Source organism: Psychrobacter immobilis (genome assembly GCF_904846185.1).
GTDB lineage: Bacteria > Pseudomonadota > Gammaproteobacteria > Pseudomonadales > Moraxellaceae > Psychrobacter > Psychrobacter immobilis_B.
The window spans coordinates 1-115,343 of the sequence record NZ_CAJGZQ010000009.1 but is presented as its reverse complement, the minus strand read 5'-3'; the positions used below and the strand labels follow the sequence as shown (position 1 = coordinate 115,343).

Genomic DNA, 115,343 nt, shown 5'->3' with positions numbered 1-115,343 from the left:
AAAGCTGGTGCACCGCCCGTATGCCAAAATAAGACACGATCGGTTTTCTTGATTTTTCCAGACCGAATCATATCTATGAGTCCGCCCATCGCACGACCCGTATAGACAGGATCTAAAAGTATGCCTTCTGTTTGAGCTGTCATTGCAATGGCTTCATTTTCTAATGTACCAACCACGCCATAACCTTCGCCCACATAATCAGAGTTGAGTGTTAAATCGGTTTCTGTAAACCGATAATCGGCACCGATAAGGGAGGCCGTGCTATTGGCAAGCGCGACGGTATACTGATCAAAAGGCACTTTGTCTGTTTCACCTTTATCGATATTGATACCTACGATTTGGGCGGGCGAGTTAAGTATTTTTTTGCCAAGCATCAAACCGGCTTGTGTTGCCCCAGAGCTAGAAGCAAAAACGATATGAGTAAATAATACGTCCATGCTTTCGCGTTGCGATTCTAACTCTTTAAAAGCTTCTACAAACGCTAAAGCACCCAGCTCATTGGAGCCGCCATAGGGTATGACATATGGTTTTTTGCCTTTATTTGTTAATTGCTCAACGATTTTAGGAATGTCTTCTCCTTTACGATTGGCGCCTGCCCAGTGAATATGCGATCCAAAAATTTTGTCTAATAAAAGATTGCCACTTGTTTGTTCGGGTTCTTCTCCACCCAATACTAAATGGCATTCAAGTCCCAAGCTTGCCGCTGCGGCAGCAGTTTGGCGACAATGGTTTGATTGTGCGGCACCTGCCGTAATCACGCAATCAGCACCTTGAGCAAGGGCATCACCCATGATAAATTCAAGCTTACGGGTTTTATTACCACCCAATGCCAGTCCCGTGTTGTCATCTCGTTTCATAAAAATAGTAGGGCCATTAAGCGCTTTACTCAATCTGCTGAGCTCTATCAAGGGAGTGGGGAAGAAGCCCAATGATTGTCTGGGTATGTGGTTATATTCCATATTTTGTCCCTTTTATAATAAAAAAATGCTGAATAAGTTTGAAACATAGCCATTGATAAAGTCAGTTAAAAATGATTGTTTAGCGGCTATAAATAGCCAATAATTATACGTCGTAACAGCCTTATAAAACGTATGAATGCGTATCCAGCTTTAGAATCAGTGGAATCCTAAGGGTTAATTTATCAAATATAAAATGAAAATCCTCATGCAAGCTGTCAATTTTGCCTGAGGACTATTTGTTTTATTAACAAACTATTTATTTTAGTGAAAAAGAGTTGAGAGCTGTTTTAGAACTATTTGTCAGACCAATTAGACGATCAAAAATGAAATTTCACTAGAGCGCTAGGCACGTTTTGAGTCGTGTCACTGCCATACTTATTTTTCCAGTAACTATATTCCATACCGACCTCTAAGCGATTATCAATGCCTAATAGTGGTTGTAAGTTATACTTTATTTGCGGATTGATATGTAGTTGGTTTTTTAAGTCATCGTTGTTAAAAGAGTAGTCTACATAACCATCTACCACAAAATTGTTTTTCTCCCAACCGTAAGTTAAGGTGATTTGCTGGTCATTATCAGTATTATCATTGAAGACATGATATAGGGAAGCAGAGGCGTACTTCATACCTGAAATAGGCACATTCAAATCTGCCCCTAGTCCTATCATATAGTTGTCTTGGCTAAAGCCTTTGCTGTTCGAGCCAAACTCATATTGCCCCGCTAGATTGAGCTGTTTGATAAAGCTATCATCGAAAGTTGTAAGCTTAAGCTTGGGCGCAAACTCACCATACGTTTCTTTAAATCTATTATTTTCAATATCATTTGCGCCTTGATGACGATCGACGAAGAAAAATACGCCGCCCCAACTATGGGTAGATGCGTGCTCCAGAGTGATGGTCGTCAATTCTCCGTCTTCTACCAGCTCATAGTCATTGCCATACAGTACAGAAAGACTGGTATCGGTGAAAAGCACCTTTGCATGGCTGCTGCTCATCGTACCCAAGAAAACGATCGCGGCTAAAGCCGTGGTTAATGAGCTACTAAAAAACAGTTTTTTCTGAATATTGGTTTTACATAATTGGCTAGCCAGTGGCAGGTTTGCAAATAAGTGATAACGCACAGTAATATTCCTTTATATAGAGTGGGTCATCCTAGCAGGCTGGGTATATGACAGAAGCGCCTTTTAACTTCCTGTCAAAACGGGTCAATGCTGCTAAGGATGAAGCGCGGTCAATTTTTGATAGCAGTCTAAAATAATGAAGATAAATGTTATCAATATAAGTATTGTCAAAAGTATAAAAATGCTCTGTTGGCTATATTATCCGCAATAATTCTTAACACTTTGAAACAGTTAAGCATGTTTTATAATGAAGTGACAACCATAAGCTGGCTCAAAATAATGGTCTATCAAGCCTTCTAAGTATTTGATATTAGCTAAGTTTATGATTTTATTAAATTAACTGACTAAATGGTCAGCTTTATTATTTTTGTAAACAAGGAGATGTGTCGAAGTAGATAGTAGGCTAAACCACTAGCAATAATTATTACGATTCAGAGTAGTGAAAAGAGCTGGTAGGGTGGTTGAGGACAAATGATATGAGAGGCAAGTGAATAAAGGTATGGCAGAATCAATAGACACAAAAAAACCTCAAACAATCTAATGTTTGAGGCGAAACTTGCTTAAACTTTACAGTTTAAATTCGTTTTAGCTTTTTACTAAATGTGGCGCAGCGGACGGGACTCGAACCCGCGACCCCCGGCGTGACAGGCCGGTATTCTAACCAACTGAACTACCGCTGCTTAGGTCGTACTTAGTTTATTTAACCACTTAGCCTACTACTTGAGAGTAACGCTATACTAAATAGTGGTGGGTGATGACGGATTCGAACCGCCGACATTCTGCGTGTAAGGCAGACGCTCTACCAACTGAGCTAATCACCCTTCGAACAATTGCTATGCAATTTATTCAACATCAACTGAGCTCTAAGTTTGTCACTAAGCTCTGCTGCTGTGGGTGTGTATTATATAGATTTACACATGGCTGTCAAACAGTTTTTTAACTATTTTAAAAAATAATTGAAAATACTGTTTGAAAGTTATTATTAATAGTAGTCTGAGGCACGTGTTTACTAAGGTTGCTGCTTAAAAACTTATTATGGTTAGTCATTGTTTGATGGTCAAAAACTACTATACTATTGAGGGTGTTTTACGACTCATGCTTTATTTTATGTTGATTGTTGGAGGCGGGCATAGAAAATTCCACTATTGAACAAACTTTTACGACCTGGTCTTGGGGAGACTTTGCAGGCTTGGGTCTGGTATTGCATATTGTTCTCATGATAGTAATGACGCTACGTGTTGTGTCAGTGCAGCGCAATATCGGTGTATCTATCGCTTGGATTGCTGTGCTCTATACCTTGCCTCTTTTTGGTTTCATCGCTTATATACTATTGGGTGAGCCGATGATAGGGCGGCGCTATCGTCAACGGGTAGACCAAGCAAGCTTATTGATGGATGATATGGCACGGCGTGAGAATTTGGTTTTTGATCAAGGACAAGAGCTGCTGCCAGCCAACTACCGCGGTGTCAGTCAAATAGGCACGCGTTGGACGGGGCTGGGCGTGTTTCCTAATCACAATATGCAGCTATTGACGGATCCTCATACTATCTTTCAGCGATTAATCGAAGATATCAATGCCGCTCAGAGTATTATCTTGATGGAGTTTTATATTGTTTATCCTAAAGGACAAGTACTAGAGGTGATAGAGGCGCTGTCAGCGGCAGCGCAGCGTGGTATTGAGTGTCATATCTTGGCCGATAGCGTGGGTAGCTTTAGTTTCTTTAATAGTAGCGCGCATCGTATTTTAGAAAAAGCAGGTGTTTTTGTCCATCAGTCACTACCAGTGGGTTTATTTAAAACGCTATTTAAACGCTCTGACTTGCGCAATCATCGTAAAATTGTGGTGATTGATGAGCACATTGGCTATATCGGTAGCTTTAACTTGGTCGATCCAAGATTTTTTAAACAAAATAAAAACGTTGGACAGTGGATCGATGTGGCGATACGCACGACCAGTCAACACTCTATTAGTATTACGACAGCCATGGCGATCGTGGTGGCCACGGATATTGGTGCGGAAAACAATGACAATTTAGACGCGCTCAATCAGCGAGTAAATGGCTATACTCGTAAACTATATGTGATGAACCCAACCATTAATGATTTAAACAGTCGGGTAAAGGTATTGGCTGGTGAGATCGACTATTATAAGCAACCAAATATTGGCTCAACATCGATTGTGATACCGAAGATGCCGATGGTAGAAGGGGTGCTGGCGCAGCTGATACCCTCCGCACCGCAAGTGACTGCCCATGTGATTTACAATACATTGGTGACCGTTATTCATCGCGCCAATAAACGCATTCGCATTACCACACCGTATTTTGTACCTGACGAGGCGCTCTCGGGAGCATTAACAATCGCTGCCAAACGCGGGGTTGAGGTGACGCTGATTGTCCCTGAAAAGGTGGATTCTTTTCTTGTACAGCATGCGTCACAAGCCTATTATCAAGAGCTGCTCGAGGCAGGCGTGACGATTGCCTTGTTTAAGGGTGGTTTGTTGCATACCAAAACAGTGGTTATCGATGATGATTATTGTTTATTTGGTACTGTAAACATCGATATGCGCAGTTTTTATCTAAATATGGAAGTGAGCTTGGCCATTTATACACCAGAGATGGTCGCTCAAGTGGCTGATTGTCAAGAAGTCTACTTACAAAGTTGCCGTTTTTTGAGTTTAGAGCAGTGGCAACAGCGCCATGGTGCAGAGCGTTTGTTTGATAATGTGGTACGCTTGTTTAGTCCTTTATTGTAGCATTTTCGATTTTAGGGTAAGGTAAACGACTGATGTCAGTTTAGTGCCATGATGACCTTATTTTTATTACTATTAATTTATCCCGATAAAGGATGCGCTTGTCTATGTATGCATCGTCTGCATCACCTCTAACGCCCTTTGATTATATTGCAGCAGGCTATTGGCAAGACTTTCTAGCGGATCGTCCTATCGCTGGTGGCATTGCTTACGAGAGCGAGCTTCGCGATTGTATATTAGATGAGTCATTGGCAAGCTTACAGCGAGTCGATACGCTGCTGTCGCACATACGCCGTGAGATGGTTAAAACTGGTCGATGGCATGAAGAGAGATTATTGCTCGATGAACGCTATCGTAACTTTATGGTATTTTTGGCGTTTTATGCAGGGCGAGTATTAGCACAGCAATGGCAAAGTACGCCGCATTGGTATGGACAGTTTGAGCTACATAAGCGCTATCCTGAACTGGCTCTTACAACCGATGATTTTTATCAACAGCTGGCGGTTGTCTATTGTCAGTCGGCTGATGCTAATAGCGTTACGTCATTGTTTTTTGCACTAGAGCCGATAGGGATGCGTCTATTTGGTCATATTGATCGGCCGTTTAAGGCGGTACAAGGCGGTCAAGTGGCTAGTGGTCTGTATCAAGCGGTTAGCGCAAGGTTGCCACATGCGCACGACAATCACGTTGCTAATTCGATCACACCAGCCATTAATATCAGCACACCACATACAAGCGCTAGTGTAGAGCGCATTAAAACAGTTGATAGTCAGAAACCGTTGGAAAAAGAAGGATTGAGTCATACGCCACATGATGTGCCAGAATCTCAGAACCTGTCTCAGCAAGAGAGCCAAACTAAGCCTGTGCTGTCTAAATCAGAAACAGTACAACCTCATACAACCTCAGAAAATACGGTATTAGAGCAGCCACTACCATCGTCAGTGCCTTCTCCTCAAGAATTGCCAACGCCCGTGATTTTTACGCAACTGCTCGTAGAGCTGGATAACATAGACGTCGTTCAAACGGCTGGCAATAGCGAATATCAGCAAGCCCATAAAGTGCTAGAGCAGTTAGAACAGCATATTGCCAAGCAAAGTCAGCCGCGCACGCAAATGCGCTTTTCAGAGAGTCATTTGACGACGAAAAAGCAAGCGCTATTAACACTACAAGAGGCGGCGCAGGCGGGTAATAGCGCTGCCATGCTACATTTGGCAATGTATGAGTTACTAGGTGAAGGATTAGCGGTTGATAAGGGTGCTGCTACAGCGTCAGGGGTTGAGTGGGTTAAGCAGGCAGCCAGCAAAAATGACAGTCGTGCGCAGCGCCTACTAAGCAAGATGTATTACCAAGGGGTCGGCGTGGCGCAAGATATAGACACTGGCAAATATTGGCTAGAGCAAGCAGCGGAGAATGGACACGCGGAAGCGGCGAGCGTAGTAGGGCAATGGCAACAGGCGCAAGCGCTGATAACGACACAAAAACAAGAGCAACATAGCATGAAGCGCTATCAGTTGTTATTCGCCGCCATACTCGTGGTGGCAATACTGATCCTAATTATTGTCTAAAATATTTTATGGCAACACGCTGTAAAGCGTATTGTTAATCGCTAAATTCAGGTAGAATTGGCGCATTTTTTACCGTCACCTTACTATAGTCGATTTAATTTAAAGAGGTTAATGCCGTCACTCTTTTATAGTGAATTGACTATATTATTTAAGCCATTACTAATCTGGGCAACTTTATGCCATCTTCTCCTATATCCTCTGATTGTGCTTTAGAAGCGACTGACCCAGTATCGTTGCCCAGTCGCACTGTTTATACTGCGCCTTTGTATTATCAGTGCGCCATTGGCTTACTTAAGCCGCTATATCGACTGCAAGTTTGGCAACGCTCACACAACCGCGACAACTATCAACAAGAAGTGGCGCAGCGTTTTGGCAAACAATATCCGCCGCGACCAGTGGCTAAAGTGACTAATGCGCAAACTGATAAAGGCGTGATTTGGTGTCATGCGGTGTCATTGGGTGAGACCAATACTGTCGCGCCCTTATTAGATACGTTATTGGCTGATGGCTATCAAATATGGTTAACCAATACCACGCAGACAGGTTTTGCTCGCGGTGCTAGCCGTTTCGCCGATGACATTGCTCAAGGTCGGATGAGCCATAGCTATGTACCTGTCGACAGCCCAACTGTGATTGAGGCTTTTTTGGCGCATGTCAAGCCCATCGCTGCTCTGTTTGTCGAAACAGAACTGTGGGCAAATATCTTAACCAAATTATCCGAACACCATATTCCCAGTATTTTGGTCAACGGTCGGCTGTCAGCGTCTTCTTTTAAAAGTTATCAAAAAATTGCTGCGGTCAGTGCCAGTATGATGAAAAACCTGACTTTGATTATCGCTCAAGACAGCGACTCAGCGAAACGCTTTCGACAATTGGGTGCGAATAGCGCGCAAATTCGTGTCGCAGGTTCACTAAAATGGGTGATTAATACGCCTCAAATTGAAGATAAAGCGGCTGATATAGAAGCTAATTATACAGAAAATCCTAGCGTACCAAACCAATATTCTGAATCGGTCCAAGAGTCTACATTAGCAAAAGAGATGAATATCGCTGGTCGACCGATTTGGATTGCCGCAAGTACCCATAGTGGCGAAGAAGAGACGGCACTGTCATTGCATCAACAGCTATTGTCTCATCCCGCGCTCGCTGATGCGCTGCTTATCATTGTACCTAGACATCCTGAACGTTTTGATGAAGTAGCAGCGCTCATTCAAGCGTCTGAATTAACAATGGCACGGCGTAGTGCAGAAGATAGCATTCATGTAGACACACAAGTCTATCTGGCTGATAGCATGGGTGAGCTGATGACGTGGTATAAGTTGGCAGATGTGGCACTGGTCGGCGGCTCGTTAGTAGATGTCGGTGGGCACAATCCCGTTGAGCCAGCGAGTGTGGCAACGCCTGTACTCATGGGGCGCTATACGCAGTCTTGTCAAAGCGTGGTAGATAAATTGGCGGAGGTCGGCGCGTTATATCAGCCAAACAATGTTTTCTATCGTCCCGTTACTGTTAGTGCGGCTACTACTAATGATGATACGAATCAACAATCCTCTCGTAAGAAGCCTGCCGCTAAAGAGGATGTAGCGCTCATTTATCAGCAGCTAGTGTCTTGGCTCAGTGATCTTGAGGTAGCGGCACAAGCAGGGCAAGCTGGCGCGCAAATGACGAGACAACAGCAAGCCGTACTGACCCGCCAATTTACCATGATTAAAGAGGTTGTCGAGCAGCATGCTATTCAACAACCAAGCCAAGAGCTGCTATGAATTGTCTATTATTACCCATTGAACACTTCTCTTCGGATGCGGCATATATTGATGAATTATCACAAATAAATCACGTCAATAGAGTGCTAACAGCAAAAGTTGGTGATACGCTGAAAATCGGTCAAATGGGCGGTCATTTGGGCACTGCTGTGATTGAGAGCATCCGCTCTGATGCGATTGAGTTGCGTGATATTCAGTTCACCACTGCGCCGCCACCAAAGCTAGATTTGACCGTTGTATTGGCACTACCGCGTCCTAAAGTGCTACGCCGCTTAATGATGGATATGACCGCGCTTGGGGTGCGCGATATCATCTTAATCAATAGCTATCGCACGCAAAAAAGCTATTGGCAAAGTCCGATGCTTGAGCGCCTTGATGAGTTTGTATTAGAAGGGCTGCAACAAGGGGTTGATACCATAGCGCCTCGTATCACTTTACAAAAACGCTTTAAGCCATTCGTGGAAGATGAGCTGGCAGGTTTGGTAACCAATCGAGCCATCGTGGCGCACCCGTATAGTGAGCTATCCTTTATACAGTATCTACAACAGCCGCCATCGTTAGGATTACCAAGTCTGGTTTGTATCGGTAGCGAGGGCGGCTGGATTGATTATGAAATAGCACTGCTTGCCACTCAAGGTTGCGCGGCAGTCACTATAGGCTCGCGTATCCTGCGTACAGAAGCCGCCGTCAATGTGATTTTGGGTCAATGGTTGCTGTCGTGAATCAGCAGATCATTGAAAGATAATTAAGACATGCCATCACTTAGAAAATCTATATATTGCTCCGTGAAGGTCTATAAATTTGTCCTTAAAAAGAGACAGTTGAGCCAAATTATCGGTGCATTTCTGAGTTAAACAAATGTATTGATAATTAATCTCATTTCTATTAGTATGTTGTTTCAGAGATTATCGTGTGATTGAACCTTATTGTTAGAGGTCTTTAGCGCCGTCTTATCTTATTGTCATCTCGTCTATTTATCTCACCTTTTCGTAGCATCATTATGGGGAAAACCATGTCATTGAATGCCATTAGCGCTAACCTAACTTCTACTAAGCTTATCTTGCCTGCTGCCGTATTTGGCATGATGTTGGGACTGGCTGGTTGTAGCAATTCATCTACAACAGAAGATAGCGTGGAGGCGGAGACATCAGCGGCGGCTACTGAGCAACCAGCTGCTACTGATAGTGCTACGAGTGAAGGTGGTCAAACGATTACTATTTATTCTTCGCGAAATGAGCAGCTGATTAAGCCATTGCTAGACCGTTATACCGAACAGACAGGTGTGAAGATTGAGCTGGTCACAGATAGTACAGGTCCGCTCATGGCGCGTTTGCAAGCTGAAGGTCAGAACACGCCAGCCGACATGCTGCTCACGGTTGATGCCGGTAACTTATGGCAAGCCGCTCAGCAAGGCTTGTTACAACCAGTATCCTCTACTGTGTTAGAAGAAAATGTCCCTGCCAAATATCGTGATCCAAAAGGTCAGTGGACAGGGCTATCATTGCGTGCTCGTACGATCTTTTATGACCCAAGCAAAGTCAGTGCCGACCAATTATCTACTTATGCAGATTTAGCCGATCCGAAGTGGAAAGGCAAGTTATGCTTACGTACCTCTAAAAAGGTCTATAACCAGTCGCTTGTGGCCAGTATGATGGAGCATTTGGGCGAAGAGAAAACCGAAGAAATCGTCCGTGGTTGGGTCGCTAACTTAGCGACTGACGTGTTCAGCGATGATACCAGTATGCTAGAAGCCATCGCTGCTGGTCAGTGTGAAGTGGGCATTGCCAACAGTTACTACTACGGTCGTCTGCTCGATGAAAAACCTAACTTCCCTGTGAAAATATTTTGGGCAAACCAAGGCACGACTGGTACACACGTAAATATTTCAGGTGCTGGTGTGGTCGCAGGTTCAGACAATCCAGAGGGTACGCTTAAACTGATAGAGTGGTTGTCTTCTGATGAGGCGCAAGGTCTTTATGCCAGCTCAGACAAAGAATTCCCAGTAAAATTAGGGGTTGATGAATCAGAAATGCTCAGATCATGGGGTGAGTTCAAAAAAGACGATATCAATGTGCAAAAGTTTGGTGAGCTACAAACCCAAGCCATTCAGTTGATGGACAAAGCAGGCTATAAATAAGGTATTGACAGTCATACCATTCTCAAAAATGACAATGCCTATCAAGCACGAGTATCAAGCTTGATAGGCTAAATGATAGTGTTTATGTTCAAAGCAGACAGTGTTTTTAACCGTATTTTTGAGTTTGGTATAATGTTATAAGGTCTTTATGCGTATGACACGGTAATAATGATATGATCAAAACGCCAGACGCGTCTGTACGTCAAAACGATACAGTCAATGATAGTGCTAATGTCAACAATATGGATAATCATAATATTGATGGAAAGCAGACTGTCAGCCAAGACCACGCCGTCCGTAAACGTATTATCTCAAAATCAGTCTTAGGACTGATTTCGTCGTTTATGCTTTTGCCAATTTTGATTGTGTTGCTATCTTGGACGCAGCCAATTGCCGATATCTGGACGCACATGGCAGATTATGTGCTGCCGCAAGTGCTTAAAAATACCGCGATTTTATTGCTGATGGTAACGGTCGTGTCTGGCACTATTGGCACCGCGCTTGCTTGGGTAACCAGTATGTACCGCTTCCCTGGACAGCGGTTTTTTTCGTGGGCGCTGATGTTACCACTGGCGATACCTGCTTATGTATTAGCATTTGTCACCATTGGTATTGTTGATTTTAGTGGACCATTACAGACAGGTTTGCGCGACCTAGGCTTTGATGCAGCGATTCCTTCGATCCGTAATGTCTGGGGAGCAGGTTTGGTATTGTCCCTAGCATTTTATCCCTATGTCTATTTGCTGGCACGTCAAGCGTTCTTATCGCAAGGCAGGCGAGCGATTGAAGCGGGACAAATGCTGGGCTTAAGCCGTAGCCGCGTGTTTTTTCGGTTGGCATTACCACAAGCCTTGCCGTGGATTATTGGCGGACTACTGCTTGCCAGTATGGAAACCTTGGCAGACTTTGGTGCCGTATCAGTCTTTAATGTTGATACCTTTACCACGGCTATTTATAAAGCATGGTTTGGTTTCTTTAGTTTGACCACTGCGGCACAATTGGCGGCTTTGCTCATCGGTGTAATCTTTATTGTGGTATTGTTTGAGCAGTATTGGCAAACCAAGCGCGGCAATAACGTGACTCAAGGCAGCAGTCAACGTTTTGATGCCACCACGCCTGCAAAATTGGGTATGACATTACTGTGTACCTTGGTGTTTGCTGGCGCTTTTTTAATCCCATTTTTGCAGCTTATCTACTGGACGGCATTGAATTTTCGCCAAGATTTTGATGCGCGCTATATTGATTTTGTGACCAACAGCCTCATGATTGCTAGCATGACCACTATTTTTATTGCCTTTTTGGCGATTATTATTGCGTGGATTAAGCGGCAGTATCCTGATAAATTGACCAAGCTCATGACTACTTTGGCAAATTTGGGTTATGTGGTGCCGGGTACAGTATTGGCAGTGGGCATATTTATTCCAATTGCTTGGCTAGACAACCAAATGATTGCCTTTGGGATTACTACGCAGCAAGTATTATCAGGCAGTGTGATAGTGATGCTATTGGCATTATCGACGCGTTTTATGACGGTGAGTTTTCAGCCAGTTGATCGACAGCTACAGCGACTAACGGTCAATCAAGAAGCGGCCGCCAAATTACTGAGTGACAGTCCTTATCAGCGCTGGCGTCAAGTGATGTTGCCCGTTATTAGTCCAGGAATATTGACTGGACTGTTGATGGGGTTTGTTGAAGTCATGAAAGAGATGCCGATTACGTTAATGACGCGTCGCCAAGGCTGGGATACGCTGGCGGTGCGGGTGTTTGAGATGACCAGCGAAGGCATGTGGGGACGAGCTGCGTTGCCAAGTTTATTGATTGTGCTGGTTGGTCTGCTGCCTGTTTGGATATTATTGCGTCAAAGCGATAAGCAAGGTTAAGGTGTTTTTAGAGTGAATCTGCATTATCCGATAGCGCTCCATTTTATGATTGTTTTCACTGTTTTATCTATGGGTTTTATTTACTAATAGCTAACTGGTACCGTCTATGTACACTGATTCAATGAAAGCCTCAGCAGACTCTAAATCAATCAATGCCAAGTCAATAAAGGCCAAGGCAAGGCTGGAGCATATAAAAAAATTACCAGTTGCTCAAGTTAAGACGCCGCCCGCCCAGCCTAGTAAGTCTTTAGAAAAAATCAGTGCTTTTAGCCAAGATGTTGAGACAAACACGGCTACTAGTCCTTATTTTAGTGTGCAAGATTTAATCGTCGGTTATGACGATACGATTATCGTCAATGGTTTGTCTTTGGAATTGAAGCAAGGCGAGATTGGTTGCTTTTTAGGTTATAGCGGCTGTGGCAAGACCACGGCACTAAGAGCGATTGCAGGGTTGGAACAAAGCCGTGATGGCACGGTTCTCTTAAACAATCAATGTCTTACTGATAAAACTGACCGCAACTCATTTGCCGTCGCACCCGCCAAACGCGGTATGGGTATGGTGTTTCAGGACTATGCGTTGTTTGGGCATTTGAGCGTGGCAAAAAACATCGCTTTTGGTCTGAATAAATGGTCGGCTGCTGACAAAAAAGCCCGTGTCGCTGAGATGCTAGAGCTGGTTGAATTGTCTGAGCATGCTGAAAAACGTCCAAATGAGCTGTCAGGTGGCCAACAGCAGCGGGTGGCATTAGCCCGTGCATTAGCGCCTAAGCCAAAATTATTACTACTCGATGAGCCGTTTTCTAATCTAGATGTGGTGCTACGTGAATCATTGGCAATGAATGTTCGTGATATTCTTAAACGCACCAATACCACGGCAATACTGGTCACTCATGATCAAAACGAAGCCTTTGCACTGGCTGATAAAGTGGGGGTGATGCATAAAGGCAAGCTGGTACAGTGGGCAACCCCAAGCGAGCTATATCATGAGCCAATCAGTCCTTTTGTCGCCGAGTTTGTCGGCGAAGGCGCGATGATAGATGGCATCATCAAAGAAGGCCATGTTGAGACGGCATTAGGCGATATCTATCGGCGTATGGAAGTGTATGATGAATCAGGGTACCCACATTATTGCGAGTATGATTATCCTAACGGCACACCGATTAAGGTGTTGGTGCGCCCTGATGATATCATTCATGACGATGAGAGCACACAAACCGCTTTAGTCGTTGGACGCGTATTTCGCGGTGCCAACTATTTATATCGCTTGCAACTTGACGACGGGCAAACGGTACTGTCTTTAGTCGCCAGTCACCATAATCACGAGATTGGATCGCAGATTGGTATTTTACCTATCCTAGAGCATGTCGTGGTATTTGATGAAAAAGACATCAATGCGACGACTTGGTCAGAGTATGATAGATCAGAGAGAGTTGACGAGACAGAATAGTCGCAGCATTTATAAGTGATTAGAGTATTAACCTCGCGACATGCACACAGCATGCTATTGACGCTTGGCTGCCTTGTATCTACTTTATACCTATTTTACACTGCTGCGATTATATTGATTAAAACTCCCTCCAAAAAACAGGTGCTTGCACTTAAGCTTATCGTGTCGCCAATATGTGCAAATAACGTCCCAACCATTTATACGGCTCTAATTGCGAGTAGCGCAGCTCCATGCGTATCACGGCCTCTGGGTCATTATGACCACCACGCTTAAGCGGGGCATAATCATGAAAGACGCGCAGACCACTGGTGCGTATGGTCTGATAATGATGCGCAGTCAACCAAGATTCGACTTCTTCTTTGGCTACAGGGTAATTAGGCGTTAGGCTTTTTTTGTTATCAGCCTTATATTCTGTATTATCGAGTAAGTTGAAATTCCCCATAATCAGATTGCGATAATCAAAGCTTGCTGGGTTATAAAAGCATAAAGATAGCGCACCATTATCCGTTAATTGCTGATCAAAAAAGTCCATCACTGCAGCGGGCTCTGCCAACCATTCAAGCAGCGCATGACACATGATTAAATCAAACTTTTCATGCTTTTCTTTGTCTAACTTTTCTGGCAGCTCCTGATAGGGGCAAACGTACCATGTGATATTCAGGTCTTCGTCTATCTGCGCGGCACGCGCTTTCGCTTTTTCTAGCATATTAGCTGAGATATCATTGATGACCAATGTATGACCTTGAGCTGCAAGCTCTATTGCAATCTGTGCGAGCCCTGCACCCACATCCAAAATACGTAAAGGTCGCCCAAGGCTTTTACTCATTTGCGCGCTATATTCAAAGATATCACGGCGTAGCACCGCCAATCGAATATCGCCTTTTAAGCCACCGTAGACCTTTTTTTCAAAATGATCCGCAATCGCATCGAAGCTACGATCGGCACGTATATCGCCTGATGCGTCGATTGGTTGTGTCAGATCAACCGATTGGTTGTCATGTTCTTTGGTACTTTCACTATGGGTTTGCATAAAGCGCTATCTGTATTAGGGTGGTATTTTGGAACATCGTACAACAAAGACAAAATCTAAGCTAGGCTTGATGCCAATACTAGCTTTACCATAGCGTTAAAGATGCCATTAAATACCTGTTTTCCAGTAGCTTTTCACAATATTTTACGGTATAAGTAGTAAGGTTTAAGAAACAATTATTGAGTAAGTTTTATTGAAAATATTTGATACTCCAATGTATTCAATAAAAAGAGTCTGCCATACTGAAATTTTTTATTGTCAAGGACTCTCAGCAAACGTCTGATCTACCACCGCTAAGGACAGCAACCATGATCGTATCTAAATCTACTACCGCTATAAATGACAAATCACCTAGCAGTACCCATCAATCAGTATCCATTACAACGAGCAAGCCTGTGATGCTGCGCTGCCTATTATCCGTGGCTATTGCTAGTAGCTTGCTGCTGGTCGGTTGTGGCGATGACAATGACAATGACTTTAATACTGTCATAGGCTCTGACTCTGCGACGTCAGTTAAATCAATCAGCTCATTTAACACTGCGCAAATAAATACCCAGTTCGGTCTTGATGGTACGGCAACACCTGATGCCAAATGCGGTATCAAAATCGAAAAAGTCAGCTATCCGACAGTAGGGGCAGCGGGTGAGCGTACCAACGCGACAGCAGCTTTGATGCTACCAAGTGGCGACAGTGCTGACTGTCAAGGCGATCGACCTATCTTGCTGTATGCCCATGGCACAACTACGGACAAAGGCTACGATTTTAGTCAAGTCGCTAATCCTCAAAATCCAGCCGCTGGTGAGTCGACATTAATCGCTGCCAACTTTGCCGCTCAAGGCTACATCGTCGTTGCACCAAACTATGCTGGTTATGATGAGTCTGATCTTGATTACCATCCATACCTTGTGGCTGAGCAACAAGCCACTGACATGGCTGATGCGTTAGACAGTGCCCGTACCATCATTGCAAGACAACAGCGCGCTAATGATCCTGACTATACCAACCTTGATGACTCTGGTAAGTTATTTATCAGTGGTTACTCTCAGGGTGGGCATGTGGCGATGGCAACTGCAAGAATGTTCGAGAAAAATGATGAGCCTGTCACTGCCATTGCACCTTTATCAGGGCCTTATGCACTGGCAGCGTTTGGTGATGCAATATTTTCGGGTAACGTCAATATCGGCGCATCGCGTTTTGCACCGCTACTAGCATCTGGTCTCCAAAATGCGTATGGCAATGTCTATAACAATACTGCTGATATATTCACTGCCAACTATGCAAACACACAATTACCAAGCTTATTGAGCTTTGGTGAATTGGTCGCTGCTAATAAACTGCCTGATAATGCGCTGTTTGAAAAAGATCCTGAAAACAATCCTACGCTTGATCTTCTACCAGCGCCTACCGTTCCCTTTGCCTCTATTGGCTTCGCGGATGATAACTATCTGATCAAAACAGACTTCCGTACCGCTTATGTCGCAGATGCATTACAGAACCCTGATAGCCTAATCGCGATGACAGGAGCATTACCAGCAGCCAATCCACAAAACAACTTACGAAAAGCCTTAAAAGCCAATGATCTACGTGGGTATGTACCAAAAATGCCAACTCTGCTATGTGGTGGCAATCAAGATCCAACGGTTTTTTATGACCTAAATACCAGTTCAACGGCTGCTATTATTCAAGGGAATGTCGCACAAAATCCAGCCCTTACCGTTAACGTGACAGTATTAGATGTTGATGCGACGACAGCTAATGATCGTCCTAATACTCCTAATGTTCAACTTATTGGACAGGCGTCCATGAACCAATGGAATATTAATTCTGTGGTAACAAGTGTTCAAAGTAACTTTGTTCAAAATCTTCAACGCGTAGTAGCTGCAGGAGCACAGCAAGGCATACCTGCAAGCGTTGCTGTATTGGGCAACTATCACGGCGGTCTGGTCAGTACGGCTTGTACGCAAGCCACACGTGAGTTCTTTAATCAGGAATTTAAACCTGCTTAATAGAGGTCATTTTAACCATAAAAAATAGCCTGACTATCGAAAAAACTGTATCCACTGGATGCAGTTTTTTCATGAATATCATTTAATCCTCAATAAGAGAAAAATATGAAATCGATAATATTATCACTAATTGCCTGTGTCTTTATGGTAGCTCCGATCAGTCAAGCACAGGCTAAGAATACACCTTGTTCGGGCAAAATGGGCGGCGTATCTCACTGCTCAAAAGATGGTAAATTTGTTTGTAAAAACGGCAAAATCAGTCAATCAAAACAAGTATGTCGTTAAAGTTGTTTTTACCCTTGTTATTAGAGTGAAAAAAACCGCTAATCAGCTGTTTTGCTTAATTTTAATAACAGCCAGACGCCCCTAAATCAGCAAATTTGTGCTAAAATAGCTTCTTTAATTGAACATTATTTTTAACAAAAACCGTATCACTATTTTCCTATTGTTTTGCACCTTTGACAGTGCTTTTTTAGGGTCACTATTCTGATAGTAGCTGCGCATTGATGCAGCTATATTTTTGTATAACCCATGAGTATCTTGAACAAACGTGTCAACATTAGAAAAACAATGTGAGTGAAGGAGTGTATATGAGCGAATCGGTCAGTCCTATTGGCATCGTAGAGGAACTAAAGCAATCCTATCTGGATTATGCGATGAGCGTGATTGTCTCGCGTGCGCTGCCTGATGTGCGTGATGGGTTCAAACCTGTACACCGCCGTGTGATGTACGCCATGCACGTGCTATCTAACGACTATAATAAGCCATATAAGAAGTCTGCACGTGTCGTCGGCGATGTCATTGGTAAATATCACCCACATGGCGATAGTGCGGTCTATGATGCCATTGTGCGGATGGCGCAGGATTTTAGTTTGCGTTATCCGATGGTTGACGGTCAAGGTAACTTTGGTTCGATCGATGATGATCCTCCGGCAGCGATGCGTTATACCGAAGTACGTATGACCAAGCTGACGCATCAGATGCTTGCTGATTTAGACAAAGACACCGTTGATTGGGAAGACAACTACGACGGTTCTGAGCGTATGCCTAGCGTCATGCCAGCGCGTGTTCCAAACTTACTAATCAATGGTGCGACTGGTATTGCTGTTGGTATGGCGACTAATATGGCGCCGCACAACCTGACAGAAGTGATTAATGCTTGTTTGGCTTATGCCGAAAACCCACAAGTATCAGCTGAAGAGTTGATGTCACACATCTCAGGTCCTGACTTTCCTACAGGCGGTATCATTTATGGTCGCGCTGGTATTTTAGATGCTTATCGCACGGGTAAAGGTCGTTTGCACATACGTGGTCGCTATCATATTGAAGCCATGAGTGATACGGGTGTCAACCGTGATCGTGAGCGTATTGTCTTTACCGAAGTACCTTATCAATCTAATAAAGCCAAAATGATTGAGCGTATCGCAGAACTCGTACGTGATAAAAAGATTGAAGGTATTAGCGAGATTCGTGACGAGTCTGACAAAGATGGTATGCGTATCGCCATTGATTTGCGTCGTGGTGAGACAGCTGAAGTTATCGTTAATAACTTGTTCTTGCAAACGCCGCTCGAATCAAGCTTTAGCATCAATATGGTGGCGCTCGATAATGGTCAGCCAAAATTATTAACTTTGCGTCAGCTGATTGCCGCCTTTGTACGTCATCGCCAAGAAGTGGTGACACGCCGTACGATTTATGAGTTAAACAAAGCGCGCGTCCGTGGTCATTTGCTCGAAGGTTTGACCGTTGCATTGGCAAACATCGACGAGATTATTGCAACAATTAAAGCCTCTGCAAACCGCGGTTTGGCACGTGAAAGCTTATTAAATAATACGTGGGGTTCAGGTAGCGTGGTGGCGATGCTTACTGCTGCTGGTAGTCAATCTGTGCGTCCTGACTATATCGAAGGCGAAGATCCTAAAGCACCATTTGGCTTGATTGAGGGCGAAGAACGTTATCGCTTATCACTTGAGCAGGTCAACGCGATTTTAGATATGCAGTTGCATCGTCTAACGGGTCTTGAGCAAGACAAATTGACCGAAGAATATCAGGATTTGCTACGTGAAATCGCTCATTTAGAGTCTATTCTTGGTGATTTTGATAAGCTAATGACCATTATCTCCAATGAGATGATTGAGATTCGTGATAACTTTGGTGATGAGCGCCGTACAGATATTATTGACTCACGTACTGACTTTAACCGTGAAGATTTGATTCCTGAACAGACGGTTGTCATGACGGTCTCGCGTACTGGTTATGCAAAAACTCAGCCGATTGACGATTATGTCGCGCAAAAACGTGGCGGTAAAGGTAAGTCTGCAACCGCAATGAAAGAAGATGATGTGATTGATCATTTGGTTGTGACTTCAACGCACGCTACCGTATTGTGCTTCACGGATAGCGGTCGTGTCTTTAGCTTACGTGGTTTTGAAGTGCCGATTGCCAGTCGAGGTGCTCGCGGTCGTCCATTAGTGAATTTAATTGGCTTAAATCCTGATGAAACCGTCACTACGATACTACCGATTCCAAAAATAGTGGAAGAGCTATCGGTAAAAGGTGACGCATTAACAGATGATCTAATAGATGGGGATGATGATTCATTAGACGTTAGCACGCAAGCAGAGCCACCTTTTGTGTTCTTTGCAACCGCCAATGGTACGGTGAAGCGGGTAGAGCTTAAGCAGTTTGCCAATATTCGCTCGAACGGCTTGATTGCGGTTGGACTAGAAGAGGGCGATAAGCTGGTCAGTGCTCGTATCACTAATGGTAGCCAAGAAGTGATGTTGTTTGCATCCAGTGGTAAAGCCATTCGTTTTGATGAAAATGATGCTCGTGTGATGGGTCGTACGGCTAAAGGTGTCCGTGGTATGCGTTTGGCGGCTAATGAGTCGATAAAATCATTGGTTGTGATCGAAGATGATGTACGCGAAATCCTTATTGCTTGTGAAAACGGCTTTGGTAAACGTACCTTTATCGATGAGTTCAATACCCAAAATCGTGGCGGCGGCGGTGTAATTGCTATCAAAACCAGTGAGCGTAATGGTGCGCTAGTAAGAGCCACTAAGGTTGACTCTACAGACGATATTATTTTAATCTCTGACAAAGGTACGTTGGTTCGTACGCCCGTTGAGCATGTCGCTAGCTCTGGTCGTAATACGCAAGGTGTGACGCTGATTCGTCTATCAAAAGACGAGAAGCTGGTCGCTATGGCGCGTGTTGAGCATGAAGAAGGTGACGATGAGCTGGTTGATGCCATGAGAGAAGATGGTACATTTGATGTGGCAGGTCAAGAGCAGATAGATATCGATGCAGCGACTGGCAACACAGCAACGAATGACGTTATGAATATTGCTACTGACAATGAATTAGATGTTGACAGTACAGACGGTGAAAACGCAGACGACGAATAAATGTCTCAGTAGTTAGCTTTTTGATCTAGTCTTATATGATTGTTCTATAAAAAGCCTCTGACGTTATCGTCGGAGGCTTTTATTTTTTTCTGTATGTCATCTATTGTTAGAGTCTGCCTTTAGGGCGTGTCATCAATTAGCACATTAGTACGTTTAGTGGTCTTAAAATGGCTAAATTTTGCTAAACATCGTCAGCAATTTTGTCAATATGTTCATATTAACGGCAATTGCTTCCTTGTTTATCTACAATTTTTCTCATTTTAAGCCTCACAATCTAATTGATGACACGCCCTAAGTTTCTGCTGCTCTAATTTTTTATAAATAATGCCCATAAAGTTCTATTTTTTAAGGCTGTTGTTATGCTCTCGACCAATCAAACTTTTCAAGGAACCCTTGCTTCGATATCATCGAGCTTTTTATTTTCGATGATGTTCGTGTTTGGGCTATTTATGCTGCCTTTGACAGGTACGCAGGTAGCCTCATGGCGCGTGCTCATGATGCTGCTAAGTTTGCTATTGTTGGTCAGTTTTACCAAGCAATGGCAACATGTTTTTGATTATTTGAAAACCTTAGAAACTCCGAAAGAGTGGCTGATATTTATTTTGCCCACACCGATTTTGGGTGGTCAAATTTGGCTATTTATGTGGGCACCAGTCAATGGCTTTGGTCTGGATGTCACCTTGGGCTATTTTTTGTTACCGCTGGTGATGATAGTGCTGGGTCGTTTCTTTTATCACGAGCATATGAGTGCGTTGCAGTGGGTGGCCGCGCTATGTGCAACCTTAGGTATTGGCTATGATATCTTTCAATATGGCTCAGTATCTTGGGTAACGTTGTTTGTGTGCTTGGGCTATCCACCCTATTATCTGCTGCGTCGTAAACTGGCTGTGCCGCCTATTACAGGGCTGTTGTCTGATTTGGCTCTGTTAACGCCAGTGGTGCTCATTATGTTGTATTTTAGCGGCGGCTTTAGTACGGCAGCACAGGACATCAAGTTCTGGTATTTATTACCACTGCTAGGAGCTTTTAGTGCGCTGGCGATGTCCTTAACCATGATTGCCAGTAGCAAATTACCCGTGTCATTATTTGGGGCGTTAAGCTATGTCGAGCCTATGCTGCTGTTTGTTTTATCCATCACTATTCTAAGTCAAAGCCTCGATGAGGGCGGCTCTTTGTTCATGTATGGTATGGTAAGTTTGGCGTTACTGGTGATGATTGCTGATAGTATAAAAGGTTATCTTAAGCGCCGCCGTGACAATCATTTGCATGGCTATCGAGAGCCACAAGTGGGTGGGTTTCCGCCGCGTCGTCGTTTCATAGATCAGCGTATTGATGGGGTTTTAACCGCGCATCGTTTTCGTAAGATTCGGCGCTATCAAAAAAAGATGGATAGAATACAGCAAAAAATCGAGCAGTTGAGTGCAAAGTAAGATGCTGAATGGGTAGGTGAACGTTTTAGTGAAGCAGGTGTATTGCTTATCTATTCTGACTTTGACATAATACTGACCATAAGATAAACACGATATATTCCAAGTATTTATCTCAATCTTATATGATTATGTTGTAGATAACAGAGTTTATAGATCAAAAAGCCTTCGACGTCCGCGTCGGAGGCTTTTGTTTTTTTCTAAAATTGCCAAGGACGTGCGCTCATTTTTCAAGGTTGTCGTTATGCTCACCACGAATCAAACGTCGCAAGGTACCATCGCTGCAGTGGCAGCAAATTTTTTATATTCATTGCTATTCTTATTTGGTCTATTGATGCAGCCGTTGTCAGGGACGCAAGTCGCTTCTTGGCGCGTACTGATGATGCTATTGAGTCTGGTGCTGCTGATTAGTGTGCTTAAGCAGTGGCAGCATATTTTTGATTATCTAAAAACCCTAAAGACGCCCAAAGAATGGTTTTTATTTATCATACCCACACCAATATTGGGCGCGCAAATCTGGATATTTATGTGGGCACCTGTCAATGATTTGGGGCTTGAGGTGACATTGGGTTACTTTCTATATCCAATGATTATGATTATGGTTGGTCGGTTTTTTTATAACGAAGACATGAGCTTGTTACAATGGATTGCCACCATTTGTGCAGGCGCAGGTATTGCTTATGACGTCTTTCAGTACGGCAGTATTTCTTGGGCGACTTTATTTGTTTGCTTGGGTTATCCGCCTTATTATCTACTGCGTCGTAAATTGGCAGTGCCGCCGATTACAGGGCTTATCTCTGACCTTGTTTTATTGACGCCGGTGGTGTTGATTGCTTTATATCTCAATGGCGGATTTGCGCTGGCGATATCTACCGATAAGTTTTGGTATCTGTTGCCACTATTAGGCATTATCAGTACGGCTGCGATGTCATTGACCATGGTTGCCAGTCAAAAGCTGCCCGTCTCATTATTTGGCACCTTATGCTACCTTGAGCCGATATTTTTATTCATATTTTCCATCACGATTTTGCATCAAAGTATCGATGAGGGCGGCTCTTTATTTATGTACGGCATGATTTTTGTCGCGCTGTTGATGATGATTGTGGATAGTGCGCTTGGTTACTTGGCACGTAAGCGTGATGACCGTTTGCATGGTTATAATGAGCCACAAGTGGGTAGCTTCCCGCCACGTCGCCGTCTGAAAAACCGTCGTATTAAAGGTGTGTTAACCGCGCATCGTTTCCGAAAAATTAGAAAGTATCAGCAAAAAATCCATAAGATGACACGCAAAATTGAAGAGCTGCATTCAAAGTAGCGCCTGCCAGCAAGTCGATATAGACTTGACTTAGCGGGCAATGTTTTTCGTCATTACTCTACACAGTTTCTGTGTTAAAGAGGCATTAATTACGCTATTATCGATAGCAGTGCTGCCACGCTTAACAACGTTTATTAATGGAATGCGTGTGCACCAACTATACATATTATGACTTATTCATACGATAACTTATTCACATTATAACTAGGATGGTTTATGTTACACCTTCATCATTTAGCAAATTCGCGCTCATTTCGTATTATTTGGCTGTTAGAGGAGCTTGGCGTCGATTATCAACTGACTTGCTATGAGCGCAATAAAGCATACCGTGCGCCTGACAGTTTAAAAAAAATACATCCGCTCGGTCATGCACCCATGTTAGAAGTAAATGACCGTGTGCTCATCGAATCAGGGTTTATAATCGAATACTTGTTGAAGCATTATGATATTGAGAAACAGTTCAAGCCTGCGGATGATAATGAAGCGGCGTGGGAGGCTTACACGTTTTGGTTGCATTTCGCTGAAGCATCAGTGATGCCGCCATTGGTCATGCGTTTGGTATTTACCAAAGTGGTTGGGCAGTCGCCCATGCTCATCAAGCCTGTGAGTAAAAGCATTCGAAATCAAGTCGAAAAAAATATGATAAGCAAAAGTCTGGATGCTATATTGGCGATGATGGAGCAGCATTTGCAAGACAATCATTGGTTTGCAGGGGCTGAATTTAGTGCCGCTGATATCCAAATGCATCTTGCGGTTGTAGGTGCTAATGCTGGTACAGGATTAGATAGCAGTAAATATGCCAATATCTTAATTTGGCTAAAACGCTGTGAAGAGCGTGATGCCTTTAAGCGTGCAGAAGAAAAGGGTGGTCGTTTGCAGTTCTAAAAGCGGCGCATTTAATCGTTCATAAATGACTGATTTAATATTAAAACGAAGGGTTTTGTTTATTCATAGACAAAACCTTTTTTAGGATAAGAAATGACAGACTTAAATAAATTGCATAACAAGCATACTGATGTCGATACTGACATTGCTGCTAAGCCCGCGCTTGATACTACTGCTGACAACGTGAACCATCAGCAGGTATCTATTAAAGCATGGTCACAAAAATTGCTCGTGGTTATATTGTGTGTGGCCAGCTTTTATGGCGGCTGGAAATCTTATGAGTCCAATATGGTCAGTGAATGTACCGCCCATGGTGGGCAGATGGTTGAAGCGCAAAAAACCATGATGTGCCAATTGTCATAGCAGATAAGTATCATGTGTAAGAGGGGCAATCTATGTTGAAGCTGACTTTTTTGGGTACCTCTGCTGGTGTGCCAACCAAACAGCGCAATGTGACCGCACTGGCGATTGAATGTCTTAATCCTTATTTATCTGGCGCACAGCAAGGCAATCAATCACAGAATGCCAATCAAAATAAAAAATCGCGTCCATGGCTACTGATAGATTGCGGTGAAGGCACGCAGCAGCAACTGTTACATACCAAACTGTCTTTACATCAACTAGCCGCTATCTGTATCACCCATGTGCATGGCGATCATTGCTACGGGTTACCAGGGTTGTTGGCGAGTGCCGCCATGTCAGGACGCCGCGAGGCGTTGACCCTCATTGCCCCAAAAGCCATCGCAACATTGCTTGAAGCCATTACCTTAACCACGGAATTATATTTACCCTTTGCTCTCAATTTTGTAGCGATTGAAGAGGTGTTATCTGAGCAAGGTGATATAAACAAGGTGAATATCCGATTAAGTAACCAGCAGCAGCTTGATATTGATATCACGCTGCTATCACATCGGGTTGCTTCTCATGCATTTGGTATCACGCAGACCATCCATCATCGCACGCTTGATACGGATAAACCACTGGCGCAAGGTATTCCCACTAGCGTATTGTGGGGTAAATTGCAGCAAGGTCACGATGTCATTACTGAAGAGGGTCAGCAGTTATGTGCAGTAGATTATGTCAATGATGAACTATCACGAACGCGAGTAGTGGTGGCTGGTGATAACGATACGCCAGCGTCTCTCACTGCGGCGTTGGTTGATACGGATTTATTGGTGCATGAAGCGACGTATACGCATGAGGTGTTGACTAAGATTCAAGGCAAAAATCCAGAGTTTGATCCAATGCATAGTAGTGCGCAATCGGTGGCGGGTTTTGTAGAAAACAGTGGCGTAAATAATCTAATTTTGACTCACTTCAGCGCTCGTTATCAAAGCTTTGATAATCCTAATAGCAAGACACCAAATATGGCATACATTCGCTTGGATGCTGAGAGCGTTTACAAAGGTAATCTATGGTTAGCCGCAGATTTTGACCAATATATAGTCAATGGTGCAGCTGAATTGGTAGATAAACCTGATAATAACCACGTGCAGTATCTAGGCTCTGCACGCGGTCGTTAAGCACTGAGCGTCATCATAAAAATAACTTTTAATGAAGCTTTACGATGGACTGTCTTCAGCTGCTAATCGTGTCTGTCCTATCCAGTAGCGGCTAAACTGATACGCCACTCGTCCTGAACGTCCACCGCGCTCTGATGCCCAACGTAGCGCTGCTGCTCTGATGTTATCAGGTAACGTCTTATTTTTTTCTTCATTATTACTTTCTTTAACGTCATTAGCATTATCTAGATGGCGGTTTGGCGAAAGTGATAAATAATGGCGCACGATGTGCAAATAAGTATTTTGATCCATTGGATGAAAGGACAACCAAAGCCCAAAGCGATCAGACAGCGATACCGTCTCATCAATGGTTTCATAAGGATTGACCTCATCGGTTTGACCATTATAAATATTGACATTGTCTTTCATTAGCTGAGGCAATAGATGACGGCGATTACTGGTCGCATAAACCAATAACTTGTCTTGCTCTGAGTCTAGCGAGCCGTCCAATACGCTTTTTAATGTCCGATAACTTTCATCTTGACCGTTAAACGCCAAGTCATCACAGTACACCACATAGTGACAACCACACTCGGTCGGCAGTGCATTAATGGCGGCGCGTATCTTATCAAGCACGCGCAGGTCATCACGGGCAATTTCAATAATGCGCAGTCCCTCACTATGATAGGCTTGTAGCAATGCCCGAATCAGCGATGATTTGCCAGCACCACGTGTCCCTGTCATTAAGACATGATTGGCAGGATAGCCCTTTAGAAATTGCCGTGTGTTTTGTACCAGTTTTGCCTTTTGCGTATCGATACCATGCAAATCATCTAAACTTAAAAATAAGTTCACTGCCAATGGCTCCAAATGTCCATTATGACCACCGACCCAGCGATAGGCGAGCTGTGCAGGGTCAATCTCGATAGTGGGCGTGACTTGCTCTTGTAGATACTGTCCGAGTAAATCCAACAAATGGTCGGGTAGGGCGTAATTCGTAACAGGCTTAGTGGATTGGGGCATAATACTCAGTCGCTCATAAAAATTAAAATAACGTTCGGCATACTAGACGTATAAAGGCTTCACTTTACCATGAAAAATAGTGCCAGTAATTCCTCTAATGCAAAAGCGTGTGCAAAACAAGCATTACAAATGCAAGCGCAGCAAATATTGCCAACATTGACTGCGTTATTCTTAAGCTTGAATTATAGCGAGATTTCGCATCAGCGTATCAGCCAGCAAAGTAACAATAATAATAACGAGAATGACTACCAAGGCTTGACGCGTGCCCAGCATCCACAATTTGGTCGAGTGATGATTAAATGGCAGTTAACGGCTGCTACCAATCAAAATTTGGCTGGCTTAACCCATGAAATCGGTGTTCTAAAATCTATCAATAATTTATCAGCCAATCAAAATAGATTTCAAGAAAGTCTTTTTGCTATTGCTCCGCCAATGCTCGCTTATGAAACTCTAAGGGTACAGGTATTAGATCAGTTTTTGCAGCTGACGATACTTACCATGCCATATTATCTCAGTGGTAGCTTAGCAACTCAGCTTAATGTTCGAAATCATTCGTTATTAAATTCTCAACGAAAGCATCATTTTATTGCGCAATCTGCGCACCTTATCGCTACTCTACATAGCGCTGGCTGGTTACATAATGATATTAAGCCCAGTAATATTTTGCTAGATGATTTTTTGCCAAATCATGCGGATAATAGCTGTATCAAGGCTGATTTATTGTTAACCGATTTTGCCTTAGCAGAATTTCTTAACGCCCAAATTTTGGCAAGTCCTGCTGGTACACCTGCGTATCTTGCCCCTGAACGCTGGCAAAGTCAGAGTGCAACAGTGCAAAGTGATATCTATGCGTCTGGCATCATGATGGTTGAAATACTAACAGGCAAGCGACCGTTTCAGATAAGTGCTAACAGTAATGACAAATTAAAAGCATGGGCGGTTCAGCATTGCCAACAGCCTATTCCAACCTTGCCGCTAGAGTATCAGAGCTATCAAGGAATTATTAATAAGGCATTAGCGAAACGAGTAGAGAGGCGGTATAAGAGTATGGAAGAGGTGTTGAAGAGTTTAGAGCAATTACGAATTTACTAAGAGTACAGTTTTATGTGGAAGGAGTTAAATAAAAAACCCACTATTTAGTGAGTTTTTTTATTTTTAATGGTTAGGATATTATGTTTTACTCTACAGCATTATCTGATAAGAAAAGCGACTTCGATAAAGATGAGAAGAAATCTTGATATATTTTAGGATTCTCAATTGGCTTTAGGTTGTACTGAGCGTTAGCTCTAACGATTACAGAATTGCTAGAAGAAGACGGTCTCGCGGTTACAGTCATTCTAACCTTGTTGCCATTATACAATCTCGTCGCTGAAACAGTACCAAGGTCGGTATCAGCCTTATCAATTACAAAGCTCAAATCCTGTAACGTTGATATGACATTTCTAACAACTACAGTTTTATCACTAGTATCAAAAGATCTAGTTTGCATACTACGTAATTCTACTTGATTGTCAGCGCCTAAAATTCTGGCATCATGAGTTGTAGCGCAACCAGTAATCAAAGTTAGACAAGCTGCGAATAAAGCTATTTTTAATGTATTCATATTTTTTGAGCCTCTAAGAATACTGATTTAGATAGTTTGTTAAAGAACTCAGCATATAGCTCTTCTGTTTTCATTGTTTCGGCTTTGGTTACCTGTCCTTGTGTATTCGTCACAATGCGTTGAAAAGTAGCTCTAGCTAAATAACCATTTTTATTGTTTTTAGACGGTAATGTTACGAAACTAACTTTTATCTGTTGCTGGCTATCAATCGACATGTTTCCGCCACCAAGTACCGCTAGTAATACAGCACCCGCTATCTGCGCATTGTTAGTAGCATCTACAGTTTTAGATGCGGTCACAACACCTGATTTTGTCTCTGTTTCATCTATTGAATATCCCATGTCTTGTAACACAGCTACCCCAGCCGAAAGAAGCTCTACCTCGTTGCTTGTTTCAAAAAATCTCGATTGCATTTGTCGATCTTGTAATGAAGTCTCTGCTACTTGAAATAAGTTTTCTGGTGGAGTGGTTGCACAGCCTGTTATTCCTAGGGCACAAGCAACAAATATATATTTCAGTTTTTTCATTTAGCTGGCCTTTAGAATTTTGAGGAATGGTATGCAAAGTCTCTTACCAAGTTTTGCTCATCAAATTTTATTATGATAGTCAGCGTTCTTTGTGATCTAGACGATGCTCCTGAGCTAATCTGGCCACCAGCTAAAACAGCAAATACCCAGCCTGTACTTGATGACTGCACGGTATCTGTTGCTACCTTATCGTAAACCCAAACTTCTCTTCTTTTGTCGTCAGTAGAAACCATATTTGGTGAGCCAAGCGCCTGCAACACATCTGCGCCACTCATTCCAACTTTAATCTGTTTTTGAACAACCCCTACAGAGATGTTTCCATTGTTTTGGACTTGGGCAGCATGCTCAGATGCTGAAACACAACCAATCAATGATAGGGCAGCCAACAAGGCAACTATAGTTTTCATTATCTTTCCTTTTGGACTATCAATAAACTTAACTCTCTTATTTAAGTATGATGTTTATAGAATATCTCATACCTAAGCCTGTCAAGGGTAATGTAAACAAAAAGTTAACTAATGTAAACAATTAGTCGTTAGTATTACTAATTAATTATAAATATTGTTTTATTGTAATTATTAGATGGGTGTGGGTTTTTATTCCAAAATACTAATCTGGTATTAAAGAAAAGCGAAGGAGAACTGAATTAGTTTTGAAGTGAGTGTTTGTTTTCCGACAAAATACAGACACAAAAAAACCTGCTAAAAAGCAGGCTTTGATATTTGGTCTAAGATGTACTATCCGAAAATGGTGGGGCTGGAGAGACTCGAACTCTCACACCTTGCGGCGCCAGAACCTAAATCTGGTGCGTCTACCAATTCCGCCACAGCCCCATTTTTCGTTACTCTATCATTATTAGCGTTTAAACTCAAACATAATATAGACAGTTAACTGATTCGGTAGTGCGTCTCAGTGGTTGGCTATTATATAGAGTTTGAAACGTTTGGCAACCCCTATTTGCAATTATTTTTAAATATTTATCATTTATTTTCACTTATTTTTATAAGTTATTGATATTAATGGTATTCATATTTATAAATTTGCGCCTTTAATAACGATTGTTTTGTCCTTCTGCTGAAGAAATATCTAATTGCTGTAATTTGCGTGTCAGGGTATTGCGCCCCCAACCGAGTAGATTGGCAGCAGCGATCTTTTTGCCACCACTATGGTTGAGCGCAGCTGTCAGTAGAACACGCTCAAACTCAGGGGTTGCCGTCTGCAAGATATCGGTTTCTCCTGTTTGTAGCGATTGCTCAGCCCAAGCAGCCAATGCTTGTTGCCAACTTGAACTGTGGGAATGAGGGCGTATTTGGTCATTGTGAGTCATAGCTTGTGAAGGCTGACTTTGCTCTTGATATTCTTCTAAATTAGACGAGATATTTTCAAGTAGCTCTGGTGGTAAATCATTCACCATCACGGTGTCGCCTGTGGCCATCACGGTCAACCAAAGGCAAACATTCTCAAGTTGGCGAACATTGCCACGCCATTTAAAAGCCTGCATGATATGTAGTGCTGTCGGGTGTAGCTGTTTCTCTGCACTGTTCATCTGTTCAGCAGCGCGCTGCATGAAGTAATTGGCTAATGCTGGAATGTCTTCAGGTCGTGTCCGTAATGGCGGCAATGGCAAGCGAATTACATTGAGGCGATAAAACAGATCTTCACGGAATTTGCCTTGTTTGACCAGTTCTTCTAAGTTTTGATGAGTAGCGGCAATGATGCGTACATTCACTTTGACCGGCTGCTGTCCACCGACGCGAAAAAACTCACCATTGGCCAGTACTCGTAGCAGCCGAGTTTGGGTACTATAAGGCATATCGCCAATTTCATCTAGAAACAATGTCCCACCATCCGCTTGCTCAAAACGCCCTTGTCGCGTCGTCGTCGCACCAGTAAACGCCCCTTTTTCGTGACCAAATAATTCAGATTCAATCAAATCATGTGGTATGGCGGCCATGTTGAGGGCAATAAAAGGTTGATGGTGACAGGGTGAATGCTGGTGCAACGCACTGGCGACCAATTCTTTACCCGTGCCTGATTCACCAGTAATCAAGACAGTAATGGGTGAGTGTGCCAGTCTGCCAATGGCACGAAACACCGTCTGCATCGCTTGAGATTGTCCAATGATACCGCTTGGATTGTCATTAGCGCTGATGGCAGGTTTAACTTTAATTTTAGGGCTAGATGTTTTATTGGTTTTGCTGACCAGAGTAGCCTTGCTAGCAAGCTTGGGTCTGGTATCGGTATCGGGTTTTACCTGTATATTGGATAAAGTGTTTGATGAATTTTTGGTAATTGTCTTCGGAGCAGGTTCAGCTGTAGATTTTGCTGCCGCCGCTGCCAGCATATTGGGCTGATAATTAATGGCTTTATAAATCGTGACGACTGCATCATCTAAATCAAAAGGTTTTGGCAGATATTCAAAAGCACCTGTTTGATAGCTATTAATAGCAGAGGTGAGGTCAGAATGCGCCGTCATAATGACAATAGGCAGCTTAGGGAAATGCTCATGTACCCAATCACTAAAAGACAAACCATCCATCATAGGCATACGAATATCGGTCAATATCACGTCAGGCAACTGAGCGGCTGATTCCTGCTGTTGCAAAATATCGTTGAGGCGTGTCCATGCCGCTTGTGCTTGAGTAAAGCGGATAACCGTCAATCCGGCATCTTCAAAAGTATCTGCCAATACCAAACGCAGGGCTGCATCGTCATCGATCAGCCATAACGTTGCAGGATTAGCATCAGGTGCATTATTGACCGTTACTTTCGTAGCTTGGTTATCAGGTTCTCGTTTATCAGACTCTCGGTTACTAGACTCTTGATTGTCTGATGTTTGGGCAGAGCCTTGATTGTCGCTGTTAGATGTGGCGTTGTCATTATATGCAGTCATTTATCAGGCCTAATAAGCAAGTAATTCAGGGTGATTGTTTCATAAGTTAGGTCATGGTTTCTAAGCCTTGGGTGCTGGCTGTTTTAAGCATGGTGCGCTGGCTGATTGAAAGGCAAGTACAGCGTAAAACTGGTGTGTTGATGGTTATGGTCATTTTTAAGGCTGTCGTTAAGGTTTTTTGATTGTTGGGAGCTCACGTCAATCATACCATGGTGATGACTGATGATATCTTGCACGATAGACAATCCTAGCCCCGTCCCTGCGGCACGGCTGGTCACCATTGGGAAAAATATCTGTCCGATCAATGCCGGATCAATGCCTGAACCGTTATCGGCAATATTGATTTGTAGCACTTGCTTATGCTGTTGCCCAGCAATGGTATGTTGAAAGGCAATGCGGGTTTGAATGTGTAGCGTTGGCTTATAACTGGCGCTGTCGTTATTGCTCGTTTGTGAGGTGACAGGTTGTTGCGCCTTAGGCTCGGACAACTCTCTTTGCTGCAGCGTTTGCTCAAACTCAGTCATCGATTCACAGGCATTATTAATCAGATTTAAAAACACCTGTATTAGCTGATCTTTATCAGCGCATAACTCAGGCAATGACAAATCATAATCGCGCTGTAGCGTCACTTGCGGATATTGATTGACGACCAAAGATAAAACATGCTCCAGTGGCTCATGGATATTTAGCGTTTGCCAATTTGGTAATTGATTGGAGCCAAGAAACTTGCCAATAAGATGGGTTAGACGATCCGTCTCTGAGATGATGATATCAGTATAATTACGCAGTTTTTCAGCCGTTTTTTGCAGATGGCTATTCGGGTTTACCATAGGGTTTGTGCCAAGAATAGCAGGAGGAGCACTATTAATAGGCGAGGCGTCACTGAATTTGATGAATTGCCGCTGTAATAATTGCGCCGCCCCGCGAATACCGGCAAGCGGATTTTTGATTTCATGAGCGACCGAGCGCAGCATATGACGGGCAACATTATATTGTTGCTGCTGGCGTTGTTCCTCTGATATGCGACTTTGGCGATCCTTGCCCCACATCTCAATAATAAAATAAGGTTGCTGCTCATAAATGACAGGGGTCACGCTATAATCAACTGAGAATGATAAATTACCATTTAGCGGTGTGCTGATAAGGTGATCATGATCGATAAAGGGTTGTTGATACTGCTTTGCTTGCTGAAATCGTTCTTTTAAAGAGCAAGTTTGTTCATGGATATCTTCACCACTACTTTTATCGACAGTTATATGGTTATCACTGTCATGATTGCTATCGGCTGATTTCAATGCTTTGGATGCAAGCAGTGTCAATATAGACTGACCCAGTAAGCGTCCACTACTAATAGCAAGTAGTTGTTCGGCTTGGGCATTTAGCCAAGTGATCGATAAATCATCATTGATCCATAAAATAGCGGTGAACAAATGCTGTGACATGAATGCTAAGTCAGGTGTCGGTTTTACGGTTGTCAAATGGGTTGTCATGGCTATTGCCTAGAATAAAAGAAGACGCGATATAATATTTAACCATAAATCAACACTATAGAGCGGCAAAACTGGCGATTTTTGCAAAAAAAACGTACAATGCGCACAGCCAATTTATCTCTAGCAAGGTCAGCCATGCCCAACACTTCTACCGAGTCGGTTAATACGACTGTTACTACCTCACCGTCAACTTCTACGCCAACAGATTCTATGTTAAAAGACACTGTCACCGTTTTTAATCCTGCCAAACCAAATATAGCACAAGACAATCAGGCAGATGTTAGTCAAGCAAATACTAACCAACCTTACCATCATAGAGCCAATCACAATCAAAACCGTAGCATTGAGCAAAGTAGTGATGTAACGACTGCCAATGCGACTGCTACGATGCCAGTTAGTGCAGCGCCAAAGATTGGATTTGTGTCGCTTGGTTGTCCAAAAGCCTTGGTCGATAGTGAGCGCATTATCACTGAGCTTAGCCGTGATGGTTATCAAGTGGCGAGTGATTACGAAGGTGCAGATCTAGTTGTCGTGAATACTTGCGGTTTTATTGAGTCAGCAGTACAAGAGTCGCTTGATGCCATCGGCGAAGCGATTAGCAAAAACGGTAAAGTCATCGTCACAGGTTGCTTGGGTAAAGAAGCAGATAAAATCCGTGAAATGCATCCTGCTGTATTGGCAGTAACTGGCGCTCATGCTTATGATGAGGTCATTAGAGCTGTTTCGCTGCATGTGCCCAAGCCTGACCGCAGTCAGGACGCTGGTTATGATCCAAAGATAGATTTGATTAATGAGGCGGGTATCAAATTGACCCCAAGCCATTATGCTTATCTAAAAATATCAGAAGGTTGCAACCATCGTTGTACTTTCTGCATCATTCCAAGCTTACGTGGAGACTTGGTTTCACGTCCGATTGATAGCGTGATGAATGAAGCGCTGGCGCTGAAAAATGCTGGCGTGAAAGAATTGCTTATTATTTCGCAAGATACCTCTGCTTATGGACTGGATTTGAAATATAAGACCAGTTTTTGGAATGGTATGCCGCTGAAGTCGAAGTTTTATGACTTGTGCCAAGCCTTAAATGACTTGGGCATTTGGGTGCGCTTGCATTATGTCTATCCATATCCGCATGTCGATAAAGTGGTTGAGTTAATGGGCGAGAAAAAGCTACTGCCTTATCTCGATATTCCGTTCCAACATGCCAGCCATCGCATCCTAAAAGCGATGAAACGCCCAGCGCATAGCGAAAACACCTTGGCGCGTATCCATGCATGGCGTGAGATTTGCCCTGATATCGTCATTCGCTCAACCTTCGTTGTTGGCTTCCCTGGCGAGACAGAAGAAGATTTTCAATGCTTGCTTGATTGGTTAGTAGAAGCTCGCCTTGATCGTGTTGGCGCGTTTACCTATTCAGAAGTCGAAGGCGCAGTGGCTAATGACCTGCCAAATCATGTGCCAGAAGAGATTAAGCAAGAACGCTATGAGCGTTTGATGACGCTGCAACAAGACATCTCAGCGCAAAAGCTACAAGAGAAAGTCGGTAAAACCTTGATGGTATTGGTCGACGAAATTGATAGTGAAGAGGGCATTGCTATTTGTCGTAGCTATGCTGACGCACCAGAGATTGACGGTCATGTCTATGTCGATGACATTACTGCTCAAGTTAAAGTCGGACAATTCCTAACGGTTACGATTGACGACGCTAGCGAGTATGATTTGTTTGCCAGTTACAAAGGCTAAGCAGTCACTGTAGCTGATTAGTCACTACAATATACGAGTGAAAATTGCCCAATCGCGGGCAGTTTTTGCTACAATTAGCGCAATTTAGCCTTTTTACACGTTTGTCATCAGTTACGGTGCTTCCTATATAGTACCTCGGTGATGACACTTCGAGTAAATTCGAAGGCAAACTCTATTTGTGTTTTACCGCTCATTTTAATTATAATTTAATGCTAACAAGGTGACCTCATGTCTGACAAAAACCCGCGTTACTCTCGTATCTTGCTGAAACTCTCTGGTGAAGCCTTAGCTGGTGGCAAAGAGATGGGAATTGATAGCGAAGTGCTCGATAAGATGAGCTTGTCTATCGCCCATTTGCGTGGTCTTGGTGTTCAAGTCGGTATCGTGGTCGGCGGCGGTAACTTATATCGCGGCGCGCAGTTGCAACAAGAAGGCTTAGTCGGCCGTGTGACTGGTGATCAAATGGGTATGTTAGCAACCGTTATGAATGGTCTGGCGATGCGTGATGCGCTTGAGCGCCGCAATATTAAAACTCGCCTGATGTCAGCCTTGCCAATTGGTGAAGTGACCGAAAGCTATAGCAGTCGCAATGCCATTCGCTATCTCAAAAATGGCGAAGTATGTATCTTTGTTGCTGGTACGGGCAACCCTTTCTTTACCACTGATACTGCTGCTTGCTTACGTGGTATTGAAATTGAAGCGGGCTTAATTCTAAAAGCCACCAAAGTAGATGGCGTTTATGACAAAGACCCAAGCTTACATGACGATGCAGTTAAATATGATGGTTTAACTTTTGATGAAGTATTAGAGCAAAAACTTGGCGTAATGGATTTAACTGCCATTGCATTATGCCGTGAGCACAACGTGCCGCTACAAGTGTTTGATATGACCAAGCCTAATGCGTTATTAAACGTCATCATGGGCGAAAATGAAGGCACACGCGTTTATCACTGATTTGCCTGAATACTCTAAACGCTCTGAACGCTCTAAATATTAATACGAGAATACCAGTTATTAAACTTAGATTGGTCGTTAATAACTACCAGTCGCTAATAATTAATAGTGAACACCCGTATATTTACTAACAAATGAATGATTTATCGATAGCGATAAATAAGGATATCTAATGATCAAAGAGATTAAGCAAGACGGCGAAGCGCGTATGCAAAAAACACTGGAAGCGCTTGAGAGCACTTTTAGCAAAGTCCGTACAGGGCGCGCACATCCAGGTATGTTGTCAGGCGTGATGGTTAGCTACTACGGGTCGCCTACACCTTTGAATCAAGTAGCGAGTGTCAACGTTGAAGACTCACGTACGCTCATGGTTCAGCCGTTTGACCGTACCATGGTACAAGCAATTGACAAGGCGATTCGCGAAGCAGATTTGGGTCTCAACCCAGTGACCGCCGATGTGATTCGTGTACCGATGCCAGCATTGACAGAAGAAACACGCCGCGACATGCAAAAGCTTGCGCGTGGAGAAGCAGAAAGTAGCCGTGTTTCTATCCGTAATATTCGCCGTGATATGATGAATGACATCAAAGAATTGGCCAAAGAGAAAGAGATCTCAGAAGACGACGAGCGCCGTGCCAGTGACGATATCCAAAAAATCACTGACAAGTATATCGAAACCATCGATAAACGTTTGAGCAAAAAAGAAACTGACTTGATGGACGTGTAAAGCACTGGTTTTTCGATCATGTAAGACAAAAATCCGTTACATCATATCCTTATAATAAGCAGCCAATCTGTCAATACTATTGGCTGCTTATTATTGTGTAGATGGTACCGATAATAGCGTCAATGTTATATCAATCGGATACGGCAATAGGCTTGCTCAGATTTGTAAATCTGTATTTTATAAGCGTTATCTTGCAAACTAAATCACGCCCATAGACGGGTTTATGATAAGTTTGTGAATTATGGTTATGACGCTTTCTAATCGTTATCGCAGCCGTTATTATTATTTTACCTTAACAATAAGCACTTTCGCCTATGTCCACTTCAGCCGTTTTGGCTCCTGATCTTCTTCCACGCCATATCGCTATCATCATGGATGGCAATAATCGTTATGGTAAAGCCAATGATTTGGGCAAAGGCCAAGGGCATGTGGCTGGCAAAGATGCACTCGATCCTATCGTCGAGTATTGCATCAATACGGGTATCGAAGTATTAACGGTATTTGCATTTTCTAGTGAGAATTGGCAACGCCCGCCCAGTGAGGTGGCACTACTCATGCAATTGTTAGCCTCGACCATTCATGAGCAAATACCACGCATGAATGAGTATCGTATTCGTCTGCGTTTTATTGGTGACCGCAGTCAGCTGAGTGATGCTTTGCAAGCATTAATGGCGGACGCTGAAGCAAAAACAGCAGACTTTAAAGCCATGACTCTAGTCATCGCTATCAGTTATGGTGGGCAATGGGATATTGCCCATGCGGTAAAACAGCTGGCGCAGCAAGTAGAGGCTGGTCAGTTACGTGCTGATGATATTAACAAAGAATTGCTCGGTAACTATGTGCAATTAGCAGATGCACCAGCAGTAGATATGCTGATACGCACAGGCGGTGAATACCGAATTTCTAACTTTTTATTGTGGCAGTCAGCCTATGCTGAGCTATTCTTTACCCAGACATTATGGCCGAATTTTGCAGCCGATGAGCTGTCAGCAATGGTAAAAGAGTTCGCTCAGCGGCAGCGCCGTTTTGGCAAAACCAGTGAGCAGATAGTGATAGAGCAAGCAAGTCGTTAATGGTGTTAAGCATTTGCCTGTTATTTTATAAAGGAAAAAGCTCTTACAAAGCCGCTATCGTATATGTAGTTAATATTGCTTGTTTGTGAAATAATAAACCGCGTCAATAAGCGTCAACTGCTATTAGTGGGCTATTGTAGATTAGCTGCTATAATGCACGTTTTGACCATGCGTTTTTCATTATTATAAGGCTCAATAAGTATGTGGCAACGAATTAAGACGGCAGTTGTTCTCGTTATTATCGTTGGTATTGCAATGTTTGCGAGCCAAACCCCTATTTTATTTGCACCGCTGTTAGCGATTGGCGTTATTATTGCCGCTCATGAATGGACTAAGCTGATGCCTAAGTGGCGTCATCCTGCGCTGTTTGTGCTATTGGTTTTGGTGCTGACCCTAGTATCACTCATGTTTAAAGTCACATGGCTGTTTTGGTGGGTGGCTTCACTGGCTATATGGTTAATGGCACTGTCTTGGGTGCGAGTGTTCCCGACTCATACCAATTGGTATGGTAAAAAACTGGCATTGATGGGTGCGGTGATATTGACCGCATCGATTACGGCGATGTTTTATTTGTGGCAACTGTCAGCATGGTGGTTGCTCTATGTGTTCCTTTTGGTCTGGTGCGCAGATAGTGGCGCTTATTTTGTGGGGCGTAAGCTCGGTCGCCGCAAAATGGCACCGAACGTCTCACCCAATAAAAGTATGGAAGGGCTGGCTGGTGGCTTGGTCACTGGTCTGCTCGTGGTCATTGCCATCAGTGTATTTAAGTTGCAATTGACGGGCGCTGCGCTCATTGCCTTTGTGTCATTGTCGGCAATAACAATTTTAGCCTCGGTACTTGGCGATTTATTTGAGTCGATGCTTAAGCGCCGCGCTGATGTCAAAGATTCAGGAACGATTTTACCGGGGCATGGCGGCGTGCTTGACCGTATCGACTCACTGCTATCTGCTACACCGATATTTGCGCTTGGTTTTTGGGCGATACAGCAGTTAGGTTTGATAGTGGTTTAGGACTAAAAAAATAATTCATAGACGATGATACGCCCTAATTATAGTGGTTAAGATGAGTGACTAATCAATACACTGGATATCGTCCATCTCTTATTTATCAGACGTTTTATCGATTTCTTATTTAATTTTTTAGAGTATCATTTACAGGCACCGATGGTTATGACGCAACGCATCGCCGTACTAGGCGCGACAGGTTCGATTGGCGATAGCACGTTAGCAATATTAGCGGCGCAACCACAGCTTTACACGGTCTACGCTCTGTCAGGCTATCACCGTTTAGACAAGCTGTTTGCACTTTGCCAGCAGTTTTTGCCAAAGCGCGTGAGCGTACCGACCGCCGCAGTCGATGATTTTGCCCAGCGACTTCGTGCGGCAGGTCTTGACATCGATGTGGTAGGGGGCGAAGCAGGGCTGGTTGATATTGCCACTGATTCGCAGACGGATACCGTTGTCGCTGCGATCGTAGGCGCAGCTGGTCTGCCTTCTACTTTAGCCGCTGCTCGTGCAGGTAAGCGTATTTTACTAGCCAATAAAGAAGCGCTGGTGATGGCAGGGCAAGTGATGATTACTGCCGTCAAAACGCATAATGCTACTTTGTTACCGCTCGACTCTGAGCATAATGCTATTTTTCAGTGTTTACCACTGGCTATTCAGCAGGACAATACTCAAATTCATCAGCCAAACCACGGCGTGCGCAAGTTATGGTTAACGGCCTCTGGTGGACCGTTTTTGCAAAAATCGTTTGCGCAGATGCAGCAAGCGAGCGTCGCTGAAGCAGTCAAACATCCAAATTGGTCAATGGGTCAAAAGATATCTGTCGATTCAGCAACGATGATGAATAAAGGGCTTGAGCTGATTGAAGCTTGTCATTTGTTTGATTTGCCTGAAAATAAGATAAATGTGGTGATTCATCCACAAAGTATCATTCACTCAATGGTAGAATATAGCGATGGTAGCTTTTTGGCGCAGCTCGGCAGTCCCGATATGAAAACGCCCATTGCCCATGCGCTCAGTTACCCTGATCGTATTGAGAGCGGCTCGCAGCCGTTAGACTTATTTGCGCTCAATGGTTTAGAGTTTATTGAGCCTGACTTGCAAAAATTTGCGTGTTTGCGTTTGGCAAGACAGGCGATGCAAGCGGGCACACAAGCGACGATTGTCTTAAATGCAGCGAATGAAATTGCTGTGGCTGCGTTTTTGGCTGGAAAAATTCGCCTGACCGACATTGCTGATATCAATGAGCAGGCTTTGAATGATATACAGCTGCCACCGTTAAATGAAACGGCTGACATAGAAGATATACTAGCAATTGATAAAATAGCACGTCACCTTACAGAAAAACTTGTGGCAAAGTTGGTGTAACTGTATCAATAACTGCGTCGTTAAAAAACGATGTTAATAAAAGATGCTAAGAAAGAATGCTGAGAAACCATACTGAGAAAAGATCATGACATTTTTATTAACGCTCCTTGCGGCAATATTTGTCTTAGGTCCGCTTATTGCCTTACATGAGTGGGGACACTATATCGTCGCTCGTCTTTGCGGCGTTAAAGTCTTGACCTATTCTATCGGGTTTGGTCCCAAACTCTTTGGCTGGACGAGCAAAAAAAGCGGTATTGATTATCGTATTTCCGCTTTGCCACTTGGTGGTTATGTCAAAATGCTCGATGAGCGCGAAGGTGAGGTAGCAAAAGCTGAGCAACATTTGGCGTTTAATCGTCAGCATCCGCTAAAAAAGATTGCGATTGTTGCAGCTGGTCCTATCATGAACTTTATCATTGCTATTGCGCTGTTTTGGGTGTTATTTATGACACCATCAGAGCAGTTGGCGACGAAGATTGGGCAGGTATTACCTGATACGCCTGCCGCAATGGCACAGTTACCAGTTGGTGACAAAATCGTTGCGATTGATGGGCATGAGGTACAAACGTGGGAAGGCATCAACTATCGGCTTGCTGGGCGGATGGGCGAGACGGACAATGTCAGTATTACTCTGCAATCAGAGACACAAGCTGATAATGCAATCAAAACTTATCAAGCGCCCGTAACTCAGTTTATGCAAGGCAGCGCGCAAGGTAAAGATGCGTTGACCAGCTTTGGCATGCTGCCATGGCAACCAGATATTGCACCGATAGTAGGTGATTTGACCGCTGATGGTGCCGCCAGTCGCCAAGGTCTAAAAGTAGGCGATCGTATTATTGCTATCAATGATCAACCAATTAAAGATTGGCTCAGTGCTACTCGTATCATTCGTGACAGTCCTGAAACTTTGCTGAATTTCACAGTATTGCGTGATGGTAAAACCGTACAGCTTCAGATTATGCCGCAAGGTAAAAAAGACAATTTGGGTAACGATTATGGGCAAATTGGTGCTATGGTGGCACAGTCCGAAATTGTTATTCCTGACGCTTACAAGACCACTGTAGTCTATGGCCCTGGTGAGTCATTGGTGAAATCATTTGAGAAAACTGAACAGCTTGCAGTGATGACCGTCAGCTCAATGGGTAAGATGCTATCAGGCATGATTGGTTTGGACAATTTGTCAGGTCCGATTACCATCGCCAAGGTGGCCAAACAGAGTTTTGATATCAGTTGGCAGATGGTGTTATCGACGGCAGCTTTGATTAGTTTGAGTCTTGCTGTACTAAATCTTTTGCCCATTCCTGTATTGGATGGCGGTCATATTGTGTATTATCTTATTGAATTGATTCGTGGTAAGCCACTCTCAGAAGGGATGCAAATGATTGGACTAAATATCGGCTTACTCTTGCTGGCAGGTTTCATGGTGTTAGCAATTGGTAATGATATTAGTCGGCTGTTTTGACCAGCGAATCGCTAATATAATCGATAAGGCACGAGATACTAATGGTTTTACGCCTATTATGGGATGATTATGACCATGATAGGTAGCATGCTTTGTATCATGGCCTCTGTACTAATCGTAATTTTTAGTTTATTTTGTGATGCATTTTATATAAAGTGTTCTGAGTCTGCTGCGTATGCGCTTAAATTTCATGCGAAATGCGCTAGACAATATGGGCTTTTTAACTTAACTTAAGCAAGTTTTTTATTGACGGATAGTGTTTATGCGTACGCCTTTATTTATGAGCGCGGCAGGGTTGCCGTTAGTTGTAGCGATGATGAGTATGCCAGTACAGGCTGCAGAATTTGTAGTCACTGACATCGGTTTCAATGGTTTGCAACGTTTAACCCCCGATAGCCTCTATCCGGTTCTACCTATTTCGGTAGGGGATACGGTAAACGACAGTAGTTTAGCGGCCAGTATTAAGGCGCTTTATGCGACCGAAAATTTTGCTGATATTCAAAGCCGTATCGAAGGTGGGCAGCTACGGTTTGATGTCGTTGAGCGCCCAACGATTGCTGAAGTCAATTTTGAGGGCAATAAGCTCATTCCAAAAGAAGGGCTAGAGCAAGGGTTGGACAACGCTGGTCTGTCTGCCGGTAATGTGCTGAAACAAGCCACGCTACAAGGCGTCGCCAATGAGCTACAGCAGCAATATATCAGCCAAGGCTATTACAACAGCAATATCGAGGTTGATCAAACGTTACTTGATGGCAATCGCGTCAAGCTCGACGTGCGTTTTGTCGAAGGCAAACCTGCCAAAGTGGTCGATATTAATATCATTGGCAATAAACACTTTAGTGATGAAGAAATCAAAGACGTTTTTGCGGTAAAAGAGTCTTCGTGGACACGTCTGCTGTCAAAGTCTGATCGTTATGCCAAAGAAAAACTGGCTGCCAGTTTAGAGAATCTAAAAGCGCTTTACCAAAACGATGGTTATGTGCGTTTTGCAGTAGATAATGCGGTGCTTAACATCAGTGAAGATAAGAGTAGTGTGTTTATCGAAGTGAGTCTAAGCGAAGGCGAACAATATCAGTTTGGCGAAGTGAATTTCTTAGGTAAGCCGACTTTTGAGAACAATGAACTAACAGAGTTGGTGACTTTTGCACCCAATGAAAAATACTCGCAAGCCAAGCTCGATGAAACCACTGCGGCACTTAAGAGTCGTTACGGTAATGAAGGCTATTATTTGGCGCAGGTGAGACCAGTACCACGTATCAATGACGAGACCAAAGTAGTGGATATCGATTATTTCATCGACCCTGCACGTCCCATTTACGTTCGTCGTATTAATTTTACTGGTAACATCAAAACTCAAGACGAAGTACTGCGCCGAGAAATGCGTCAATTAGAAGGCGCATTGGCGACTAGTGACAAAATCCAGTTGTCACGGACACGTCTGATGCGTACAGGCTTCTTTAAAGCTGTCAACGTTGATGTAAAACCAGTACCGAACCAACCAGACCAAGTAGATATCAATTATACGGTTGAAGAGCAGCCTTCTGGTAGTTCAACGATTGCCGCGGGTTACTCGCAAAGCGGCGGTGTGACTTTCCAGTTAGATCTAACACAAAATAACTTTATGGGTACAGGTAACCGTGTGAAAGCGGCACTATCACGCTCAGAAACCCGTGATTCTTATAGCTTGGGTTATACCGATCCGTACTTTACCGAAAACGGCGTCTCACAAGGTCTTAGTGCCTATTATCGTGAAACGAAATACGATGATAGAAACGTCAGTAACTATGTCACCGATTCTTATGGTGCTACGCTGAACTATAGTTATCCTGTTGATGAAACCAAACGCGTTAGTGCCGGTTTGAATGTTGATAATACGTCAGTACGTGGTGGTCGCTTCTTAGGTATATCAAACGTTCAGCAAATTATTGATGATGGCGGTACGTTTGAGAACTTTGTCAATGATGACAATGAGGCTTCTGGACGCACAGGCTTCAAAAATGATTACAATACTTATAACCTACTGTTTGGCTGGGACTACAGCACCTTAGATCGTCCAGTGTTTCCGACCAAAGGTATGAGCCATACGGTCGATGCCACCATTGGCTTGGGTGATACCAACTATCAAAAACTTATTTATAGCGGCAACATCTATTATCCTTTATACAAAGACTGGGTAGCACGCGGTTATACTAAGCTTGGTTATGGTAATGATTTGCCATTTTATGAAAACTTTTACGCTGGTGGCTATGGCTCTGTACGTGGTTATGAGGCCTCAACACTTGGGCCAAAATCACAAACGTATTATGATGCAGTCAATGATCCAACTAATCAAACCTTTTTAGCAGAAGAGGTCGGTGGCAATGCGCTAGTCAGCTTCGGTAGTGAGCTAATTTTGCCAATGCCGTTTAAGGGTGATTGGGCAGATCAAGTGCGTCCAGTATTGTTTGCCGAAGGTGGTCAGGTATTTGATACCTCGGATAAAGAAGATCGTAACTTTATTAATCCTAATACTGGTAACCGCCCTGTGGATAAAGATGGCAATCCTGTTGATATTCCATTGCTGACACAAGACAATAGTATGCGCTTTAGTGCGGGTGCAGGTATAACCTGGTATACGCCAATTGGTCCAATTTCACTAAGTTATGCTATACCTATTGGTGATAAAGAAGGCGATGAAACTGAAAAAGTTCAGTTCCAGATTGGTAATACGTTCTAACGTAGCATGATTGTTTGCGTTCATGTCATTAACCATAGCAGTTACTTACATGAACGCAGCATCTGTTAGATATTAGTAGATCGCCAAGGTGATTGTTCAGCTTGGCGATTGTCTTATTCATAATAATATTTATATTAATAGTCACTATGATAACGATTGAGCAACTTATCACTCGGATTGAGCAGCGTCAGCCCATCACCAATAAGGCTGAAATCAGCGCTGAACAGTTACGTCAAAAATTCAGCAGTATTGGTAGTTTGACCACGGCTGGTCATAATCAGTTAAGCTTTTTGGCCGATCCTCATTATATTTCTAGTCTGGCTATTAGCGAGGCAGGGGCTGTATTGGTTACTGGAGAATATCGCGACCAAGTGCCCGCCACAGCGATAGCGTTAGTCGTCGCAAGCCCATACTTAGCTTATGCTGGTGCTAGTCAGTTGTTTGCTCGTGAGTCACTGTCTGGTGGTATTCATCCTAGCGCTGTGATTGCTGATAGTGCTGTCATTGGTGAGCAGGTGAATATCGGACCTTTTTGTGTGATAGCCGATTATGTGCAAATTGGTGCGCGTAGCTCACTTGCGGCGCATGTGGTGATCGAAGAAAATACGACTATTGGTACTGATGGTGTTATCAAATCACAAGTGGTGATTGGGCATGATTGTGTCATTGGTGATCATGTGAGGTTACACGCGGGTGTCAGTGTGGGTGCAGAAGGTTTTGGTTTTGCACCAACCAAAGATCCTAGTACCAGTGGCTGGGAGCGTATTGCTCAGTTAGGACGGGTCGTAATTGGCAACCATGTGCGAATTGGTAGTCAAACTTGCATTGATCGAGGTGCCATTGACGATACGGTCATTGGCAATCACGTTATTATTGATAATTTGGTACAAGTTGCTCATAACGTGCGTATCGGTGATGGCACAGCCATCGCGGCTCAAACGGGTATTGCAGGCAGCACTAGTATCGGCAAGCGCTGTATTATTGGCGGTGCGGTCGGTATCACAGGTCATATCGAGATTACAGATGATGTCACTTTATCTGGGATGACCATGGTAACCAAATCTATCAAAACCGCTGGTTCATACTCCTCTGGAACGGCTGCTATGCCGACAGCTAACTGGCGACGGGCAGCTGTACGCTTCCGTCAGCTTGGGCGTGATTAGCGCAAATATCAACGCATATATACAAACACAGTAAAATCATAGCGATTTGAAACATAGCAAGGAAGCACCATTATGAGCAGCACCGATATCGATATTTTGAATGATAAAGAAATGAAAAGCTTAGCTGAGCAAGGTCTTACGCTGCCATTAACCTATCATACGTTAAAGCATTATTTGCCACACCGTTATCCTTTTCTTTTAGTAGATAAGATTATTGATTGCACACCTGGTGAGTGCATTACAGGTATTAAGAATGTGACTATCAATGAAGAGTTTTTCAATGGTCATTTTCCTGATGAGCCGATTATGCCAGGGGTGCTTATGGTTGAGTGCATGGCTCAGGTCTCAGGCGTGCTCGGATTTATCAGTGCTGGTCTAACCGCAGAAGATGGTTATTTATATCTGTTTGCAGGTGTTGATAAAGTCCGTTTTAAACGTCGAGTGATTCCTGGTGATCAGTTGACTATTCGTGCTAAAACAGTGATGCAGAAGCGCGGTATTTATAAATTTGACTGTACTGTACATGTTGACGATGAGTTAGCTGCCAGTGCGCAAATAATGATTGCTCGCCAAGAACAATAACGTTTACTAATAGCCATTGTGGCTCGTAGCCGACCTAATTCTTTAAACAAAGCGTCTAAAGAATTAGGTCAAAGCGGGTCATAAGCATTATAATTGACACTCGCATTTAACAGCAGAGCCATGCTTAGGTTTTCTCATAAAACTAAATTGGCTGTATTTGTTTTACTATTTACTCGCATCAGATCATACAAAGGCCCACATTATGAGTCAGATCCATCCAACAGCACTCATCTCACCGTCCGCCCAAATTGATGAGACTGCTATCATTGGTCCGTATTGTATCGTCGGTGATGAGGTCACTATTGGCGCTCACACGGTTCTGCATCGCCATGTAGTTGTTACCAAATTGACTCGTATTGGTCAACACAATGAGTTTTATCAATTTGCGAGCATTGGCGAAGATCCTCAGGATTTGAAGTATGCTGGTGAGCGTACTTGGCTTGAGATTGGCGATCATAATACTATTCGAGAAGCCTGTAGTTTACACCGCGGCACCGCACAAGATAGTGAGCTAACTAAGATAGGCAGCCATAATCTACTGATGGTGAACACTCATGTGGCTCATGATTGTGTGATTGGCGATCATAATGTATTGGCCAACAATGTTGGCGTTGCAGGGCATGTGACTATTGGTAATCACACGATTATTGGCGGTAATTCAGGTATTCATCAGTTTTGTACGGTTGATGACTATAGCTTGATTGGGGGCGCAAGTCTGATTCTAAAAGATGTAGCCGCCTTTACCATGGTATCTGGTAATCCAGCAACGACTCATGGTCTCAATGTGGAAGGCATGCGTCGTAAAGGATGGTCAAAAGAGACAATTGAGGTATTGCGTCAAGCTTATCGTATGATTTTTAGATCTGGTCTGACGACCGTGCAAGCGCTTGAGGTTTTGAATAATGAGCTGCTACCAAAAGAGCCGAAAATCCAGTTGCTCATTGATTCACTACAAAAAAGCCGTCGTGGTGTGGTGCGTTAGAACGGCGATTGGCTTTTGCTGAAAATCATATATAGTATGCCTTTTTTAATTAGCCAAACTCTTGTCAGTTATAGATAAAATTACCAGAAGCCATAACCAATTGTTATGGCTTTTTATGTTTATGAGCGCTTGACTTTTTTGGTGGCTTAGCAGAAACTGAGCCTTTACGATATTGTAAACAATTCTTTCTTAATGTTGCTGGACGCCTCACATTGAGGTGTTTATTGAATAGCCTGATATTTCTCATGGCTATTTATGATAATCAAGGAAGATTATCAGTGATGTTAATTGAAGCACGAGGACGGAAAAAATGGCTATTAATAAACAAGAACATGCACAGTGGAGCTCAAGTTTTGGCTTCGTATTGGCAGCGGTTGGTTCAGCAGTTGGTTTGGGAAACATATGGAAGTTTCCCTATATGGTCGGTGAAAGCGGTGGTTCAGCTTTCGTTATCGCTTATTTATTCTGTATCGCGCTGGTAGGTTTTCCGATTCTAGTCGCTGAATGGCTGATTGGTCGCCGTGGGCAAAAGAACCCAGTCAACACTTTTGCGGATGTTGCAGCAAGTGAAGGTAAGTCGCGCAGTTGGGGCATCATTGGCGCGTCAGGTATTTTAGGTGGTTTCTTAATTCTATCGTTTTATAGTGTGATTGGCGGTTGGGCACTCAACTACATTACTAAAGCAGGTACAGGCAGTTTTATTGGTCAAGACAGTGATTCTATTGCTGCGACCTTTGATGCTATGTTGGCTTCAGCAGGTACATTGACGATTTGGCATACCGTGTTTATGGCTATTACTGCTTTGATTGTCGGTATTGGTGTGACCAAAGGTATCGAAACCACGGCTAAAGTCTTAATGCCACTACTCGGCGTGATTTTGTTCGTCATCGTTGGTTATAACGTGATTAACGGTGGTTTTGGTGAAGCAGTGGCTTATCTATTTACACCGGATCTTAGCAAGTTGACTGGGGATGTGATGCTTGCAGCATTGGGTCATGCCTTCTTCACTCTATCTATTGGTATGGGTATTATGATTGCTTATGGCTCATATTTGGGTCGTGAAGTGAACTTACTAAAAACCGCCCGTACTGTTGTGATTTTAGATACGGTTATTGCTTTGGCTGCTGGTCTAGCAATCTTCCCAATCATCTTTAGCAATGGTCTAGACCCTGCTTCGGGTCCTGGTCTTATCTTTGTCAGCTTACCGATCGCTTTTGGTAGCATGGGTGCAGGGACGATCATTGGTACGTTGTTCTTCTTACTTATTACTTTTGCTGCTATTACCTCATCAATCTCATTGCTTGAGCCAACCGTTGAGTTTTTAGAAGAACGTACACCGATGAGTCGTACGGTATCAACCATTGTTGCCAGTACAGTGATTTGGCTATTAGGCGTTGCGGCACTACTATCATTTAACCTATGGTCTGACTTTACTATCATGGGTAATGGTATCTTTGATGCATTGGATAAAATTACAAGTAAATTCCTTCTCCCGCTAACGGGTCTTGCTGCAATTATTTTCGTTGGTTGGCAAATGGATCAACGCAGTATTCAGCAAGAGCTTGGTCTGTCTAATGGTGCATGGCAATTATGGCAAATCGTTGCTAAGTTTGTAGCACCAATTGCCGTGCTCGTGGTATTTGTAACCTCGTTAATGGGCTAGTACTGATTAACTAGAAATAATAAAAGCAACACACTAAAAAGGGCTTAAGATAATTCTTAAGCCCTTTTTATAGCTATGACAATGGCAAAAATATGATTAGCGTAGATTTAACTCAGGTACTGTTTGTCCACGTTTGTTATAAAATTCGCTGACAAACTCATCAAATTTGTCTTGTTCAATGGCATCACGAATACCTTGCATCAAACGCTGATAATAGCGCAAGTTATGGATAGTCGCTAATTGAGCGCCTAGCATCTCTTTACACTTATTAAGATGGTAGAGATAAGCACGGCTAAAGTTTTGGCAAGTATAGCAGTCGCACTCAGGATCTAGTGGACCTTCGTCATTGCGATACTGGCTGTTACGGATACGTACCACACCAGCATTGTCTGCATCGCCTGTGACGAAGTAGTGACCATTACGCGCGTTACGCGTCGGCATCACACAGTCGAACATATCGACACCGCGACGTACACCTTCAACTAAATCCTCAGGCTTACCAACGCCCATCAGATAGCGTGGCTTATCTGCTGGCATATCATCAGGGAGGTAGTCTAGGACATCTATCATTTCATCTTTTGGTTCACCAACCGACAGACCACCGATGGCATAACCATCAAAGCCGATATCGAGCAGGCCTTCAAGTGATTGCTGACGCAAATCAGGATACATACTGCCTTGAATAATGCCAAATAATGCGTTGGTGCTGCCCAGTCTTTTGTGCTCATCAACACAGCGCTGTCCCCAACGTAAGGACAACTCTAACGATTTTTTTGCTTCGTCATGAGTTGCAGGATAGGGCGTACACTCATCAAATTGCATGACGATGTCTGAGTTCAAGCTGTACTGAATCTGCATCGATTTTTCTGGAGACAGAAAAACTTTCGCACCATCGATAGGAGATTTAAAGTCGACCCCTTCTTCGGTGATTTTACGCATGGCACCCAGACTGAATACCTGAAAGCCACCTGAATCGGTCAAGATAGGCTTATCCCAATGCATGAACTTATGCAAACCGCCGAATTTATCGATGACCTCAGTACCTGGACGTAACCATAGATGAAAGGTATTGCCTAAAATGATATCCGCACCAATGGCTTCAATATCACGTGGCAGCATGCCCTTGACTGTACCATAAGTGCCAACAGGCATAAACGCTGGCGTTTGTACGTCGCCATGATTGAGATGAACCGTACCACGGCGCGCACGCGTGTCACCGCTGGCCGTTTTATGTAAGACAAATTGCATATGATTATCGCTATTTACGCTATGAAAATGGTGATAATTATAGCATTGTTAGCAGTTTTTTTGGACATGGATGTTTATGAGGTATTGATATATCTGATAAATGTGTCTTTTGGTTAATAGTATTTTGTCATAACCAAAAGACACAGACAGTACTTATGAGTAGTTGGTAAAGTAGAAATCATAATGGCGAGACAGTAACCATTGCTAAGCGATGTTTTAACTGCTGGAGATATCCTATGAAAAAGGCAACCTACTTATTATTAAGTGGTTCATTATTAACCTCAGGAGCAGCTATGGCTACCGAAGAGCCGAATTATACAGTGTTGTCGCAAATGGATGACTTTGAGCTGCGTCGTTACGATAAGCAGCTAGTAGCGCAAACGTTGGTAAGTGGTGACCAAGACTCAGCGAGTCGCGAAGGGTTTAAAGTGTTAGCCGACTATATATTTGGCAATAATACAGCGGCAACTGGCGGCAGTAGTAAAATTAGCATGACTGCGCCCGTTACAATGCAGCCTAATAACAAAAAGAGTGATAGCGAATCACAAAAAATTGCGATGACAGCACCAGTAAGCATGCAGCAAGATGATGGTAAGTGGCGTGTACAATTTACTATGCCTAGTAAATACACGATGCAAACACTGCCAAAGCCCAATAATCCAAACATCACGATTACCGAGGTGCCAGCACAGACGTACGGTGTGATTAAGTTTTCAGGGTTGGCAGGCAGTAAAAAAGTAGCGACTAAAACGGAAGAGCTACAATCTTGGATGCAAACCCAAAATTTGACTATAACGGGCGAGCCTGAACTGGCACGTTATAATCCGCCTTGGACGCTGCCTTTTTTGCGCCGTAATGAAGTGATGATTGCTTACAAGTCAAAGTAATACTAGGCTCAAAGTATAAGATGAGCGTTGTCACATTTGTTAAGCTTATTATAAGTAGGACTTGCATTTGTTTGCCGTGCTATTCAAATTTTTGGAAATGATATGCCCATAAAAAAAGACAGCAAATGCTGTCTTTTTTGTACTGAGTTTTTAAGAAAATAAACTTAGTCTTTTTGCTCACGGATGATATTCAGCATACGACGTAGCGGCTCGGCTGCGCCCCATAATAGTTGATCACCAACGGTAAATGCGCCTAGATACTCAGGGCCCATATTGAGCTTACGCAAGCGACCTAGTGCAACTGTTAATGTACCAGTCACGGCTACTGGCGTTAAGCGGTTCATGGTGGCTTCTTTGTCGTCTTCTACCAAGTCCAACCACTCGTTGCCGCTATTTTTTAGCGCCGCTTCGATTTCTTCTAGTGGAATGTCTTTTTTGAGCTTGATGGTTAAGCCTTGTGCATGGCAGCGCATCGCGCCAACGCGGACACACATACCATCGATAGCAATCTTATCAGCTTCTGCGTTACCAAGGATTTTATTGGTTTCAACACCACCTTTCCATTCTTCTTTTGACTGCTTGTTCTCTAGTTGAACATCAATATATGGAATCAAGCTACCAGCTAGTGGTACACCAAAGTACTGGGTAGGGAAGTCGTTCGAGCGTTGGGTTTGCGCGATTTTTTTATCAATTTCAAGAATAGCGCTAGCAGGATCAGCCAATTCATCTTTGACCGCATCATGCAATACACCCATACCACTGATTAGCTCGCGCATGTTGTTTGCACCAGAGCCACTAGCGGCTTGATAAGTCATGGCGCTGACCCATTCTACCCAGCCTTTATTAAACAGCTCACCGATAGCCATGAGCATCAGTGACACGGTACAGTTACCACCGATAAAGTCTTTTTTGCCATTGGCTAGGGCGCTGTCAATAACGGCGCGATTGACTGGATCGAGAATGATGATGCTGTCATCTTCCATTCGCAAGGTGCTTGCCGCATCAATCCAGTAGCCATTCCAGCCACTATCACGTAGCGGTTGATGGACTTGCGAGGTATAGTCGCCGCCTTGGCAGGTAATGATGACATCACAAGCTGCTAGCGCGTCAATATCATGAGCATCTTTTAATTGGCCGGTATGAATACCATCAAGGCTTGGGGCATCACCACCTGCATTGCTGGTTGAGAAAAACACGGGTGTAATACCGTCAAAATCTTTTTCCTCAGTCATACGTTGTATTAATACTGAACCGACCATGCCGCGCCAGCCTACCAAGCCTACTGTTAAATTACTCATGAAACTCAATCCTTTTTACCGTAAATTGTTGCATTGCCAGCCGATAACAATGCCGTGAATAGCCATAAAAAGCAAGGCGTTTTGGCCGTTTTTAGTGATTTTTCATACACTATTAATGATGTTCAGTATAACTTTAAGTTATTAACCTAACGGCGATAGTGGCGATGCCTCACTCGACACAAGTAGATAGCCCTAAAAATAAAATTTGCCCGTAGTATTCGTTATGGTGGGCGAATTAAAAGTGTAATGTTTTATAGCGGTTAACGAATAATCCATGCTCATCAGTAGGCGATAACCTTCTGAAATGCTAAAGTAAACAGCTAACGTCAGTTCAGTTAAAACCATGGCGATATTCATCATTTAATAGACGGCTAATACATACTATGGATCTCTCACTATTATATTACAGCATACAGTGGCTAGCAGGGTTCATCGCATTTGTGACGATTTGGGGCTGGATACCACTGGATAATTGGTGGGTGCGCGGTGTTGAATTTCCGCGTATTCAGATCATGGTGTTGGGTGTCATCGCTTGGATTGGTATGCTGATTTTTTGGTCAGAGTGGCAGCTGGGACAGTGGCTGTTATTTACCGTCTTAAGCATTACATTAGCCTTTCAGCTCAGGATGGTATTGCCTTATACCAAGCTATGGAAAAAAGAAGTTCAAAAGGCAAAAGACAAGCCAGAAGGGCAGGCGCATCAACTAAAAATAATGGTATCAAATGTATTGACGCCCAATGATGACACCCAAAAATTGGTGGATTTGGTGAAGCAAAGACAGCCTGATATTTTAATTACGCTAGAGAGTGATGAAAAATGGGAAAAAGCGCTGCATCAAATCGAGGCTGATTATCCTTACACCGTGAAAGTGCCACTAGATAATCTATATGGGATGCATCTTTATTCTAAGCTTGAGTTGATTGATCCTGAAGTTAAGTACTTGATGATTGATGACATACCTTCTATTCATGCCCAACTGCGCCTGCAAAGTGGTCGCGTGATTTGGTTATATTGCTTGCATCCCATGCCGCCAAGCCCGACGGAAGCGGATAAGTCTACTACCCGCGATGCTGAGCTATTGATGGTTGGCAAACACATAAAAGAAAACAAGCAAACGGCGATATTGGCAGGCGACCTCAATGATGTAGCATGGTCAAAGACGACTCGACGCTTTCAACGTATCTCAGGATTGTTGGATCCGCGTATTGGTCGACATTTTATCAATACATTTCATGTCAGCTATCCATTTTTACGTTGGGCGCTGGATCATATTTTCCATAGTGCTTGCTTTACAGTAGTGGATATTCGGCGTATGCCGTCGATAGGCTCGGATCACTTCCCTGTTATGACGACTTTACAATACGAACCAGAAGAGGAGAGCAATCAAGCGCAAAATGCCCCTACTGCAGAAGCGGAAGATATCAAAGAGACCGATCATAAAATAGTAGAAGGTAAAAAAGAAGGTGAAAAAGTCTCAAAGGAACATGCAGAAGAGCAGAGAAGTTAGGGTTAATAGCCTGCCAATACTATAGCCATCGTATGATGCAATGTTAAAAAAGGCTGTAAGCATATGCTTACGTTAAATAAGGTCTTTAGCCTCTAGTCGCATTAAACTGATTACCCTACAATACCTGCATCAACACAAGGATACGCATGGATGCAGTGTTGAGACAGTATCAATAAAAGCACAGGTCAGCCCGCTGTCTTATAGGATACTGTTTATGACTTAGGATGAGTCAGCATGGAAGAAATAATAACAACAATATGAAGCGCCATAGCCCCGAACCAATCGCCCTAGGTTCGGGGCTTTTCTTTGTGTGCGTAATGCTTACATTTATTTTATTCGATATTCTTGTGTTTGGATATGCTGCAATATATTTGAGATTACCTTCTGATTATTTTTAGCGCATAAATAAACGTCAATAAAAAAAGGGTACATGCATTAGCATATACCCTTTTTGACAAAGCATTATTAGATTTGACTTATCGATGCCTGTATCAGTTAGCCAAGTACTTGGATGTAAGCACCTGCGCGTAGCTCTTGTAGCCAGTCTTCTTTGGCTTGCGGTGCTAAGCGCTGATAAAGCGCTTGACGTGCCATGTTACGACGATATTGATCGCTAATATCTTGTTGGCGTTTGCCTTCTATTTTCAATATATGCCAGCCAAACTGGGTTTTGAAAGGAGCAGAGTAGTCACCAACCGCTGTGTTTTTCATCATGGCTTCGAATGGACCAATCATATCTTCTTCACTCACCCAATCAAGATCGCCACCGCGCCCAGCTGAACCGGGATCATCTGAATAGGTCGATGCTAAACCAGCAAAATCAGCGCCGCTGCGTAGCTGTTCATACAAATCATTAATCTTTTGCTCAGCAAGCGCGTCTGTCTGTAGCTCATCAACTTTCACCAATATGTGACGAGTACGCCACTGCGGTATCAGCATAGTGTCGCTGGCTTTTTTGTCAGCCAGTTTGATGATATCGATGCCTTCAGGCGTTATTAATGGTGCGCTGACCGCACCAACCTCAAGTTTGGTAATTTCACTTGATAGCTCTGTAGGTAGAGACGCGGCTTTATGAAAGCCCATATCGCCACCTTGTAGCGGAATAGGATAGTTGCCTTGGCTAGCAGCGACTGCTTCAGCGACATCAACGTTTGGTGCAAGCAGGCGAGTCCGCAGAGCTTCTGCTACCTTTAACGCCTCATTGCGTTGGGCTTCTGAGAGTCGGCTGTAGTCATCCATGTAAGGCACTCGTACATGAATCGTTTGATACTCACTCTGGTTTAAGCGCTTGGCTTCAGGCGAGGCCAAAAATGCATCAATATCCTGTTCGCTAATGCGCACGCGGTTACCGATTTGGCGCTGTTGCAAGGCTTGAATGGCTGCGTCTTCGATTAATTGCGCACGTAGCGCCGCATAGCTACCAGGTTTTGCTGCGTCCAAACGCTGTTGCAAAGCTGAGATGCTCGTCAGCCCTTCTGCTTGAGCGATTTGACTAAGGCGCTGATTAATAGCCGCTTCATCAGGGTTTAAACCGACGCGCTTGACCATTGATAGTTGTAACTCACGCAATATGAGCGCATTTAACACCTCAGACTGTAGCTGTGCTGAGTTTGCTATTGGTTCACCTGCTGCTTGTGCACGTGCTTGTGCTTGAGTGATAGCATCGATCAAATCACTCTTTAAGATAGCATTTTCATTGACTAAAGCAATAATACCGTCGGTGCTATTGGCTGGCGTCAAACGATTGACGTTATTCTGCGCGGTCACGGCATTTGCTTGAGGCGCTTGTGATTTTGCAGGTTTAACGGTGGCAGCTTGGGCGCTCAATGTAAGCGCAAGGCTGGCACTCATAGATAGCAATACAGCACGGCTGGTTTGACGTAAAGAAAAAAATCTCATGATGCTCCTCATCAATGTCATCGCATCGGATGGTAGTTGGTCAACGCTGTTTAATACTTTTAACAGTCAAATATTAGACAGGGTTGACCATAATAGGGTTACAAACAGGGTTATGAAATACATAGCAAAAATATTTATACAAGCACGGTCTTAATCTTTCCAAGCAGTCTGGACAGGTTCAAAGCCCAAGATTTTATCAGAGAGTAAGCGAGTCAGGCGGCTGCTACCACTACCCAAACCATTCAATCTAATCTCTGCCATAATGGCTTGCGTTGGTTTGTCTTTGACATTTAAGTCATTATAGTAACGACGACCATAAACTGCAAAACCAAAGCAGCAATCTTCGTAATCAACGCCGACCAACGAATCAAGGACTTTATCACGATTGTAATCGTATTGACCTTGAGCCAAGATTCGCCAGCTGTTATTGATTGGAAAGACAGCCGATGCGGTAAAAGCAGAGAGTGGCAGCTGATCGGTGTTTTCATCACGTTGACGTTTGACAAATCCAACATTAAACAAGCTGTTGTCAGACGGCTGATAACGCAGCTCAGTCGTAATATAATTTAAATCATAATCATTGGTCAGTGCGCCACTAACATCAACCCAAAAGTTGTTGTAAGGCTGCGTGCTGGTATCCCAAACCATCCCTGAAGATGAAGAGGTGAAGACAGGTTGCTGATCATCAAGCGTAACACGTCCATTATCGATATAAAACTGCTCTGCAATGCTACCATCAAAACGTGTCACACCCGTTGCGTCGATGTAACGATAATTGATACCAGGAGTAATCGAATGCAAATCTTGCAAGCGATCATGTCCTAAAAACCAACTGTCAGAGAACAGCTGTTCATAGTTAATAGAGGCAATACGCGTATTAAAGTTCGGAATATCGTTTTGGTCTTCATATGGCGAGTAGGTGTATTTCAATCGCGGGCTCAGCAAGCGATAGCCACCCATGGTGTCGTCGAATGCACCAAAAGGCGAGCCTGCTTGATAGAAATTCAGACCTGCATCGATACTGGCTTGCGGTACAAATACCGACTGGCTACCGTCTTTATCACTCAACTGATTGTCGGCTAAGCTATCCTCATCATAAGAGGTATAGAGATGTTGTAAGCTCAGTTTGGGCTTGATATAACCCCAAGATTTTTCCATTGGATAAACGGCGCTGAGTTTATTATAAATTCGCCCGCCACTTTTTTCATTCTCAGAGCCATCGTCGATGGATTTCTTGAAATAAGCGGAATCGTGTACACCAGTGATATCGAAGCTCTTCGCCCAAGGCAGTCGATAATCGAGCTTGAGCTGCGGCAATCTTGAATAAGGCTTATCTTTATCTTCTAAGGGTTTACCATTACTGGTAAAAGCGTCTAGAGTTTGAAAGGTTTCTACCTTCAATTCACCATCAACATAGTCATTATAATAATTGACACGCGCACGGCGTGGTAAGTTTATGGTGCTGTCTGATAGACCCAGCGTGTCAAAATCATTGAGGTAGTCTGAATCTGACACATAGCTGTATTTTGCATCACCGCTTAAGCGTGGAATGCTCTTAGATGACCAATAATGATCATAAAAGAAGCTAGAGCGGTCTTCGTCATTGTACTCTTTGTCATTAGGCAAATATGAACCATTAAAAATACCTTCGCCATAACTTTCGGTCAGGTAGCGAAACTCGCCTGACACCATAGGATTGCGATCGGTATAAATATGGGTATTGAGCGTGGCATCATAATTGGGTGCCAAATTGAAATAGTAGGGTATATCAACCTCAAGACCACTTTCACTACTGATACTGGCATTCGGCAATAAAAAACCACTGCTGCGACGATTATCAATCGGAAAGTTGAAATAAGGCAAATAGAACACAGGCACGTCAGCGATACGGAAAGTAGTGTTATAGGCTTTGCCGCGACCTGTATCGGTATCTAAATCAATGCTTTTGGCATCAAACTGCCATTTACGATTGGTTGGTGGACAGGTACTAAACATGACATCATCTAGCTCATATTGACTGTCATTCGGTCTGTTCAAGCGCTTGGCATAACCATGAGCTTGCAGTTCTACACTAGCAAAAGCCACATCATTGGCTGTCGACTGTCCAGTTTCAGTATTATAATTTAAGCTATCGGCGACCCCAATAAGCCCGCCTTTTGATGCTTTCTCAGTGAAATTGGCTTGGGGGTTATTCGATGAGCGGTTTGGCGCATTGCTATCTAGTGCGTTGCTGGGTGATACTTGCTGACCTGTCGCTTGGTCAGTAAACATGACTTTACCTTGAGCGGCGGCTACGCCATTGCTCAAATCTAACAAGACTTTTTCTGCTTCTATCTGCTGGGTACCCTGATTGATGATGACATTGCCCGACAGCTCTGCATAGTCGACATTGTCGTAATAACCATAATCTGATTCTGAAAACAGCGGCGCTTGATTATTCGGGAGACCATTTAAGTTTGGCGCAGGCTGTCCATTGGTTGCTCCCGCCTCATTGACCGCGCGTTGATAGTTGGGGTTGCTCTTTGGATAAACCCATTGACCTTCGCAGCGTTGGGCGCTATCTACGGCATTCGGTAATAACTGTAAGTTTTTACCCACTTTTGGAATGATTTGCGGGGTAGGTGTTAGCTCGTTTTGAATGACATCTTGGTTAGCATTATCTCTATTGTTTAACGTTGAGGCATCTGTATCAGGTGTCAGCTCATAAAATTCTGCTAAACGCAGCAGACTATCTTGAATACTTTCATCACTCACATCAACTTTACCAGTCTTCTGTGCGGCTTTAGGTGCAGTGGTTTCAGTAAGCTGAGCAGTGCTATTGTTTTGAGTGGTCGCAATCGTATCTGCTGCTGGTAAAAAACCTTGATCATCACTCTCGTTGATGGCGGTAATTTCTAGAGGGCGGTTGTTTAAGGCGCTTTCATTAATAGTATTCTCATTAGAGATCCTGTCGTTAAAGGTGCTTTCACTAAAGGTGCTTTCATTAAAAGTATTGTCAAAACTACTATCTGACGCATTGTTATCAGTAGCAGCCTTTTGAGACGTATTACGCTGAAAGTCAGTTTTTTGATTATTGCTATTTTGATAGCGGATATCGTTATAGTCGCTGTCTTTTTGGACACTACTGCGATTGGCATCAGGTGTAACATCAGAGACATAACGGGTGCTACTGTCAGTGATTAGCGACTCAGTTTGCTGTGTGTCAGCATTGCTGGGCGCAGCACTAACGGTTAGGCTGGACAAGCCTAAGGCACCAAATAAGATCAAACGGATGCTTTGGTAAAGCGGAGAATATAACAAGGGCACACCTATGATTGCAGAGCCTATTGGATTGCGATACTGAATTTAGTAACCATATTATTAATCATGTATGGCGGTTAATAAACGACTAAAAAATCACTGATTGATAATGCTATCTTAAGAATTTGGCTGTTTTACATATAATGACGACTAATCATAGTCAAAAAAAACCAAATCAGCTACACTATTTACCAAAATTTATAATATAGCCGAGCTGTTTTTTGAATGGTTGCTGAGGTTATGCTCAGCGCTAGATGTCGAATGATATCCCAATACGCCTGCTATCGCAGTTTTTTTGGCTCAAGACGTTGCTATTTTAACAAGGTTTTGCCTGACTTATCACTACTTTAATTGTTTATGACTTATATTTAACCTGCGATGCCCATTATGACTGATAAAACACTCTTAGAGCCTAATATGATCGATACCAAACTCAATAGCCGTCTACAACAATTAGAGAGCTGGTTGCAGCAAGTATTTGCTGGTCAAGCGTTCCAACTCGATAGTCTACCCGGTGACGCAAGTGCTCGCCAATACCATAGAATCCAGCTGTCAGACAGTAATGACACGACAGTCGCACATTATATTGTTATGGATTCAGCGGACGAACAAGACGCCATGCGCCAGTTTATCAATGTGACTAAGCTGATGGCACCGGCGATCAATGTGCCGACGCTCATTGCGCAAGACGTGACGAAAGGATTTTTGGTGTTACAGGATTTTGGTGCGATAGAGTTCGCCCATCTGCTCGTTGATGCGACGCCTGCGCAGATAGATGAGCATTATCAGTTGGCAATGCAGACGTTGGTCGCGCTACAGACCGTGCCAGTTGAAACAGCAAAGTCGCAACATCAATTGCCAGATTATGATACCGAGTTATTAGATCGTGAGATGGATTTATTTAGCGATTGGTTTATACCTTATATCGGTGTCGAGTTTGATAAAGCATTATGGAATACTTTAAAAGAAGCCTTAATAAAAGAGATTTTGCAGCAACCACAAGTCATCGTCCATCGTGATTATCACAGTCGCAATTTGATGCAAGACCAAGCGGATCGTTCGCGCTTAGGCGTGATTGACTTTCAAGACGCCGTCATCGGCTCTTATACTTATGATTTGGTGTCATTGCTGCGAGATGCTTATGTAGAATGGCCAGAGAGCCAAGTCTCTGCATGGATTAATGATTTTTGGCAGTTGCAAAAGCAGGCAGGCTTGACTACGGCAGATAGCATAGAGCAGCTCGAAAACGATATGAATGTCATGGGTGTACAGCGACATTTAAAAGTGTTGGGAATTTTTATTCGCTTGTCTGAGCGAGATGGCAAAGACCGCTATTTGGCAGATATTCCTAAGGTGATGCGTGATTTAATGTTCGAGTTAGAATGGTTAGAGGCGCACGGTAGACTGCATATGCAACAAGCAGTAGCGCCGTTTAATGAGAGTCTCAGGGATAATATACTGCCAGCTTATCAAAGTAAGTTTGTACAGCAATATATTTAGAACGAACCACTTGCGAGCTTTATCTGATGCGAATGCTCATCTGATAAGTAATGCTCATTTGATAAGTGACGTTAAAAAATTAGCAAATTTTAATCTGAATGTATAATCCCATAAAATAAAAAAAAGGAGCGCACATGTCTGAGATTGACCGAGCAATGATTACCCAAGCAATGATTTTGGCTGCTGGTAAGGGCACGCGTCTGCGCCCGTTAACACTGGATACACCCAAACCTCTGGTCGAGGTGAGTGGGCAACCGCTTATAGTCTGGCACATTAAAGCGCTACAAGCGGCTGGTATCACTGATATCACCATTAATGCGTCATGGCTGGCTGATAAGCTGATGGATACACTGGGTGGTGGCAGTCAATACGGTGTTAAATTGCATTGGTCAGTAGAGAATGATGAGCCTCTAGAGACCGCAGGTGGTATTTTTCAAGCGTTACAAACTGGCAAGCTGCGCGATGAGCCATTTATCTTAGTGAACTCAGATGTATGGACGACCTATGATTTTGCGCAGTTGCGAGATTATAAGCTTGGCGCAGATCAGCGCGCACATCTGTTATTGATTGACAATCCAGAGCATAATAACGGCGGTGATTTTGCGATCAATAATGGTTTAGCCAGCGAGCAGCCGATTGGTGATGCAGACAAATACACCTTTGCTGGTATTAGTGTGATGTCACCACGATTGGTCGATGGGCTGGTATCAGGTCAGCCAGCGGCGTTGGCACCATTGCTTAAGCAAGCGATGATAAAGTTCCAAATCACGGCTGAAATCATTTCTGATAATTGGATAGATGTGGGCACGCCTGAACGCTTAGCGCAGGTAAATGAATTTATCAAAAGTAACGGTGTTGATCACCATCAAGGCGCTTAGATTAAGATGCCTAATTCTTATTAATCTTATATAAGTAATCACATAAAAAAGCAGCGTCGATGAATCGGCGCTGCTTTTTTATGTGATATAGCCATGGCTAAGTGGGCTGCAAATGATTGCTAGATGCCCATAGCCAACTTGATCAATTGAGCAATCGTAAAAATAACTGCAAACCCTGCTATATATAGCCCAACGAACCATGCCCATTGTGACTGTTTCTTACTGAGCTTCTTCATGCTCGCCTCCTACTACGTGTTAATGCGCTTTAAAAAGTGTAGCCACTGCTCATATTTGCAGTAGCCACATTTTTATATCCTCTATTTACCCTTAGTACATATGCTCATGGCCAGTTTTACCCTTAAAGGTGTAATAGGCAAAAGCGGTATAACTCAGGATAATTGGTAGCATTATGACGGCACCAACTAACATAAAGGATAATGAGGTGTCAGCTGCGGCTGCCTCATAAATCGTCATCTGATACGGTACGATGTATGGGAACATGGCGAAACAAACCCCGATATAGCCCATCAAAAACAGTGCCACAGTCAACAAGAAAGGACGATATTCGCGCTCGCCACTTAAGTCTTTACGCATCAAGAAAAATAATAGTAAAACTATAATTGGCATAGGCGCTAGATATAATAGACCTGGGAAGCCAAACCAGCCTTCGAGGGCATTAATGTCTGAAAAATACATAAACGCTGTGACGACGATCATTGCCACTACCAAAGCAGACAGCATCCAGCCAGACACTTTGCGTGCCCAGACTTGTAGGGTATGCTCAGTTTTGATAATGAGCCATGTAGAGCCAAGTAAGGCGTAACCAATAATCATGGCAAAGCCGCAGACAATCGAGAAAGGTGTGAGCCAGTCAAACGGCCCACCAGTATATAGGCGGTTGCTTGCCTCAAGACCTTGTACAAGCGCCCCAAGCATAATACCTTGAGAGAATGTAGCAACGACTGAACCAACAAAAAAGAAAGTGTCCCATACGTGACGACGTGAAGATGCTTTGAAGCGAAATTCAAATGCCACACCGCGCATTATTAGACCGAATAGCATAAAAGTAACGGGCAGATAAAGCCCCGTCATAATGATGCCATAAGCCACTGGGAAAGCAGCGAACAAGCCGCCACCGCCCAATACTAGCCAAGTCTCGTTACCATCCCAAAACGGGGCAATAGAGTTCATGATGCGGCTACGGTTTTTATCTGAGCCAGCAAAGGGAAACAAGATGCCGCAGCCCAAATCAAAGCCATCAAGCAATACATAGATAAAGACGGATAGAGCGATCAGTCCGCCCCAAATTAAAGGTAAGTCTAATACATCACCGTAGTTAAACATTAGCGTAACCCTCCATCATCGACGTCGTTTGCAGGAGTATCTATATCTTCTTCAGTGCTCTTAGCAGGATTGCTATCGCCACTGAGCGCACGACCTTGGCTTTCGGTCACTGAGTGCTCATAGAAGTTATCATCGGCAGGATCTTCATACGGTTTTGGCCCTTGAGCGATCAAGCGTAGAATATAAAAACTGCCTGCACCGAAGACAAATATATAGAGGACAATAAAACCAATCAACGTGGTTGCCACTTGCTGTGCTGCGAGCGGTGACATACTTTCTGCGGTGCGTATCACACCATATACAGTCCATGGTTGACGACCTGTCTCGGTCACAAACCAGCCCGCCAGTAATGCGATAAAGCCAAGTGGCGTCATCATCATCCAAGCACGGTGGAACCAGACACTTTCGGGATTATATTGCTGTTTTTTAAAGTACTTATAGAGACTAAATAAGCCGACCAGCACCATTAACATGCCAATACCAACCATGATACGAAACGCCCAGAATACAATCATCACCGGTGGTTGGTCTTCAGGTGCCCAGTTTTTTAGACCTTTTACTTCCCCATCTAACGAATGGGTAAGAATCAAACCTGAAACATAGGGGATGCTTATTTCATATTTATTGGTCTGGTTTTCTTGGTCAGGAATAGCAAATAGGCGTAACGCTGCACCGCGCTCATCCTCCCAAATACCTTCCATCGCTGCGACTTTGGCTGGCTGATGCTCTAAAGTATTTAGACCATGCTCATCGCCAATCAATACTTGAGCGGGTGCGACAAATATCGCCATAATCATGGCCATACCTAGCATGACACGACCATGTTGACGGTGTTCGGTGTGTTTTTTGGACTGAATATAATAAGCACCAACCCCGCCAATGACAAAGGCAGTCGTCAAGAATGCCGCTGTCATCATATGAGCATAGCGGTAAGGGAATGAAGGGCTAAAGATGATCTCAATCCAGTTGGTAGGATATAAAAGACCATCTGCACCCATCATAAAGCCTTGCGGTGTCTGCATAAAGCTGTTGGCGGCTAAAATCCAAAAGCCTGAAATCAGTGTACCAATGGCGACAATGGCAGTGGAAGCGAAATGCATACGCTTGCTCACACGCCCCCAACCAAATAGCATAATACCTAAAAAGGATGCTTCTAAGAAAAACGCGGTCAATACTTCGTAGGCGAGTAGTGGGCCCAAGACGTTACCGGCTTTGTCAGAAAAGACCGCCCAGTTAGTACCGAACTGGTAGGACATTACTACACCAGATACCACGCCCATACCGAATACCACGGCAAATATTTTGACCCAATGCTTGTAGACTTCAGCATAGATAGGCTCGCCTGTTTTGAGCCAACGGAATTCAAGTACCGTCAACCAGCTGGCAAGTCCGATAGAAAACGCGGGAAAAACAATATGAAACGAGATAACAAAAGCGAATTGGATACGCGCGAGCATCAGCGCATCGAGCTGGTCAATCATAAACGTAGCGAACATAAACGGTTACCCTTATCTGTTAGCTGAATAGCGCTGGCTTCCATAAAACGCTCAAGTAACTGCCCGCAATCGTCATAGATTAAGGTAAAAAGTAGTACGGGCAATGGCTCAGTGTTGATTAGCGAGCAATCTTAGGGATAGAGTGCGGCTAAGCTAACGACTGTTTAGCTGAATTAAGTAATTTATATCCCTATAAATTAATACATTACTGTCAGGTGCTGTCAATATATTATGCGCTTCCCTCGATACACACGCAAGCTGCGCAACAGATTGGTCGCATACCTGATAGTCATTAAAAACTGCTGAGATAAACCCAGATATATCAGACTAATCGCTTGGCAAAACAAGATGTTATCAAGTTCACCTTAATAACAGTAATGTTTTATTTGTGTCCTAGTATAGGCACAAATATCCAACAGAGTACAAAGTTGCAAAGCCATCTGCTTTACTCTTAATTTTAAAGCGCAAAGACCAGTGCAGTGCTATATGACATAAGCAATCATTATTCCTGCAATTGTTTATGTAAAATCTGGCGTAATGTCAAAATAGTTTGCGGGTTAGTTTGGATGCTATGACCACCGCTGATAATCGTCTCAGAAGCCGCGCCATCGAGATGAGCGCTGGTATAAGGAACAATACCATCTGATAAACGTTCAGTTAGTGCCTGGCTGATATCTTCATTGACGGTGACGGCTGCAACCAGTGGTTGGGCAGAGAGCTTTGAGCTATCAGAAGGGCTACTTGTACCGACTGTTTCATTTTCAATGTATTCTTCTACTGCTTGCGATAAATCAACCTTTGCACCGGCTGGCTGCATTTGCGCCAATCCTTTAGTAATATCGGCATCATTATTGGCAATGATAGAGTGATAGGTCACACGATCATTGATGGTGATGTCTTTCGTCAGTTGTATAAAAGAAGATTTGTCGCTCAGCTGACTTGCGCCATTTTGTAAATATAACGCACCCAAAGGATTTTGTGCCAAATCACCTTGCGTGGCAATGGTGGCTAAGTTGTCCGTGACAGTTTTTACCAAACCAACTGGCAAATAGACAATACGGCGCAGTGCCCGAGTGAACCAGCGATCTGCATAGTCAGTTCCACGAAAAGGCGCTGATAAAAAGACAGCCGTATCTACTTGTGGTAAGGCTTTTAGCTCAAAGCGTTCTTTTAGCTGATCTTCGCCAAATGATGCTTTAAGTGCGTCACGAATCTTACGTTTTTCACTATCAGACAGCACATTTTGATCGTCTAGTCGATCTAGGTCATCGACCAAGTTTTCATCAGATAGCATCATGCGGGCGATAATGGCACCCATACTATGACTGATAATCACGCTGTTTTTGCTGGCACGATTTTGTCCTTTAGGATCAGTTTGCTCGTAGGTGCTGTTGATTAACTGTTGTATTTGATAACGGTTTTCTAAAATGGGCAAATTGGTTGGATAGAATATCTGCCACACTTGATAGTTATCACGCAACTTATCGTCGTTGAGAATATCGTTGGTTAAATTGACCCAAGTGGCAGGGCTAGAAGCCAAACCATGCAGCATAATCAGGACGCGCTTATTGGGATCATAAGGCTCAAGCATGAATAATTTGGGCAGTCTGGCCTCTGGCTGGCGAGTGATTAAATTGAGATAACCGACGCCATCTAGCTGGTTCTCTGACAGCCATAACCCATAACCTGCAGAAAAGTTAGCCGCCAGTGGATAGTCACTATTAAGGATGTTAACGCTTTCGCTTTGGTATGGGTTGTATAAATGAATATCGAGCTTACGACTGCTTAGTACATCCAATACGCTATCGCCGCTTGGTTCAATCAATCCTGTTAATAGCAAATGTCCAGTAGGGTAGATACGCGAACTTGGCTTGCTCTCATCTGTGTCTCCATCTTTCTCATTGGTCAATCGACCTGACAATGATGACACTAATAATTGGCGAATCGTGGTGGTATAGCGGTCATCCAGTGAGGCCACCAAGCTAATACCTAAGCCTGGGCGTTTGCTGATTGAGTTAAGCCCAGAGAGGCGTAACTCGTAAGTGGAAACCAAGTCTGCTAGTGCAGAGGTCTGCTTATGTGCATTTTGCAAATAGTTATTTTCATTAGGCAAATAAACACCAAGATCATAATCATCAATTTGTATTTTCATGACGTTGACTTGATCAGTAGGTTTGCCCTTGAGCGGTGAGTAATTGGCAATCGCGGCTTGGTTACTGTCATTAAGATTGCTAGCGGATGTGGGCAAATAATCTACTTTGGTGCCGCCCATCAATTTATTTGAGCCGTTAGTTGATCTATAAAGCTGGGTTATCACATCATTACTGGCGGCATTATAGATGTCTTGGGTCTGAATATCGGTGTCATTCGGAATACGGTTCTGTGCCTGAGAGGGACTTTTGTCTTGATCTGCGCCCTCAAAATCATGCGTCAAACTGTCATAAAATAAATAGGTATAACTGGATTTGATAGCATCGAATAATCGTTCTTGATAACCTGTTAGACAGCGATTGGTGTTTTCTTGCTGGACTTTAGCTTCTGTATCTTCTAAAGGTGCGTTGGCATAATAAGGATCAAGTGGCGGGCGAGCCAGCGCATTGCGGCAGTCTTGAGAGGCAGAAAGCTGTCGCGCTTTTGCGTAGTGTAACTCTGCAAAAACTGCCAAAGCAGGACGGTAGTGTTCATTCAAAATACTGTCAGTAAGCTGAGTAAGGCATAAATCAAACTGCTGCATACAGGCTTGCTCATTGAGCCCTGCCGATAAGAGCGCTGATGCCGTATCACTGCTGAGTTTATTGGTAGTGACGATATTACCGCGCTGCGCAGTAATCGTCTTCGCTGACGCTTGCTTATTCACTGATACCGTACTGCACGCAGGTAGTAATGCTACCGCGGCTATCAAGGCGACTGATGTGATCGAAAATGGGGTTTTCTTAGCATGCGTCACCATATTTTTGATAGGGCTAGCGAAAGTCATAGGTGAGTCCAGTTAGTCGTAAAAGCATGATTGAGTCAGTAATTTATAAGAAGAAGTGTAGCGTAACTTTTCGCATTAAACTATTTTATTTAAATTTCAAAAATACGGTTTAAACTTCGATAATTGAATCGAACACGCATTTAAATAAGGTAGACAGCAAGTTGGATTCAATGGAGTTTCGTTAGACATAAAAAAGCCCCTGACCTTATATTGAAGTAATTTCGATATAAGGTCAGGGGCTTAGTCGAGTCAATCTAGCTTATGGAGCAATCATGGTATTTGGTGAACTTACTTAATGACATTTAAATACCTAATCAATGTTAAGCACTAGGCTTAACATTGATGTCAGGCGCAGGTATATCCCAAATGTAGAATTTACCCTCTTCAATAAGTTTGATTTGCTGACGAATGATGTCATTGTTAGGGTTTTTCTGTTCGAGACGACGTAAGCGCTCTAGTGCATTATCGCGGCGATCACTTAACAAGTCTGACTGTGCCAAGCTTTGCTCTGCTTCGGTATAGCCAAGAGACACTGCGCGGTCTAGGTATTTTTGACCTTCTTTGAAGCCGCCGCCTTCTGACAACATCATGCCATATAAGAAGTTGGCTTCGCCGCTATTAGGTTGCAGTTTAATGGCACGGTCAACATATTTTCCACCACGTATCGTATAGTCTGATCCCAAATCTAAGTTACGTCCCATGCCATTAAGTTTAGCGGCACGAATCAATACATCATAAGAGGCGTTTGTTGATTCAGCATAAGGCTGTATCCATTCAGCCAATACTTTGATTTTTTCACGCGTATAATGGCGCTGTGAGCGGTTAGGAAAGTTTGGTGGATAATGACGGGCATTAGGTGAGACGTCTTCGATGAAGTCATCAAGCAAGCTCACATCTAGCTGATCGTTGTTATTACCGTTTTGCTGAGGAATCAACACAGTCGGTACAAAGCTTACGTCTGACAATTGCACTTGCGGCGTTGGAATATTGGCAAGCTGACCACTACGCAGGTCGATACCAGTAGCGGTCAATGGACCAGGCTCATAAACTCGAGTGGTGCCAGTGAACTCAGGTATTTTTGGTGCTGGTACAACATCTTGTGGTTGCAATGTACTCATTGGCGCACGATACGGCTGAGCATTATTTGGCAAAGGAGCGCTTTGTGGAACGCTACTGCTTTGAAGGTCAGTTGGTTGAGTATTGGCGGTCACCGCCGCAGTCGGTAAAGTACCTGATTGTACTGTACTAGTCGCAGTCGGTCGAGCAAGGCGAATCACACGTTTGCTAGAATCCATAGCGCTAGGCACCGATGTGGCAGCAGTATCGGTCTTTGCAGCATCTGTTGCCGCATTGGTTTCTGCTGCATTGACAGGCGCTGATAATAGCATGGCACAAGCTGTTGCCAGTGCTGTCAGAGTTGCCAGTTTAGGCGACTTGCTAGACGAACGGGCAGAGAGAGTCGATTGGTTGATGGCTTTCATAAAAATCGTTACCTTAATTTATTTAGTTGTTATTTAGCAATTGAATGGTTATTAGCTCATGTCTTTGCGGCAAAATCATACAAATTTTTAATACCCTAACAAATTCAACTGAGCGCTATCAGTAGTAGGATTGTTAATAGTAACGCGATAGCGTGTACGTTATGCCAGCGACAGCAGGGTAAATGAGAGCAATATCAATAATAAAGCGCACTGTAATTACCCTCACAACGCACTTACCACCACAACCTATCGCTCAAAACCTGCTATCACAGATGGCAATTACAAGTGATATGCCGTGGCTTTCATGCGATTGGCCATCCAGCGCATAGTATGACGTACAGGCGGTGATAACGCTGCGCCGCCACTTGCTAATGCCAGCTCACGATGATGCAACTCTTCAATATCCATTTGTGCCAGTATCTCTTTCGAGCGTTTATCGTGCTCTGGTAATTGCGTGATATGGTCTTGTAAATGTTCGCTGACTTGAGCTTCTGTCTCTGCGACGAATCCCAAACTAAATTCATTAGAGATGGCACCCGCGACTGCGCCAAGACCGAAAGACATGCCATACCATAATGGCGTAAAGACACTGGCATGACTGCCAAGCTCGTCTAATCGCGTCTCGCACCAGACCAAATGATCGACCTCTTCTTCGGCTGATTGCTGCATGGCTTGCTTGACGCCGTTGTCTTTGGCGGCAAATGCTTGACCATGATACAGACCTTGCGCGCATACTTCACCAGTATGATTGATACGCATCAATCCGGCGACATGTCGCGCCTCGGTGATAGTGAGCTCAGGAATCTCGTCACTGCTGACTGGTAGTGGACGAGTGCTAGGGTTTGAATGTGGTACGACAGCTCGTAATGCCTTATCGACCCCAAGTAACAATTGGTCGACTTTGGATAAGGGACGCAGGGCCATGATTCACTCCTGATGGCTTAAATACGATCAAAAAATTAAACTTATCTGTTCTTCTAAAAACAGCATCTGTTTTTCTAAAATAATGATAGTGATTAACGCATAGGTATTACTATAGCAAACAATCTAAATTATCAGCACCAATATTATCCATTTGATAACACACCGATTGCTATAGCAGCATGTCAATCTTACTTATGGAGCCACTTCATCGTGCGTTTGGATGACTGCATTTTTAATATGTTTATTGAGTTTACTGTATAAAAAGGCACCGAAGGCAATGTTTATGAGTCCTGTCACCAAAAATAGCTGAGGTAAATTGAATCCCAAAGCGTTCAAGATAACGATAGAGAAAATCGCTGAGGTGACCATAAATATCGCGTTAAAGATATTGTTGGCACCAACGACGCGCGCGCGGTGGCTCTTGGGTGCATAGGCCTGCATAGAGGCATATAACGGTACGATGTATAAACCGCCGCTAAAGCCCAAAAAGAATAAATCAGCAAACACGCGCCAGCTGCCACTCACCGCAAATAACTCACTGATGCCAAACAGAGTTGCATTATTCACATTGATGTTGAGACTTGACAGTGAAAAATACAAATCAATCGCAAAAATACTTAAGCCGGCGATACCAAAGGGCAAAAGACGTAAGCTGACTTGGTTTTTGGTTAGTGATTTGCATAATAATGAGCCAATCGACACACCAACAGAAAATAAGGTTAATAGGAAAATAACCACTGATTCATCACCATGTAAGATGACCTTGCTGAATTCTGGCGTTTGGGTCAAAAACGTCGCGCCATAAAACCAAAACCAGCTATTACCAAGGATGACAAAGAACAAAAAAGGCAATGAATATAAGTAGCGCACCGTCGCCACACTAGTGGTCACAATGTTCCAGTTGATTTTTAGGTTTGGCTGCATCGCTGGCATGTGGGGTATCAATCTTGCGACAAAATAACCCAAGACGGCGATGACCAATACTGTCACACTTATCCAATAGAGCGGCTGCGCTATCTGGGTTAAAACGCCCGCGATAATCATACCGAGCAAGATCGCTAACGACGTCCCCATTTGAAACAAACCATTAGCACCAACCAATTCATCTTCTTTCATCGCTTGTGGTAAGTAGGCGTATTTAATAGGTCCAAAAAAAGTAGATTGAGTGCCCATGAGAAACAACGCAACAAATAACAATGCGTACCACTCAAACACGAACCCTACTGCCGCAATCACCATAATTACGAACTCAAGCAGCTTAATCAATCGTGTGAGTTTTGATTTTTCGAATTTATCCGCGATTTGTCCTGCCAGTGCAGAAAACAAAAAGTAGGGCAAAATAAACAACATCGCGGCCAAGTTATTCAAAATACTGACTTCCATGCCCAACTGACTCGCAGCGGTGTAAGTCAAAACCAGTATGAGTGCTTGCTTAAAAATATTGTCATTAAACGCGCCCAAAAACTGGGTAAAAAACATGGCACTAAAACGGCGGTGCTTAAATAATTGAAACTGATTGGCCATGAAAATTCCTACAGATGGGTCGCGGTTGCTAGATCAAAGAAAAGCGCTGAATACCGCTTTTAAAGTGAAAGTAATTATCGATATAATTATTAACAGTATCAAAAACTTATCGAAATATAGCATAGGTTTTATCAATATTAAGCCGTATAATAGCAAGGCTTTGGTAAAAATACATGCGCTCGACGCTATGATTTCATAATTATCTAAGTTATGATTTGTAAATTTTGCATGCTTGCGTCGCGAGGTGTGAGTAATGGCAAAGGCTTGCTACCACTCACGCATGTCTATTTTTTGATAAAAACATGGTGCTAATCTGACACCAAGGTTTGCGTTATAAACGGTCATTATCCAAAGCAAGACAGTAAACCATAATTCAGCCAACTGCTATAAGTTTATTCACCGGTAAGACTAGGCGATTGTTATCGTTCATAATATTGTGCCGCGTGAGGTGATAGGAAATACACATGAAACACCAGCCTTCAACGCTCGCGCGCAATGTATCGATGATGCAGTGTGATACGGATAATGTTCGAGAGGATATTAAAATTCAAGATTTTCAGAGTGACCGTTTTCAAAAAACACGTCGTTCAGCAGCTGTGACAACTCATGGCAATGCGCCGCGCATTTATTTTACGCGTTCAGCACTTTTCACTGCGCTAGCGACCAGCCTAGTGGGTTTCGGTATGGCACCTGCTGCATTGGCTGATACCACAAATAATGTCAGTTCGCCTAAACCACCTACGAGCAATCAAATAGCTGTCGATCAATCAAATATTCAACCAACCAGTACTCAATCAACCACACTGTCAGATGATGATACTCAGCTCGATATCGCTTTGGATGCATTGCGCCTAAAAAAGGCAGTAGAGCAGGGCATTATCGATCAGTCAGTATTGGATGAGTACAGCGAACAAAGCCTAGGCATTAAAAAGTCTGATGCTCAAGATAAAAGCGCTAAAAAACCAGCTGCTCAGTCTCAGGGTATGGCCAATTCTCAGGCAAATGCCATGGATAATATGGCTGGCGCAAATAATGCTCAGCTCGATCTTTCCAATAACGCCAATGATGACTTGTTGCAACAAGCCGCAGCCATACAGCAGCAGGGTTATCAGATGATGACGCCTGAAGAGATTGATCGTGAGCTGGCTGCGATGGACATGCAGAATGCCAAAGATATTGATGACATCAATAATAGTACCAACGTTAACTATAACAATTACAGTAACAATAATAATGATATCAGCAATAACGATCGAGATTTTGACGCGCCAATTGCTACATTAGATGATACAACCCCACCTATTGGTTTAGATGTGGATTTGGATGCGACCAATCTGCCAACTCCTAACAATCTTGAGACATTAGGTAGGAATGAGAGCGCCGCTGAACGCGCACAGACGGCTGAAGTTATGTCGCGTCCGATCGATGTTAGCGACTCTGTCAGTAGTGGGCGCGTGGATGGAACCGGTACTTTCGATAATGAGATTGTCGCCAATGCCAGTGATGAGACCAATGAAGATGGTACAACGTCAGATATCATCAATCCTGATGACTACTTGCCAGACTATCAAGCGGACTCTCAGGGAATAAACCAGAGTATCGAACAAGCCAGTCAGCCCAAGCCAATGGCGCGTAATAAAGGCAATATCGTGAAACGCCTTTATAACCGTTTATTCAATGCAGGTGTGATGGCATTACCACATGTAGATACCACAATTTATCTACGGCAGGCGACCGCTGAAGGTGCTGTCAATGGTAAGCCAAAGCTCACCAAAGCGGACAATGACGTTCAGCCCATGAAAAACATCAAGGCTGCCCTTGATGATACGACGGTTCAGTCAGTTACCGACTTTACGGCCGCATTGCCACGCCTGCGCCAAACAGCATTAGAGGCAGCCCAAGCAGTGGGTTACTATGATATTACGTTACGCCTACGTCAGCGCAATGCTGACACGATCGATGTCATTATCGAAGAGCTGGGCGAGCCGGTACGTGTGGACAGCCGTATTGTTGAGATTCGCGGTGAAGGCAGTGAACAACCAGAATATATAGCACTTGAAAAAGACTTGCCGCCACAAGTGGGTGATATCTTCAATCACCGTGTTTATAAAGATAGCAAGGCGGCCCTTGAGTCGCTGAGTAATACTTATGGCTATTTTGATCAATATTGGCTCAACAAATCCGTTGATATTATCTTGCCAGATAATACAGCAGATGTGTCGCTGGTCTACAACACTGGTGATCGTTATGAGTTTGATGACGTTGTGTTTTTTACATACGATGAAGAAACCAACACCTTAACCCAAGATCCTGACAAGCTACCTGTTGAGTTGTCACTATTACAACAGTTGTTTGACTTTAAGTCCGGCGATCCTTTTTATCGTCCAGCGGTGACCGAGTTTAGCAATGACTTATCAGCGACTCGTTATTTTAATACAGTCAACGTTGAGTCGATATTGCCGCCAGATGAACGCAGTGAAGCCAGTACTTTGGCTTTTGATAACACGCCTACCAATGATAGCGGCACACTCGACGACGAGATTAATATTGATGGCGCCTTAGACATTGCGGGTAATAATGGTGCTGAAAGCTCAGCTGCTTCTAATAGTAGCCGTGTTAATCAAGACAATAACGCTGATGATGGTGATGAAAATAACGCAGAGAGTGAGGGTAATACGACTGCCAATAGCGGTGAAACAGTCAATCCCGCCGACATCGCGGCGATCGATTTTGAAGCTGATGCAGCAACACTTGATAAACTACAAGCTATCAAACAAAAAGCAGAGCGTTTGAGCCGCTTACCAAATGACCGTGTATTGGATGAAAAAGACCAAGAGGCGGACAATCTTTTGGGTAAAATAAGCGACGGCATCAGTAATATTGCGCAAAAAATATTCCCTGATGAAGAAAGCTTAATCACTGATGAAAACTTTGTACCACCAACGCTGGCTGGTCGAAAAACGCCGCGACAAGTGGCAGAAAGTAAAAAAGTACCGTTGTATGTTTTTGTCTCTTCAAGTAAGCCGCGCGATGCCCAAGTAGGTCTTGGTTACGGCACAGATACGGGCGTGCGAGCGACGGCAAAAATAGACTATAATTTGCTCAATCGTAAAGGCTATCAAGCTGGTGCAGAGACCGAAGTTTCCAGAATTACTAAAAACGTCGCTGTTTATGCCAGTCGACCTTGGAAGCACCCACTTAACGATAAATTAGATGCGCGTCTTACCTATGAAGAAGAGGTCATCGACCAAGGTGAAGGCAACTTCGACCTTTCTACTACGACGCTAAAAGCAGCATTGGCGCGTAATATTCGCCGTGACAGTGGCTGGAATCGCAGCTACTCTGTGAATTACCGTTTAGATGAGCTAGAGACTGGGGTCGATGAAACAGAGTTGGACGATCTACCTATTCGCTTTACTTCCTCTAAGCCTAAGCAGCAAGCGCTGCTATTTGGTTATGGTATGAACAAAACTGATGTAGACAGTGTGACCAATCCGACTCGCGGTATGCGTCAGTATTACTCGCTTGAAGCAGGAGCTGATAAAGCCCTTAGCGATACTAATATGGCAATCATTCGCGCGGGTGTCAGCGGCATTTATAGTTTTGGCGATGAGCAAAAGCATCAAGTGCTGGGCAGTTTGAATACAGGCTACATCTGGGCAGATGATTTTTATGATGTGCCTTATAAATTACGCTTCTTTGCGGGTGGTGACCAAAGTATTCGTGGCTATGACTATGAGAGCTTGTCACCGCTCGACAAGGGCTATTTGACTGGTGGGCAAGTGCTCGCAGTTGGTAGTGCAGAGTATAATTATGAATTTAAACCAGGGTTCCGCGGGGCATTCTTCACTGATGTAGGTAATGCTTACGACAAAAACTTCGAGACTGAGACAAAGGTCGGCGTCGGTGTTGGTATCCGCTGGGCATCGCCAGTCGGTGTGGTACGAGTTGATGTGGCTGCTGGGGTGACAGAAGAAAGCATACCCGTTAGACTGCATTTCTTTATTGGCTCGCCTTTATAGCCATGTAATCCAGTAGTGACATCATTTAGCGCGTATTGAGCATTATTAAGTCGTCTCTGTTAGTGAAATTGAGACAGGTTCAATACGCGCTATTAGCAATATCCGTTGTATTTCTTATTTATCGTGCCGATTGCCGGTGACCATTCTTTAATGTAGTTGAGTGTCATGCTGACAAAAAATACCCCGCCTAATAACGCCCCAGATGAAGATCCAGCACAGCGCGACGCTCGTGCCGTCAGACGTTGGTATCCGCTGTCATTTTTACTCAAATTACTGGTGCTTATTTTAATTGTGCTGGCCATCATGTTTGCTGTGTTTTTTTACGCAATGGGCACAGAGTCGGGTACGAAGTTTATATTAGAGAAAGTCAGTGCTGAGACGGGCATTGATTTTAAATATGGTCGCGGTAATTTACGTGATGGTATCTGGGTCACTGATATTGATATCAAGGCGACTGAAGACCTTGAAGTATTGGTTGATAAAGCTTACGTCAAGATAGGCTGGCGTGCCATATTTGCCAAAGAAGTGCATCTGCGTGATGCAGACATACAAACCATTGAGATTATCAATAACAAGCCACCAACGGGTGAGCCGTTCGATTATAAAACATTACAGCTACCAGTGAACTTACGCTTTGATCACGCTAAAATAAAAAATATTACTTATAAACAAGTGACCAAAGAGCCTATCGTTGTGCAGGATATTGTTGCCCGTGATTTGACATGGGTCGGTAGCATGGTAACGGTTGGTCGCGGCGATTTACAATATGCTGATATCGTCAAAATCAGTGCCTTACAAGGTGAAATTGATTTACAAGGCGACTATCCGCTAGATTTAAGCGCGATCGCAGAAGTCAGTGCGCTAGAAAAAGCCTATGTTGACCCATTGAATATCACGGCAACAGGGACGCTAAAACGTACGGTTGGTAAGGTTCGTAGTCGCTACAATGACAGCGATGTGAGCGGTGATTTTGTTGTACAAGGATTAGATCAGGATTCGCCGTTCCAGGCAAAATTGCAATGGGATGATATTTTGATCCCTTATGCTGAAAGCCAAAAAATTCGTTTAAAAAGTGGTACTGCTACCGCGACAGGGGTTATCTCTGAAATACGTCTGCGTATCAATACTGAGCTGACGGCTAAAGACATTCCGTCTGGTCACTATCAAGGTCGCGCCGTCATTGCAAACAGTCAGTTACGTATTGATCGCTTAGATGCTCAGGTGCCAGCTGGAAATTTAATTCTGCAAGGTATTTTAGATTGGCAAGACAGCTTTGATGCAAAAGTGCGAGCGACAGGGAGCAATTTTGATATTCGCCGTGTTATTCCTGATGACTATGCTGATTTCAAAGCATATGCACCGCAAAAGCTGAATGGTCGACTGTCATTACATTATCAGCAGAAAAACAGCGCTGGTAACATAGAGCTTGATGCAGATTTGCGTCAACGTGATGGCGAGCATGTGAATGCCAATATCGTCCAAGGCAAAACGTCAGCGAAGTCGACACAGGTAGCGCCTTGGTATATCGATGCCAAATGGCAAAACCTAATCCGCCGTGATGTGCCTAATATCGGTAATATTGATAGTCCGCGTGGACAGGCGGATGTCATCATTCGTGGCTCACGGTTATCAGTAGATGCCAATGCAGTCATTAATGAATTGAATGCCGCTCCTAAAGGCAACTATGACGTGCGCGTGCGCAAAGCTGGGGATGTCATCGACATCAATCGCCTGAATTATAAAGGAGTCGTGGGCGACTTATCAGGTACTGGGCAGATTCAATTGGCAAATAAAAAGCGTCCGCTCACATGGCAGATAGATGCACGTACCAATGGATTATTACCCAAACAGTATCGCAGTGATTTGCCGCTTGAGCGTCTAACCGGTAGTGTCAGTGCTCGCGGTCGTTTATTGGCTATTACTAAAGGTGGCGTTAGTGGTCAGCGTCATGTTATTACCTTAAACAATACCGACTTGCAGGCGCAACTTGATGCGACTCAAGATGGCCGTGCTATTGGCATAACGGGTGCTGGTGATGCCAAAATCGATATCGTTGGTGGCGAGCTGTCTATGTTCGATGCGCGCTTCAATGGGCAAGTCGATACTGCAGATGTACCAAAAGGACGCCTATCTATTGATGCGGCTGGCACGCCAAAGTTTATCAGTATTCGTAAGCTTAATTACAATGGTGAAGCGGGCGAAGTGAATGCCAAGGGCGTCATCGATTTGCGTAAAAATATCGGCTGGACGATAGATGGTCGCTTCGATAAGTTTAATTTGGGTTATTTCTTACCCAATAATCCAGCGATTATTACTGGTGACTTGAAGACCAGCGGCGAGTGGCAAACTGCGCCTAAGAATAGTAAAAATACCGCAGGCAAACTGCAACGTTTTGCGGTGAATTTCGATGGAGTGCTAGATGCTGAGCAATTGCCAGCGGGCAAGCTGACCATTGATGCCAGTGGTGATGATCAGCTGATTCGTATTAAGCGTTTCCGTCATGTGGGCGCGGCAGGCAGTATTGATGCCAAAGGGACAGTTGATGTACGTCAAGGCATTGCGTGGGATATTGACGCAGTGATGGATCGTTTTAATATTGGTTATTTCCTCAAAGATACTCCAAGCCTTATCACCGGCACTATCGATACGGATGGGCGCTGGAGTGACTCGCAGCAAATCATTAATATCAAAAAAATTGATTTAAGAGGTATGCTAAAAGGTCAACCGCTTAGTGCTAAGGGTAGCTTAGCGGCGAAGATGCGTCTGCCAAAAGATTTAGCAAGCTATTTCAAGCGCCTACAAACGCAAGATGCACAGGCGCAATATAAGCAAGTAAATGCCTTGATAGACAGCTTAAACGCGGATAATTTAGTGCTACGTTGGGGTGATAATTATGTCACTGCTAATGGCAATGCTAAGCAATTACAAACCAAAATTAATATCACCAGTCTGGATCAGTTGTCAGATAAATTGGCTGGCAAAGTCACTGGCGGTGCGACCTTATCACAGCCAGTAGGACAAGCGCTGCCAACTATTTATATCGATTTGGTTGGTGAGCGGATTGCACTGCCGGGCTTTATTTTGCGCCAAGGTCGCGTGCGCGGTAAGCTGGTCAATTTAGCAAACAGCCCAAGTCAGCTTATTATCACCGCTGAAGGCTTAGATGCAGCTGGACAGAGTTTTAAAAGCGTTAAAGCAACATTTAATGGTACTGAGCAGGCGCATGTGGTCAATCTTGACGTTGCCAATGAGCAGCTCACGATTGGCGCAAGGCTTAAAGGCGGCTTCAATCGGGATAAACTGAGCTGGTCTGGCGTCATCGGTAAGGGCCGTGTTCAATCCAAATATGCGACCTTAAACCAGTTACAGCCAGCGCAGTTAATTGTTAATTTACCCAACAATCAAAATGGCAATAATAACGATTTAAAAGTACAGTTGGCAGCGCACTGCTGGCAAGCCACTGATCAAACGGGCAAGGTCTGCTTACGTGAAAACTTAATCGCGTCACCTGATAAAGGTGAGGTGAATATTGCCTTACAAAATCTAGATACGTCATTACTATCTGTCTTTTTACCCAAAGATATCGACTGGCATGGCAAAATTAATGGTAAGGCGATTGTTGGCTGGCAACGTGGTCGTCCACCGACGATTAATACCACACTGTATTCAGACAACGGCAAAATCGGCTTGATTCAAGATGGTGATAGTTTACCCGTCACTCTGCCTTATAAGCGGGTCTCACTGATTGCATTGTCCGTCCCTGAGGGCATCAAACTACGTACCGATATCAATACTGGTGGCGGTGCGCGTGGCTATGCTGAAGTGGTCGTTGATCCTTATAAAACGCCTAAGCCAATTTCGGGCGCTTTGGTATTGAATGAGCTTAACCTTGCGATATTCAAGCCTTTCTTCCCAGGTATGCGAGTGCTAGAGGGCAATGTCACGATGGCAGGAGGATTGGGCGGTACATTAGATAAGCCGCAATTCTATGGCGATGTGAAACTTGCTAATGGCCGTATTGCGATGCTTGATTTGCCCATTAATTTAACCAATGTAAATACTGACGCCAAAATTCGTGGTACTCAAGCGACTATTGATGGAACCTTCAGCAGTGGTACGGGTAAAGGGGTTTTGACTGGTACCGTTAATTGGCAACAAAAACTCCAAGCGAAGCTTAGCGTTAGCGGCGAGCGTTTGGTGATTACTCAGCCACCATTGTTAGTGGCAGAAATCAACCCTGATATTGATATCATCGTGCGTCCAGGCGATCGTTATGTAGATATTAAAGGGGCGGTCAGCGTACCGTCAGCGACCATTCGTCCGCCAGAAGCCAGCGAAGATATCATTACTCAAACTGAAGATGCAGTGGTTCTTGATCGTCGTCTCATTGGCAATATTGACGAGGTATTGGCAATATCGAAACCTTGGTCAATCAATGCAGATATCGGTGTCGACTTGGGTGATGATATCAACTTTCGTGGTTTTGGTGCCGTTATTCCTTTAGCTGGTGCGATTAATATCACTCAAAATGGCACAGGTATCATGCGTGCAAAAGGGGTGGTGCAAGTATCACGTCGTACCAATATCAACGCTTTTGGTCAGAACCTAGAGCTTAACTACGGACAAGTGCGCTTCAACGGTGATGTGATGAAACCTAACCTCAGTATTGAGGCGGTTAAAACGATCAGTGGCAAAACGGTAGGTGTGCGTGTCAAAGGCAATACAGAAAGCCCCAATATTATTGTCTTTAATAATGCAGGCTTGACCCAGCAGCAGGCGATGAATGCTTTGGTGACAGGTCGAATTAATAACAAGGGCGCCACCCAAATCAGTGAGCAAGGCTTTAAATCGCAAGTGACGAATAACCTAGCCGCCGCGGGCTTAAGCTTTGGACTGAGTGGCACGCGCAATCTAACCAATCAGATCGGTCAGATTTTTGGTTTTCAGAGTTTGACCGTTGATGCCTCAGGCAGTAGTGAAGACACCAACGTCAACGTCACCGGTTACGTGACGCCTGACTTGTATATACGCTACGGAGTAGGGGTGTTTAATGCTCAAAATAGCTTATCCATTCGTTATCAGTTAACTCGACGTATTTATGTAGAGGCAACCTCAGCGGCAGAAAATGCGGTGGATGTGGTTTACAGTTGGCAGTTCTAAATCGCATCGTTTTATCCAATAAAAAACGCCTTTTAATGAAGGCGTTTTTTTATAGGTAGGCTAGGGCATGTCCTTAATTCAATCGATAGTCATCTAAATGGGTTTAAAATGGCTAAATCTTGCCAAACGGCGTCAAATAGCTGACTAATATCTCGATATTATCGGCGCTATTTTCCTTATTTGACGGCAATTTATCTCATTTTTATCACTATTTTTAAAATGAGGACACGCCCTAATATTGATGATGAATGATATTAATCTATTTAGTCAGAATTAAGCGATTATTACGTGTTAGACGTAGTCGATACTCTTCACCCTCATGCTCGATACGCACTTCTTTAGTGAGTGCAAATAAGTGTTGTGATTGCAAAGTTGGTAAACGGTTTTCACGGCAATTCAAGTAACGAGAGATAACCATGCTCATAGTAAATTCCTTTTGATAAAAAATGGCTGAATAGTAATGGCGATATAGTAACTATCTTTAACGATAATAATTATCATTTACATTGGAAGATTTTGCAAGGTAATTGATAAGATAAAATGCAGTCATTGTGTAAACTTATCTACAGTAATTGTTGTAAATGAGGTTTAAATAAATAAAAACTAGCTAATTATTATTATAAATCAATAGGTTGGTTTTAGATCGACTTGATTTTTTAAAGGTATAAACCAATCAAATAGCACTTTAAAAAAACAGTAATAAAGGAGACGCCGATGCCAAATGAAGCAGACAACCACGTTGATAGCTCATTTAACAGCGAAAAAGTACTTATCGTAAACGTGGCAGTTGCGGTCATTCATCATAAAGCCCAATATTTACTTGGATTTAGAAACGCCGCCCAGCATCAAGGCAACCGCTATGAATTTGTAGGTGGCAAAATAGAAACCAATGAAAACGCCGAGCAGGCGTTAATTCGGGAAGTTGCTGAAGAGACAGGCATTGAGATTTGTGACAATACAATGGTCAAGCTTGGACGTCTACATCATGATTATGGTGATAAGCAGGTCAGTTTACAGATTTACAAAGTTGAGCTGACCGCGCAGCAGTATGAGCAGCATAAGCATCGCCAATATGGGCTAGAAGGTCAGGCGCTAACGTGGGTAAATAAGGCAGATTTATTAGCAGGAAAGTACCATTTACCCGCTGCTAACCAGACGATTCTCGAATGGCTCAGTGTGCCAAAAACGATAGCAATTACCTATCCATTGACGCATTTTGATGCCGCTTCTGATCCAGTGGCCGCATGGCTGACTTTCCATCAAAACAAGCTAACAGCCAATGCTTGGGTATATATTCGAATAAAAGCAGCTGGCTCAGCAAGTATAGCAGCGCAGTTGATGCATATGCGTCCAGATATTAAGGCGATTGTCCCTTGTGATGTCAATGGACAGACCCTAACCACTGAAGCGCCGCTAGCAATGAAAGATACAACCACTGCCAATTCAATCGTTGCCAATCAGCTGTCTCATACCGCATTGTTACAATGGTCGGAGGATACACAAGATAGAGTGCTGTCTAAAAATTATCCGTTAATAGTCAGTTGTCATGATGCCGCCAGTATTGATGCTGCCAATAAACTGGCTCATGCTCGGTTACAGCAGCAATTACCGCCCGTCATTGGCGCCTTTTTGTCTCCTGTACTAGTCACCCATACACATCCTGATACTGTGCCACTTGGTTGGGAATCATGGTCAGCATTGGCGCAATTGGCTGACATGCCGATTATCGGTTTGGGTGGTTTATCACCTGTGATGATTCATCAAGTATTAGAGCATGGCGGTATCAGTGTTGCTGGTATTCGACAGTTCTTTGAATAGTAAAAAACTAATAGAGGGAGTGTTGGCACCAATGCTGACCAGTCCTGAACCAGAATTGCCATTAATTGGCATCTATCAGGGCAAATAATTGATTTTTAATATATTTATCCAATCAGTAACTATGTGTTTACTCGGTATTTATTCTGCTGCATAAACGCATAGTTACTTACAAACCGTTGCTTTTTCCTACATTGCGACACTGTTTTAATAGTCGAGCTGCCATTAATATATATCACCTAAACAAAGAGTACTTACTCTATATTCTTATAAGCGAATTGCTTATCAATATACCTCTTAAGTCCTCTCATGATATTTGGTTTTTGCAGCGCCAGCTTTTACATTCAATATATTTTTAAAAGTTGAAGACGCACAGAAGATGAGAGTACATATAGGGCATATAAGAAGAATAGTTAACAGTCACTATCAATAATGGTACCTCTATGAAAACCAATAAGTTACCTCAATCAGCATGGTCTGATACAAAGGAAGCTGGTTCTCAATCTAAGCAGACTACCCAGTCGCGCCACTATCATCTGAATGAGGATAGTACACGGCAGACAGGTAACGCCAGCAACGATGCTAGCTACAACCATGATAATCTAAATGACCAAGATTCTACCCATCTGGCAAAAAAAACGTCTTCGCAAGATCACTATTTTGGATATAAAAGCGCCGATAAGAGCCCACTACGGGCAAAAGAGTCTACTATGACTAACAGCAATAATAACAAAGACGGCGATTCAAAACATAGCGAAAGCAGTAATTTCGTTAGTGATTACTGTACCAAGGATAGTGGTCACTGCACTAACGATTATAAATGGTCACAAGAGTTGAGCGAAAAAGAACCGTTAATATCAGATTTTTTAGGGGATAAGATAAATGGTTCAATAAATTCTCCTGTGCAAAAAGAATCTGGACAGAACCGCCATTCAAAGCAAAATACTGATTCATCATCAACCTCTACTTACTCATCATACAAAGAAATACCGGAGCGTATATTTATGAATGGACTTATCAAGCATACGGGTATAGCCCTAGCTATTATCATACCATTAGCCGCATTTTCAGCGTATGCTGCGACGCCACCGGTCAATGCTACAGCTGATATAACTGCTAACGCCACTACGGATAGAACCACCACAGAGACGTTGTCAATTAAGCCAAATGCCATCATTCATAAGTCTGCAAGTACACCGACCACAGTGGATAGCGTTGATCTAAAAAAGTATGCAGGAACATGGTATGAGATAGGTCGTTTGCCCATGTATTTTCAGCGCAATTGTGCCAGTGATGTCACTGCCAATTATACGGAAAAAACCGACGGTTCAGGTATCATAGTCACTAATAAATGCGTACAGAAAGACGGTTCTGGTATTACTTCTGAGGGTATCGCTAAGCCTGTTGATGAGTCAGGCAGCAAGTTAAAGGTCACCTTTTTACCATCGTGGATTCGTTGGTTGCCAGTTGGTCGTGCCGACTATTGGGTACTAGCACGTGATGCTGATTACAAGACTGCTTTAGTAGGAACACCTGATAAAAAATATTTATGGTTATTGGCGCGTTCGCCAAACGTCACTCAAGAAACCTATGCCAAATATCGTCAAATCGCTCAACAGCAAGGCTATGACTTAAAAGAATTTAAGTTAACCTCGCAGACCAATCAAACAGTTAGCCTCGTTCCATAACGAGCATCACTTACTAGATACTGTGTTAAATCGTAATGTCGCTCTATCATCCACTATTTGATACTGGCAATAATAAACAAAAAGGCAGCATAATTGGCTGCCTTTATTTTCATAATAACCTCCACAACTCAATAAAATGCTTTATAAGCGCTAGCAGATCGGTTATCACTGGCAAAATAGGCCGTTTTAGGCTAAAATCTAGGCGATCTCAATACTCTACATCAATAACTGACACCGATATCGTGCGGTTGCCATACTAGAGTGATTGCGTAGACCACACATAATCTATCTAATCTGTATTCTCTATCATTTACTGATCACACATTACTGACCATAAGGATGTTTCTCGTGAGCAACGCTGATACCTTACGCCAATTACATCAAGACCACTTAAGCAACTACAACAATCAAGAGCAACAAGCGATTGAGCTGATGGGGCTATTGAATAAGCTCTATAATGAGCAAGACGTACAAGTGACCTTGTTCGGTGACACGTTAAATACGACGTCAGTTGGTCAAATATTGGCATTGCATCAAAAAGTAGCCTTGCGTAACCAAGACGCTAAATCTATTAATATCGCTGACACTTTAGCCATGGTTAAAGCGCTAGCGGCCAATAATAAGCTTCAGTCTGCACAGGTGGATGTTGGTCAATTAATCGCTAATGACAGTGAGTTACAAACAGCACTTCAAGCCGTTAATGTTGATGACACTACGGTTAATCCTGCGACTGATGTCGTGCTATACGGTTTTGGTCGTATTGGCCGTATTTTAACTCGTCTGCTATTATCACAAGCGTCAAGTGCTAAAGGTATGCAGTTAAAAGCCATCGTTGTACGTCCTGCGGCATCTGGCGATTTGGCCAAGCGCGCATCATTGCTAGAGCGTGATTCGATTCATGGTAGCTTTGCTGGTGGCGTGGTGGTTGATGATGAAAACAACGGCTTGATTATCAATGGTCGCTTTGTTCAGGTCATCTACGCTAAAGATCCAAGCGAGATTGATTATACGGCTTACGGTATTAATGATGCGTTAGTGATTGACAACACGGGCATTTGGAAAGATGAAGCGGGCCTTGGTAAGCACTTGCAATCGACTGGTGTGAAAAAAGTCCTATTAACAGCCCCAGCTGGCGGTGAGATTAAAAACGTTGTTTATGGTGTAAACAACGATACAGTCGGTGAAGATACAATCGTCAGTGCGGCGAGCTGTACCACCAACGCAATCACCCCAACGTTAAAAGTATTGAACGATGAATACGGTATCGAAAACGGTCATGTTGAAACGATTCACTCATTCACTAACGATCAGAACTTGATTGATAATTATCATAAAGCGGATCGCCGTGGTCGTAGTGCTGTATTGAATATGGTTATTACCAGTACGGGTGCGGCTAAAGCGGTTGGTAAAGCGCTGCCAGAGCTTAGTGGTAAACTAACGGGTAATGCCATCCGTGTACCAACGCCAAACGTCAGCTTAGCGATTTTGAATTTGAATCTTAAGTCAGCACCAGAAAATGCTGATGCGTTAAATGAATTCATGCGTAAAGTATCTAATAGCAGTCAGTGGCAAACACAGATTGCTTATACAGATTCTACCGAAGCGGTATCGACGGATTTTGTTGGTGATACCCATGTAGGTATTGTCGATGCCCAAGCGACTATTTTGACCGACAATCATGCCATTGTTTATATCTGGTATGACAATGAAGTTGGCTATAGTACGCAAGTATTACGTTTAGCCACACAAATGGCAGGCATCAGTTATACACAGATTCCAGCTTAATACATTTGTACAGCAGTAGTGAGTTTTTAATATTGAGGTACTCTTTATAAGAAAGTATTTTAATAGTCACTTTTAGCATGGACAAATAGATGTGATTTTTTAAGTTAATATATACCGCACCCGATAGTCCAATTGGTTATCGGGTGTTATTGTCATAAATAAAGCAATGATATATAGCAACATAGATGCAAGTCTTCTATTTTTTAAAAGATACCTATAGGCAAAAGAAGCAGTATATGACTGCTATTGAGTCTATAAACTAGAGTGTAAATAAAGGAACGTAAGATGCGATTTATTGATGAAGCCGTCGTAACGGTAAAAGCAGGTGACGGTGGTAACGGAATCGCCAGTTTTCGCCGAGAAAAGTATGTCCCACGTGGTGGACCTGATGGTGGAGATGGTGGCAAGGGCGGAGATATTTACGTCATTGCAGAGGATAACACCAACACCCTAGTGGACTATCGTTATACCCGTCGTCATGATGCTATGCGAGCAGAGAATGGCCACAGTAGAAACTGTTCAGGCAAGGGCTCTGATGATTTGTTTTTACCAGTACCTATCGGTACCACGGTAGTTGATACCGAAACTGACGAAGTGTTGGGTGACTTGATTGAACTTGGTCAGACGTTACTGATTGCCAAAGGTGGTGATGGTGGTTTGGGCAATACCCATTTTAAGAGCTCTACCAACCAAGCACCGCGTAAATCGACGTCTGGTTTTGAAGGTGAGTTAAAAGTTCTTAAGTTTGAGCTAAAAGTTGTGGCTGATGTTGGCTTGATTGGTTTGCCTAATGCTGGTAAATCTACCTTTATTCGTCAAGTCTCTGCTGCTAGACCAAAAGTTGCTGACTATCCGTTTACCACCCTCGTTCCGAATCTAGGTGTGGTTGATATCGGTCGTCATCGCTCATTTGTGATGGCAGATATTCCAGGTTTGATCGAAGGTGCTTCAGAAGGTGCTGGACTTGGCATTCGTTTCTTAAAACATGTGGCTCGTACTCGTCGTCTGTTACATGTGGTTGATGTAAAGCCAATTGATGGCAGCGATCCGGTAGCCAACGCTCGTGTTATCTTGAATGAACTTGAGCGTTTTTCGCCTGAGTTATCCAACTTGCCCCAGATTTTGATATTAAACAAAATTGATCAGGTGCCTGACGAAGAGTTAGATGAGCTTTGTACTCATATTGTCGCCGAGCTTGATTGGACAGGCGATGTATTTCGCACGTCAACCCTAATGGGTGAAGGGACGGATGCAGTTAAATATCATTTAATGAATGAGATTGAACTAGAGCGTGAGCGTGAACTAGAAGATCCTATCTTCGCTGAAGCACAAAGAAGCCGTTTTGAGCGCTTAGAAGTAGAAGTACGTCTAAACACTGAGGCGCAGCGTGAAGCCTATCGTGCGGCTCGCAAAGCGGCTCGCGAAGGTGTAGATTTAAGCGACGACGATGCTGATTTTGACGATGACGACGAAGATGGTGTCGAGGTCATTTATGTTCCTTAAGCTAACACGCTTGAGCTGATATACTTGAATTTTTTAGATCAATCCCCGTAATCAATTCACATGAGAGACAGGAGTTTATATGGCAGGTGACATAGAAAACACGACCGAAGAAGCAAGGTTTATTAAACAAACTCGCAACTTTGATATTCAGCGCGTTATTGTCAAGATTGGCTCATCGTTGTTAACCAATAACGGTCGAGGGCTGGATCGAACTGCCATATATGAGTGGGCAAAGCAGATCGCTAAATTGCACAAGCAAGGCGTCGAAGTACTGCTAGTATCGTCAGGTGCCGTTGCTGAAGGTGTGGTACGAATGAACCTTGAGGAGCGCCCGAAGAAACTAGCAGCACTACAGGCCTGTGCTTCTATTGGTCAAATGGGTTTGATTGAAACGTGGTGGTCAGCATTAATCCAACATGGTATTCAAAGCTCGCAGCTGCTACTAACACATGATGATTTGTCTAATCGTAGCCGTTATCTCAATACGACGGGCGCGTTGACACAATTATTAGAATGGCGCGTGCTACCAGTGATTAATGAAAACGACACTATTACCATTGATGAAATTAAATTTGGTGATAATGATACTTTGGGCGCGATGGCAGCGGCGATGGTCAATGCCGATTTATATATCATTTTAACCGATCAAGAGGGGGTGTTTACGGACAACCCACGTGACAATCCTAATGCAAAAATGATTCGCCAAGAGCGTGCGATGGCGGATTACTTATTTGATATTGCAGGGGATGGTGGCAAGCTTGGTCGCGGCGGTATGCTGACCAAAATTCGTGCTGGTCGTCTTGCTGCGATGGGTGGTTGTCCAACCGTTATCGTGAGCGGTGCTATCGATGATGTTATTACTCGTGTGGTATCAGGCGAAGCGGTTGGTACTTTATTGACCACCAATGATCAAGACAAAATCATTGCACGTAAACAATGGCTTGCCGCACATTTACGTATGTCAGGCACTCTAATAGTCGATGCAGGTGCAGCAAAAGCAGTAGTCGAGCATCACAAGAGCTTGCTACCGGTCGGCGTTGTGGAAGTACGCGGTGATTTCGATGAAGGTGACGTGGTTGAGGTGGTACACCAAGATACGGGCGAGCGTTTAGCGGTTGGACAAGTGAACTTCTCATCTCGTGATGCTTGCCGAGTAGCTCGTGAGCGTACTGAGCAGTTTGATAGAATTCTTGGTAATAATGAAGAGCGTGTGGTCATGGTACACCGTGATAATTTAGCGCTGACCATGTAGAACATTCATGGTATTCATCCAATTTCAAATATGAGCACGATATTATTGATTAAAGACCAACGGCAAATGACGCTCTAAGAAACATAAATACTTTTAATGATTATTGTTTTTATGATTGTTAAAACGAGAGATATTAACCAATAAATTGTTATTAGCGAATATCTCATTATTTGTGGTTTTTTAGAATAGATTGTCGCTATCTAAACGTTTTAATATTCTTTTATTCAACTTATTTTATCCGGCACCGTATTCATTGATGATCATGAATGCGGTGTTGTTTTGGAGATTTGTACATGAGTGCTTCAGACAATAGTAACTCGATCCAGCAAGAATTTGCGCCTTTAAAGAACGACAGATTACTACGTGCCCTACGATTTGAGACGATAGACACCACGCCAGTCTGGATGATGCGTCAAGCTGGTCGTTATTTACCAGAATATAAAGCCACTCGTGCAGAAGCGGGCGACTTTATGAGCCTGTGCAAAGATACGGACCGCGCCACTGAAGTTACTTTACAGCCACTACGCCGTTATGATTTAGATGCTGCTATCTTATTTAGTGATATTTTGACCATACCTGACGCTATGGGTCTAGGCTTATACTTTGAGGCGGGCGAAGGCCCTAAGTTTAAACATCCTATTCGTACGCAAGCAGACTTAGATAGATTGCCAGTACTTGAACCCAAAGATTCTCTTGATTATGTCATGCGTGCGGTGACGAGCATCCGCAAAGCACTAAATGGTCAAGTGCCTTTATTTGGTTTCTCTGGTAGTCCATGGACATTGGCCACCTACATGATTGAAGGCGGCAGCTCAAAAGACTATCGTTATACTAAAGGATTTTTGTATAGCAACCCTGATTTCTTGCATCAATTATTAGATAAATTAGCCACTTCTGTCATTGATTATCTAGATGCACAAGTGGTCGCTGGTGCTCAAATTCTACAGATTTTTGATAGTTGGGGCGGGGCGCTTGGCCATCGTCAGTTTATCGATTTTTCTCATGCTTATAATAAGCGTATCGTCGCTGAATTAAAAGTACGCCATCCGCAGATACCAGTGGTATTATTTACCAAAGGTGGTGGGTTATGGTTGGATGTGCAAGCAGATAGTCAAGCTGATGTTTTAGGGTTAGATTGGACGATGCCCATTGATCGTGCACGCCAAGTATTGGCTGAAAGTCAGCGTCAATTGACCAAACAGCACAAAAAACTACAGAGTAGTAAAGCCATTCAAGGCAATTTGGATCCAGCAACATTGTATGGTTCACCTGCGACGATTCGTGCTGAAGTAAATGCAATGCTTGATAGTGCTTATGCAAGCGGCGAAAAAACGGGTTATATAGCAAACTTAGGTCATGGTATTACGCAGTGGGTCAATCCCGACAATGCCAAAGTATTCATCGATGCGGTGCACGATTATAAAATCTAAAGCCGCTAGAATCTAAAAATGACAAAATTCAGGTATATAAGCGAGCTTTCTATCTAAGATTTGTTTAACAAATACTGATATTTACCAAGTAAAATAAAAAGGAATATCTTATGATTTCAGCAGCGATTGTTGGTGGCACAGGTTATACGGGTATTGAGCTGATTCGCTTGTTATCTGCGCATCCTGAAGTATCTATTGATTTGCTAACTTCACGTAGCGAAGCTGGTACACGAGCTGATGAGATATTTCCAAGCTTACGCGGAATATCAGATATTGTTTTTAGTGACTTGGGTGACGAGACGCTTGCAACACTGCAAAAGTGTGATGTGGTCTTTTTTGCCACTCCACATGGCGTAGCGATGAAGCAAGCAGAGGCGCTAACGCAAGCCGGTGTGAAAGTCATTGACTTGGCTGCTGATTTTCGTTTGCAGTCACTGTCCGATTTTGAACACTGGTATCAGCAGTCGCATGCTTGTCCTGAGCTACTAAAGACAGCTGTTTATGGTTTACCTGAAGTGAATCGCGATAAACTTGCCACTGCTTTAGTCGTCGGTAATCCTGGTTGTTATCCGACCACTGCTATTTTGGGTTTGAAACCAATAATCGATATGCAAAATAAGCAAGCAGAGAGATTGGTGGAATCACGCATCGTTATCGATGCAAAGTCTGGTGTTTCTGGCGCTGGTCGCCAAGCTTCACTTGCGCTTAATTATGCTGAAACTACTGATAACTTTAAAGCTTATAGCGTTGAAGGACATCGTCACCTGCCCGAGATTGAGCAAGGCGTGGCGCAGTTATTAGACAGTCAGTTCACCCATCGCATTCGTTTTTTACCGCACCTTGTGCCGATGATACGTGGCATGCTGAGCTCTATTCATCTTGAGCTGACGGATGCGGGTGCTGCTATTGATTGGCAGCAGATATTTGAAACATGCTATGAATCAGAGGCGTTTATTGATGTCATGCCAAAAGGTATCTATCCAGATACCCGTAGTGTCCGTGCCAGCAACCGTTTACGCATTGCTGTGCATCAAAACAATGAACGTGCGGAATTGACAGTGATTGTCGTACAAGACAATTTGGTAAAAGGGGCAGCAGGACAAGCGGTACAAAATATGAATGTCATGTTCGGATTCGATGAAACAATGGGTCTAAACTTTGCACCTATTGTTCCGTAGCAGATGTTTAGCTGTGGTCAAATCATTCACATTTATGGTGCTAGGTATTGATTATAAATTCCGCTATAATATTGCCATTACTGTTAAGAGATATTGTCTAAATGCGTGTCAAGCTTGTACGACGCTTTTGCTCACAGCCCGCACTTTCATCGTGCAAAGACTCTGATTTGTATCATTTAGAGCGTAGTCCGCATTCTCTTAAAACCAATGCTAGTTCAGTAACTAAGGTAGGTGGTACCCAACAAGGGGCATCCACATTGGTGTTGGCTCTCTTTGTCGTTGTCATATTGGTGACTGCCATTGTTGGATTGATATTCGGTCATAAATTAGGATATCAGCGTGGCTTTCATTCTATGCAAACTGAAACCAAGCAAGCGATGATCAATAGCACTGAGGCAACAGAAGCGCTTGAAGATTTGCGTCTTAGTCATAAAATAGCGGCCAATCAAGCGGCTACTGCTAAGCAGGAGCTGGCGATTAGCTTGGCTAACATCAAAGAGTTGCGTGAAAACCAGCAAGAATTAACGGTTGAGAATAGACAAGTCTCTCAACTGAATGAATTATATGCTGATGTCCTTCGTGACAAAGGCGGCATGCCTTTACAGGTAATAGCGGCAAAGATTGAGCCGTTACCTGAAAATGCCTTCGAATATGGTTTCGATATAGGCATGCTTGCTAGCGATGGCAAAGCCAAACGCCTAAAGCCAACGTTGACGTTGCTCAATGACGATGATTTTGTAGAGGTGCCGCTAGATCCTCCAGTTTATACTATTGAAGGTATCGTTCGTATTCGTGGTCGTTTCATGATGCCATCAGGCTTTAAACCGTTACAAGTCAAACTTAGCTTACAAGCTGGCGGACAACAAGTAGAGCAGCTCTATGATTGGAAGCTTGGCGACCGAGTTGATAATATGCCGCTATCACTTTTAGATTTACCTGAAGTCGACGAAAGTCCGATTGAGCCTTAATCTATTCATATTTAAGAGCGCTATAATAAGCATTGCATTTGCCAACCTCTGTTAGCGCTCTTTATTCTGTTATAAATATAACCATTAATTTGTATGCCAATTATGATAAAACAAACCCTATTGCAAGCGTTGCCAACTGTTGCTGATTGGCACTTTCCAACCATACCTGCTCATCGTGCACAAGATGGCGATACGGACGGTGAGACCTCGCCACAAGCAGATGTACTGGTAGCAGAGCCAGAAGTGGCTAAGCCGCCTATGTATGCAGTCGTTATGTATAATGATAATTATACGCCGATGGAGTTCGTTGTTTATATTTTACAGTCTGAATTTCGTCATAGTATGGATTCGGCAGTCGAAGTGATGCTGACGATTCATAACAGTAGCAAAGGCATTGCTGGTATCTATCCTAAAGATATCGCTGAGACCAAAGCCAAAAAGGTAAACAGTCTGGCACATCGTGAAGGCTATCCATTATTGACCCAGATTGAGCCACATCAAGGCGAATAAGAAAATAGCGTAAATATGAATTTAAAGTTTTATCTTCTTTTCGTGTTTTTATCTTATTATTTCCAATGGTTTTATCGTTTAGAAACCCTGTCAAGCTCTAAAAACCGCTCATTGTGAGCTTGATAGGTACTCTGTATCCAAGCAGTCACTCATAAATTCCTTATTATAAAAATGTCCTAACCTTGATTTTTCTTTAATATACCCTTATCTATATTAAGTCATCACATCAAACAGCTGTCTAAATTTTATAGAAATGATTGCTGCACTCGTATCATTTTCTAGTCATCCTATTAACTTGAATTTTTCTATAATTTAATCAGCTGATGGCTTAAAAAAGTCACTTGTATCCTTCACTCTCTCATTTATTATTCTATTACCGATTTCTCCTTTATTTGCTCAGCTTTTGAAGCTTTCATCCTATTTCTTTACTATAAATATTGATGCGCAGTACGCCTTGATACATTTTAGTCTGTGTTAATAGATTGACTCTTCTTAAGTATCGTGTTGAGATAAAGAAAAGCAAGTATGAGTGATCAAAACGCTTAATTGGTGATAAGTAGATAGCACTGCTACTTGAGTAATACATGGTCAATATCATTTAGCGCTGTCTTTTGATAATACAGATTTAGCCCTTGAACAATCCATCTGTCGCCCTGATTTACTTACTAACTCATTCATAAAGCTATCAATTATAAAGATAGGTATAACCGTAGGAAGTCGTTATGTTAAGTCGTCATCTTGAAGTTTCTTTGCGTTTAGCAATGACACTTGCGCGCCAAAAATCGCATGAGTACCTCACTGTTGAGCATCTGTTATTGGCGTTATTAGAGAATACTCACGCTGCCAATACATTAACTGCCTGTAATGCCAATGTTTCAACGCTGCGTACCGAGTTAGAAGCTTATATCAATAAGCATACGCCAACGGTAGACGCAGACACCGAGCAGTCACCGCAGCCAACCCAAAGCTTTGATCGTATTCTACAGCGTGCTATTTTCCATGTGCAATCTATTGGTGGTGGTCGCCTTGTTGAAGGCTCAGATATTTTAGTATCTATGTTTTCAGAGCACGATACTTATGCCGTTTATTTGCTCAAAAAGCAGGGTATTAGTCGTCTTGAGTTGACCCAATACTTATCGCATGGTCAAGATAAAGACGAGCCATCTGAGCCACGTGCTTCTATGACGGGTGAACGCCGTAGTGCCTCAGAAAAAACCAGTAAAGATCCCTTGGTTGAGTTTGCGACCAACCTAAACCAGCGTGCGGCTGAAGGTAAGACGGATCCATTAATTGGACGTGGCCCTGAAATTGAGCGCGCCGCGCAAGTATTATGTCGTCGCCGTAAAAATAACCCGTTATTGGTTGGTGAGCCTGGTGTTGGTAAGACCTCTATCGCTGAAGGTTTGGCGTGGTTGATTATTAATGATAAAGCACCGAAACCATTGAATGGCTGCGTGATTTATAGCCTTGATATCGGCTCATTAATCGCTGGTACTAAATACCGTGGTGATTTCGAAAAACGCATGAAGTCACTGCTTGATGCGCTAAAGAAAAAGCCCAATGCAATCTTGTTTATTGATGAGATTCATATGATTATTGGCGCAGGGTCGTCAATGAGTAGCAATATGGACGTATCAAATTTGATTAAGCCAGCACTTGCTAATGGTGAGCTGCGCTGTATCGGATCAACTACCTTTACCGAATACCGTCAAGTGTTTGAAAAAGACCATGCACTGTCACGTCGCTTCCAGAAGATTGATGTCAAAGAGCCGAGTGTCGACGATACAATTGATATTTTGCGCGGTCTGAAGCCTCGTTATGAGGAATTTCATAACGTCGAATATACCGATGAAGCGTTGGTCACCGCCGTTCAATTATCTGCTAAGCATATTCACGAGCGTTTTTTACCAGATAAAGCGATTGATGTGATTGACGAAGCAGGTGCCTATAAGCGTTTAGGCGTGATTCCTGATGCTGATGATATTGATGCAGAAGAAAGCTTCATTGCGGATATAGAGCAAGATTTTGATGCTCAGATTGATGCCGATGTTGAGGGTCTCGATGGCGACACGTATAGCGATAGCGAAATGCAGGATGAAGCAGAAACTGCAAAAGCCAATGATCGTGCCAAATCGTTCAGTGAGTCAAAAAGTGCCAAAGCTAAGAAAAACCCACCGATGAAAATCGATGTGGCAGATATTGAAGCGATTGTTGCCAAGCTTGCACGTATTCCTCCCAAGTCAGTATCGAGTGATGATAAGAGTATTCTTCAGCACTTAGATCGTGATCTTAAACACTTAGTGTTTGGTCAAGATGAGGCAATTGAAACCTTAGCCGATGCCATTAAGCTATCGCGTGCCGGTCTCAAAGCACCAGATAAGCCAATTGGTTCCTTCATGTTTGCCGGTCCTACTGGGGTGGGTAAAACCGAAGTTTCACGTCAATTGGCAAATTTGTTAGGCGTAGAACTGGTTCGTTTTGATATGTCAGAATATATGGAAGCCCATACTGCTTCACGTCTGATTGGTGCGCCTCCTGGCTATGTCGGTTATGATCAAGGTGGTTTGTTGACTGAAAAAATCAATCAACATCCACATTGTGTGTTATTGCTTGATGAGATTGAAAAAGCGCACCCTGATGTCTTCAACTTGTTACTGCAAGTCATGGACCATGGTACGTTGACTGATAACAATGGTCGTGTGGCTATTTTTAAGCAAGTCATTGTGATTATGACGACCAACGTCGGTGCTGATAGTATTAGCCGCTCTTCAATGGGCTTTACTCAGCAAGACCATAGCCGTGATAATACAGAGTCGCTCAAACGTGTCTTTACGCCAGAGTTCCGTAACCGTTTAGATGCCATCATTCAATTTAACCCATTAGATACCTCCGTGGTGGTATCTGTGGTTGATAAATTCTTGGTTGAGCTACAAGTCCAGCTTGATGATAAACAAGTCACCTTAGAGATTGATGACGAAGTACGCGATTACTTGGCTAACAAAGGCTATGATCGCCTAATGGGTGCACGCCCAATGCAGCGTCTGATTCAAGATGAGATCAAAAAGTCATTGGCAAGTATGATTTTGTTTGGTGATTTGGTCAATGGTGGGGTAGTACATCTTACCTTAGAGCCTGAAGCTAATGATGAGCAAGATGGTGATTCTGTTAAGCTTGATAAGTACAGTGGTAAGACGGATTATAAGTCTACAGATAAAGGATCAGCAGATAGTCGTATTATCTTGACGGTCGTTGAGACTCATGAGCCACATCCAGACTCTGAGTCACTCGCCAGCTAAGTTTTTGCTACTAATGTAATAACAACGGTTACCATGTTACTGTGGTAGCCGTTTTTTTATTGCTATAATTCATAACAACATCAAGTATGAAATCACTAGCTTTCATGTGCGAGATTAGTTCACGCCCCCCATTCGATATTTATCTAATTAATAACAAATATAACAGGACATACTATGGAATTATTCGATGGACAAACGCCAAAAACGCCAGCGCAAAAGCAGGCTATTTTAGACAATGTGCGCTTGCCAGAAGATTGGAAAACGGCGTTAGCAAACGAGTTAACTTCTAACAATATGGACGACTTGCGTGCGTTTTTAAAAGAAGCCTATCAATCAGAAAACAGTATCTATCCGCCAGCACCCTTAATATTTAACGCGTTAAACCTGACCCCTTTATCACAAGTTAAAGTCGTGATACTAGGTCAAGATCCTTATCATGGACCAGGGCAGGCAATGGGCTTATCATTTTCAGTGCCCAAAGCCATTCCAAAGCCCCCCTCACTCAATAATTTGTTAAAAGAGATGGCAAGTGACGTTGGTATCGCACCCTCAAAACATGGCGACCTGACTTACTGGGCGCAGCAAGGAGTTTTGCTATTAAATAGCTCTCTGACCGTGCGAGAAAGTGAGCCAAATAGTCATCAAAATAAAGGTTGGGAGCAGTTTACCGATGCGGTGATTGATGTGGTTAATGAACAAACAGAACATACCGTATTCATATTGTGGGGCAGTAAAGCACAGAAAAAAGGCAAATATATCAATACTGATAAGCATCTTATTCTCACCGCTGTACACCCATCACCACTTGCTGCCAATCGTGGTGGATTCTTTGGTTCCAAGCCGTTTTCTAAGACCAATGATTATCTGGTACAGTATGGGCAAACGCCTATCGATTGGCAATTACCGCAATAGTTGTCAAAATAAATGAAATATAAACAAAATATAAGCTTGAAGCCACATCCAACCGCAAATAGTCAGTTAGTTATTGAAGATATGCAAGCCAGCACATTTTGGTCACTTCAAGATATGAGCTGGATGAACATAGCTCTTAAACTTGCTAGGCAAGGTGCTGAGCGTGGAGAAGTGCCGGTAGGAGCGATACTGGTACACGATCAGCAGATTATTGGTCAAGGATTTAACGAACCAATTGGTCGTCACGATGCGACCGCTCATGCCGAGATTGTCGCATTAAGAGAAGCGTGTGCGCGCTTAAAAAACTATCGTTTACCATTACAGACAACGTTATACGTTACCTTAGAGCCTTGTACGATGTGTATCGGAGCCCTCATTCATGCGCGGGTAGATAGATTGGTTTATGCAGCAAGCGAGCCACGAGCGGGTATGGTTGGTAGTCAAATAAATTTACCGATGCAGCCTTTTTATAATCATGCTATCGAAGTACATAATGGCTTATGTCGTGAGCATAGCAGCCAGATGCTTAAGACCTTTTTCCGTGAACGACGAAAAGCGGCAAAAAGAAAGACAATATAAGCAATTAACAAGATATCAGTCTTGCTGCTAGTGATGGGTAGGTTTCTTTGCTATAATATCGCCCTATTTGATGACGAAATGATGAATTAATTGTCAAGCGTTTGATAAATAAGTAAATATTGTTCTGCAGCTAGCATGCACTAAGCCGTATCAGTATCGTCTACTATTAAGTGAGTATTATGACCGTTTCTACAGCTGATAACGCTATACTTGATAACTTTGGTGCTGGCAGTAATGATAACCAAGCGCCAGTGTTGCGCTATCCAGTTATCTGCATTGATGGACCAAGTGGGGCAGGTAAAGGTACGGTGACGTGGCGTTTGGCCCAAGCATTGAATTATCAACTGCTTGATTCAGGTGCTCTGTATCGTATCGTTGGACTCAAAGCATTTGAAGCGGGATTAGTTGCGGCAGACGGAAGCCAAGCCATTGACGAGATGGCTGTATTAGCACTAACGCAGCGCCTAGAGATTGCTTTTGTACCTAACAATGCATCAGGACGTGTTGATGTTTTAGTGAATGGTGAGGCGGTTGGTGAGCAGGTTCGTAATGAAACCGTGGGCGGCTATGCATCACAAGTAGCAGTATTTCCAAAAGTTCGTCAAGCATTACTAAAGTTGCAACAAGATATGGCAACTCGTTCTGGATTGGTCGCTGATGGTCGCGATATGGGGACGGTTGTGTTCCCAGATGCGGATGTAAAAGTGTATTTGACTGCCAGTGCTGAAGCGCGTGCCGAGCGCCGCGTAACACAGTTAATAAATGCTGGTCAGACGGCAGATTTTGACGCGATTTTAGCGACAATTAAAGCTCGTGATGATCGTGATGAGAATCGGTCGACTGCACCATCAAAGCCTGCAGAAGATGCTCTACTACTAGATAGCTCTAACTTAGATGCTGATGCAGTTTATTCACAAGTGAAAAGACATTGTCAGGATAAAGGTATTTTCTTTAATAGTTAATAAAAACAAGTTAGTAAGTATGAAAAAGTTTCCTATACGCTTGATTTTAGTATAAAATCACAGTAGTAGACGCTAATAATCTCTAGAGAGTGATAAAAATATTCTTTCTAAATTATAGAGATTTGAAAGTATAAGGCATTGCAATATAAGACAGTTGTTGCTAGTGAGTTTAATAAGTTATGTGCTTACTAACAACAAACGTTTTTATATATGATTGTATGGGATATAAAACCAGTATTCTCGTTTTATGCAATCATAAATTTGATCCGTACTGTGCTGGACAGGATACGGCTATACAAAGGTAGACATAATGGAATCATTTGCTGAACTATTTGAAGCGAGCATCGAAGAAACAGGTCTGGATATCGAGCGTGGCTCGGTTATCACTGGTACTGTTGTGGCCATTGATAACGACTGGATCACTGTTGATACTGGTCTGAAATCTGAAGGTATCGTCGCTCGTGAAGAGTTTTTAAGCGAAGAAGGCGAACTTGAAGTTGAAGTTGGCGATAGCGTTGATGTCGTGGTCGAAGCGGTTGATAACGGCATGGGTCAAACCTTGCTTTCACGTGAAAAAGCCAAACGTGTTGAAACTTGGAACTTCCTTGAAAAAATCGCTGATAATGATGAAATCGTAAAAGGTATCATCTCAAGCAAAGTTAAAGGCGGTTTCACTGTAGATATCGGTTCAGTACGTGCGTTCCTACCAGGTTCATTGGTAGATGTTCGTCCTATCCGTGACACCACGCATCTTGAAGGCAAAGAGCTAGAGTTCAAAGTCATCAAACTTGATCAAAAGCGCAACAACGTTGTTGTTAGCCGTCGTGCAGTTATGGAAGCTGAAAATTCAGCTGAGCGCGAAGAGCTATTGAACAAGCTTGAAGAAGGCATCGAGATCGAAGGTATCGTTAAGAACCTTACTGATTACGGCGCATTCGTTGATCTAGGTGGTATCGATGGTCTATTGCACATCACTGACATGGCATGGCGCCGTATCAAGCATCCATCTGAAGTTGTTGAAGTTGGTCAAGACCTAAAAGTTAAAGTATTGAAGTTTGACCGTGAGCGCAATCGCGTTAGCCTAGGTCTAAAACAACTTGGTACTGATCCTTGGGATAACGTTGGCGGCACATACCCAGTAGGTAGTGTGGTTAAAGCACGCGTCACCAACTTAACTGATTATGGTTGTTTCGCTGAGATTTCTGAAGGTATTGAAGGTCTAGTACACGTGTCAGAAATGGATCATACCAACAAAAACATCCACCCATCAAAAGTTGTTCAAGTGGGCGATGAAGTTGAAGTAATGATTCTTGATATCGATGAAGAACGTCGTCGTATCAGCTTAGGTATCAAACAAACTCTTGCTAACCCATGGGATGAGTTTGATAAGAAACATGAGCGCGGTGATAAAATCACTGGTACGATCAAATCAATCACTGACTTCGGTATCTTTATCGGTCTAGACGGTGGTATTGATGGTCTTGTTCATCTATCTGATATCTCTTGGAACGAAACTGGCGAAGACGCTATCCGTAACTACAATAAAGGCGACACCGTTGAAGCAATGGTATTGTCAGTAGATGCAGAAGCAAACCGTATCAGCCTAGGCGTGAAGCAGTTAAGCTCTGATCCATTCAACGAATACCTAGTCAACAATGACCGCGGTGCTATCGTTAATGGTAAAGTAAAAGAAGTAGATGCTAAAGGCGCTACTATCGAGCTTGCTGACGAAGTTGAAGCGTATCTACGTGCCTCTGAAATTCAACGTGATCGCGTTGAAGATGCGACTAAGCATTTGAGCGTTGGTGATGACGTTGAAGCTAAAATCATCAGTGTTGATCGTAAAACTCGCAACATCAACTTGTCTATCAAAGCGAAAGACGAAGCTGAAGAGCGTCAAGCGATTAAAGAGCTAAGCAGCACTAGCACGACTAGTACTACTGCCAGTTCTGATGCACAGCCAAAAACAATTGGTGACTTGATCAAAGAGCAAATGCAGTAAGCTGCACGTTATTGATATAAGATTATAAAAGAAGCGACTATGGTCGCTTTTTTTTTGCTTAAATTTTAAGTGTACTATTAATCAATGAGGTTTTTGCTCAAACAGGCAAACTCTTATTTCCATTTACCGTAATATCCGCTATCATTTGCAACATTGAGTAACGAGATGTGAATTATTACTTATTTAAGACACTGAGATTATTTTAGTGAATGGCTATTTACCCTTATGATCTTGATGTATGGCTTGTCTTAAAAGTAACCAGCTATCGAAAATGATGGTTCAATTCACAGTCATCTTATCCATTAATCAACAAGGCAAGCGTAATAATGCAGCAAGCGATTAACAAGTCCGAATTTATTAGTAATTTAAGTGCGAACTGTGACAATATGACTGATACTGTAGTCGATGATGCAGTACGTGAAATATTAAACTTGATGACCGATACGTTAGCCAATGATGGACGCGTAGAAGTTCGTGGTTTTGGCAGTTTTTGTCTGCACCATCGTCGTGCCCGTATGGGTCGAAATCCTAAGACAGGAGAAAGCGTACCTGTACCAGCCAAAGCGATACCGCACTTTAAACCAGGTAAAGCATTACGTGAAGCAGTCAATGATACAGTAGCAAATAGTTAAGTGTGTTATAAAGTATTTATTGGGTAAAATTGCCAACAAGAGTGCTTGCCAGCCACCTTTTCTAGAACTTATCACTAGTGAGTTTATAAGCATATAAATGTGTGGGTTGATGAAGGTTTTAGAGTGCTATTTTTAAAACACTAACGACATTTCAAATCGAGGTAGATGTCTCATGCGCTTTTTACTATTTGTATTGCTGTTTTTGAGCTTTGCTTATTCACTTGGTTTGGTGTTGGCAAATAATACCGAAGTTGGCGTAAATTTATTATTCTCGCAAGCACCGACGATGAATCTAGGATTGCTGCTGATTTTATGCCTCATGCTTGGTATTGTTATTGGCATCTTGTTGGCACTGCTTATCTTCCGTGTCTTACAGAATAAGTGGGAAATCTCGCGTTTGCAAAAAGTGAATGTGAATTTGCAAGCACAACTGACACAAGCCAACGCTGTCATTGATCGCCAAGCAACTGCACCAACGGTGGAAGAGGCTGTTTATGGTTCGACAGCGACCAATGTGCAAGTGCAAGACGCAGAAGTACTTACTGTAGATGAAGGCGCGACACTTACCAAACAAAAACGAGACTAAATTATATTTTGTACTGATCTATGAGCAGTCCATATATAGTGTTTTGATAATTCTGATATAGATATGGTAGAACCATGAATAATACAATGAACTCCCCAGTCATCGTTGCCTTAGATAATATGACGATGGAGGCATCGATAGCATTAGCTGATCAGTTAGATCCAACATCATGCCGCTTAAAAGTGGGTAAAGAGCTATTTACTCGCTGTGGTCCTGAGATAGTTAAGGCGCTACATCAGCGTAATTTTGACGTATTTCTAGACTTGAAATTCCATGATATTCCTAATACTACCGCTCAAGCGGTACTAGCGGCAGCTGAGCTCGGCGTATGGATGGTGAATGTGCATGCCAGCGCGGGCTTAGAGGCGATGTCATTGGCTAAACAGCGCTTGTTAGACGGTAACTTTGATACCTTGCTGATAGCCGTCACCGTGCTGACCTCTATGGATAATCAAGCATTGATGCAAACAGGTATTACCGATGGTCTAGATGCGCAAGTGAGTCGATTGGCACAATTAACCAAGCAAGCGGGTCTTGATGGTGTGGTTTGCTCGGCCCAGGAAGCAAAATTACTTAAAGTATTATGTGTTGAAGACTTTAAGTTAGTAACTCCTGGTATTCGCTTGCTAGACGACAATGCAGATGATCAAAAGCGTATTTGCACGCCAAAACAGGCGTTAGATGATGGTTCTGATTATTTGGTGATTGGTCGTTCAATTACTCAGGCAGCAGATCCTGCGGCTAAATTACAAAAGATACTCCGAGGTATTTAGATACTTATAAAATATTTAGATATTTAAAAAGCGTTTAGCATTTTATAGTGTCAGCATGATAAAAAAGACAGCCTAATCCGCTGTCTTTTTTTAATTTTTGCGGGTATATCAAAAAGTGCTAAACTATTTACGTTTATTTAATGATATTAGAACTTATGAAATTACAGATTTTAAGTGACTTACATATTGACAGTTATGCGCGTCAGTCACATCCGCTAGGGCATATTCCCAAAACTGATGCAGACGTGGTATTAGTTGCGGGCGATACTGCCAACAGCGATAGTGGTATGCCATGGCTACAAGAGCAGGCAGCACGTTTGCAAGTGCCTGTGATTACGATAGCTGGCAATCATGAATACTTTAATGAAGATGTACTACATTTTGATAAAAAGCTGGCGACTTGGGATAATTATAACGCCCAGTCGCAGCAAGGCGTCCGTTTTCTACAGTGTCAACATATTGATATTGGTGACATACGTATCCTAGGTTGTACTTTATGGACAGATTACCAATATCAGGCCAATGAAGATACTATAGCTGCTGCTATGCGCTTTATGCGTGACTATAAACAAATCTATGCTGGAGGCGAGCTTTTTTCACCTGAAGTATCGATGCAAATCCATGCTAAGCAGCGTCAATGGTTAAAGCAAGCATTGATCACCGCCAAAACACTTGGCAAAAAAACTGTTGTGATGAGTCATCATAGTATCAGTCCATTATCGGTTTCTGAGAAGTATGCGAATCTACCAAGTAACGCAGCTTTTGTCAGTGATTTGTCTGGCTGGATGCATGAAGATTGGGCGCCAATACTATGGGTGCATGGACATACACACGAAGCATTTGATTACCGTATTGGTAATACACGAATCATTGTCAATCCACGTGCGTATCCAAATGAGGTGAGCAGCACTGCATTAGCATTTGCGTGGGACAAAGTCATTGATATCGGCTAAGTAATTTTAGCCTCTTGAAAGTAAATATCTTTTTAGTTATTTGTCACCTTGATTCGTATTTTTTAAAATAGTGAATATAAAATAGCGCTTATTTTAAAGTCTAACCGCCTAGACTCGTAAGCAATATTACAATTGAACTGATATTTTGTTCATTCATATCAAAAAATCTGCTACGCTTGCTACCATGAGCAAATATCTCAATAACAATCCCTCAAAACTGTCTGCTGAAAAGCTTGCGAGTCATACTCCAAGTGCTCCGGCGCCTTCGCACTTGCCTGATAGTATGATTTCCTCAGTCAGCTTATTGCCTGAAGATAAACGGCTTATTTTATTTACCAGACATTCCTTACGTGAACGCTCTGATGGCAATGGTTTTGCCAGTTATCAATTACCACTAACACCTAAAGGTCGAGTACTAGCGAAGTCGTGGGGGCGTTGGTTGGCAGGGCATTTACCGTACTCGCTTGATGTAGATAGTATCTCAAGTCCGATTGGACGCTGTATTGACACGGCGCAGCTGATGCAAGCAGGTGCGGGACTACAACGTGATATTAATCATCAGTCATTGTTGGTCGAGCCTGGTAGCTTAGTGACTGAGCCTGAAATAGCAAATCCAGTATTTAAAGAAATTGGCGTGCTCAACTTTATCAATCGATTTTTGCAAGGCAATCTTGAAGGTACCAAAAACGCTTACCAAGGCGGTCTCGATATTCTATCTTTGTTTTATCAGCATCAACCGCAGCAAGGGCATCTCATGCTTGCTGTTAGTCATGATACTTTATTGTCTGCTTTTTTAGCAGTGATGTTTGATGTGGTCGAGATTGATTGGAATGATTGGCCAAAGATGATGGAAGGCGTGTTTTTGTGGTTTGATGATAAGCCGTTTGAACAAGCCAGTGCACACTTCGTTTGGCGCGGTGAAGTGTATGTGCGCCCGATTCATACTTTATTAGAAGACTACCGTGCTGCCGGCTTTCATCCTAATACATTGCTCTTACCACCAGAAGTAAAATGGATCTAAATACTATTTAATCTAGATACTGTTTAATAGATTACTACTCATTTTTCAATCAGACATAAAAAAACCTTGCCCCAGTATTAGAACTAGTAACAAGGTTTTAGTCATCACGCTATAAAGGCGAGATATGGTCTAAACGTTAACAATCTTAAGCTTGTAGGCCTTTGATGGTTTTGTTCAGGCGGCTCTTACGACGAGCAGCTTTATTCTTATGAATAATACCTTTGTCAGCCATACGATCAAGAACTGGTACCGCTTTTTTGTAAGCTTCGGTAGCCGCGTCATAATCTTTAGCTGCGATAGCCGCATCAACACGTTTTAAGTAAGTACGAACCATAGAGCGTTGTGACGCAGAGTTCTGACGACGTTTGGTGTTTTGACGGGCGCGTTTACGAGCTTGTGCAGTATTAGCCACGCGAATCTCCTTGATAAAGACAGATAAAAATATGAATGTGGATTATAATAAAAAAGGGTTTAACCATCATCGGTAACGAGCAGCCGTCTCGCCAAACATGATGTCGATGTCTAATATTAAAGTACCTATCTGTTATTAAAGGCACCTAAATTAGCAATAGAGCATCGCAAGCGTCAAAACTGTTTGGAATAATTAAACAGCGTTAACGTGTAAAGCCGGTTATCTTAGCAAATTATCGCCCTTAGAACAATATATTTGATGATTAATGCTTAAAGAAGTTGTGTGATCATATATACGACAGTTTTTTGTGTCTCTGCTCAACTGTTTCTTGAAATATTTATCAATATTGTTGCACTAAAAACCGCTTATGAGTGAATAAATCGCTTAGCCGATAAAATCTCTTACAATAAATTCTATAGAATACCCTCAGTTATGCGTTAATTTAGGTATGATACTAGGGCATGTCCTCAATTCAATCGATGGACATCTAAATGGTCTAAAAATGGCTGAATCTTGCCAAACAATGTTAAAAAACAATGTCAAATAGCTGTTTAATATCTTGATACTGTTTACTATTCCGATAGTATCTGCGCTACTTTTTTTATTTGGCGGCAATTTATCTCATTTTTATCACCATTTTTAAAATGAGGATACGCCCTAAGATGAAAAGCTTTGGTGATAGGCTTTAAAATCAGATTTTTCATTATCATCTATTTTCCAACACACTATAAATGGATTGGCTATGCAGCGAAAAGCAATTGTAATTGGCGCGACAGGATTGGTCGGACAGCATCTTGTCAAACAGCTTAGTGAGCTTTATGACACGTTAATTGTGATTGCAAGGCGTCCGCCACGCTATATCAATACCAGCATGCGTTTTTATCAGGTTAATGATTTTGATAATTTGGCTGAAATATTTGCCAGTGTTGGTGTTGATCGAAAGACGGACGCTTTTAGCTGTCTTGGTACGACTAAGAAGCAGGCTGGTAGCGACGAGGCCTTTAGAAAGGTTGATCATGATTATAATGTCAATTTTGCCAAACTGTGCCAAGATAAAGGTGTTGAAAATTTCTTTTTGTTATCATCCATGAATGCTGATATTCATAGTCGGTTTTTATACAATCGCGTAAAAGCTGAAACTGAACAGTCTATTATGGCGCTAGGTTTTACGCAGCTAGTTATTTTCCGTCCATCCTTGTTACTTGGCAAGCATAAAGGTCGTCCGCTTGAAAGTATTGGTCAAAAAGCCTTTCAGCTGATATCGCCCTTGGTCTCAGAATCATTGTCACTGCATCCCATTTCCGCCAAACGCGTTGCCATTGCCATGGCGATGAGTGCGCATGATGTTTATCAGCGTAATAAATACCGTACTGAACCTGCTATCCAAACCACTGATATCATCGAAAATAAGCAAATGCTAGCGATGACTAAAGTTAAAAAATAGCCTAAGTATTCAGTTGAAAGAACAATTAAAACTAAGCCCCAGTCATAAATAATCAGTCATGAATAACCAATTATACATAACAAGGAGCGTCACTATGTCAGACATGCCAGAATCAATAACGATGGATAAAGAAAACTTTGTGACCTGTGATTTATTGGATGCCAATCCTGAGTCGCAGGTGTGTTTGCCTAATATCGAAGGTAAGTCTTTTCATAGCTTTGGCGGCAAAAAGAAATTCTGCGGTGAAATTGTGACGGTGAAATGCTTCGAAGACAATAGTCGCGTCAAATCATTGCTAAATAGCGATGGTAAAGACAAAGATGGCAATGGCAAAGTATTGGTGGTTGACGGTGGTGGTTCAATGCGTTGTGCGCTGCTAGGCGACATGATTGCGCAGTCAGCGATTGATAATGGCTGGGCGGGGGTTATCGTATACGGCTGCGTCCGTGATGTTGATGATATGGCAGCAATGGACATCGGTGTGATGGCACTTGGTTGCATTCCGCGTAAATCCAATCGCCGCGATGAAGGTCAAACGGATATTGAAATTAGCTTTGGTGATTTAACACTAAATTCTGGTATGTTTGTCTACGCAGACAATAACGGTATTATCGCTAGCGACAAGCCATTAATTTAACACTAGCTTAATAAATAGCACTCAAAAACCTCAGCTTAGCCGTTGAGGTTTTTACATTTAATCATCCTGTCTTTATATACGAATATAATCTTTATCAACTATTTGTCTATTGGTTTTTTAACAAAAATGCTAAGTGACAAACCGTTACGGCATAAATTTTGGTAATTGCTGAAATATTCGTATAATAGCTCTCTGACTCTTAACATTGATCCTACTCTTTATGCCTATCACTGCTTTGACTGACGCGTTTGAACCAATTAACCAGCAGTTGTTTCCTATCCAGAATGCCGAGCGGCGTTGGCTGGCACCTGTGCATGGTGCAGTCAGCAGTTTGTGGCTAGCAAGTCTGGTGCAAACACCGCTATGGAATGTTGCCGACCGATTAAAAGTTGTGGTGACGCGTGACCAAAACCAGCTCAATCAAATAGAGACGGAATTGGCATTTTGCGGCGTCGATGCTTATGTGTTCCCCGATTGGGAGACGTTGACCTATGATGAGCTGTCACCGCATCAAGATATTGTTAGTGAGCGTATCAATCTATTAACCGATATGCCAACTTCAGGTGTGCTATTGATATCTGTACAAGCATTAATGCATCGTGTAGCACCGCCAAGCTGGTTGATTGGGCAGCATTTTGATTTGAGCGTTGGTGATCGATTTGATATCAATACCCAGCGCGGATTGCTGGCAAAGGCAGGCTACCGCGCCGTTGAGAATGTATTTGAGCCGGGTGAATTCGCGGTACGTGGCAGCATCATTGATATCTTTGCCATGGGTCAGCCGTTCCCACTACGTTTAGATTTGTTTGATGATGAGATTGAGACCATTCGTTTTTTTAATCCGCAAACCCAGCGGACATTGACCGTTGATGACCTCAAAACAATGATGAGCGGCAACGATAGTAGTATGGGCAAAGAGTCACTATCACTGCTACACAAGCTGCCAGATATCTCAAAACCTATCGAACAATTTCAAATACTACCAGCCAAAGAGTTCCCGCTTGATGAAGGGCGTGAGACGTTTCGTACCAACTTCGCCACGATGTTCCCTAATGCGAGCAGCCGCAAGTTTGAGCTACATAAAGACGTAATGGCAGGTATCGCTAGTAGCGGACTTGAATACTACCAACCATTGTTTTTTGATATAAAAGAGTGGGAAGCTGAAAGTAGTTTGTTCGCTTATTTACCAAGCGATGCGCTTTTTATCACTGATGAACTGATTAATGAAAAACAGGTAGATTACTGGTCACAAATTCAGCGCCGTTATGAAGAGCGCCGTCATGATATCGATAAACCTATTGTCGCCCCTGAATGGTTATATTTGCTATCAAATACCTTAAACGCGCATCTTAATCGTTATCCACGGGTGATTCTCAGTGCGCGCAATGAGCTGGCTAGCATGACGGATGTTGCTGCGATTGACAGCGATGATTCGTTATTGGAAGATGCTTCATTGTTAGCAGATGGTTCATTGCTGGAAGTTGAAGAGCAGTCAGATTCACAGCCACAACTGCCGCTTGCGCCGAGTAAGCAACAAGGCTTGGTGACGCTCAGTGCGCTAGAGCCGCCACAATTGACCGTTAATCACCAAAAGGCTGAGCCTCTTACCCAGCTATTAGAGTTTTTAGCGTTACAAGCGCAAACAGCGACGCCAGTATTGATCGTTGCTGAAACAGCTGGTCGTCGTGAGATTCTTATTGAGCTGTTCAAAGGCAAGATTGACATTAAGGCTTATGACAGCTTTGCAGCGTTTCTAGCAGCGGACAAAACCAACAATGTGAAAGGTAATAAGCTGCCACAGGTTGGTTTAACCGTTGCGCCCATTGAACGTGGGGTATATGTTCCTGAACGTTTAGTATTGATTAGTGAGACGCAGTTATTTGGTCGCCAAGTATTGCAAACACGCCGTCGTCGTCAAAGCGGGGTGTCTGAAGAGTTTTTGGTTAAAAGTGTTACTGAAATAACCGAATGCAGCCCAGTGGTGCATATCGAGCATGGTATTGGGCGTTACAATGGGCTGATTACGTTAGATGTGGGTGATGGCGAGCAAGAGTTTATTCACTTAAAATATGCCGATGATGCCAGTATTTATGTGCCCGTTGCTAATTTGCAAATGATTAACCGTTATAGTGGCGGTGATCCAGCGCTTGCGCCATTGCACAAAATCGGTAGCGGCAAATGGGATAAAGCTAAGCAAAAAGCGCTTGAGCAAATCCATGACGTGGCGGCTGAACTGCTTAATATGCAGGCGCGTCGTGAGGCTAAAGTCGGTATTCATTTTAAAATAGATGCGTCACAGTATGAGCTGTTTGCTAGTCAATTTGCTTTTGAAGAAACGCCGGATCAAGCCAATGCCATTCATGCGGTGATGGAAGACATGCGACAAAACCAACCAATGGATCGGCTCATCTGTGGTGATGTGGGTTTTGGTAAAACAGAAGTGGCTATGCGGGCAGCATTCATTGCCGTCAGCGCAGGTTATCAGGTGGCGGTGCTAGTGCCGACGACCTTGCTGGCCGGTCAGCATGAAGACAATTTCCGCGACCGTTTTGCCGATTGGCCAGTGCGTATCGAGACGCTCTCACGCTTTGGTGGCAAAAAGCACCAAGAAACGGTGTTGACAGATTTAGCAGCAGGTAAAGTCGATATCGTCATCGGTACCCATAAACTGTTACAACCTGATGTGAAATTCTCTAATTTAGGTTTGATGATTGTCGATGAAGAACATCGCTTTGGTGTGCGCCATAAAGAGCGTATCAAGGCGATTCAGACTGATGTGGATAGTATGTCGATGACAGCGACACCGATCCCTAGAACGCTCAATATGGCGCTCTCAGGTATGCGTGACATGTCGATTATTGCAACGCCACCTGCTCGTCGTTTGGCGATTAAAACCTTCGTCATGCAAAAAACGGATGCTCTAATGAAAGAGGCCATCTTGCGTGAGTTATTGCGCGGTGGGCAGGTTTATTTATTACATAATGATGTGGCGAGCATTGAGCGTATGGCAGAAACCATACGTGAATTGGTGCCTGAGGCGAGAGTAGGGGTTGCTCACGGGCAAATGCAAGAGCGCCAACTTGAGCAAGTGATGCAGCAGTTTTATCATAAAAAATTCAACGTACTGATATGCTCCACCATTATCGAGACTGGTATTGATGTACCCAATGCCAATACTATCATCATTGAGCGCGCCGATAAGTTTGGCTTGGCACAATTACATCAGCTGCGTGGTCGTGTCGGTCGTAGTCATCATCAAGCGTATTGTTATCTACTTGTGCCTTCTATCAAAGGTCTAAAAGGCGATGCTAAGCGCCGATTGCATGCGATTGAACGTGCCAATACGCTGGGTGCAGGTTTTATGCTGGCTAGCGAAGACTTAGAGATTCGCGGTGCTGGTGAGATACTCGGTAAGCAGCAAAGTGGTAATATGCAGGCGATTGGCTTCAGTTTATATATGGACATGCTGGAGCGTGCAACAAAAGCCATTAAAGCGGGTAAAGAGCCTGATTTAAGCACACCGTTGTCGCTGACTAGTGAGATTAATCTGCATAGCTCAGCATTGATACCAGAAGAATATCTACATGATGTCCATCAGCGTTTGTTGTTTTATAAGCGCATCAGTAATGCCGATGATAAAGAGGCATTGATTGATATTCGTACCGAAATGATTGACCGTTTTGGTACATTACCAGAGCAAACTAAGCAGTTATTCGCCATCCACGGACTGCGTATACAAGCTGAGCCGCTAAAGATTAATAAGATTGATGCCAATAGTAATAGCATGACATTAGAGTTTGCGCCTGATACCCCAGTCGATGCCTTGGCAATTATTAAGTTGATTCAATCAAATGGACAGCGCTACCGTATGAACGGTGCTTCTGGTATTCGTTATCAAGATGCTGATAAACTGGCAACGCCGCAACAGCGCGTCACCGCGATTCAAGAATTATTAGGCTATTTTAGTAAGCATATGGTGGCAGAGTCAGCGTAGTTGTTTTGGCATTTCGGCATTTTGAGAGCTTAGCAATGATTTTAGGTAGATTAAATCAGCTCAATAAGTCAGCTAGCCAGTGCTCAAGTAGGACGTCAAGACAATGAGTCATAGCGCTATTTTATCGGTCGGATAACTGATAAAATAGCGACATCCTATATTTAGCCTATTGTTTTTTAGTAAATTAAATTTTGCTTTTCTAGATTTATATTCCTTTTATCTGAGTGTCATAACAAGAGAACCGTCATTATGTTCCAACTTCATCATAAACTTGCTGCCGATAGCTTTTTAGTGGGTGATTTCCCATTATCGACTTGTCGTTTAATCAATGATTGCCAGTTTCCTTGGTTAATATTAGTGCCGCGCGTATCAGGTATCAAAGAGTTATATGAGTTATCTGAAGCCGATCAAACACAGTTTTTACGTGAGTCAAGCTGGTTGTCGAGTCAGCTAGCCAAGACCTTTCAAGCTGATAAAATGAATGTAGCTGCACTCGGTAATCAAGTACCACAGCTACATTTTCATCATATCGTTCGCTATCAAAACGACATGCAATGGCCAAATCCAGTATGGGGCGTTCCTGCTATTCCTTATACTAAAGAAGTGTTGGCGCAGATGCAGCAGACGTTAATGATGGCGCTACGTGGTCATCATCAAATGCCATTTGATTGGCAAATGTAATAAATACCTGAGTAGTAATAGGTCGGTAAGTTGATTGGCAAATTGATAATGATACTCTATTGGCTAGGCCTCGATTAACTAGGTATCAATTAACTGAGCATCGATTGACCCATCAAAATAACTAGAAAAATGACTAAACGTTTAAAGTTAAGCTTTATTTTGGTGTCTTAGTCGTTTTACGGTTATGTGCCAACGTTATGCTCGGTTATTACATGACTTAATTTTTATATATTAATAGGTTTTAAGTATTTGAAATCCAGATAAATATTATCTGGATTTTTTGTGTTTGGCTCAAACGATATGTCTTATAATCCTGATTTAGTAGCGTATTAAGACAAGATGAGTGATGAGTGGTAGGCTTTTGGCTATCAGTGACATGGGTTTTGTTGCATTTAAAAAGTATAATGTAATCATTGATTAATTTTATACACAACTTGGCATAGAGGCAGGTAGTACGCGTGTGCTATCCTCAAGCCTTTTAATTTTTTACATAGCCTGTTTTACGTGAGCGAATACTTCATATGCCTTTTTTAGACACGCTGAGACCAAATCACTCTTCAAAAAATGAAGGGATTTATCGATTTGACTATCCAGAAGTCTTCGTTTTAATACTCACGGTCATACTCCTCGCTGTACATTTTAATTTTAGACCTACTTCAATGGCACTGCTCGTTATTGTTTGTCTGCCAAGTTTAATGATTTTGATTTATAACTATCGCCGCCAAAAAAGCTTTTGGACGTCTAATATTGTTATCATTTTACTATCGGTAGTTATTGGATCGATACAGTTTTGCACGGTTATTTCGCTTAGCTTAGCCGCGCTCATAGCACTCAGAATTATTATCAGTAGCCCTGAAAATCATTTAAAACTGATTGCCGTCTCTGTAATAACCGTCATTGTTTTCTATTATGTTAGCGTTACTCTAAGCAGTGCTGATATAGATTGCCATGAAGGCTGGACCACACCAATAATATTATTAGCCAGTATGATCGTCATACTGTATCAGTTTTGGCATGTGTACCAAGAGTATATTGGTTATGAAACTCGTGCTCATCAGGCCGTTGGGCGCTTAAGCACGATGGTCTCCGTCATTAATAAGTTGACGCGCTTCATACCTCCACAAGTTTGGGAGCCTATCGTAAAATCTGATAGCCCAGTTACCGTTGCTAATAAGCGTGCTAAGCTGACGATTATGTTCTCAGATATCGTTGGCTTTACGGAATTGTCAGATAGTTTGAGCGCTGACAATTTGGCTGATATCTTAAATACTTATATGCATTGTATGACATTGATAGCAAACAAGCATGGCGCCGTACTTGATAAGTTTATTGGTGATGGCATGGTGTGTTTTTTTGGTGAGCCAAATAGTCGCGGTGCGCGCCAAGATGCTTTAGACTGTATCGCAATGGCAATAGATATGCGTCGCGAGATGCGAACTTTGAGGCAGAAATGGCGATTGATGGGCTTTGAGGGGTTGTACATCCGTATTGGCATCAGCACAGGTTACTGCCATGTTGGTAATTTTGGTAGTAATAATCGCCTAAGCTATACTCTTATTGGTAAAGAGGCCAATCTAGCGGCAAGACTTGAGTCAAGCGCTGGTAAAGATGAGATACTGGTCAGTGAGAGTACCTACGATTATATCTGTCATAATTATGACTGTCAGCATGCGGGTGCGTTTAAGTTAAAGGGTTTTGATAGCAAGGTAAATGCATGGCAAGTGCTGGATCCAGATACGTATAAAGGTCATTTATCAAAGTGGGTTGATCACACACTACCAGGTTTCAATTTGCATCTAAATTTTAAAGATATGAAGGATAATGATTATCAAGATATCAGAGCACGCTTAAATTTTGCCCTTGAACGTGTCGAGCAGGAGCAAGAAAAAGTGGCAACTGACATAGCGGCAGCAAGCAAACGTAATGACAATCAATGACAATCGTCATAAATAATCATCCAAAAATAATGTTTATAAAATCAAGCGCAAAAAAGCCAGCTATTATTATGATAGCTGGCTTTTTTATCTAATGAAGTAAACTTTCATATTAGGACGTGTTCTAGCGTTTAGTGGTTTTCTTTTGCATGGTTGAGCGTATATTTAGGAATCTCAATGGTTAAATCTTCATCATCGAGCATGACCTGACAAGATAGGCGTGAGTCAGGCTCTAATCCCCAAGCACGATCCAATAAATCGGCTTCAATATCATCCATTTCATCTAAACTATTAAAACCTTTACGGACGACCACATGGCATGTGGTGCAGGCTTTTGACATCTCACATGCATGTTCAATTTTAATGCCTTTTTCCAATAGCGCTTTACATAAGTTGCTGCCAGCTTCTAGCTCGACTTCGGCGCCTTCAGGGCAAATTTCATGATGCGGTAGTACGGTAATTTTTGGCATAAATCGTCTTTCCAGTGCTAATCAATTAAAAGAATAAAAATATAAGAAATGAGCTTAGTATGGTGACTAAGCCACATTTTAAATGTATCTGCTACCAATCTTGGGCATTCGTGCCTGCCATGCTGGCTTTGACGCTTTGATTCATAATACGGGCAGCAAACGCATCACTGTGAGGCTTGAGCTTTGCTTGCTGTGCCTCGATAAGTGCCAAATCATCAGTACTGAGCGTTGTTTGCAATACTTGTATTTGCTCAGCCAATGAGTGCTGCTCCTCAGAAGACAATAAAGCTACAAATTCTTTAAGGGCAGATTGTAGCGCTAATACTTCACGCTCCGCTTCTACTTTAGTTTCGATTAAAGAACGTGTATTTTTATCTTCTTCTGCATGCTTGAATCCTGCGACGAGCAATTGCTCTTTTTGCTCATCTGATAACCCATAAGAAGGCACAATCTCAATCTTACTTTCTGTCTTGGTTGTGGTTTCCTGTGCACTGACGGTTAGCTGTCCATTCGCATCGATACTAAAGGTCACTTCAATACGAGCAAATCCAGCTTTCATCGGCGGGATACCATATAGCTCAAAACGACCCAATGAACGGCAGTTATCTACTGTCTCGCGCTCGCCCTGTACCACATGAATCACCATGCCTGTTTGACCATCTTGATAGGTGGTAAACACTTGGCGTTTTTTGACAGGGATAGGCGTATTACGTGGAATCAGTACTTCAACTAAACCACCCATGGTCTCAAGACCAAGCGATAGCGGCGTTACGTCTAACAATAGTAGGTTGTTATTACTATCGCCATTGACCAATTGATGCGCCGTTTGGGCAGCACCCAAAGCCACGACTTCATCTGGATTTAGACGACAAAGTGGTTGCTTGGCAAAAAACTCCGTCACGACTTGTTGTATAGCAGGCATACGAGTAGAGCCACCGACCAAAATCACTTCGTCTAGATCAGCACTCGAAAGCTTGGCATCACGCAGGACTTGTTCGCATACGCTCAATGTACGGCGGCTAACTGGCTCTGCAATAGCCAGCAAATCTGTACGGCGAAGCACACCTTGGTAAGATTGCTCATTCACAGTAATATCGATATCAACTTGTTCATCGTCAGTCAATGCTTGCTTATAAGCTTTGGCTTGTTGCGCCAGTATTGACTTGTCATGACGACTCACATCTTTAGGATCGATAGCTAATTGTTTGATAAGCCAATTGGTCATTAGACGATCGATGTCGTCACCACCTAATGCACTATTACCGCCAGTTGCCAGTACTTCAAAGACGCCATCAGTCAGTTTTAAGATAGAAACGTCAAAAGTACCGCCACCCAGATCGTAAATTAAATAATAACTTTCTTTATCGCTGTTTTGCGTTGACTGGTCAAGACCATAGGCAACAGCAGCAGCAGTAGGCTCATTTAGCAGGCGTAACACATTGATACCAGCCGCTTGGGCTGCATCTTTGGTCGCTTGCCGCTGTGCTTCATCAAAATAAGCAGGGACAGTAATAACCGCACCCTCGATACTGTCTGCAGGCAATGCGCTCGCTGCCCGTTGCTCAAGCGCTGCTAAAATACGTGCTGATACTTCAACAGGCGATACGTCACCTTGAGCCGTCACAAATGCTGGCATGTCATCTTTGCTGCCGCTTAACTCATAAGGATGAGAGAATTTGATATCAGCTTGACTACGACCCATAAAACGCTTAGCCGAGACGATCGTATTTTTTGGATCATCCGCTAAGTGAGCTAATGCATCAGAGCCAACCAAGGGCTTACCTACACTTGGATAATAGACCACAGAAGGTAATAAGGTATCGGTAGCTGCGCTTGCCTCTAAGACTTGCGCCTTGCCTGAGCGTACTACCGCGACCAATGAGCGCGTAGTACCAAGATCAATTCCTAGGCCAAAACGATGCTGATGGGGTTGGGCGCTTTGATTGGGTTCGGCAATTTGCAATAAAGACATAAGATAACTCAAAGATAAAATGAAAGAGATAAAATTAATAAGTGAAATGAAACAAATATGATAAGCGCACTATTGTAGTTTAACTGCGTTGTATGCACGTGAAAACGAAGATACTTAGCAATTAAAAGTGCTTAAAATAAGGGATTATACGGCATCGCTGTGACTATTTTAACCATCGCTTATAATATAGTTTTCAAATAAGCGTCATAAGCTAGGGCGTGTCATCAATTAAGCCAAACGACACAAGAAACTAGATGAACCGCACTTAAGAAATGACAGGCTAACTTGTCATAGCGAGTGGCAATCGCACGATACTGCTTAATCTTGGCAAAGAAGTT

82 protein-coding genes, 3 tRNA genes and 1 pseudogene (1 of these 86 running past the window's edge) are annotated in these 115,343 nt (G+C 43.1%); 58 read left to right on the top strand and 28 right to left on the bottom strand.

The genetic code is table 11. From position 1 onward, the window contains the following. The 4 genes from JMW94_RS06875 to JMW94_RS06860 all read right to left on the bottom strand — a co-directional run. Nucleotides 1-959: the 5' portion of a D-cysteine desulfhydrase family protein gene (locus tag JMW94_RS06875; RefSeq protein WP_201603476.1), read on the bottom strand. Its footprint begins 46 nt before the window's first position; the window shows 959 of its 1,005 coding nt (coding positions 1-959); the start codon lies at nt 957-959; its stop codon lies beyond the left edge, outside the window. Nucleotides 960-1,276: 317 nt separating this feature from the next. Further along, the gene (locus JMW94_RS06870) at nt 1,277-2,080 is read right to left on the bottom strand and encodes a DUF5020 family protein (RefSeq protein WP_227685444.1); all 804 of its coding nucleotides are present in this window, start codon (nt 2,078-2,080) and stop codon (nt 1,277-1,279) included. Nucleotides 2,081-2,683: 603 nt separating this feature from the next. Further along, nucleotides 2,684-2,760 (bottom strand) — tRNA-Asp (locus JMW94_RS06865). A gap of 65 nt (nt 2,761-2,825) precedes the next feature. Continuing rightward, nucleotides 2,826-2,901 (bottom strand) — tRNA-Val (locus tag JMW94_RS06860). Between the two features lie 296 nt (nt 2,902-3,197). On the opposite strand from JMW94_RS06860, the gene JMW94_RS06855 reads away from it, so the two are divergent. The 7 genes from JMW94_RS06855 to JMW94_RS06825 all read left to right on the top strand — a co-directional run bounded on the left by JMW94_RS06855 (nt 3,198) and on the right by JMW94_RS06825 (nt 13,624). Then, on the top strand, nt 3,198-4,835 hold the full coding sequence (locus JMW94_RS06855) for a cardiolipin synthase (protein WP_201603525.1): 1,638 nt from the start codon (nt 3,198-3,200) through the stop codon (nt 4,833-4,835). A gap of 104 nt (nt 4,836-4,939) precedes the next feature. After that, nucleotides 4,940-6,397 (top strand): tetratricopeptide repeat protein, encoded by a 1,458-nt coding sequence (locus JMW94_RS06850; protein ID WP_201603474.1) that lies wholly within the window; start codon nt 4,940-4,942, stop codon nt 6,395-6,397. 176 nt (nt 6,398-6,573) lie between these two features. Continuing rightward, nucleotides 6,574-8,160, top strand: a complete 1,587-nt coding sequence (locus tag JMW94_RS06845; protein ID WP_201603472.1) for a 3-deoxy-D-manno-octulosonic acid transferase — start codon at nt 6,574-6,576, stop codon at nt 8,158-8,160. Next, the gene (locus tag JMW94_RS06840; RefSeq protein ID WP_201603463.1) at nt 8,157-8,882 is read left to right on the top strand and encodes a 16S rRNA (uracil(1498)-N(3))-methyltransferase; all 726 of its coding nucleotides are present in this window, start codon (nt 8,157-8,159) and stop codon (nt 8,880-8,882) included. The genes JMW94_RS06845 and JMW94_RS06840 overlap by 4 nt, the downstream gene beginning before the upstream one ends. A 290-nt stretch (nt 8,883-9,172) precedes the next feature. After that, nucleotides 9,173-10,297 (top strand): extracellular solute-binding protein, encoded by a 1,125-nt coding sequence (locus tag JMW94_RS06835; protein ID WP_201603455.1) that lies wholly within the window; start codon nt 9,173-9,175, stop codon nt 10,295-10,297. Nucleotides 10,298-10,470: 173 nt separating this feature from the next. Further along, nucleotides 10,471-12,177: an ABC transporter permease gene (locus tag JMW94_RS06830; protein WP_201503112.1), complete on the top strand. Its 1,707-nt coding sequence runs from the start codon at nt 10,471-10,473 to the stop codon at nt 12,175-12,177. A 106-nt stretch (nt 12,178-12,283) separates the two neighbouring features. Then, on the top strand, nt 12,284-13,624 hold the full coding sequence (locus tag JMW94_RS06825) for an ABC transporter ATP-binding protein (protein WP_201603453.1): 1,341 nt from the start codon (nt 12,284-12,286) through the stop codon (nt 13,622-13,624). Nucleotides 13,625-13,781: 157 nt separating this feature from the next. Here the strand turns inward: JMW94_RS06825 and JMW94_RS06820 are convergent, their stop codons facing one another. Beyond that, nucleotides 13,782-14,654 carry a methyltransferase domain-containing protein gene (locus tag JMW94_RS06820; RefSeq protein WP_201603444.1) on the bottom strand — a complete coding sequence of 291 codons (873 nt, stop codon included), beginning with the start codon at nt 14,652-14,654 and terminating at the stop codon, nt 13,782-13,784. Nucleotides 14,655-14,962: 308 nt separating this feature from the next. Between JMW94_RS06820 and JMW94_RS06815 the strand changes: the two genes are divergently transcribed. From JMW94_RS06815 to JMW94_RS06780, 8 genes are all read left to right on the top strand, one after another. Continuing rightward, a complete protein-coding gene (locus JMW94_RS06815; protein WP_201603441.1) occupies nt 14,963-16,660 on the top strand; it encodes an alpha/beta hydrolase family protein in 1,698 nt (565 codons plus the stop codon). Between the two features lie 105 nt (nt 16,661-16,765). Next, complete coding sequence (locus JMW94_RS06810) at nt 16,766-16,945, top strand: hypothetical protein (protein WP_198329812.1); 180 nt, start codon at nt 16,766-16,768, stop codon at nt 16,943-16,945. A 305-nt stretch (nt 16,946-17,250) separates the two neighbouring features. Beyond that, nucleotides 17,251-20,070 (top strand): DNA gyrase subunit A, encoded by a 2,820-nt coding sequence (gyrA, locus tag JMW94_RS06805; protein ID WP_201603439.1) that lies wholly within the window; start codon nt 17,251-17,253, stop codon nt 20,068-20,070. Between the two features lie 359 nt (nt 20,071-20,429). Beyond that, nucleotides 20,430-21,500 carry an EamA family transporter RarD gene (gene rarD, locus JMW94_RS06800; RefSeq protein ID WP_201603437.1) on the top strand — a complete coding sequence of 357 codons (1,071 nt, stop codon included), beginning with the start codon at nt 20,430-20,432 and terminating at the stop codon, nt 21,498-21,500. A gap of 241 nt (nt 21,501-21,741) precedes the next feature. Then, a complete protein-coding gene (rarD, locus tag JMW94_RS06795) occupies nt 21,742-22,812 on the top strand; it encodes an EamA family transporter RarD (RefSeq protein WP_055124458.1) in 1,071 nt (356 codons plus the stop codon). 216 nt (nt 22,813-23,028) lie between these two features. After that, complete coding sequence (locus JMW94_RS06790) at nt 23,029-23,697, top strand: glutathione S-transferase (protein ID WP_201603433.1); 669 nt, start codon at nt 23,029-23,031, stop codon at nt 23,695-23,697. A gap of 93 nt (nt 23,698-23,790) precedes the next feature. Then, nucleotides 23,791-24,060 carry a hypothetical protein gene (locus JMW94_RS06785; RefSeq protein ID WP_201603431.1) on the top strand — a complete coding sequence of 90 codons (270 nt, stop codon included), beginning with the start codon at nt 23,791-23,793 and terminating at the stop codon, nt 24,058-24,060. A gap of 32 nt (nt 24,061-24,092) precedes the next feature. Beyond that, nucleotides 24,093-25,220: a ribonuclease Z gene (locus tag JMW94_RS06780; protein ID WP_201603429.1), complete on the top strand. Its 1,128-nt coding sequence runs from the start codon at nt 24,093-24,095 to the stop codon at nt 25,218-25,220. 39 nt (nt 25,221-25,259) lie between these two features. Here the strand turns inward: JMW94_RS06780 and JMW94_RS06775 are convergent, their stop codons facing one another. Next, a complete protein-coding gene (locus tag JMW94_RS06775; protein WP_060490676.1) occupies nt 25,260-26,222 on the bottom strand; it encodes an ATP-binding protein in 963 nt (320 codons plus the stop codon). Between the two features lie 69 nt (nt 26,223-26,291). Here JMW94_RS06775 and JMW94_RS06770 point away from each other — a divergent pair, with 69 nt between their 5' ends. Further along, entirely contained in the window at nt 26,292-27,314 is a 1,023-nt protein-coding gene (locus JMW94_RS06770; protein ID WP_201603416.1) for a protein kinase domain-containing protein, read from the top strand. 85 nt (nt 27,315-27,399) lie between these two features. On the opposite strand, the gene JMW94_RS06765 is transcribed toward JMW94_RS06770, so the two are convergent. The 6 genes from JMW94_RS06765 to JMW94_RS06740 form a co-directional block, all read right to left on the bottom strand. Beyond that, nucleotides 27,400-27,825: a hypothetical protein gene (locus JMW94_RS06765; protein WP_201603406.1), complete on the bottom strand. Its 426-nt coding sequence runs from the start codon at nt 27,823-27,825 to the stop codon at nt 27,400-27,402. Continuing rightward, the gene (locus JMW94_RS06760; protein WP_060490679.1) at nt 27,822-28,352 is read right to left on the bottom strand and encodes a hypothetical protein; all 531 of its coding nucleotides are present in this window, start codon (nt 28,350-28,352) and stop codon (nt 27,822-27,824) included. Before JMW94_RS06760 ends, JMW94_RS06765 begins: the two co-directional genes overlap by 4 nt. A gap of 11 nt (nt 28,353-28,363) precedes the next feature. After that, the gene (locus JMW94_RS06755) at nt 28,364-28,759 is read right to left on the bottom strand and encodes an outer membrane protein assembly factor BamE (protein ID WP_201603403.1); all 396 of its coding nucleotides are present in this window, start codon (nt 28,757-28,759) and stop codon (nt 28,364-28,366) included. A gap of 341 nt (nt 28,760-29,100) precedes the next feature. Next, nucleotides 29,101-29,185, bottom strand: a tRNA-Leu gene (locus JMW94_RS06750). 215 nt (nt 29,186-29,400) lie between these two features. Then, on the bottom strand, nt 29,401-31,245 hold the full coding sequence (locus JMW94_RS06745; RefSeq protein WP_201603400.1) for a sigma 54-interacting transcriptional regulator: 1,845 nt from the start codon (nt 31,243-31,245) through the stop codon (nt 29,401-29,403). Nucleotides 31,246-31,328: 83 nt separating this feature from the next. After that, complete coding sequence (locus JMW94_RS06740) at nt 31,329-32,735, bottom strand: two-component system sensor histidine kinase NtrB (RefSeq protein ID WP_201603397.1); 1,407 nt, start codon at nt 32,733-32,735, stop codon at nt 31,329-31,331. Between the two features lie 135 nt (nt 32,736-32,870). On the opposite strand from JMW94_RS06740, the gene rimO reads away from it, so the two are divergent. The 12 genes from rimO (at nt 32,871) to JMW94_RS06680 (ending at nt 48,170) form a co-directional block, all read left to right on the top strand. Further along, the gene (rimO, locus tag JMW94_RS06735; protein WP_201603394.1) at nt 32,871-34,475 is read left to right on the top strand and encodes a 30S ribosomal protein S12 methylthiotransferase RimO; all 1,605 of its coding nucleotides are present in this window, start codon (nt 32,871-32,873) and stop codon (nt 34,473-34,475) included. 228 nt (nt 34,476-34,703) lie between these two features. Further along, on the top strand, nt 34,704-35,429 hold the full coding sequence (gene pyrH / locus JMW94_RS06730; protein ID WP_045444979.1) for a UMP kinase: 726 nt from the start codon (nt 34,704-34,706) through the stop codon (nt 35,427-35,429). Between the two features lie 172 nt (nt 35,430-35,601). Next, nucleotides 35,602-36,156 carry a ribosome recycling factor gene (gene frr / locus JMW94_RS06725; RefSeq protein WP_045451790.1) on the top strand — a complete coding sequence of 185 codons (555 nt, stop codon included), beginning with the start codon at nt 35,602-35,604 and terminating at the stop codon, nt 36,154-36,156. A gap of 314 nt (nt 36,157-36,470) precedes the next feature. Continuing rightward, complete coding sequence (gene uppS / locus JMW94_RS06720) at nt 36,471-37,229, top strand: polyprenyl diphosphate synthase (RefSeq protein ID WP_201603379.1); 759 nt, start codon at nt 36,471-36,473, stop codon at nt 37,227-37,229. A gap of 201 nt (nt 37,230-37,430) precedes the next feature. Further along, nucleotides 37,431-38,240 (top strand): phosphatidate cytidylyltransferase, encoded by an 810-nt coding sequence (locus JMW94_RS06715; protein ID WP_201559876.1) that lies wholly within the window; start codon nt 37,431-37,433, stop codon nt 38,238-38,240. A gap of 153 nt (nt 38,241-38,393) precedes the next feature. Continuing rightward, nucleotides 38,394-39,602, top strand: coding sequence for a 1-deoxy-D-xylulose-5-phosphate reductoisomerase (gene ispC / locus JMW94_RS06710; RefSeq protein WP_201603364.1), 1,209 nt, complete (start codon nt 38,394-38,396; stop codon nt 39,600-39,602). Nucleotides 39,603-39,687: 85 nt separating this feature from the next. Next, nucleotides 39,688-41,064, top strand: a complete 1,377-nt coding sequence (gene rseP, locus JMW94_RS06705) for an RIP metalloprotease RseP (RefSeq protein WP_201603361.1) — start codon at nt 39,688-39,690, stop codon at nt 41,062-41,064. Nucleotides 41,065-41,326: 262 nt separating this feature from the next. After that, the gene (gene bamA, locus JMW94_RS06700; protein WP_201603356.1) at nt 41,327-43,780 is read left to right on the top strand and encodes an outer membrane protein assembly factor BamA; all 2,454 of its coding nucleotides are present in this window, start codon (nt 41,327-41,329) and stop codon (nt 43,778-43,780) included. A 146-nt stretch (nt 43,781-43,926) separates the two neighbouring features. After that, nucleotides 43,927-44,943, top strand: a complete 1,017-nt coding sequence (gene lpxD / locus JMW94_RS06695; protein ID WP_201603353.1) for a UDP-3-O-(3-hydroxymyristoyl)glucosamine N-acyltransferase — start codon at nt 43,927-43,929, stop codon at nt 44,941-44,943. Between the two features lie 72 nt (nt 44,944-45,015). After that, on the top strand, nt 45,016-45,525 hold the full coding sequence (fabZ, locus tag JMW94_RS06690; protein ID WP_045444990.1) for a 3-hydroxyacyl-ACP dehydratase FabZ: 510 nt from the start codon (nt 45,016-45,018) through the stop codon (nt 45,523-45,525). A 202-nt stretch (nt 45,526-45,727) separates the two neighbouring features. Beyond that, nucleotides 45,728-46,507, top strand: a complete 780-nt coding sequence (lpxA, locus tag JMW94_RS06685) for an acyl-ACP--UDP-N-acetylglucosamine O-acyltransferase (protein ID WP_060490688.1) — start codon at nt 45,728-45,730, stop codon at nt 46,505-46,507. Nucleotides 46,508-46,817: 310 nt separating this feature from the next. Next, on the top strand, nt 46,818-48,170 hold the full coding sequence (locus JMW94_RS06680; protein WP_087814621.1) for a sodium-dependent transporter: 1,353 nt from the start codon (nt 46,818-46,820) through the stop codon (nt 48,168-48,170). 96 nt (nt 48,171-48,266) lie between these two features. Here JMW94_RS06680 and tgt read toward each other — a convergent pair whose 3' ends face one another. Continuing rightward, the gene (gene tgt / locus JMW94_RS06675; protein WP_198329785.1) at nt 48,267-49,418 is read right to left on the bottom strand and encodes a tRNA guanosine(34) transglycosylase Tgt; all 1,152 of its coding nucleotides are present in this window, start codon (nt 49,416-49,418) and stop codon (nt 48,267-48,269) included. A 236-nt stretch (nt 49,419-49,654) separates the two neighbouring features. Here tgt and JMW94_RS06670 point away from each other — a divergent pair, with 236 nt between their 5' ends. Beyond that, nucleotides 49,655-50,305: an SOUL family heme-binding protein gene (locus tag JMW94_RS06670; RefSeq protein WP_201603350.1), complete on the top strand. Its 651-nt coding sequence runs from the start codon at nt 49,655-49,657 to the stop codon at nt 50,303-50,305. Between the two features lie 164 nt (nt 50,306-50,469). Here the strand turns inward: JMW94_RS06670 and asd are convergent, their stop codons facing one another. Then, nucleotides 50,470-51,603, bottom strand: coding sequence for an aspartate-semialdehyde dehydrogenase (asd, locus tag JMW94_RS06665; RefSeq protein WP_201603347.1), 1,134 nt, complete (start codon nt 51,601-51,603; stop codon nt 50,470-50,472). A 383-nt stretch (nt 51,604-51,986) separates the two neighbouring features. Here asd and JMW94_RS06660 point away from each other — a divergent pair, with 383 nt between their 5' ends. Beyond that, nucleotides 51,987-53,111 carry an endonuclease/exonuclease/phosphatase family protein gene (locus JMW94_RS06660; RefSeq protein ID WP_201603344.1) on the top strand — a complete coding sequence of 375 codons (1,125 nt, stop codon included), beginning with the start codon at nt 51,987-51,989 and terminating at the stop codon, nt 53,109-53,111. 495 nt (nt 53,112-53,606) lie between these two features. On the opposite strand, the gene JMW94_RS06655 is transcribed toward JMW94_RS06660, so the two are convergent. Then, nucleotides 53,607-55,010: a peptidylprolyl isomerase gene (locus tag JMW94_RS06655; RefSeq protein ID WP_201603328.1), complete on the bottom strand. Its 1,404-nt coding sequence runs from the start codon at nt 55,008-55,010 to the stop codon at nt 53,607-53,609. Nucleotides 55,011-55,160: 150 nt separating this feature from the next. Further along, nucleotides 55,161-58,310: an LPS assembly protein LptD gene (locus JMW94_RS06650; protein ID WP_201603325.1), complete on the bottom strand. Its 3,150-nt coding sequence runs from the start codon at nt 58,308-58,310 to the stop codon at nt 55,161-55,163. 387 nt (nt 58,311-58,697) lie between these two features. Between JMW94_RS06650 and JMW94_RS06645 the strand changes: the two genes are divergently transcribed. Next, nucleotides 58,698-59,810, top strand: coding sequence for an aminoglycoside phosphotransferase family protein (locus JMW94_RS06645; protein WP_227681666.1), 1,113 nt, complete (start codon nt 58,698-58,700; stop codon nt 59,808-59,810). Nucleotides 59,811-59,944: 134 nt separating this feature from the next. Further along, nucleotides 59,945-60,688 carry an N-acetylmuramate alpha-1-phosphate uridylyltransferase MurU gene (gene murU / locus JMW94_RS06640; RefSeq protein ID WP_320157922.1) on the top strand — a complete coding sequence of 248 codons (744 nt, stop codon included), beginning with the start codon at nt 59,945-59,947 and terminating at the stop codon, nt 60,686-60,688. Nucleotides 60,689-60,807: 119 nt separating this feature from the next. Here the strand turns inward: murU and JMW94_RS15110 are convergent, their stop codons facing one another. The 7 genes from JMW94_RS15110 to JMW94_RS06610 form a co-directional block, all read right to left on the bottom strand. Next, on the bottom strand, nt 60,808-60,924 hold the full coding sequence (locus JMW94_RS15110) for a DUF2474 domain-containing protein (RefSeq protein ID WP_413786189.1): 117 nt from the start codon (nt 60,922-60,924) through the stop codon (nt 60,808-60,810). Between the two features lie 91 nt (nt 60,925-61,015). After that, complete coding sequence (cydB, locus tag JMW94_RS06635) at nt 61,016-62,032, bottom strand: cytochrome d ubiquinol oxidase subunit II (RefSeq protein WP_045445007.1); 1,017 nt, start codon at nt 62,030-62,032, stop codon at nt 61,016-61,018. After that, nucleotides 62,032-63,528 carry a cytochrome ubiquinol oxidase subunit I gene (locus tag JMW94_RS06630; RefSeq protein WP_109590420.1) on the bottom strand — a complete coding sequence of 499 codons (1,497 nt, stop codon included), beginning with the start codon at nt 63,526-63,528 and terminating at the stop codon, nt 62,032-62,034. Before JMW94_RS06630 ends, cydB begins: the two co-directional genes overlap by 1 nt. 502 nt (nt 63,529-64,030) lie before the next feature. Further along, nucleotides 64,031-66,505 carry an esterase/lipase family protein gene (locus tag JMW94_RS06625; RefSeq protein ID WP_201603322.1) on the bottom strand — a complete coding sequence of 825 codons (2,475 nt, stop codon included), beginning with the start codon at nt 66,503-66,505 and terminating at the stop codon, nt 64,031-64,033. 320 nt (nt 66,506-66,825) lie between these two features. Then, complete coding sequence (locus tag JMW94_RS06620; protein WP_201603320.1) at nt 66,826-67,986, bottom strand: tetratricopeptide repeat protein; 1,161 nt, start codon at nt 67,984-67,986, stop codon at nt 66,826-66,828. A 279-nt stretch (nt 67,987-68,265) separates the two neighbouring features. Next, nucleotides 68,266-68,904: a 2-polyprenyl-3-methyl-6-methoxy-1,4-benzoquinone monooxygenase gene (gene coq7, locus JMW94_RS06615; RefSeq protein ID WP_201539625.1), complete on the bottom strand. Its 639-nt coding sequence runs from the start codon at nt 68,902-68,904 to the stop codon at nt 68,266-68,268. 198 nt (nt 68,905-69,102) lie between these two features. Next, on the bottom strand, nt 69,103-70,434 hold the full coding sequence (locus tag JMW94_RS06610; RefSeq protein ID WP_055124429.1) for an MFS transporter: 1,332 nt from the start codon (nt 70,432-70,434) through the stop codon (nt 69,103-69,105). Between the two features lie 464 nt (nt 70,435-70,898). Between JMW94_RS06610 and JMW94_RS06605 the strand changes: the two genes are divergently transcribed. Together JMW94_RS06605 and JMW94_RS06600 are read left to right on the top strand one after the other, a co-directional pair. Continuing rightward, nucleotides 70,899-74,456: an autotransporter assembly complex protein TamA gene (locus JMW94_RS06605; protein WP_201603317.1), complete on the top strand. Its 3,558-nt coding sequence runs from the start codon at nt 70,899-70,901 to the stop codon at nt 74,454-74,456. 165 nt (nt 74,457-74,621) lie between these two features. Further along, on the top strand, nt 74,622-79,616 hold the full coding sequence (locus JMW94_RS06600; protein ID WP_201603300.1) for a translocation/assembly module TamB domain-containing protein: 4,995 nt from the start codon (nt 74,622-74,624) through the stop codon (nt 79,614-79,616). A gap of 259 nt (nt 79,617-79,875) precedes the next feature. Here the strand turns inward: JMW94_RS06600 and hemP are convergent, their stop codons facing one another. Next, nucleotides 79,876-80,034 carry a hemin uptake protein HemP gene (hemP, locus tag JMW94_RS06595; RefSeq protein WP_227672156.1) on the bottom strand — a complete coding sequence of 53 codons (159 nt, stop codon included), beginning with the start codon at nt 80,032-80,034 and terminating at the stop codon, nt 79,876-79,878. Nucleotides 80,035-80,330: 296 nt separating this feature from the next. On the opposite strand from hemP, the gene JMW94_RS06590 reads away from it, so the two are divergent. From JMW94_RS06590 to JMW94_RS06500, 19 genes are all read left to right on the top strand, one after another. Continuing rightward, nucleotides 80,331-81,434 (top strand): NUDIX domain-containing protein, encoded by a 1,104-nt coding sequence (locus JMW94_RS06590; RefSeq protein WP_201603283.1) that lies wholly within the window; start codon nt 80,331-80,333, stop codon nt 81,432-81,434. 440 nt (nt 81,435-81,874) lie between these two features. Beyond that, nucleotides 81,875-83,119, top strand: coding sequence for a lipocalin family protein (locus JMW94_RS06585; RefSeq protein ID WP_201603280.1), 1,245 nt, complete (start codon nt 81,875-81,877; stop codon nt 83,117-83,119). 339 nt (nt 83,120-83,458) lie between these two features. Then, nucleotides 83,459-84,904: a glyceraldehyde-3-phosphate dehydrogenase gene (locus tag JMW94_RS06580; RefSeq protein ID WP_201603277.1), complete on the top strand. Its 1,446-nt coding sequence runs from the start codon at nt 83,459-83,461 to the stop codon at nt 84,902-84,904. 285 nt (nt 84,905-85,189) lie between these two features. Next, entirely contained in the window at nt 85,190-86,407 is a 1,218-nt protein-coding gene (gene cgtA, locus JMW94_RS06575; RefSeq protein ID WP_201559854.1) for an Obg family GTPase CgtA, read from the top strand. 79 nt (nt 86,408-86,486) lie between these two features. Then, complete coding sequence (gene proB / locus JMW94_RS06570; protein WP_201501596.1) at nt 86,487-87,659, top strand: glutamate 5-kinase; 1,173 nt, start codon at nt 86,487-86,489, stop codon at nt 87,657-87,659. A 293-nt stretch (nt 87,660-87,952) separates the two neighbouring features. Then, entirely contained in the window at nt 87,953-89,089 is a 1,137-nt protein-coding gene (gene hemE, locus JMW94_RS06565; protein WP_201603274.1) for a uroporphyrinogen decarboxylase, read from the top strand. 110 nt (nt 89,090-89,199) lie between these two features. Then, nucleotides 89,200-90,267 carry an N-acetyl-gamma-glutamyl-phosphate reductase gene (argC, locus tag JMW94_RS06560; RefSeq protein ID WP_201603271.1) on the top strand — a complete coding sequence of 356 codons (1,068 nt, stop codon included), beginning with the start codon at nt 89,200-89,202 and terminating at the stop codon, nt 90,265-90,267. Nucleotides 90,268-90,368: 101 nt separating this feature from the next. Then, nucleotides 90,369-91,235, top strand: coding sequence for a hypothetical protein (locus JMW94_RS06555; protein ID WP_045445038.1), 867 nt, complete (start codon nt 90,369-90,371; stop codon nt 91,233-91,235). A 102-nt stretch (nt 91,236-91,337) separates the two neighbouring features. Then, a complete protein-coding gene (locus tag JMW94_RS06550; protein WP_087814601.1) occupies nt 91,338-91,745 on the top strand; it encodes an ATP-dependent Clp protease adaptor ClpS in 408 nt (135 codons plus the stop codon). 722 nt (nt 91,746-92,467) lie between these two features. Then, a complete protein-coding gene (gene clpA / locus JMW94_RS06545) occupies nt 92,468-95,041 on the top strand; it encodes an ATP-dependent Clp protease ATP-binding subunit ClpA (protein WP_201603268.1) in 2,574 nt (857 codons plus the stop codon). Between the two features lie 174 nt (nt 95,042-95,215). Next, the gene (locus tag JMW94_RS06540; protein WP_201603265.1) at nt 95,216-95,953 is read left to right on the top strand and encodes a uracil-DNA glycosylase; all 738 of its coding nucleotides are present in this window, start codon (nt 95,216-95,218) and stop codon (nt 95,951-95,953) included. Between the two features lie 12 nt (nt 95,954-95,965). Beyond that, complete coding sequence (gene tadA / locus JMW94_RS06535; protein WP_201603262.1) at nt 95,966-96,532, top strand: tRNA adenosine(34) deaminase TadA; 567 nt, start codon at nt 95,966-95,968, stop codon at nt 96,530-96,532. A 179-nt stretch (nt 96,533-96,711) separates the two neighbouring features. Further along, nucleotides 96,712-97,494, top strand: a complete 783-nt coding sequence (cmk, locus tag JMW94_RS06530; protein WP_201603259.1) for a (d)CMP kinase — start codon at nt 96,712-96,714, stop codon at nt 97,492-97,494. Between the two features lie 310 nt (nt 97,495-97,804). Next, entirely contained in the window at nt 97,805-99,496 is a 1,692-nt protein-coding gene (rpsA, locus tag JMW94_RS06525) for a 30S ribosomal protein S1 (RefSeq protein ID WP_055124414.1), read from the top strand. Between the two features lie 326 nt (nt 99,497-99,822). Then, nucleotides 99,823-100,128 carry an integration host factor subunit beta gene (locus JMW94_RS06520; RefSeq protein ID WP_045445047.1) on the top strand — a complete coding sequence of 102 codons (306 nt, stop codon included), beginning with the start codon at nt 99,823-99,825 and terminating at the stop codon, nt 100,126-100,128. A 172-nt stretch (nt 100,129-100,300) separates the two neighbouring features. Continuing rightward, nucleotides 100,301-100,714 carry a lipopolysaccharide assembly protein LapA domain-containing protein gene (locus tag JMW94_RS06515; protein WP_201603256.1) on the top strand — a complete coding sequence of 138 codons (414 nt, stop codon included), beginning with the start codon at nt 100,301-100,303 and terminating at the stop codon, nt 100,712-100,714. Nucleotides 100,715-100,788: 74 nt separating this feature from the next. After that, nucleotides 100,789-101,487: an orotidine-5'-phosphate decarboxylase gene (gene pyrF / locus JMW94_RS06510; RefSeq protein ID WP_201603253.1), complete on the top strand. Its 699-nt coding sequence runs from the start codon at nt 100,789-100,791 to the stop codon at nt 101,485-101,487. A 155-nt stretch (nt 101,488-101,642) separates the two neighbouring features. Beyond that, nucleotides 101,643-102,440 (top strand): metallophosphoesterase, encoded by a 798-nt coding sequence (locus JMW94_RS06505; RefSeq protein WP_227685441.1) that lies wholly within the window; start codon nt 101,643-101,645, stop codon nt 102,438-102,440. Nucleotides 102,441-102,624: 184 nt separating this feature from the next. Beyond that, nucleotides 102,625-103,461 carry a histidine phosphatase family protein gene (locus tag JMW94_RS06500; protein WP_060492173.1) on the top strand — a complete coding sequence of 279 codons (837 nt, stop codon included), beginning with the start codon at nt 102,625-102,627 and terminating at the stop codon, nt 103,459-103,461. Between the two features lie 145 nt (nt 103,462-103,606). On the opposite strand, the gene rpsT is transcribed toward JMW94_RS06500, so the two are convergent. Beyond that, complete coding sequence (gene rpsT, locus JMW94_RS06495) at nt 103,607-103,873, bottom strand: 30S ribosomal protein S20 (RefSeq protein ID WP_010200097.1); 267 nt, start codon at nt 103,871-103,873, stop codon at nt 103,607-103,609. 742 nt (nt 103,874-104,615) lie between these two features. Between rpsT and JMW94_RS06490 the strand changes: the two genes are divergently transcribed. From JMW94_RS06490 to JMW94_RS06470, 5 genes are all read left to right on the top strand, one after another. Further along, the gene (locus tag JMW94_RS06490; RefSeq protein WP_201553605.1) at nt 104,616-105,317 is read left to right on the top strand and encodes an NAD-dependent epimerase/dehydratase family protein; all 702 of its coding nucleotides are present in this window, start codon (nt 104,616-104,618) and stop codon (nt 105,315-105,317) included. A gap of 103 nt (nt 105,318-105,420) precedes the next feature. Continuing rightward, a complete protein-coding gene (rraA, locus tag JMW94_RS06485) occupies nt 105,421-105,954 on the top strand; it encodes a ribonuclease E activity regulator RraA (protein WP_045445213.1) in 534 nt (177 codons plus the stop codon). Nucleotides 105,955-106,174: 220 nt separating this feature from the next. Then, nucleotides 106,175-109,948: a transcription-repair coupling factor gene (gene mfd, locus JMW94_RS06480; protein WP_201603247.1), complete on the top strand. Its 3,774-nt coding sequence runs from the start codon at nt 106,175-106,177 to the stop codon at nt 109,946-109,948. 249 nt (nt 109,949-110,197) lie between these two features. Beyond that, nucleotides 110,198-110,629: an HIT domain-containing protein gene (locus tag JMW94_RS06475; RefSeq protein WP_045445060.1), complete on the top strand. Its 432-nt coding sequence runs from the start codon at nt 110,198-110,200 to the stop codon at nt 110,627-110,629. Between the two features lie 659 nt (nt 110,630-111,288). Then, the gene (locus JMW94_RS06470; protein ID WP_227685440.1) at nt 111,289-112,566 is read left to right on the top strand and encodes an adenylate/guanylate cyclase domain-containing protein; all 1,278 of its coding nucleotides are present in this window, start codon (nt 111,289-111,291) and stop codon (nt 112,564-112,566) included. 128 nt (nt 112,567-112,694) lie between these two features. Here the strand turns inward: JMW94_RS06470 and fdx are convergent, their stop codons facing one another. The 3 genes and pseudogenes from fdx to JMW94_RS06455 form a co-directional block, all read right to left on the bottom strand. Further along, nucleotides 112,695-113,033, bottom strand: coding sequence for an ISC system 2Fe-2S type ferredoxin (fdx, locus tag JMW94_RS06465; protein ID WP_045445066.1), 339 nt, complete (start codon nt 113,031-113,033; stop codon nt 112,695-112,697). Between the two features lie 91 nt (nt 113,034-113,124). Continuing rightward, the gene (gene hscA, locus JMW94_RS06460) at nt 113,125-115,005 is read right to left on the bottom strand and encodes a Fe-S protein assembly chaperone HscA (protein WP_201603241.1); all 1,881 of its coding nucleotides are present in this window, start codon (nt 115,003-115,005) and stop codon (nt 113,125-113,127) included. Between the two features lie 224 nt (nt 115,006-115,229). Continuing rightward, nucleotides 115,230-115,343: pseudogene (locus JMW94_RS06455) on the bottom strand (IS5/IS1182 family transposase); the annotation flags it as partial.

What these genes read in the sequence shown, in the direction of transcription:
- JMW94_RS06850 (WP_201603474.1), top strand. Translation starts at nt 4,940, where the DNA reads ATGTATGCATCGTCTGCATCACCTCTAACGCCCTTTGATTATATTGCA.
- JMW94_RS06845 (WP_201603472.1), top strand. Translation starts at nt 6,574, where the DNA reads ATGCCATCTTCTCCTATATCCTCTGATTGTGCTTTAGAAGCGACTGAC.
- JMW94_RS06840 (WP_201603463.1), top strand. Translation starts at nt 8,157, where the DNA reads ATGAATTGTCTATTATTACCCATTGAACACTTCTCTTCGGATGCGGCA.
- JMW94_RS06835 (WP_201603455.1), top strand. Translation starts at nt 9,173, where the DNA reads ATGTCATTGAATGCCATTAGCGCTAACCTAACTTCTACTAAGCTTATC.
- JMW94_RS06830 (WP_201503112.1), top strand. Translation starts at nt 10,471, where the DNA reads ATGATCAAAACGCCAGACGCGTCTGTACGTCAAAACGATACAGTCAAT.
- JMW94_RS06825 (WP_201603453.1), top strand. Translation starts at nt 12,284, where the DNA reads ATGTACACTGATTCAATGAAAGCCTCAGCAGACTCTAAATCAATCAAT.
- JMW94_RS06820 (WP_201603444.1), bottom strand. Translation starts at nt 14,654, where the DNA reads ATGCAAACCCATAGTGAAAGTACCAAAGAACATGACAACCAATCGGTT.
- JMW94_RS06815 (WP_201603441.1), top strand. Translation starts at nt 14,963, where the DNA reads ATGATCGTATCTAAATCTACTACCGCTATAAATGACAAATCACCTAGC.
- JMW94_RS06810 (WP_198329812.1), top strand. Translation starts at nt 16,766, where the DNA reads ATGAAATCGATAATATTATCACTAATTGCCTGTGTCTTTATGGTAGCT.
- gyrA (WP_201603439.1), top strand. Translation starts at nt 17,251, where the DNA reads ATGAGCGAATCGGTCAGTCCTATTGGCATCGTAGAGGAACTAAAGCAA.
- rarD (WP_201603437.1), top strand. Translation starts at nt 20,430, where the DNA reads ATGCTCTCGACCAATCAAACTTTTCAAGGAACCCTTGCTTCGATATCA.
- rarD (WP_055124458.1), top strand. Translation starts at nt 21,742, where the DNA reads ATGCTCACCACGAATCAAACGTCGCAAGGTACCATCGCTGCAGTGGCA.
- JMW94_RS06790 (WP_201603433.1), top strand. Translation starts at nt 23,029, where the DNA reads ATGTTACACCTTCATCATTTAGCAAATTCGCGCTCATTTCGTATTATT.
- JMW94_RS06785 (WP_201603431.1), top strand. Translation starts at nt 23,791, where the DNA reads ATGACAGACTTAAATAAATTGCATAACAAGCATACTGATGTCGATACT.
- JMW94_RS06780 (WP_201603429.1), top strand. Translation starts at nt 24,093, where the DNA reads ATGTTGAAGCTGACTTTTTTGGGTACCTCTGCTGGTGTGCCAACCAAA.
- JMW94_RS06775 (WP_060490676.1), bottom strand. Translation starts at nt 26,222, where the DNA reads ATGCCCCAATCCACTAAGCCTGTTACGAATTACGCCCTACCCGACCAT.
- JMW94_RS06770 (WP_201603416.1), top strand. Translation starts at nt 26,292, where the DNA reads ATGAAAAATAGTGCCAGTAATTCCTCTAATGCAAAAGCGTGTGCAAAA.
- JMW94_RS06765 (WP_201603406.1), bottom strand. Translation starts at nt 27,825, where the DNA reads ATGAATACATTAAAAATAGCTTTATTCGCAGCTTGTCTAACTTTGATT.
- JMW94_RS06760 (WP_060490679.1), bottom strand. Translation starts at nt 28,352, where the DNA reads ATGAAAAAACTGAAATATATATTTGTTGCTTGTGCCCTAGGAATAACA.
- JMW94_RS06755 (WP_201603403.1), bottom strand. Translation starts at nt 28,759, where the DNA reads ATGAAAACTATAGTTGCCTTGTTGGCTGCCCTATCATTGATTGGTTGT.
- JMW94_RS06745 (WP_201603400.1), bottom strand. Translation starts at nt 31,245, where the DNA reads ATGACTGCATATAATGACAACGCCACATCTAACAGCGACAATCAAGGC.
- JMW94_RS06740 (WP_201603397.1), bottom strand. Translation starts at nt 32,735, where the DNA reads ATGACAACCCATTTGACAACCGTAAAACCGACACCTGACTTAGCATTC.
- rimO (WP_201603394.1), top strand. Translation starts at nt 32,871, where the DNA reads ATGCCCAACACTTCTACCGAGTCGGTTAATACGACTGTTACTACCTCA.
- pyrH (WP_045444979.1), top strand. Translation starts at nt 34,704, where the DNA reads ATGTCTGACAAAAACCCGCGTTACTCTCGTATCTTGCTGAAACTCTCT.
- frr (WP_045451790.1), top strand. Translation starts at nt 35,602, where the DNA reads ATGATCAAAGAGATTAAGCAAGACGGCGAAGCGCGTATGCAAAAAACA.
- uppS (WP_201603379.1), top strand. Translation starts at nt 36,471, where the DNA reads ATGTCCACTTCAGCCGTTTTGGCTCCTGATCTTCTTCCACGCCATATC.
- JMW94_RS06715 (WP_201559876.1), top strand. Translation starts at nt 37,431, where the DNA reads ATGTGGCAACGAATTAAGACGGCAGTTGTTCTCGTTATTATCGTTGGT.
- ispC (WP_201603364.1), top strand. Translation starts at nt 38,394, where the DNA reads ATGGTTATGACGCAACGCATCGCCGTACTAGGCGCGACAGGTTCGATT.
- rseP (WP_201603361.1), top strand. Translation starts at nt 39,688, where the DNA reads ATGACATTTTTATTAACGCTCCTTGCGGCAATATTTGTCTTAGGTCCG.
- bamA (WP_201603356.1), top strand. Translation starts at nt 41,327, where the DNA reads ATGCGTACGCCTTTATTTATGAGCGCGGCAGGGTTGCCGTTAGTTGTA.
- lpxD (WP_201603353.1), top strand. Translation starts at nt 43,927, where the DNA reads ATGATAACGATTGAGCAACTTATCACTCGGATTGAGCAGCGTCAGCCC.
- fabZ (WP_045444990.1), top strand. Translation starts at nt 45,016, where the DNA reads ATGAGCAGCACCGATATCGATATTTTGAATGATAAAGAAATGAAAAGC.
- lpxA (WP_060490688.1), top strand. Translation starts at nt 45,728, where the DNA reads ATGAGTCAGATCCATCCAACAGCACTCATCTCACCGTCCGCCCAAATT.
- JMW94_RS06680 (WP_087814621.1), top strand. Translation starts at nt 46,818, where the DNA reads ATGGCTATTAATAAACAAGAACATGCACAGTGGAGCTCAAGTTTTGGC.
- tgt (WP_198329785.1), bottom strand. Translation starts at nt 49,418, where the DNA reads ATGCAATTTGTCTTACATAAAACGGCCAGCGGTGACACGCGTGCGCGC.
- JMW94_RS06670 (WP_201603350.1), top strand. Translation starts at nt 49,655, where the DNA reads ATGAAAAAGGCAACCTACTTATTATTAAGTGGTTCATTATTAACCTCA.
- asd (WP_201603347.1), bottom strand. Translation starts at nt 51,603, where the DNA reads ATGAGTAATTTAACAGTAGGCTTGGTAGGCTGGCGCGGCATGGTCGGT.
- JMW94_RS06660 (WP_201603344.1), top strand. Translation starts at nt 51,987, where the DNA reads ATGGATCTCTCACTATTATATTACAGCATACAGTGGCTAGCAGGGTTC.
- JMW94_RS06655 (WP_201603328.1), bottom strand. Translation starts at nt 55,010, where the DNA reads ATGAGATTTTTTTCTTTACGTCAAACCAGCCGTGCTGTATTGCTATCT.
- JMW94_RS06645 (WP_227681666.1), top strand. Translation starts at nt 58,698, where the DNA reads ATGACTGATAAAACACTCTTAGAGCCTAATATGATCGATACCAAACTC.
- murU (WP_320157922.1), top strand. Translation starts at nt 59,945, where the DNA reads ATGTCTGAGATTGACCGAGCAATGATTACCCAAGCAATGATTTTGGCT.
- JMW94_RS15110 (WP_413786189.1), bottom strand. Translation starts at nt 60,924, where the DNA reads ATGAAGAAGCTCAGTAAGAAACAGTCACAATGGGCATGGTTCGTTGGG.
- cydB (WP_045445007.1), bottom strand. Translation starts at nt 62,032, where the DNA reads ATGTTTAACTACGGTGATGTATTAGACTTACCTTTAATTTGGGGCGGA.
- JMW94_RS06630 (WP_109590420.1), bottom strand. Translation starts at nt 63,528, where the DNA reads ATGTTCGCTACGTTTATGATTGACCAGCTCGATGCGCTGATGCTCGCG.
- JMW94_RS06625 (WP_201603322.1), bottom strand. Translation starts at nt 66,505, where the DNA reads ATGACTTTCGCTAGCCCTATCAAAAATATGGTGACGCATGCTAAGAAA.
- JMW94_RS06620 (WP_201603320.1), bottom strand. Translation starts at nt 67,986, where the DNA reads ATGAAAGCCATCAACCAATCGACTCTCTCTGCCCGTTCGTCTAGCAAG.
- JMW94_RS06610 (WP_055124429.1), bottom strand. Translation starts at nt 70,434, where the DNA reads ATGGCCAATCAGTTTCAATTATTTAAGCACCGCCGTTTTAGTGCCATG.
- JMW94_RS06605 (WP_201603317.1), top strand. Translation starts at nt 70,899, where the DNA reads ATGAAACACCAGCCTTCAACGCTCGCGCGCAATGTATCGATGATGCAG.
- JMW94_RS06600 (WP_201603300.1), top strand. Translation starts at nt 74,622, where the DNA reads ATGCTGACAAAAAATACCCCGCCTAATAACGCCCCAGATGAAGATCCA.
- hemP (WP_227672156.1), bottom strand. Translation starts at nt 80,034, where the DNA reads ATGGTTATCTCTCGTTACTTGAATTGCCGTGAAAACCGTTTACCAACT.
- JMW94_RS06590 (WP_201603283.1), top strand. Translation starts at nt 80,331, where the DNA reads ATGCCAAATGAAGCAGACAACCACGTTGATAGCTCATTTAACAGCGAA.
- JMW94_RS06585 (WP_201603280.1), top strand. Translation starts at nt 81,875, where the DNA reads ATGAAAACCAATAAGTTACCTCAATCAGCATGGTCTGATACAAAGGAA.
- JMW94_RS06580 (WP_201603277.1), top strand. Translation starts at nt 83,459, where the DNA reads ATGTTTCTCGTGAGCAACGCTGATACCTTACGCCAATTACATCAAGAC.
- cgtA (WP_201559854.1), top strand. Translation starts at nt 85,190, where the DNA reads ATGCGATTTATTGATGAAGCCGTCGTAACGGTAAAAGCAGGTGACGGT.
- proB (WP_201501596.1), top strand. Translation starts at nt 86,487, where the DNA reads ATGGCAGGTGACATAGAAAACACGACCGAAGAAGCAAGGTTTATTAAA.
- hemE (WP_201603274.1), top strand. Translation starts at nt 87,953, where the DNA reads ATGAGTGCTTCAGACAATAGTAACTCGATCCAGCAAGAATTTGCGCCT.
- argC (WP_201603271.1), top strand. Translation starts at nt 89,200, where the DNA reads ATGATTTCAGCAGCGATTGTTGGTGGCACAGGTTATACGGGTATTGAG.
- JMW94_RS06555 (WP_045445038.1), top strand. Translation starts at nt 90,369, where the DNA reads ATGCGTGTCAAGCTTGTACGACGCTTTTGCTCACAGCCCGCACTTTCA.
- JMW94_RS06550 (WP_087814601.1), top strand. Translation starts at nt 91,338, where the DNA reads ATGATAAAACAAACCCTATTGCAAGCGTTGCCAACTGTTGCTGATTGG.
- clpA (WP_201603268.1), top strand. Translation starts at nt 92,468, where the DNA reads ATGTTAAGTCGTCATCTTGAAGTTTCTTTGCGTTTAGCAATGACACTT.
- JMW94_RS06540 (WP_201603265.1), top strand. Translation starts at nt 95,216, where the DNA reads ATGGAATTATTCGATGGACAAACGCCAAAAACGCCAGCGCAAAAGCAG.
- tadA (WP_201603262.1), top strand. Translation starts at nt 95,966, where the DNA reads ATGAAATATAAACAAAATATAAGCTTGAAGCCACATCCAACCGCAAAT.
- cmk (WP_201603259.1), top strand. Translation starts at nt 96,712, where the DNA reads ATGACCGTTTCTACAGCTGATAACGCTATACTTGATAACTTTGGTGCT.
- rpsA (WP_055124414.1), top strand. Translation starts at nt 97,805, where the DNA reads ATGGAATCATTTGCTGAACTATTTGAAGCGAGCATCGAAGAAACAGGT.
- JMW94_RS06520 (WP_045445047.1), top strand. Translation starts at nt 99,823, where the DNA reads ATGCAGCAAGCGATTAACAAGTCCGAATTTATTAGTAATTTAAGTGCG.
- JMW94_RS06515 (WP_201603256.1), top strand. Translation starts at nt 100,301, where the DNA reads ATGCGCTTTTTACTATTTGTATTGCTGTTTTTGAGCTTTGCTTATTCA.
- pyrF (WP_201603253.1), top strand. Translation starts at nt 100,789, where the DNA reads ATGAATAATACAATGAACTCCCCAGTCATCGTTGCCTTAGATAATATG.
- JMW94_RS06505 (WP_227685441.1), top strand. Translation starts at nt 101,643, where the DNA reads ATGAAATTACAGATTTTAAGTGACTTACATATTGACAGTTATGCGCGT.
- JMW94_RS06500 (WP_060492173.1), top strand. Translation starts at nt 102,625, where the DNA reads ATGAGCAAATATCTCAATAACAATCCCTCAAAACTGTCTGCTGAAAAG.
- JMW94_RS06490 (WP_201553605.1), top strand. Translation starts at nt 104,616, where the DNA reads ATGCAGCGAAAAGCAATTGTAATTGGCGCGACAGGATTGGTCGGACAG.
- rraA (WP_045445213.1), top strand. Translation starts at nt 105,421, where the DNA reads ATGCCAGAATCAATAACGATGGATAAAGAAAACTTTGTGACCTGTGAT.
- mfd (WP_201603247.1), top strand. Translation starts at nt 106,175, where the DNA reads ATGCCTATCACTGCTTTGACTGACGCGTTTGAACCAATTAACCAGCAG.
- JMW94_RS06475 (WP_045445060.1), top strand. Translation starts at nt 110,198, where the DNA reads ATGTTCCAACTTCATCATAAACTTGCTGCCGATAGCTTTTTAGTGGGT.
- JMW94_RS06470 (WP_227685440.1), top strand. Translation starts at nt 111,289, where the DNA reads ATGGCACTGCTCGTTATTGTTTGTCTGCCAAGTTTAATGATTTTGATT.
- fdx (WP_045445066.1), bottom strand. Translation starts at nt 113,033, where the DNA reads ATGCCAAAAATTACCGTACTACCGCATCATGAAATTTGCCCTGAAGGC.
- hscA (WP_201603241.1), bottom strand. Translation starts at nt 115,005, where the DNA reads ATGTCTTTATTGCAAATTGCCGAACCCAATCAAAGCGCCCAACCCCAT.